Consider the following 113,250-nt stretch of genomic DNA (forward strand, 5'->3'; position numbering starts at 1 on the left):
AAGATCTCGCGCACGCGGTCGTCGCGGTCGATGCCCTCGGCGACCTGGAGCGACACGACCGGCACGCTGGCGCGCAGCAGCTCCACGACGGAGTTGCGACCCACGACCAGCTCGGGACCGTCGTCGTTGCGGCGCTTGGGTCGTCCCGACTGACGCCGGTCGGCCGCCTGGGCCATCTTGTACTTCTTGTGGTTCGGGCGGTCCTCGGCGCGGGGCGTGGGGCCCTTGCCCTCCAGACCCTGGCGGCGTCGTCCGCCCGAGCCGGCGGTGGGGTTGCCCTTGCCGGTCTTCTTGATCGCGCCCTTGCGCTTGCTGTTGCCGGCCATCAGCGGCCACCCTTCAGGTTCCAGCGGGTCCCCGAGGGCGTGTCCTCGAGCTCGATCCCCGCAGCAGTCAATTGGTCGCGCAGCTCGTCCGCGCGTCCCCAGTCCTTCGCCGCCTTGGCCTCGGCGCGTGCCGCGACGAGCGCGTCGACCAGCTGGCCGAGCGCGTCGGTGGCGGCGCCCGAGCCGTCCTGCGTGCCCCACGTGAGCGGGTCGAGGCCCAGCACGTCGAGCATCGCGCGGACGGAGGCCAGCGTCGCGGCGAGCGCGGCGGTGTCGCCGTCGGCGAGCTGGCGGTTGCCCTCGCCGATCTCGGCCTGCAGCACCGCGAGCGCCGCCGGGACCGAGAGGTCGTCGTCCATCGCGTCGGCGAACGCCTGCGGCACGGCGCCGACTTCGCCCTCGCCCACCAGCTCGGCGGCACGGACGCAGAAGCCCTCGATGCGCTCGAACGCCGTGGCCGCCTCGGCGAGCGACTGCTCGCTGAACTCGATGATCGAGCGGTAGTGCGCCGCGACGAGGTAGTACCGCACCGCGATCGCGGGGACGCGCTTGACGACCTCGCCGACCGTGAGCGTGTTGCCGACGCTCTTGCTCATCTTGGAGTTGCCCAGGTTGAGCATCGCGTTGTGCATCCACACGCGCGCGAACCGCTGGCCGGCCGCGCGCGACTGGGCCAGCTCGTTCTCGTGGTGCGGGAAGCGCAGGTCGAGGCCGCCGCCGTGGATGTCGAACTCGTGGCCGAGGTACTTCGCGGCCATCGCCGAGCACTCGAGGTGCCAGCCCGGACGACCGCGGCCCCACGGCGTGGGCCACGAGGCGGACTCGGGCTCGTCGGCCTTGCGGCCCTTCCACAGCGCGAAGTCGCGCGGGTCGCGCTTGCCCTCGGGCGGGGCGTCCGGCGCGGCCTGCATGTCGTCGAGGCGCTGGTTGGACAGCTGGCCGTAGTCGGGCCAGGAGCGCACGTCGAAGTAGACGTCGCCCGAGCCGTCGGTGGCCGGGTAGGCGTGGCCGCGCTCGATGAGCTCGGTGATCATCTCGATCATCTCGGGCACGTGGCCGGTGGCGCGTGGCTCGTACGTGGGCGGGCGGCAGCCCAGCACCTCGTAGGCGGCGTGCAGCGCGCGCTCGTTCTCGTAGGCGACCTCGAACCAGGGCTTGCCCTGCTCGCGGCCCTTGGCGAGGATCTTGTCGTCGATGTCGGTGACGTTGGCGATGATCGTGACCTCGAGGCCTGCGTGCTCGAGCCAACGGCGCAGCACGTCGAAGACCAGCTCCTTGCGGATGTGGCCGATGTGCGGCGGGCCCTGCACGGTCAGACCGCAGTGGTAGATGCCGACCTGGCCGGGCACGACGGGGTCGAGCGGCCGCAGCTCGCGGCTGGCGGAGTCGTAGAGGCGCATCGTCACCCCCCAAGAGTATCGGCCGCGGACAGCCCCACCGACCGCGACGAACCGCGCCAGCGCCGTCACTTCGCTACCAACCGCCACAGTTTTCACTTAGCCTGAGGCGGTGATCCGCCGACTCTTCCCCGTCGCGGCAGCGCTCACGGCCCTGCTGACGTCCGTCCTGATCGCGCCCGGCCTGGCCACCGCGCCCGCCGAGGCCGCCTCCTACCCCCGTCCGAAGCTGACCCAGTTCACGCCGAAGCTGACGATCCCCGCCGGCGCGAAGGCCAAGTCCTGGCGCTCGCCGTGGGTCTCGACGCCGCAGGCCAGCACCGCACTGATCCCGTCGTGGAACGTCACCCGCATGCCCAGCGGCACCTGGATCAAGGTGAAGGTGCGCGTGTCCAGCGGCTCCACCGTCTCGTCGTGGAAGACCGTCGCCCAGTGGCGCCACGCCCTCGCCGGCGGCCAGCGCCGCACCTACGGCGCGCAGGCCGACCGGCTGGCCCGCGTCGACACCGACGTGGTCCGCGCGGTCACGGGCAAGACGTTCTCGAAGTGGCAGGTGCAGGTCTCGGCCGGCCGCAAGACCGTGAAGACGAAGACCCCGATCGTGCGCACCGTCGCCGGCGTCTCGTCGACGTACGTGAGCAAGACCGCGGGCACGTCGAAGACCACCATGACGAGCACGGTCGACCTCAAGGTCCGGGCGTCGTCGCAGATGATCCACTCCGGCCACTACCCGCAGTACGGCGGTGGCGGCGAGGCCTGGTGCTCGCCGACCTCGACCTCGATGGTGCTGCGCTACTACGGCCTCGGCCCGAAGGCCGCCGACTACGCGTGGGCGTCCGGCGCCGACCGCTGGGTCGACCACGCCGCGCGCTACTCCTACGACTCGTCCTACAAGGGCACGGGCACGTGGCCGTTCAACACGGCCTACGCGTCGATGTACAGCACCGACGCCGTGGTCCACCGCCTGGTGAACCTGCGCGAGATCGAGGCGTACATCAAGAAGGGCGTGCCCGTCGTGACCTCCGTGGCGTTCGGCCGCGGCCAGCTGAGCGGCTCGCCGATCAGCGCGACGCCGGGCCACCTCATGGTCGTGCGCGGCTTCACGAAGGGCGGCGACGTCCTGGTGAACGACCCCGCCGGCCGTACGAACTCGCAGGTCCGCCGCACGTACGACCGGGCCCAGTTCGAGCGCGCGTGGCTCCAGGGCAGCGGCGGCGTCGTCTACGTGATCGCGCCGCGGAACAAGCGCCTCACATTCTGAGCCCGACTAGGGTTCAGGCGTGAGCGCTCCCCGGGTCGGCATCGGAACCGACGTCCACCAGCTCGTCGACGGCCGTCCCCTGTGGGTGGCGGGCCTGCACTGGCCCGATGCCCCGCGCGGGCTCGAGGGTCACTCCGACGGCGACTGCGTCGCGCACGCCATGGTCGACGCCGTGATGACCGCGGCCGGCCTGGGTGACATCGGCAGTCGCTTCGGCACGGCCGACCCGCGCTACGCGGGCGCCTCGGGCACCGAGTTCCTGCGGGCCACCGCCGACCTCGTCCGCGAGGCCGGCCTCTCGGTCGGCAACGTGAGCGTGCAGCTGATCGGCAACGAGCCGCGCCTCTCCGGACGTCGCGACGAGGCCACCCACGTGCTCTCCGAGGCCATCGGCGCCCCGGTCTCGCTCTCGGGCACCACCACCGACGGCCTCGGCCTCACCGGCCGCGGCGAGGGCATCGCCGCCATCGCCGTCGCCCTCGTCCTCTAGGAAGTATTCAGGTCGGGAGGTCGGCCACGGCGCGGTCGTCGGACGCGTAGTACTCCGCGAGGATCCGCTGGGCCACGCGGGCGCCGCCGTCCTCGAGGCGCTCGCGGCCGCCCGGCAGCCGCCCCAGCACCCGGTGCCGCGCGCTGTTGGCGACCCACAGCATCGCGTGCGCCCACGGCGGACGCCACGGCAGCCCCAGCTCGCGCATGCTCTCGCGCCCGAGGAACAGGCTGAGCATGCTGAGGGTGCGCTCGGTCTTCCAGCGGCCGTGCGGCAGCTCGCCGAGCACCGAGATGATGTCCTGCGAGAGCCGCGGCCCGGCCTCGGTGATCGTGTCCTGGGCCAGCACCACGTGGTAGTTGATCCGCTGGCGCTCACGCTCGGAGTCCACGAGCCACTGCTCGTCCACGCCCATGAGCCAGCCCACGTACTTCCACAGGTGCATCACGGCGTCGGAGTCGCGTCGGCTCACCGGCACCCCGAGCGCCTTCACGCCGATCAGGACCGTGCCGTCGAAGAGGCCGAGCGTGCCGGCCTGGTCGGCCTGGTTGATCGGCAGGCCCCACCGCTCGGTGTCCCAGCGCGACTCGAAGGTGTGGTTCACGAGCGCGTGCATCGCGCGGACGTGCGCCGTCGTGCGCCAGCCCTCACCGTGCACCGCGAGGCCGCCGGGCGTGGTCACCGCGACCGCCCACGACTGCGTCTCGGCCAGCCGGCGACGGGTGGACGACCCCGCGAGCGCGCCCGTCGCCACCAACAGGTCCGGCGGTCCACCGAACCGGTAGCCGCCGATCAGCGAGAGCTGGAGCAGCACGTCGGCGGCGTTGCGCCCGAACCGGCGGAACACCCGCGCGCCCTCGTCGACCAGGTCGCGGTCGAGCCACGGCGGATCCTGCTGCAGGGTGCTCACGAACTCGGCCAGCGCGGCGGGCGTCGCGTCGTCCACCCCGTGCTCGAGCGCGGCGCGGAACTGCGCCATCGAGACCTTCTCGGGGTCGCCGGCCGGCAGCCGCATCGCCGCGGCCAGGCGCGCGCCCAGCTCGTCGCGCTCGGTGAACCCCCGGCCAATCCTCGCCATGAGGCCCTCGTCGACCTCGCGGACCCCGGCGAGCGTCTTCAGCACCCGCCCCAACCGCACATTGCGCTGTCCCCCGGCGCGAAATCGCGTGGGCGGGACCTGGACCGTCGTCATGGGACCACCGTGACACGAGCATTTGCTCGCATACAATTCGCGTCATGGCCCTGAGGAAGCTGCCGCGGCAGCAGCGCTCGCGCGAGATGGTGGACCGGATCGTCGCGTCGGCTCGCGACGTGCTCGTGGCGGACGGCTACGACCGGCTCACCACGAACCGCGTCGCGGACCGCGCCGAGGTCAGCCCCGGCTCGCTCTACCAGTACTTCCCGGACAAGGCCTCGATCGTCGAGGAGGTCACGTCTCGCTACGTCGACCGGCTGGCCGAGGACGTCGTGGCCTCGCTCGTCGACCACGTGCACGAGGACCCCGAGGCGATGGCCCGCGCCACGGCCGAGGCGCTGCTGTCGGCGCTCGAGCGCGACCCCACGCTCCTGCGCGTGGTCTGGGAGGAGCTGCCCGCCGCACGGCACCTCGACGACCGCCTCGGCCTCGAGCGGCGCGTGCGCGACGTGCTGCGCGCCTACCTCGGCGGCCGGCAGGCCCCGGCGGCGCGGCGCCGCGACCCCGCGCGCTCCTCGTGGCTGATCGTGCTGGCGGTGGAGTCGCTGGCCGTGCGCTTCGTGCTGGACGAGGATCCGCCGCTGACCCGCGACGAGCTCGTGGACGACCTGGTCGCCCTCGGCCTCGCCTGGTGGTGAGGTGCCCACCACGCACGAACGCCCGGCCGGAGCCGGGCGTTCGTGGTGCTGCTGGTGATCAGGAGGCGAGGACCTCGTCGAGACGAATCTCGGCCTTGTCCTCGTTCGTGTTCTCGGCGAGCGCGAGCTCGGAGACGAGGATCTGGCGAGCCTTCGCCAGCATCCGCTTCTCACCGGCCGAGAGGCCACGCTCGTGGTCGCGGCGCCAGAGGTCGCGCACGACCTCGGCCACCTTCAGGACGTCTCCGGAGTGCAGCTTCTCCAGGTTCGCCTTGTAACGTCGGGACCAGTTGGTGGGCTCCTCGACGTGCTCCGCACGGAGCACGCTGAAGACCCGCTCGAGACCGGCCTCGTCGACCACGTCTCGCACCCCCACCAGGTCGACGTTGTCGGCCGGCACACGTACGACCAAATCGTTCTGAGCGATGATCCGGAGGACGAGGTACGTGCGGTCCTCACCCTTGATGTTCCGGACCTCGATGTCTTCGATCACCGCAGCACCGTGGTTGGGGTACACAACGGTTTCGCCGACAGAGAAAGCCATGGAGAAAGCACCTTTCCTAGGTGACCAGAATAACATGCGCAGTGGAGTACCCTGCCTGCCTTCGTCCACGGTGGGCCCCGATACCATGCCAGCGTGAGCACACGTCGTCGCACCATCGCCGCCATCGCCCTGGCCGTCTCCGCCCCGTTCGCGCTCTCCGCCTGCGGTACGAGCTTCGGCGCCCAGACGAACCAGCAGTACCAGGCCGGAGTCGGCGCGAACCTGCGCACCGGCCCGATCGGGGTCTACAACGGCCTCTTCGTCGACAACGGCGACGGCACGGCCACCTTCTCCGGCGGGCTGCTGTCCGGCGAGGCGCAGACCATCGAGACGGTCACCGTCGACGGCGCCGCGAAGAAGCTCGCGCGCCCCATCTCGCTGGAGCCGAACGCCCTCCTCACGCTGGGCGCGGCGGGCGAGATCGTGGTCCGCAGCGACATCGCGGCCGGCGACTACGTCACCATCAGCTTCGCCGCGACGCCCGGCGGCGACGTGAGCATCGAGGTCCCGGTCGTCACCCGCACCGAGATGTACTCCGACGTCGCGAAGCGCCCCGCCGCCAGCGGTGAGGCGCAGGCCCCCCAGGAGGAGGAGTCCGCTCCCGCCGAGGGCGACCAGGGCCAGTCCGACACCGAGCAGGGCGACACCTCCCCCAGCGGCAGCTGAGACTCCCCCACACGACGAGAAGGGCCCCGGCGATCGCCGGGGCCCTTTCGCGTGCGGTCGTCAGGCGACGGGCAGCTCGCCCGTGACGAGGTAGACGACGCGGCGGGCCATGCTGACGGCGTGGTCGCCGACGCGCTCGTAGTAGCGGCCCAGCAGCGCGAGGTCGATCGCGGTGTCGACGCCGTACTCCCACGTGCCGTCGAGCAGGACGCGGAACAGCTCCTGGCGGAGGCGGTCCATCTCGTCGTCCTCGACCTCCAGCTCGGCCGCGGCGTCGAGGTCGCGCTCCGACACGATCCGCGCGGCCGACCCGATCATCGAGTGGGCCACGAGCGCCATGTCGCGGATGAGCGGCTGCACCGGCAGCGGCACGGCCATCTCCGGCGCGCGGCGCCGCGCGATCTTGGAGACGTGGACCGCCAGCGCGCTCATGCGCTGCAGATCGGCCACCATCCGCAGGGTCGAGACCAGCTGGCGCAGGTCGGTGGCGACGGGCTGCTGGGTCGCGAGCAGGACGAGTGCCCGCTCCTCGACCTCGTCGATGGCCTCGTCGATCGCTCGCTCGCCGGCGATCACGGTCTCGGCGGTGGCGATGTCGGTGTCGAGCAGGGCCCGGGTGGCGTCGGCCACGGCGGCTCGCACCCCGTCGGTGATGATGACGAGCTCGTCGACGATGAGGTCGAGCTGCTCGTAGTACTGGTCGCGCATGGGTCGACCGTAGGCGTGCTGCGTGAATGATCGGCGACCTGCGGTGAACGGGCGGTGAACGCCAGCGGAAAGCGTGCCTTCAGGGCCTGCCGCGATGGCGGTCCGGGCGGACGGTCGGCCTACGATCGGTCTCGTGGAGGTCTCAGAGATCCTGGCCGGTGCCGCCGGCATCGTGCTCGGCGCCGTCATCACCTACGTGTGGTGGTTCTCCGAGCGATCCCAGGAGGCCGCCCCTCCCGCCCCCGTCCCGGCCGTGCCGCCGGACATCGCCACCGTGCTGTCGGTGCTGCGCTCGTCCGCGCTCGTGCTCGACCAGGAGGAGCGCGTGCTGCGCGCGTCCGCCGCCGCGATCGGCCTGGGCCTGGTGACCGACGACGACCGGCTGCGCAGCGACGAGCTGCTCGACCTCATCCGCCTGGTCCGCCGCGACGGCGAGGTGCGCGAGGACGAGTTCGAGATCCGCATCCGACGCCGGCCGCCGGTCTACGTGCGCGCCCGCGTCGCCCCGCTGTCCCACGGGCTGATGCTCGCGCTGGTCGAGGACCGCACCACCGAGCAGCGCGTCGAGACCCTCCGCCGCGACTTCGTGGCGAACGTCAGCCACGAGCTGAAGACCCCGATCGGCGCGATCAGCCTGCTGGCCGAGGCCGTGGGCGAGGCCCGCGACGATCCCGAGGCCGTCGTGCGCTTCGCGTCGCGCATGCAGTCCGAGAGCGAGCGCCTGACGCGCCTCGTGCAGCAGATCATCGACCTCTCGCGCCTGCAGGCCGACCTCGGCAGCGACGACGCGGCCGTGATCAAGGTGGGCGAGCTCGTCGCCGAGGCGGTCGAGCACTCGCACACCGACGCCGAGGCGAAGTCGATCACGATCTCGCAGGACGTCCAGCCCGACCTGTTCGTCCAGGGCGACCGGGCCCAGCTGCACGCGGCCGTCAGCAACCTCGTCGAGAACGCCGTCACCTACAGTCCCGAGGGCTCGGTCGTCGCCGTGGGCGCGACCGGCGAGGGCGAGGACGTCCGCATCACCGTGTCCGACCACGGCGTGGGCATCGCGCCGGAGGAGCAGGACCGGATCTTCGAGCGGTTCTACCGGGTCGACCCGGCGCGCGCCCGCGCCACCGGGGGCACCGGTCTGGGACTGTCGATCGTCAAGCATGTCGCCGCCGGCAACGGCGGCTCCGTCGAGGTCTGGAGTGAGCCGGGCCTCGGATCGTCCTTCACGCTGGTGCTGCCGGCGCGGGACGTCGATGAAGGAGAGCGCGAGTGACCAAGGTCCTGATCGTCGAGGACGAGGCCAGCTACAGCGAGGCCCTGTCCTACGTCCTGCGCAAGGAGGGGTACGACGTCGCCGTCGCCGAGACCGGCCCGGACGCGCTGACCGCCTTCGAGCGCGGCGGTGCCGACATCGTGCTGCTGGACCTCATGCTGCCGGGCCTGTCCGGCACCGAGGTGTGCCGCACGATCCGCCAGACCTCGTCGGTGCCGATCATCATGGTCAGCGCGAAGGACACCGAGGTCGACAAGGTGGTGGGGCTCGAGCTGGGCGCCGACGACTACGTCACCAAGCCGTACTCGCCGCGCGAGCTGGTGGCGCGCATCCGCGCGGTGCTGCGCCGCGGGGCGCCCGAGGAGGTCGACGACGACAGCGTCATCGAGGTGGGCGGCGTGCGGATGGACGTCGACCGCCACCTCGTCACGGTCGACGGCGGCGAGGTGCGCCTGCCGCTCAAGGAGTTCGAGCTGCTCGAGTACTTCCTGCGCAACAGCGGCCGCGTGCTGACCCGCGGCCAGCTGATCGACCGCGTGTGGGGCGCCGACTACGTGGGCGACACCAAGACGCTCGACGTCCACGTGAAGCGCCTGCGCGCCAAGATCGAGGACGACCCCGCCCACCCCACGGTCCTGACGACCGTGCGCGGCCTGGGCTACAAGTACGCCTAGACCTGCGGGAGAGCGCTGGGCGTGACGTTTCCGGGCCGAGAACCTCGTTTCGACCCCGCGAACGTCACTGCCAGCGTTCTCAGCGACCCTGGTTGGCGACCGCGGCGATCGCGGCCGCGGCGGCCTCGGGGTCGAGGTACTGGCCGCCGCGCTGGGTGGGCTTGAGGTCGTCGTCGAGCTCGTAGACGAGCGGGATGCCGGTGGGGATGTTGAGGCCGACGACCTCGTCCTCGCCGAGCCCGTCGAGGTGCTTCACGAGTGCGCGCAGCGAGTTGCCGTGCGCCGTGACGAGCACCGTCTTGTCGTCGCGCAGGTCGGGCACGATCTGGTCGTACCAGTACGGCAGCATCCGCACGAGCACGTCGGCCAGGCACTCGGTGCGCGGCAGCAGCTCGCTGGGCAGGTCGGCGTAGCGGGCGTCGCCGGCCTGGCTGAACTCGGAGTCGTCGTCGAGCGCCGGCGGCGGCGTGGAGTACGAGCGGCGCCACGTCATGAACTGCTCCTCGCCGAACTCCTCGAGGGTGGCCTTCTTGTCCTTGCCCTGGAGGGCGCCGTAGTGGCGCTCGTTCAGGCGCCAGCTGCGCTTGACGGGGATCCAGTGGCGGTCGATGCCGTTGAGCGTGATCTCGGCGGTGCGGATCGCGCGGCGCAGCAGCGAGGTGTGCGAGACCTCGGGCAGGATGCCCGCGTCGTTCAGCAGCTGGGGCGCGCGGAGCGCCTCCTGGACGCCCTGCTCGTTGAGGTCGACGTCGACCCATCCGGTGAACAGGTTGAGGGCGTTCCACTCGCTGTGACCATGACGCAGCAGGACCAAGGTGCTCATGCCGACAGTCTAGTGCCGGGTGCGGGACCCCGGCTCAGGGCTGCGCGCTGATGGACTGCAGCGCGCGCAGGTAGTCGTCCTGCGAGTGCACGCCCGCGAGCGTGTAGCGGGCGTCGACCACGACGAACGGCGACGCCTCGGCGCCGATCGCACGGGCGGTCTCGCGCTGCTCGTCGACCTCGGCGCGCAGCTCATCGCTGGCCAGCAGCGCCTCGGACGTCTCGAGGTCGAGGCCCACGAGCGCGGCCCGGCCGGCCAGGATGAAGTCGTCGGACACGTCGGCGCTCTCGAGGAAGTGCGCACGCCACAGCTGGTGCAGCAGCTCGCGCTGGATCTCCGAGCCCGACTCCTCGGCCCACGTGAGCAGCCGCCACGCGTCGGTGGAGTCGGCCGGGACGACCTCGTCCACGTTGAGGTCGATGCCGGTGATGCGCGCGGCCGCGGCGACGTCGTCGGCCGTGCTCCCGGCACCGAAGGACGCCGCACGGTAGGAGACGTCGATCGGCTCGCCGGTCAGGATCGTGTAGAGGGCAGCGGCCCGCTCGAAGCGCACCGCGCCCACGTACGACCAGGCGTCGACGACGTCGGCGAAGACGATGGCTTTCACGCCGACCACGCTACGGGACGGGCCCCGGGAGCTCAGTCCTGCGGGCGCAGGTGGCGGAAGGCGTCGAGGTTGCGCGTGGACTCGCCGCGCGACTCGCGCCAGCGCCACTCCTTGCGGATGCTCGACGCGAAGCCCAGCTCGAGGATCGTGTTGAACGACTCGTCGGCGTAGGACAGCACCGAGCCCAGCAGCCGGTCGAGCTCGTCGGCCGTCACGGCCTCCAGCGGCAGCCGGCCGTCGAGGTAGATGTCCCCCGCGGAGTCGACCGCGAACGCGACGCCGTAGAGCTTGAGGTTGCGCTCCAGCATCCAGCGGTAGACGGCCTCGTGGTTCTCGTCGGGGTGACGCGCGACGAACGCGTGCACGCCGAGCGCGTGCTGGTTGACCTCGAGCCGGCACGTGGTCTTGAGCTTGCGCTCGCCCGGCAGCTCGACCTCGAACACGTCCCGGCCGTGCCGCGTGTACTCCAGCCCGGCCTCGTCGAGCGCGGCCACGATCACGTCGCGGACGTCGGTCATCCTGCCTCCTCCTGGGCCGCCGCGCGATCACGCAGGGCGGCGGCGTAGACGTCGAGGGTGCGCTCCGCGGTGACGTCCCAGCCGAACGACTCCGCGTGGCGCACCGCCTTGGCACCAGCCTCGGCCCGGAAGGCCCGGTCCGCCAGGTAGGGGCGGATCGCCGCGGCGTAGGCGGCCGGGTCGTGGCCGTCGACGAGGGTGCCGGTGACGCCGTCCGCGACCGCCGTGGTGAGGCCGCCCACGGCCGCGGCCACGACGGGCGTGCCGCAGGCCTGCGCCTCGATGGCGACGAGCCCGAAGGACTCGTTGTGCGACGGGACGCACACGACGGCGGCCCGCGAGTACCACTGGGCGAGCTCGGCCTGGCTGACCGTGGGGACGAAGTCGACGCGGTCGGCGATGCCGAGGCGGTGGGCGAGGTCGGTGAGCTCGGTGGGGCGCTCCAGGCCGCTGCCCGAGGGCCCGCCGATGATGGCGACCCGGTGCGGCTCGTCGATCAGGGCCGACGCGTGCAGGACGACGTCGGGCGCCTTGAGCGGCTGGATGCGGCCGGCGAAGACGATCAGCGGCGGCTCGTCGTCGGGCCGCGACGCGCTGAAGACGTCGAGGTCGACGCCGGGGTGGACGACCTCGACCGCGAGCGGGTCGGCCTCGTACAGGTCGATCAGCTCGCGGCGCTCCTCGGCCGTGTTGGCGATGAGGCGGTCGGCGAGGCGCACGATCTCCTCCTCGCCGGCGACGCGGCCGACGGGCTCGGGGGTGTCCCCCGTGGCCAGCGCCGCGTTCTTGACCTTGGCCATGGTGTGCATCGAGTGCACGAGCGGCACGCCCCAGCGCTCGCGCAGGACGGTGCCGACCTGGCCGGAGAGCCAGTAGTGCGAGTGGACGAGGTCGAAGTAGCCGGGCTCGTGCCAGGCCTCGACGCGCAGCACGTCGCGCACGAACGCGCACAGCTGGCTGGGCAGGTCGCCCTTCGTCAGTCCCTCGAACGGGCCCGCGGCCACGTGGTGCACGCGGATGCCGTCGGCGGCCTCGACGACCGGGGGCAGGTGGCGCGACGTGGCGCGGGTGAAGACCTCGACCTCGATGCCGCGGGCGGCGAGCCGCCGCGAGAGCTCGAGGACGTAGACGTTCATGCCGCCCGCGTCGCCCGTGCCCGGCTGGTCGAGCGGGGAGGTGTGCGCCGACAGCATCGCGACACGTCGGATCCCTCGGGCAGCCATGAGTTCCATTCTGGCACGCTGTCCCCATGCCCACCGCCGTCGTCACCGGAGCCAGCAGCGGGATCGGCGAGGCCACGGCCCGCGCCCTGTCGGCCGCCGGGTTCACCGTCCTCGCCGCCGCCCGTCGCCGCGACCGCATCGAGCGGCTCGCCGAGGAGATCGGCGCGATCGCCCTGCCCTGCGACATCACCGACCCCGACGACGTGGCCCGCCTGGCCGACGCGGTCGGCGACCGGCTCGACCTGCTGGTCAACAACGCCGGCGGCGCGAAGGGCATGGTCGACGTCACCGACGCCGACCTCGACGACTGGCGCTGGATGTACGAGACCAACGTCCTCGGCACCGTCGCGGTGACCAAGGCGCTCGCGCCCGCACTCATCAACTCCGGCGCCGGCACGATCATCAACGTGGGCTCCACGGCCGGCCGCGTCGCCTACGAGGGCGGCGGCGGCTACACCGCGGCCAAGCACGCGCTCGCCGTGGTCACCGAGACGCTGCGGCTCGAGCTCAACGGCCAGCCGGTGCGGATCAGCGAGATCGCGCCGGGCATGGTCAAGACCGAGGAGTTCAGCCTCACCCGCTTCGAGGGCGACGTCGCCCGCGCCGAGGCCGTCTACGCGGGCGTCGACGAGCCGCTGCTCGCGCAGGACATCGCCGACGCCATCACGTGGGTGGCCACGCGCCCGCCGCACGTGGACATCGACCTCATGGTCATCAAGCCCGTCGCGCAGGCCGCGCAGCACAAGGTGCACCGCCGGCCCCAGTAGGCCGGGGCCGGCGACACACGTCAGTCCGAGGCGGGCGTGTCCGCGCTCGCCGGGTTGTCCGGGGTGGCCGACGGCGTCGCGGGCGAGGCGGCCGGCGCGGCGGCCTTCGTCGCCTTCCGCGCGGCGGTCTTGCGACCCTGGGCGCTCGTGCGCTTCGCCGTGGAGGTGGCGCCGGCCTTCTTCGCCGGGGCCTTCTTCGCGGTGGTGGTCTTCGCCGCCGGCGCCTTCTTCGCCGTCGTCGCCGTCGTGGCCTTCTTCGCCGTCGTCGCCTTCTTGGCGGTCGTCGCCTTCTTGGCGGTCGTCGCCTTCTTGGCGGTGGTCTTCCTCGCCGTGGTCTTCTTCGCGACGGGCGTGACCTCGGCGGCGGGGGCCGTGCCGGGGACCTCCGCGTCCACCGGGCCGCTCGCGTCGGAGGCGGCCAGCGCCTCGCCGGCGAAGGAGGTGGTCTCGTCGGCCTCGGTGGCCGTCGACGGCAGGTCGGCCTTCGCAGGAGCCTTCTTCGTCGTCTTCTTCGCCGCCTTCTTGGCGGGCGACGTCGTGGTGCTGCGGGCGGCCGATCCGAGGGGGTCGCCGTGCGCGGCCTCCACCGGGGAGTCGGCGGGTCGCGAGGGCTCGGCCGGCGGGGTGGTGGGCTCGGCCGGCGGCGGCGTCGCGCCGGAGCCGGGCTTGACCACGTCGGGCGCCAGGCGCGCCACCATCGCGGTGAGGTCGGCGATCTGCTTCGCCGTGGTCTCGCGCACCTGCGCCAGCTCCTCGCGGACCTTCTTGATCTCGGACGAGGTGGACTTGGTCGCCGCCTTGCGGACCTTCTTCAGCTCACCGCGGAGGTCGTTGATCGTGGAGATCGTCTCGCGGAGCTTCTTCTCGACCTTGCTCGTGGCCATCGGGGATCCTCTCGGTGGTGCGGAGTCGGTGCTGCCAGCCTAGGAGGATCGGGGCTCACCCGCCCGCCGCGTCAGTGCGTGCCGGCCTCGGTGCGCCCGCGGTCGATCGAGCCGTCGGGCTTCCACCCGGGCGGCCCGAGCACGTAGCCCACGCGCTCGCGCCACGAGGACGCCGCGCGGACGTCGGCGGCCATCTTGCGGTAGTCGCCGTACTGCAGCGTCAGCAGGTTGTACGTCTCGACCGGGTGCGTGAGGCCGTAGCGCGGCCGGTGCAGCTCGGCCTGGAACGTGCCGAACAGCCGGTCCCAGACGATGAGGATGCCGCCGTAGTTCTTGTCGAGGTACTCCGGGTCCGAGCCGTGGTGCACGCGGTGGTGCGAGGGCGTGTTGAACACCCACTCGATCGGCCGCGGCAGCTTCCCGACGACCTCGGTGTGCACGAAGAACTGGTAGATGAGGTTGATCGCGAACGCGGCGAACAGGGTCCACGGCGCGAAGCCCAGGAGCGGCAGCGGCAGCCAGAAGAAGAACTCGAACCACGGGTTCCACTTCTGCCGCAGCGCGGTGCCGAAGTTCATGAACTCGCTGGAGTGGTGGGCCTGATGACCGGCCCAGCCGATCCGCACGCGGTGGCTGAAGCGGTGGTGCCAGTAGTAGCAGAAGTCCAGCCCCACGATCAGGGCCGGCCAGTACCACCACGCGCTCGTGTCGAGCTCGAACAACGCGAAGTGCGCGAACACGAAGACGAACGCGAAGAAGGTGATGATCTTGAAGACCGTGAGGAACAGGATCGAGCCGACGCCCATCGAGATCGAGGTGCGCGCGTCCTTGAGGGCGTAGCCGGTGACGTTGTCGTCGTGGTCGAGCCACTTCAGCGCCGCCAGCTCGATCGCGATGCTCAGCAGGAAGAACGGCACCGCGTACGTCAGCGGGTTCTTCATCGGGTCCAGGAGTTCGGCCAGCACCCCACCACGATACGCCGTCTCCTGTGACTACGATCACAGCCCATGGGCATCGATCCGGCGGGTCAGGTCATCGTCATCACGGGGTCCTCGAGCGGGATCGGCGCCGCGGCCGCGCACCGGCTCGCGGCACGGGGCGCGACGGTGTGCCTGCTGGCCCGTCGCGCCGACGAGCTGGCCGCCGTCGCCGAGGCGGTCCGGGGCTCCGGAGGCGACGCGCACGCCTACCCGGTCGACCTCACGGACGGCGACGCCGCGCGCGAGGTCGTCGGGCGGATCCTGGCCGAGCACGGTCGCATCGACGTGCTCGTGAACAACGCCGCGCGCTCCATCCGGCGGCCGATCACCGACTCGCTCGACCGCCTCCACGACCACGAGCGCGTCATGGCGATCAACTACTTCGCGGCCGTGCGGCTCATCTCACTCGTGCTGCCGTCGATGCTCGAGCAGGGTCGCGGGCACGTCACGATCAGCTCCACGCTCTCGACCCAGGTGCCGATCCCGCTGTTCTCGGCCTACCTGGCCAGCAAGAGCGCGCTCGAGTCCTACCTGCGGTCGCTGTCGGCCGAGCTGGGCCACCGCGGCATCACGACGACCGTCGTGCACTTCCCGATGGTGCGCACCGAGATGTCCGGCGGCACCGAGATCTATCGCGCGATGCGGATGATGGGCCCGGACGAGGCGAGCCGCTGGATCGAGCGCGCCGTCGTGTCGCGACCGTCGCGGGTGACGAGCGCTTTCGGCGTCGCCGGCGAGACCTCGATGGCGCTGCTGCCCGGCGTCGTCACGCGGGCGACGGCGCCGTTCTTCCGGCGCATGGACCGCAACCTCGCCCGTCGTGCCGCCGCCGGGGACGTGCACGAGTAACGTGGGTCACAGCGGCCACCACCCCCGGCCGCGCACCAACCACACCGTCAGGCCGGCACCACCCCCGCCGACCCAGGAAGAGGGAACATGAGCACGCCCAGCAGCTTCGGCACCCACCACGAGCAAGTGGTCTTCTGTCACGACGAGGCCTCCGGACTCCGGGCGATCATCGCCCTCTACTCCACGGCTCTCGGGCCCGGCCTGGGCGGCACCCGCTTCTTCCCGTACGCCAGCGAGACCGACGCGCTCGCCGACGTCCTCAACCTCAGCCAGGGCATGGCCTACAAGAACGCGCTCGCCGGGCTCGACCTCGGGGGCGGCAAGGCCGTCATCATCGGCGACCCTCACACCGACAAGTCCGAGGCCCTCCTGCGCGCCTACGGCCGCTTCGTGCAGACCCTCAACGGCCGCTACTTCACCGCGTGCGACGTGGGCACCTACTCCGCCGACATGGACGTCATCGCCCGCGAGTGCGACTACGTCACGGGCCGCACGGTCGACCACGGCGGCGCCGGCGACTCCAGCGTCCTGACCGCCTTCGGCGTCTACCAGGGCATGCGCGCGGCCGCCCGGTTCACGTGGGGCGACACGTCGCTGGCGGGCAAGCGGGTCGGCATCGCCGGCGTCGGCAAGGTCGGCCGCCACCTCACCGAGCACCTCGTCGAGGAGGACGCCCGCGTGGTCGTCACCGACATCGACGCCGAGGCCGTGGCCCGCCTGCGCGACCGCTTCCCGTCCCTCGAGGTCGTCGGCTCCACCGACGAGCTGATCGCCGCCGACCTCGACGTCTACGCGCCGTGCGCGCTCGGCGGCGCCCTGAACGAGGCCTCCGTCGAGGCGCTGACGGCGAAGGTCGTCGCCGGAGCCGCCAACAACCAGCTCGCGCACGACGGCATCGGCAAGCTCGTGGCCGACCGGGGCATCGTCTACGCGCCCGACTACTGCGTGAACTCCGGCGGCGTCATCCAGGTCGCCGACGAGCTCGACCCGAGCGGCTTCTCCTTCGACCGCGCCAAGGCGCGTGCCACGGGCATCTTCGACACCACCCTGGCCGTGCTCGAGCGCTCCGCCGCCGAGGGCATCACCACGGCCGAGGCGGCCGACCGCCAGGCCGAGCAGCGGATCCGCGAGATCGGGCGGCTCGGCCAGATCCACCTGGGCTGAGCCGAGGCGGGGGCGGCGTGGGAGGGGTCACGCCCCGACCAGCAGGGCGACGCCTCCCACGGCGGAGACCCCGAGGATCGCCGCCCGGGCGCCGGCGGCCGAGAGTCGGGGCGCGAGGACCAGGCCGGCCAGCGTGCCCGCGGCGAGCGCCGCGAGCATCGGCCACGACGGCAGGACGAGTCCGACGACCAGGGCCGTCACGAGGTTCTGCACGATGAGGAAGGCGTGCAGAGTGCCGCGGGTCTCGGCCGGGGTCCACGTGGAGTTGGCCGCGTACAGGCCCACGGGCGGCCCGCCGACGCCGCCGACGACGTTCAGCCCCGCGCTCGCCAGCCCGGTGACCACCGCACCCACCGGACGACGCAGCCACGCCGAGCGCCAGCCCGAGCCGAGCATCGCGACGCCCACCACGACGCCGAGTCCGCCCGCGACCGCGAGCAGCCGATGGTCGACCGGCACCAGAGCCCATGCCACCACGGGCGTCGCGAGGAGCGTCGGCACGAGCAACCGCGCCGCGTCCGGCCGACGGGCGTGCTGCCCCTCGCGCACGAGCGGCAGCACCGACGAGCACGCCGCCAGCAGCACGACGAGCGCGACGCCCTCGCCGTGCCCGTGGGCCGCGATCAGCACGGGTGCCGCGACGAGCGAGAAGCCCATCCCCGTCGCGGCCTGCGCGAACGCCCCCGCGGCGATCGCGAGCAGCACGAGATCGCCGGACGACGGTCCGGCGACGAGCTCGGCGCTCACCCGACGCGCGCCGGGTCGAGCCGGTAGCGGCGCTGGAACACGATCGCCACGACCATGAGGGCCGCCGGGAGGACCGTGAAGCCCAGCAGCAGCGCCGCCATCGCCGAGTCCGGCTGCGTCACGTCGACGTCGGCCGTGCTGGAGACGAACCCGCCCAGCGCGAGCGCCGCGGAGTACAGGTACGGTCCTGCCGCGGTGCCGAGGGCCTCGGTCGCGGTCCACACGCCCGTGTACGCGCCGGCCTGCGAGTCGCCCTTCTCCTCCGCCGCCGCGACCGCGTCGGGAACCATCGAGAACGCGAAGAGCTGCAGGCCGGCGAACGCGAAGCCCATCACCGCCACGACCACCACGGACACCGCGACCTGGTCGAGCCAGGCACCGAGGGCCACGGCGAGCGAGCCCAGGACGAAGATCGTCTGCGACAGCAGCAGGCCGCGCTGCTTGCCGATCGTCCGCGAGGCCCTGAGCCACAGCGGACCGGCCAGCACGGCGGGCCCGAGGAAGCAGCCCATGAAGACGGCCGTCAGTCCGGCGCTGTCGAACACGTAGCGCGTGAAGTACGGCAGCGCCGCCATGAACAGGTGCGTCGTGGTGCCGGTGAACAGGTACGACAGCACCAGCATGCGGAAGTCGCGGTCGGCCCAGGCGACCCGGATGTCGTCGCGCGTCGAGTGACCCGCGGTCTCCGCGGGCGTGCGGGACCCGCAGGCCTCCGTCAGCCTGCGCACACCGCCGATCGCGACGATCGCCGAGACGATCATGACGACCGCCAGCACGGCGGCCATGGTCGTGTAGTCGTCGCGCTGCTCGCTGGCGACGAGCGCCGGGGCGGCGACGCCCGCACCGAGCAGGCCGACCGTGAGGAACAGCATCCGGAACATGAAGACCCGGGTCCGCTCGTGGTAGCCGATCCGCAGGTCCGACGGCGTGGTCAGGTACGGCACCTGGAACATCGCGAACAGCAGGTTGCCGACGACGTACCAGCCGCCGACCCACGCCGCCGCCGGCGCGCCCTCGAGGCCCGCGGGAACGGTGAACATCGCGACCATCGCGAAGCCGAGGGCGATGCCGCCGGTCATCATCCGGCGGCGGTGCCCGTGGGCGCGGGCCTGCCGGTCCGAGCGGGAGCCGATCAGCGGATGCACGACGACGTCGATGATCTTCGGCAGGAACAGCGTCAGGCCGGCCAGTGCGGCGGCGACGCCGAGGATGTCCGTGAGGAAGTAGAGCAGGAGCAGTCCGGGCACCGTGACCCACACGCCCATGCCGAACGAGCCGGACGCGTAGGCCGACAGTGCTCCCATCGGCGCACGGGTGCCGTCCTCGACGGGCAGCTCCTCACGGGCGCTCATCGGGCACCCGCCGTGTCACGGTGGCGGGCGACGACGCCGGCGGCCAGCTGCGCGCCGTCGAACGCACCGGCCGTGGCGCGGGCGGCCAGCGTGCGCAGCACGATCCGGTCCGTGACCTGCGGCAGGTGGCGGGCGAGGAGGAACTCGACCGCGCCCTTGCCCGTGGTGGTGATGTCGCGGCGCGGGCGGACGGAGAGCGCGGCGAGGTGGATCGCGTCGACGACGCCCTCGAGCGACTCGTACGTGCTCATGCCCTCCAGCGACAGGCCCGCCGCGGCGGTCGAGTCGTGGATCGGGCTCCGGACGGCCGAGGGGTACACGCACGTGACGCCGACGTGCGTGCCGAGCTCGAGCCGCAGCGCGTCCGCGTAGGCGACCATCGCCCGCTTCGAGGCGCCGTACGCCGCCGCCAGCGGCAGCTGCATGACCGCCATGCGCGAGGTCACCATCACGACGCGACCGCGGGCCTCGACGAGCGCTGCGACGCAGGCGGCCGTGATCCGCCACGTTCCCACGAGGTTGATCTCGAGCTGGCGTCGGACCTCGTCGCCGGGGGCGAGCTCGGCCGGGGCCGGGCCGCCGATCCCGGCATTGTTGACCAGCACGTCGAGGCCGCCCAGCAGCTCGAGTGCGCGGTCGACGCCCTGGGCCGCCGAGTCCTCGTCGGTGATGTCGCAGGCGACGACCTCGAACGGCTCGTCGCCGGTGGGCGCGACGTCGAGACCCACCACGACCGCGCCCTCGGACACGAGGCGGCGACCGAGCTCGCGGCCGAGCGTGCCCGACGCGCCCGTGATGAGCACGCGACGGCCGGCTGCGGGCCGACGGGACGTGAGGAACGAGAGCCTCATGCGCGGGCCTCCTGGCGGACGGGACGGAAGGTGGTGGCACCGCGGCCGGCGCGGGCGACGCCGGCGGCGATCTCCTTCGGCACGGCGGCGACGTACTGGTCGAAGTCGATGCGCATCATGGGCCGCTTCTGGCCCCACCGGGCGACGGCCGCGGCGTGCGCCGCCTCGACGACCGAGCGCTGCTCCGCGGGCTCCGGGAGGGCGTACCGGCCCGCGAGGTGCGCCGCGACGAGCTTGGCCTGCGCCTCGACGACGGGCAGCGCCGCACCGGTGGACTGCATGAGCCCCACGAACGCGAGGCCGGGATCCTCGAGGTGGAAGACCCGCTGGTACAGCGGCAGGCGCTCCGGGTCGGCGCCGATCCACCGCTCGCCCAGGAACGGGATGGTGACGCGGTAGCCCGTCGCCCACACGATGACGTCGACCTCGTCGGAGGTGCCGTCGGTGAAGTGCACGCGCGAGCCGTCGAAGCGCTCGATCCCGGGCCGAGCGACCACCTCCCCGTGCGTGACGCGGTGCAGGATCGTGTCGCTGATCGTGGGGTGGTTCTGGAACAGGCCGCCCGCGGGGGCGGGGAGACCGTAGGACTGAGGGGTGCCGACGGCCAGCCGCAGCATCGTCTCGGCGATCCTCTGGCGCACGCGCCACGGCAGGGCGGCGAGCACGGCTCCGGTCGCATCGGCGGGGCGGCCGAACAGGTACTTCGGCACGATGTGGACCCCGTGACGCGCCGAGAGCAGGACCGGCCCGCTGCCCACGTACGAGGCGTCGACCGCGATGTCCATCGCCGAGTTGCCCATCCCGACGACCATGACCCGCTTCCCGTCGAAGCGCGCGGCGCTGCGGTAGTCGTGCGCGTGCAGCTGCTCGCCGTCGAAGGTCCCCGGGTGCTCCGGCTCGGGCCAGCGCGGGTCCCAGTTGTGACCGTTCGCGACGACGACGGCGTCGAACACCTCGGTGGTCTCGGCGTCGCCCTCCCGGGACACCACGGTCCAGCCGGCCGTGCCGCGCTCGACCGACACGACCTCCGTCCCGAAGCGGATGCGCTCGATGACGCCGAACCGCTCCGCGTAGTCGGCGAGGTAGCCCGCGATCATCGCGGCGGACGGGTAGTCGGGCCAGTCGTCCGGCATCGGGAAGTCCGCGAACTCGGTGCGGCCCTTGCTCGTGTTGAGGTGCAGCGAGTCGTACGCGGGCGAGAGCCCGCTGGCGTTGCCCTGGACCCACAGACCTCCGGGCCGGTCGCCCAGCTCGAGCACCGTCACCTCCAGCCCCTCGTCCAGCAGTGACGTGGCGGCGGCGAGGCCGGCGGCTCCGGCGCCGACGACGGCGACGTGAAGGGGCATGTGCGTGTCCTTCCGAGGGTGTGACCGGAGTCTCGAATCGCCTCATTCAATCGCATGATGGAGAACGACGCAAGTACTTCTGACCTGCGCAAACGCGGTCCATCACCCGATGGAGCCATGCCGTAGGGTGACACCCATGACCGCCCCGTCGAGCCGTGAGCGCATCCTCGACGCCGCATCCCGGCTGTTCGCCGAGCGCGGGTACGACGCCACCAGCACGCGGGCGATCGCCGACGCCGTGGGCCTCAACATCGCCACGGTGGCCTATCACGTGGGCGGCAAGAGCGACCTGTACCGCGAGGTCATGCGGGCGGCCCATGAGGCACAGCGCGACTCCGTCGAGGCCGCGCTGTCCACGCTCCCGCGGGCGGACGGCAGCCCCCGGGCCGCCCGGGACGGACTGCACGCGTTCGTCGACGCGTACCTGCGGTTCTGCGTCACGCACCCCGAGGTCCCCGCCCTGTGGATGCGCCGCTGGCTCGCCGAGGGCGAGATGCTGTCCGAGCTCGAGGCGGAGTTCACCGGCCCCCTGGTCGAGCGGGTCGCCGACCACGTGCGGGCGCTGCTCGACCGCGCGGGAGTCACGACCGACGCCGACCTCGACCTGCTCGTCTACACGATCGTGTGGACCACGCACGCGTTCAGCCGCGCCGGCGTCGTCGACTCCGCCGGACGGCGGTCCGACCCGACCGAGAGCGTCACCTTCGAGCGATTCCGACGCCACCTGCACGACGTCGTCGACGGCGCCCTGTCGCTGTCGGGTGGCTGAGCCGAATCTTGTTAGACCGTCTAGCCTTCTATCGTGAATCGCCGCGCTGCACGGACCTTTCCGCTCGCCCACCTCGTGGGTCCCCGACGTTCCCTCGTGGTCGTACTGCTGGGACTGATCGTCTCCGGCCTCGTCATGGCCTTCGCGCCGGAGCCGACCTCCGGCAACGAGGCCGGCTCGAACCTCCCCGACTCCGCCGAGGCCTCGCGCGCCGCGGCGCTGCTCGAGCAGCTGCCCGAGGCCGACGAGTCCCCCGCGATCGTCGTCTACTCGCGCGACGGCGGCCTGTCTCCGCAGGACCTCCAGGCGCTGGGCGAGCGCGCCCAGACCCTGGGCTCCGAGCTCGACCTCCAGGCCAGCCCGCCCGTGCCGTCGGAGGACGGCGCCGCCGCGATCGTCGCGATCCCGGTGAAGTCAGGCCTGAGCAACGACGAGAACGCCGAGCTGGTCGACCGCATCCGCGAGGTCGCGAAGCAGGACCTGCCCGACGGCGTCACGGCCGAGGTGACCGGCGCCCCCGCCGTCCAGGCGGATCTCGGGGCCGTGTTCGACGGCGCCGACGTGCGCCTGCTCGCCGTCACCGCCGCCGTCGTCGCGGTGCTGCTGATCGTCACCTACCGCAGCCCGTGGCTGTGGCTCGTGCCCCTCACCGTGATCGGGGTCGGCGACCGCGTGGCCGCAAAGGTGCTCGAGGGCGCCTCCGGCCTCTTCGACTTCGAGATCGACGGCTCGATCACCGGCATCACGTCGGTCCTGGTCTTCGGCGCGGGCACGAACTACGCGCTGCTGCTGATCGCCCGCTACCGCGAGGAGCTGCGCCGTCACGAGTCGCGCCACGAGGCGATGCGGACCGCCGTCGGCGGCGCCGCTCCGGCCATCCTGTCGAGCTCGGGCACCGTGATCCTGGCGCTGCTGTCGCTGCTGATCGCCGACTCCCCGTTCGTCAGCGGCATCGGCTTGGCCGGTGCCATCGGCCTGGTCATCGCGGTCGCCTTCGCGCTGCTGATCCTGCCGTCGGCGATGGTGCTGCCGGGCCGCTGGCTGTTCTGGCCGTTCGTCCCGCGCAACGGCGACCCCGACCCCAGCGAGCGCGGCTGGTGGTACCGCGTCGGCAGGACCGTCACGGCGCGCCCGTGGCCCGTCGCGATCGCCTCCATCGCCGTGCTCGGCGCCATGGCCGCCGGGGCGCTGACCCTCTCGACCGGCCTCGGCCAGAGCGAGCAGTTCCTCGACACGCCCGAGTCCATCCAGGCGCAGGAGACGCTGCAGGACGCGTTCCCCGCCGGCATCTCGGCGCCCACCACCGTGGCGACCAGCCCCGACAGGGTCGAGGACGTCACGGCCGCCGCGAGCCAGGTCGCGGGCGTCGAGAGCGCCCGCCCGGCCGGCGCCTCCGACGAGGTTGCCGAGGTCCAGGTCGTGCTCTCGGTCGCACCCGAGAGCGAGCAGGCCCTCACCACGATCGAGGACCTCCGCAGCGCCGTGAAGGACGCCGACCCCGACGCCCTCGTCGGGGGACCGGACGCCCAGGCGCTCGACGAGGCCCAGACCGCCGCCGACGACCGCCTCAAGGTCATCCCGATCGTGCTGGCGATCGTCCTGCTGATGCTGCTGATCCTGCTGCGCTCGGTCGTGGCCGCGGTGGTGCTGTGTGCGACCACCGTACTGTCCTACCTGTCGGCGCTCGGCGTCGGCTGGCTGCTGTTCGACCACGTCCTCGGCTGGTCCGCGATGGACGTGAGCACGCCGCTGCTCGCCTTCATCTTCCTGGTCGCCCTCGGCGTGGACTACAACATCTTCCTCACCGCACGGGCGCGCGAGGAGATGGCCGTGTCGCACGACGCCACCGACTCGATCGTCAAGGCGCTCGCGGTCACCGGCGGTGTCATCACGAGTGCCGGCGTCCTGCTGGCCGCCGTGTTCACCGTGCTGGGCGTGCTGCCGCTCGTGCTGCTGGCACAGCTCGGCGTCGTCGTCGGCTTCGGCGTGCTGCTGGACACGGTGCTGGTGCGCGGTGTCGCGACGCCGGCACTGGTGGCCCTGTGCGGCCGCCGGTTCTGGTGGCCCAGCCAGCTGTCCCGCTGAGGGACCAGCACCGAGACCCGTGGGGCACGCAGGTGCCCCACGGGTGACGATTCGGTGGGTTCCGCCCGGAGGCGGGGAGAGACGTCTGCCCTACCGCTCAACTGGCGGCAGGGCCTCCCAGTTTCTTGGCGAGATCAGCGTACTGATCCGGGATGGGATCCCCGGACTCTCCGTGAAGTTCTCGTTCGAGATCATTGAAGTCAGTGTCCAATGTCCGATACTTGAGATCGCGAGCGACCTTGGTCTGCTTCGCTTTGGCACGGCCGCGGCCCATGGGCTCGACCCCCTCGCACTCAGTGGTCCAGTATGTCGTGGTACCAGCGTACCCAAACACTCCCAGAACGCATGAAGCGGCCCCGGCTCGGCGAGTGCGGGAGCCGGGATTGCAGCGAATATTCTCAGCCGAGGGTGACGGATCCGCCCTTGCCGTGCACATCGGCCGCTGCGACCTCGCCCGCGATCCACGCGTCGACGCCCTGATCGGCCAGCAGCGAGACCGCCGCGTCGGCCGCGTCCTGCGCGACGATCGCGACCATGCCGACGCCCATGTTGAGCGCCTGGTCGAGGTCGGCCTGGGCCACTCCGCCGAGCTCGCCGACGAGGGTGAAGACGGGCGCCGGCGTCCAGGAGGACCGGTCGAGGCGCACCGAGACCGTGTCGGGCAGCACGCGCTCGAGGTTGGCCGCCAGGCCGCCCCCGGTGATGTGGGACATCGCGTGGACCTCGACGCCGTCGGCCAGCGCCAGGCACGGCTTGGTGTAGAGGCGCGTGGGGGTCAGCAGCTCCTCGCCGAGGGTGCGGCCGAACTCGGGCACCTCGCGGTCGAGCTCCCAGCCGGCCTTCTCGAAGAAGACGTGGCGCACGAGCGAGTAGCCGTTGGAGTGCAGTCCGGACGAGGCCATGGCGATCACGACGTCGCCGTCGCGCACGAGGTCGGCGCCGAGCAGGCGGTCGGCCTCGACCACGCCGGTGGTGGAGCCGGCGACGTCGTACTCGTCGGGTCCCAGCAGGCCCGGGTGCTCGGCGGTCTCGCCGCCCAGCAGCGCGGTGCCGGTCTCGGCGCACGCCGCGGCGATGCCCTTGACGATGTCGGCGATCCGCTCGGGGACGACCTTGCCGCAGGCGATGTAGTCGGTCAGGAACAGCGGCTCGGCACCGCACACGACGAGGTCGTCGACGAGCATGCCGACGAGGTCGAAGCCGATCGTGTCGTGGCGATCCATGCGCTGCGCGATCGCGACCTTGGTGCCCACGCCGTCGGCGCTGGTGGCCAGCAGGGGGCGGCGGTAGTCCTTCAGTGCCGAGGCGTCGAAGAGGCCCGCGAAGCCGCCGATGCCACCGACGACCTCGGGGCGGGTGGCCTTCGCGACCCACTGCTTCATGAGCTCGACCGCGCGGTCGCCCTCTTCGATGGAGACTCCGGCGGAGGCGTACGAGGTCACTGGATCACCTTCAGGGGCTCGGTCCCGTTCTGCGGCAGCTCCAGCAGGTGCTTGCCGATGAGGTCGTCGTCCGGCAGCTCCACCGGGTAGATGCCGTCGAAGCAGGCGCGGCACAGGTTGTCCGCGGGGACGTTCGTCGCCTCGATCAGGTCGTCGAGCGAGACGTAGGACAGGCTGTCGGCGCCGATCGAGCGGCAGATCTCGTCGACGCTCAGGCCGTTGGCGATCAGCTCGGCGCGCGAGGCGAAGTCGATGCCGTAGAAGCACGGCCACTTCACCGGCGGGCTGGAGATGCGCACGTGCACCTCGGCCGCGCCGAACTCGCGCAGCATCCGCACGAGGGCCCGCTGGGTGTTGCCGCGCACGATCGAGTCGTCCACGACGACGAGGCGCTTGCCGGCGATGACGTCGCGCAGCGGGTTGAGCTTCAGCCGGATGCCGAGCTGGCGGATCGTCTGCGACGGCTGGATGAACGTGCGGCCCACGTAGGAGTTCTTGACCAGGCCGTGGCCGAACGGGATGCCGCTCTCCTCGGCGTAGCCGATCGCGGCGGGCGTGCCCGACTCGGGCACCGGGATCACCAGGTCGGCCTCGACCGGCGCGGTGTTCGCGAGCTTGCGGCCGATGCGCTCGCGCACGCTGAACACGCGCTGCTCGTTGATCGTGGTGTCGGGACGCGCGAGGTAGACGTACTCGAAGATGCAGCCCTTCGGCGCGGCGTCGGCGAACCGGCTGCTGCGCAGTCCGTTCTCGTCGATCGCGACGAACTCGCCGGGCTCGATCTCACGGATGTAGGACGCGCCCACGATGTCGAGGGCCGCGGTCTCGCTGGCGATGACCCAGCCGCGCTCCAGTCGACCCAGCACGAGCGGGCGGATCCCCTGTGGGTCGCGCGCGCCGTAGAGCGTGGTCTCGTCCATGAAGACCAGGGAGAAGGCGCCGCGCAGCTGCGGCAGCACCTCGAGTGCCGCGTCCTCGACCGAGCGGTCGCGGTAGGACGCCAGCAGCGAGGCCATGACCGACGTGTCGGTGGTGGCCGTCTCGGCCGAGGCGGACTTCGCGTCGCCCTCGGTGCGCTCGCGCAGCAGCTGGACGAGCTCGTGGGTGTTGGTCAGGTTGCCGTTGTGCCCCAGCGCGACCGAGCCCTGGGCGGTGGGCCGGAAGGTGGGCTGGGCGTTCTGCCACACGCTGGCGCCGGTGGTGGAGTAGCGCGCGTGGCCGATCGCGATCTGGCCGGCGAGGGACTCCAGGGTGGCCTCGTCGAAGACCTGGGACACCAGTCCCATGTCCTTGTAGACGAGGATCTGCCGGCCGTTGCTGACGGCGATGCCGGCCGACTCCTGCCCGCGGTGCTGCAGGGCGTAGAGACCGAAGTACGTGAGCTTGGCGACCTCCTCACCGGGGGCCCAGACACCGAAGACGCCACAGGCGTCCTGGGGGCCGGCGTCGCTGGGGTCGAGCTCGTGGGTCAGGAGACCATCTCCGCGGGGCACGGGTCCCAGTCTAGCGGCCGTCCGCACGTTCCCCGACCGGCACCGGAAAGCCGGAATGGCCATTAACAATCAACCTTGACTGGAAGTCTTCCGTGCGGCGCCCCGTCGCACTACCGTGTGACCCACCTCACCACCGGCCTCCAGGAGACCTCATGACCGATGCCGCCTTCATCGCCGACCACGCGCGCGCTGCCGCCCAGGCCGCGCCCGACGAGACCGGCTGGATCTACGAAGGGCGCGAGTGGACCTGGGCGCAGGTCTGGGAGTCCGTCCAGCGCACCGCGGGCGCGCTGCGCGCCGAGGGCATCGGTCACGGCGACCACATCGCCGTCGTCGACAAGAACAACCCCGCGATCCTGCAGCTGGTGCTCGGCGCGAGCCTGCTCGGCGCGGCCACGGCGATCGTCAACTGGCGCCTCGCCGGCGACGAGCTCGACTACACGATCAACGACGCCGGCGCGAAGGTGCTGTTCGTCGGTCACGAGCTGCTCGACCAGGTCGAGATGATCCGCGAGAGGCTCACGACCGTCGAGCGGATCATCGTGATGGGCGGCGACGCCGACGAGCTCGAGGCCTGGCAGTCCGCGGGCGAGGCGCTCGAGCAGGCCGACGACGTCACGGCCGACGACCCGGTCGTCATCATGTACAGCTCGGGCACGACCGGACGCCCCAAGGGCGTGCTGCTGACCCAGCGCAACCTCGTCGCCCACACCGAGGCCGCCGACACCGGCATCGCCTACGGCGAGGGCGCCAAGATGCTCATCGCGATGCCGATGTTCCACGTCGGCGGCACGTCCTACGCGATGTTCGGCCTCAAGAACCGGGTGCCGGGGCACATCATCCGCGAGGTCGAGCCCACCGCCCTGGCCGGCGCGATGATGTCGGGCGTCACCCACGCGTTCCTCGTGCCCGCCGTCGTGGCGATGCTGCTGCAGGCCGGGCCCGACGCGATGAAGCTGTTCAGCGGCCTGCGTGGATTCTCCTACGGCGCGGCACCGATGCCGCTGACGATCCTGCGCGGGGCGCAGGAGCACTGGCCGAACACGGCGTTCTACCAGGTGTACGGCCTGACCGAGTTCTGCGGCGTCGTCACGATGCTGCACGACGACGAGCACCGCGACCTCGAGCACCCCGAGCGGCTGCTGTCGGCCGGCAAGCCGATCCCGGGCGTCGAGGCGCGCGTGGTCGACCCGGCGACGTTGCAGGACGTCGCCCCCGGTGAGCCCGGTGAGCTGTGGTTCCGCACGGACCAGGCGACGCCCGGCTACCACGGCAAGCCCGAGGCCACGGCCGAGCTGTACGCCGGCGACGGCTGGGTCCGCACCGGTGACATCGGACGGATCGACGCCGACGGCTACGTCTACGTCGAGGACCGGATCAAGGACATGATCATCACCGGCGGCGAGAACGTGTACTCGCCGGAGGTCGAGCGGGTCCTGTCCGAGCACCCGGCGCTGCTCGAGGTCGCGATCATCGGCGTCCCCGACGACACGTGGGGCGAGTCGGTCAAGGCGGTCGTCGCCCTGCGGCCCGGCGCCGAGGCGACCGAGGCCGAGATCATCGCGTGGGCCCGCGAGCAGCTGGCGCACTACAAGGTGCCGAGGAGCATCGACATCGTCGAGCTGCTGCCGCGCAACCCCTCGGGCAAGATCCTCAAGCGCGACCTGCGCAAGCCCTACTGGTCGAACGGCCGCCAGGTCTGAGTCAGGAGACCGACTCGATCACGACGTCGTTCTTCGGAGCGACGCCGTCCGCGCCGTTGCCCTCCTCGGCGATGGCGCGGGCGGCGTCCATCCCGGCCTCGTCGACCGTGCCGAACACCGTGTAGGCGGCGGGCAGGGCGGCGTCCTCGAGGACGATGAAGAACTGCGAGCCGTTCGTGTCGGGGCCGCTGTTGGCCATCGCGAGCGTGCCGGCGGGGTAGGTCTCGTCGCCGCTCAGCTCGTCGTCGAAGCTGTAGCCGGGGCCGCCCGTGCCGGTGGCGGACGGGTCGCCGCACTGGAGCACGAAGCCCGGCACCAGGCGGTGGCACTTCGTGCCGTCGAAGTAGCCCTGCTCGGCCAGCGACGCGAACGAGTTCACGGTGCACGGCGCGGCGTCGGGCGTGAGCGTGAGACCGAAGTCGCCCCGGTTGGTCTTCACCGTCAGCTGCTCGGGGGCGAGCAGGTCGGACGGTGGAAGCTCGGCGTCCTTCGCGGCCGCCGACTCCTCGACGTACGAGCACTCGCTCGAGCCGGCGTCGGAGTCGTCGCCGCCTCCGCAGGCCGCGAGCAGCGGGAGGGCCAGGACCGACAGGAGCAGGAGTCGCACGCGCATGGGGAAGACCCTAGCGAGCGCCCTCACGGGGCCAGCGGCAGCAGTGGGGAGAGGTCGGATCGCTCGCCGCTCGCCCGCACGGACGCGTCTGCCCAGGCCAGCCGCCCGCGTGCGAGGGCGATCCAGGTCTCGGCGTCGGTCTCGACGACCGCCGGCGGCGTGCCGCGCGTGTGGCTGGCGCCGGCGATGCACTGGATGGCGGCGAACGGCGGGATGCGGACCTCGACGCTGTGCCCGGGCGCCTTGCGCTGGAGCAGGGCCAGCAGGTGCTTCGTGGCGGCCTTGAGGTCGGCGCGGTCGGCGTCGCCGGCGTCGATGCGCGCGCAGATCGCCGCGAACTCGGCGGGATCGATCGGTGTCAGGGTGCGCGCCACCCGGTCACCCTATCCGGCCGACTGAACGAGGTTTCCTGTCACTTCACGGGGTTTGCGAACCACGTGAAGTGACGGTTTCCCCGGTTAACCGGGGAAACCGTCACTCCGGCAGCCGCAGCGCGGAGTGGCGGGGGCGAGGGGCGGCGGGGCGGCCGGCGAGGTACTCCTGCGTGCTGACGCCGCGGACGTCGGCGGGGTCGCGGCCCTCCTCGGCGAAGACCCGGCGGGCGATGTCGGCCCACGACTCGACCGGCCCACGGCCGGTGACGTGGTGGATCCCGTACGGCGCCTCGGACCGCAGCAGGTCGACGATCCCCTCGGCCAGCACGGAGGCGGGCGTCAGCCGGCCGAGCTGGTCGTTGACCACCGACGGCGAGACGCCCTCGCGCGCGAGCCGGCGCATCGTGTCGACGAAGTTCGCGCCCTCGCCCACGACCCAGCTGGTGCGCACGAGGTAGTGCCGCGGAACGACCGACGTGACCGCCTCGGTCGCCGCCTTCGTCTGGCCGTAGACGCCCAGCGGCGAGACCGGCTCGTCCACCCGGTGCTCCTCGACCGTGCCGTCGAAGACGTAGTCGCTCGAGACGTTGACGAACGTGAGCCCGCGGTCCGTCGCGATCCGCGCCATCGCCGCGACGCCGGTGACGTTGATCGCCCAGCACAGCCGCCTGCCCTCGGGCGTCTCGGCGCCGTCCACGTTCGTGTAGGCGGCGGCGTTGATCAGCGTGCCGACGCCGCTCCAGTCGATCGAGCCGAGCGTCTCGGGCCGCGAGAGGTCGACCTCGGGGAAGTCGTGGAACTCGGCGTCGGGCAGCACCCGCTGCAGCGCCCGGCCGAGCTGGCCGCCCGCGCCGATCACCACGGTGCGCCGCGGCGCCATCGGGGCGACCTCGGCCAGCAGGGGGTGGGCGCGGTCCTTCTCGGACATCTCCCCCACCGGCAGCGGCCACGGGATCGCGACCTCGGGGTCGAGCAGGTTGACGTTGGCGTAGACCGCGTCGGGGCTCCAGTGCTCGTTGACGAGGTACGAGTAGGCCGTGTCGTCGTCGAGCACCTGGAACGAGTTGGCCACCCCGCGCGGCACGAACACGGCCGTGCGGGGGTCGAGCTCGGTCCAGAAGGTGGCGCCGAACGACTCGCCCTCGCGCAGGTCGACCCACGCCCCGAACGCCCGGCCCGCCGCCACCGACACGTACTTGTCCCACGGCTCGGCGTGGATGCCGCGGATCGTGCCCGCGGCCGCGTTGAACGAGACGTTCTGCTGCACCGGACCGAAGTCGGGCAGGCCGGCCGCGACCATCCGCTCCCGCTGCCAGTTCTCCTTGAACCAGCCGCGGTTGTCCTCGTGCACGTCCAGGTGCGCCACCAGCAGGCCGGGGACGGGCGTGGTCTCGATCCTCATCGCGCTCCCCTACTGGCCCAGCGCCGCGTACTTGGCCTCGGTGGCCGCCTTCGCGGGACGCCACCAGTCCTCGTGGTCGCGGTACCACTGCACCGTGTCGGCGAGTCCGGCCGAGAAGTCGGCGAAGCGCGGCGTCCAGCCCAGCTCGGTGCGCAGCTTCGTCGAGTCGATCGCGTACCGCAGGTCGTGGCCCGCGCGGTCGGCGACGTGGTCGAAGTCGTCGGGCTCGCGGCCGAAGAGCGCCAGCAGCGCCTCGACCACCTCGCGGTTCGACCGCTCCCCGTCGGCGCCGATCAGGTAGATCTCGCCGATCCGGCCGCGCGCGAGGATCGTCAGGACGGCGGCGTTGTGGTCGTCGACGTGGATCCAGTCGCGCACGTTGAGGCCCTCGCCGTAGAGCCGCGGTCGCACGCCGTCGATGAGGCCCGTGATCTGGCGCGGGATGAACTTCTCGAGGTGCTGCCACGGGCCGTAGTTGTTGGAGCAGTTCGAGATCGTCGCGCGCACGCCGAACGACCGCACCCACGCCCGCACCAGCAGGTCAGAGCCGGCCTTCGTGGACGAGTACGGGCTCGACGGGTTGTAGGGCGTGGACTCGGTGAAGCGCTGCGGGTCGTCGAGCTCGAGGTCGCCGTAGACCTCGTCGGTGGAGATGTGGTGGAAGCGCACGTCGTGGGCGCGGACGGCCTCGAGCAGCGTGTACGTGCCGACGATGTTGGTGTCGAGGAACGGCCGCGGCCCGACGAGCGAGTTGTCGTTGTGCGACTCGGCGGCGAAGTGGACCACCGCGTCGGCGTCGGCCACGAGGGAGTCGACGAGCGCGGCGTCGGCGACGTCGCCGACCTCGAGCCGCACGCGGTCCTCGGGCAGTCCGGCGAGCGCCTCACGGCTGCCGGCGTAGGTCAGCTTGTCCAGGACGGTGACGTGGTCGTCGGTGTGCTCCACGACGTGGCGGACGAAGTTGGACCCGATGAAGCCGGCTCCCCCGGTGACCATCAGTCGGCGCATGGGGCCGAGCGTAACGCTGATCGAACCCCCTCCGGGGCGGTCTTGGCCACAGTAGGGTGCACCCATGCGCGGCATCATCCTGGCCGGAGGAACCGGATCGCGGCTGCACCCGATCACCCTCGGGGTCAGCAAGCAGCTGGTGCCCGTCTACGACAAGCCGATGATCTACTACCCGTTGTCGACCCTCATGGCCACGGGCATCCGCGACATCTTGGTCATCACGACGCCCCACGACGCCGAGGCGTTCCAGCGCCTGCTCGGCGACGGATCGCGGTTCGGGATCAACCTGACGTACGCGCAGCAGCCCTCCCCCGACGGCCTCGCGCAGGCGTTCCTCATCGGCGCCGACCACATCGGCGACCAGGGCTCGGCGCTGGTCCTGGGCGACAACATCTTCTACGGCGCGGGACTCGGCACGAACCTGCAGCGTTTCGACCAGACCGTCGGCGCCGCGGTCTTCGGCTACCACGTGGCCAACCCGCGGGCATACGGCGTCGTGGAGTTCGACGCCGACGGGCGGGCGATCTCGCTGGAGGAGAAGCCCAGCGTCCCGCGCAGCAACTACGCCGTGCCGGGCCTGTACTTCTACGACGACACGGTGGTCGAGCGGGCCCGCGCGCTGCGGCCGTCCGCGCGCGGCGAGCTGGAGGTCACCGACCTCAACCGCACGTACCTCGACGAGGGCACGCTGCAGGTGGAGGTGCTGCCGCGCGGCACCGCCTGGCTCGACACCGGCACGTTCGACGACCTCGCCGACGCGGGCGCGTTCGTCCGCACGATCGAGAAGCGGCAGGGGCTCAAGGTCTCGTGCCCCGAGGAGATCGCGTGGCGGCTGGGCTGGCTCTCCGACGAGCAGCTCGCCGAGCTGGCGCGTCCGCTCGTGAAGAGCGGCTACGGCGGCTACCTGCTGGGGCTGCTCGGCTCCTGAGGTCCCAGCCACGCGTCGACCACGCGCGCGGCGGCATGACCGTCGTCGAGAGGCGCGAACCGCTGGCGGAAGGCGCGCGCCTGGTCGGACGAGGGTCCTGCGAGCGCCTCGATGACCTCGTCGGTGGAGGTCGCGATCGGTCCCGGCGGCGTCTCCTGGAGGTCGAGGTAGAAGCCGCGGTCGTCGCGGTACTCCTCCACGTCGGGCACGAGCAACACCTGGGGGCGCTCGGTGACGGCGAAGTCGAACATCACCGAGGAGTAGTCGGTGACGAGCACGTCGGCGGCCGCGAGCAGCGCCGTGATGTCGGGGTGCGCCGTGACGTCGAGAACGCCCGGTGAGCTGATCCGCCCTCGCCCCGCGGCCGCGTTGCTGTGGCTGCGCAGCAGGACGGTGGCGCCGGTGCGCTCGTGGACGAGTGCGGCGTCGAGGTGCGACACGAAGGCACGCCGTCCCTGCTCGGTGCGGGCGGTGTCGCGCCACGTGGGGGCGTAGAGGACGACGCGCTCGTCACCGAGCCCGAGCGCCTCGCGGGTGGCGCGGCGGAGCGTCTCGGCCCGGTCGCCCGTGAGGGCGTCGTTGCGCGGGTAGCCCTCGAGGATGACCCGGCCGTCGAAGCCGAGCGCCTGCGGCAGGACGCCGGCGGCGAAGGAGTTCTGGGCGAGCAGCGCCTCCCACGCGCCCGCCTCGCGCGCCATCGCGGCGGTGTAGCCGGCCGAGAGCCGCGGAGAGGCGATGTCGCGGCCGATCCGCTTGAGCGGGGTGCCGTGCCAGGTCTGGAGGTAGCGCTGGCCCTCGCGGAAGCGGACGTAGTGCGGGAACTCGGCGTTGTTGACGAGGTAGGTCGCGTGGGTGAACGCATCGTGCCACTCGCGCGAGTGCAGCAGGATCGGCCGGGAGCCCTCGGGCACGGCGACGGAGTGGTCGGTGACGACGAAGTCGACGGGGATGCCGCGGCGCACCAGCTCACGCGCCACGGGGGCCACGCTGTCGCCGGCGCCACCGCCGCCGAAGCACATGGCCACGGCGCGCTCGCGCAGCGGACCGGCGCTCTCGCGGACCTCGTCGAGCAGGAGGCGCTGACGGCGGCGGCCGCGGTCCTCCACGGGGATCGGGTTCCTGACGACGAGGGCGACGCCGGGGTCCCCGGAGGTCCAGCCGCGCGGGGTGACGAGCAGGTCGACGAGGTCGATCGCTCGCTCGGCCAGGGGCAGGGCGAGCGAGGCCGGGTCGGCGAGGTCGAGCGGCACGTCGGCGGTGACGGCGAAGCGACCGGCGGGGATGGTGGCGGCGGCACCGAACCGGTCGACGCGGGCGTCGAGGTGCAGCGGGGAGGGCCCGCCACCCCAGGCCTCGGAGACGCCCGCCACGGTGAGCTCGTGGTCGCCGGCGGCGAGGCGGACGCCGGAGGCGGTGGGGACGACGGCGAGCGGCTGGGCTCCGTCGAGCGCGGGCACGACGACCTCGGCCGTGCGGACGACGTCGTCGGACGTGACGGTGACGGTGAGGGTGAGGGGCTCGCTGCGGTCGCGGTCGATCGTGGCGCACCAGGACGCGCCAGTCTGGTCGGCCCAGCGCTCGCCGCTCTCGGCGTCGGCCACGGGGTCGGCCCGCTGCGTCACCGGGACCTCGACGGTCCCGGCGGTGACGCGGACGGTGTCGACGTCGGGGTCGAAGGCGAGGCCGGAGATGAAGCTGGTCCCGGCGACGTATACGGGCGAGGAGCCGGCGGCCTCGACGGTGACGCGAAGAGCAAGGTCGTGCTCCTGCGCGGCGAGCAGCCACCCGGGGACCTCGACGCCCTCGCCGAGGTCGATGCGGTGGGTGTCGCGGTGGACGAGGAACGAGGGCCCGTGGACGGTGCGCGACTCGGCCAGCCACTCGACGGTCTTGCGGTCGCCGTGGGCGGCCGCGTAGAGGGCGACGCGGTCGCGGACCGGCAGGTCGAGCCAGTCGGCCCGGTTCCAGGTGGCGGCGCCGGACTCGACCTCGGCGACGAGCGCCTGCCACTGCGGGCCGTCGAGCCGGAAGGCGGTGCGCACGCGCTTGGCGAGGGCCGGCGGCGACGGGGCGTCGCCGTGCCGGCGCAGCCGCTGCACGATCCTGCGCACGAGATCCATCCGGTCAACCTACCGATCGGTGGGCGCGGACCGGGTCACCCGGTGAGGCTCAGGGGTCGGTAGTGGTGGTTGCGTCGCCAGGGCTCGCCGGGACGCCGGCGGAACTCGACGACCTGGTCGGTCGGATGGAGCCGGAGATCCCAGTCGCGGTCGTGCACCTCGTGGTGGTGACGGGAGCAGAGCAGGACCCCGTCGTCGACGGTGGTGGGACCGCCGCGCGACCACGGCACGAGGTGGTGGCTCTCGCACCAGCCGGGTGGCCGGTCGCAGCCGGGGAACGCGCAGCCGAGGTCGCGCTGCGCGAGCGCGCGGCGCTGGGCGACGGAGTGGAGCCGCTCCTCGCGGCCGAGGTCGAGGACCTGGGACTCGCCGCCCAGCACCATGGGGAGGATGCCCGCGTCGCAGGCGAGGCGGCGGAGCTGGCCGGCGGAGACGGTGGTGCCGTGCTCGGTGACGCCGGCGCGGTCGGTGGCGCCGCGCAGGCTGGCCTCGTCGACCGTGACCACGAGAGTGGCGGGCACGCCGCCGTGGTTGCCGAAGCCGTCCTTCGGCAGGTGGCGCACGAGCCGGACGAAGGCCTCGCCCTGCGCGCGCGGACGATCCGTGACGTCGTCGCCCTTGCGGGGCGCGGTGGCCGAGTCCATGAGGGAGCGCAGGAGGTCGCCCGTGACGGCGTCGACCTCGAAGCCGCCCTTCACCATGCCGGTGGCCGGATCGGGGCGGGTCATCCAGAACGAGGCTTGGGCGGCCTGCTGGCGCTCCTCGCGCTCGAGGAGCTGGTTCTCGATCGCGTCGGCGCGGCGCACGTCGACGACCTCGACCGCGCGACGGGCCTTGCGGCGCAGCTGCTCGAGCGGGAGGTCGGGTGCGGCCGCGGTGAGATCGGACTCGACGGCGCGGCGCTCGTCGGTGGTGAGGTCAGCCGGGAGGTCCTGCAGGGCGTCGGTGACGATGCGTGCCTTGTCGGCGGACATGCCCTCGCGACCGAGCGACTCGCGCAGCACGGGCGCGGTCTCGAGCTGTTGGGCGAGGCGCACCTGCTGCGCCGCCTCGCGACGCGAGACGCCCGCCTCCCGGGCGACGAGCGCGGTCATCGAGATCTCGCCGGCGGCACGGTGCGCCTCGGCGCGAGAGGCCTCGGCCATGGCTGCGAGCCCCAACGCGGTGGCCTTGCGGACGAGCTCCTGCGCCAGTCGATTCAGACGGACGAGCTCGCCGGCGGTGAGCTCGGTCAGGTCGCACGCCAGCGCCGCGTCGAGCGCCTGCGGCCCCGACTCGATCTGACTGAACACCCGATGCATGCGTCCCCCGACGACTCGAACTGATGCTCGAAGTCTACTGCATTGGGCCCAACGAATCAAGCATCAATCGGTGGTCTCCGCGTGATCGCGCTGCCACCAGAAGGTGAGCTGCTCGCGCGGCACCCTCGGCTGCACGACGACCTTGAGCCGCCGCGGCCCGGCGAGCGCGAGGTATCCCTGCCGGTCCTCGAGCTCGAAGTCCCACGGCAGCTGGAGCGCCAGTGACTGGTCGACCAGTCCGTGCACCTCGTGCTCGCCGACCTCGGACGGGACCTCGATCGCTGTCGGGTCCTGGAGGTCGCCCTTCCACAGCACGACCTCGGCGAGCGCCAGGGCCCACGGCTCCTCGCCCGTCAGAGCGACGTCACCCGCCTGCTGGCGGATCGCAGCCGAGCCCGTCGGATCGATGCGGGTGACGACCTCCCGACGCGCGCGTCCGTGATGTGTCACCTCCAGCACGAGCTCCGAGGAGTCGACGTCGTCGAGGTCGGGCAGTTCCAGCTCGAGGTCCCAGACGCTGTCCTCGTTGCTGCGGCGCGTGGTGCGGACCCGGTGGCCGATGAACTCCTCGGAGGCCGTCACCGTGAACTCGCGCTCCCAGCCGGTGATGTCGCGCAGCCACGCACGACAGGTCGGCACTCCCCCGTCCACGTGACGCAGCCACGCTGCGACGGTCAGGCGCAGGCCGGACTCGTCGAGGTGGGCGCGCAGGATCGTCGCGTCGAGCGGCGTCTGCCGCTGGGACAGGATGCGTGCCGCGTCCGGATCGCCCGTGAACGGGAAGACCAGCGCGGGCTCCCCACCCACCTCGTCCGACCGGAGCGAGGCGAGGTCGAAGCCGCCCTCCTCGACGAAGGACGCGACGTCGGAGGCGCGCCCGGCTCGCAGCAGCGCATAGACGACCCGCGCCTCGGCCGGCGCTTCGGACAGATCGAGGTCCGGCTCCGCGAGAAGCTCGAGCGCCCCGCGGAACAGCCGCTCGCGATAGCCCTCGTCCTCGACCTTCGTCAGCGTGCGCAGGTACCGCGGCACGTCGTTCGACAGCACTTGCGAGGCACGCGCCGCGCGCGCACCCGGGACGGCATCGAGCGCATTGAGACTCAACGCGATCGCGTCGAAGAACGCACCGATCGAGCGCTCCGTCGCCTCCCTGGTGATGGACCCGGGACGGACCCGCCAGAGGTACGTGGGGAACGGCACGATGTCGATCCGGTCGGCTGCGGCGAACGCGCGCGCCGTGACCTCCTGGTCCTCGTAGAGAACACCCTCGCGGAATGCGAGCCCGGCCTTGTCCCAGAAGGAACGGCGGTAGACCTTCGACCACGCCGTCGCCTGCGCCAAGAGCTCGGGGTGCTCGTGCGCGACGACGGTGCTCCTCCGCTCGTCGTAGAACTCGGCAACCCAGGGCGGCGTGGGGCTGATGGAACCCAGGTCGCGGAACTGCTGGTACGGCAGCAGCGCATAGTCCGCACTCGTCTTCTGCAACGAGTCCAGCGCTTCCCACAGGCCGACCGCGTTCACCCGGTCGTCGGAATCGACGAACGTCAGGTACGGCGCCGTCGCGTGCTCGATGCCCGTCATCCGCGCCGCGCTCAGCCCGCCGTTCGGGCGGGTCAGGACGTGCACCCGAGCATCCCGGCGCGCGTACTTTCGGGCGATCCTCGCACTGCGATCCGGGGAGCCGTCGTCGACCACGATGACCTCGAAGGGCGCCTCCGGCTGCTCGAGGATCGACTCCAGGCACTCCGCCAGGTACTCCTCGACGTTGTACACGGGCACGATCACGCTCAGCAGCGGCTCGGGAGCCGCGCGCCGGAACAGCCTCACGCGTCCCACCCGAGCAGCCCGTCGACGGCGCGCTCGGCGGCGTGCCCGTCGTGGAACCGGTTGAACCGCTCGTTGAACGCGGCGTACGCCTCGGCGTACTCGGAGCTCCACGCGGTGTCGCGCACGAGCCGCGCCAGCTCGCCGGCGTCGCGCACGACCGGGCCCGGCGCGGACTCCTCGAACGGGAACAGGAATCCGCGCAGCTCCTGCTCGTACTTCTCCAGGTCGGGGACGAAGAAGATCATCGGCTTGCCGGTGATCGCGTAGTCGAACCGCACCGACGAGTAGTCGAGGATCGCGAGGTCGGAGGCCAGCACGAGGTCGTTGATCTCGGGGTGGTCGGTGACGTCGACGACGCCTCCCCCGCTGCCGTGGCGCTGGTCGGACCGGGCCACGGAATGGTGGCTGCGCTGCAGCACGACGACGTCGTCGCCGAGCTCCTCGGCGAGCGCCTTGACGTCGAGCAGTCCGGGATCGGCCGACGTGTTGTCGCCGCGCGAGAGGTCCTCGCGCCACGTGGTGGCGTGCAGGACGGCCACCTGGTCGTCGCGGATGCCGAGCAGGCGGCGCGTCGCGCGGCGCACCTCGTCGGCGTCGTCGGCGAGCAGGGAGTCGGTGCGCGGCAGGCCGTGGTCGAACGCCGGCCCCTCCCAGTCGTAGGCCTCGCGGTAGAACTCCGCCGCCTCGGGATAGGGCAGGGCGATCACGTGCCAGTACGCGGAGCGGCGCTCGGTGGCCTCGTACTGCGCCTTCCACGGCGCCATCCGCCGCGCGAAGTCGGGCCGGCCCATGCGCTTGAACGGCTGGCCGTGGAAGGTCTGCAGGTAGACCTGGCCGGGCCGCAGCCGCGTATAAGCGCCGACCTCGGTGTTCTTCACGAGGTACTTCGAGGCGGCGAGCGCCGAGTACCACTCTCGGGTGCCGGCGACGACGCGCTTGGCGCCCTCGGGCAGCGGCACGGAGTGGTCGACCGTGCCCCAGTAGAGCCGCATGCGCGGGTCACGGCGGTGCAGCTCGCGGTGGATCGCGGCCTGGCTGTCGGTGGCGACCTCGGCCCAGTAGCACTGGAACATGGCGGCGCGGGCATCCACGTCGACCTCGAGCGCCGCGTAGGCCTCGCGCAGGTCGCGCTGCCCGTACATCGCGTTCTCGTCGCGTTGTCGCGGCTTGATGAGGCGCAGCCCTGCGTCGGTGGTGTGGCCGACGAGCGGGCCGTCCTCGAGGTCGGTGGGCCAGCCGGCGAGGTCGGCCGCGAGCGGTAGCGGGACGCCCTCGGACACGACGGCGTAGTCGCCGACGGGCAGCGGCAGGTCGCCGCGTCCCCAGCGCTCGGCGGTGGCGGGGAAGACGGCACGGAAGCTCGAGCCCAGGCGGGTGAACTCGGAGGCCGCCAGCGTGACCGATGCCGACTCCAGCGTCGGTGCGGCATCGAGCCCACGGCCCTTGACGACGACCGTGCCGCGCTCCAGCGAGATCGCGTCGACCGCCGGTCCGATCGGGTCGGGCGCGGCGACGAGGCCGATCCGGCCGGTGGCGGTGCGACCGGCGAGCCGGACCTCCACCTCGACCTCGAGCGCCTGCTCGGGACCGAGGCGCGACAGCGCCACGTCGATCGCCCAGGTGCTGCGGTCGTAGGTCTCGCGCCACGTCGCGGCGCCGCCTCGGTGTCCGGAGGTCTCGCCCGTCCACTCGGCGCGGACACCGGGCGTGACGACGGTCAGCTCGGGCACGGCGCCCGGGACGTCGATGTGCGCGAAGCCGGCCCGGAGCACGGCCTCGAAGCGGTCGCCGACGACGCGCGACCGGACGACCTCGCCGGCGAACCGGGTCTCGGAGTCGGCCAGCACGAACGCCTCGCGCGGGATGCTCGGATCGTCCCAGCCGGGCAGGTGGACGACGGGCTCACCCTCGTGCACGCCCGCGGCGAACTGGCGCACGTCGGTCAGTCCGAGGTTCAGGGCCGCGTGGAGGGCGTCGAGGTCGTCGTGCTCGAGGTGGTGCAGCGCGACCTTCGCCCAGGAGGGCAGCCGGCGCACGAGCTGCGCGCGGTCTACACCGTGGAGGAGCTCGGGCAGCCGGACACGGAGGTCGGCCTCGACGCTGCCGTCCACGTCCTTCGGCAGCCGGCGCACGAGGGGCGGCAGCTCCTTGACGAGCACGTCGAGGGGCTTCGCCGGACCCGTCGCGAGGTCCAGCACCCGCCGCGAGAGCGACCGCAGCCTGCCCATGTCACCTACGCCTTCGACGAACATCCCGGACGGCGTCGATGCTATACGCTCGCCGCGTGTCGCCTTCCCCTGCAGCACCGGGCGCGCCCGCCGCGGCCTTCCCCGACGGAGCCTGGTTCTCGGTCGTGGGCAACGTGAGGCTCGGCGCCGGCGGCCAGACCCGCATGGTGCTGCTGCGCCACCGGCTCTTCCTCGCCGCGGGACTCGACTTCCCGATCCTGACCTACAACCCCGTGCCGTCGTACGAGCCGATCCGCGCGGGCCTGCGCGCCGACGGGCTGCTGCTGCCCGAGAGCCGGCTGCTGAACCTCCACGAGGACCTCCGCGACCGCGACCTGGGCGCGCTGCCCGCGGTCGAGGCCGCCCCCGTGCCCGCGCCCGCCCGGACCGAGGACGACGCCGACGACGGCTACGTGTGGCGGCGACGCCACCTCGACGATGCCGGCACCGAGACCACGTGGGAGTACCTGCGACCCGACGGCACGACCTACGCCTTCACGCCGCCCGACGTCATGGACGGCGACACCCGGGTGCTCGACCGCGACGGACGCGTCGTCCTGGCGGGCGACGGACTGGGAGCGCTCTGGCGGTGGTGGACGCGTCGACTGGCCCCCGCCGACGGCCACGTGTTCCTGGTGAGCGACAGCCGGTTCGTGGCCGAGGAGCTCGGCCTGCTGGACGACCCCCGCTTCGTGCTCATGCACCAGATGCACAACCCGCACCTGCGGGGCGACCGGCGCTGGGACTCCCCGCTGGAGCCCTCGTACGCCTCGTCGCTCGAGCACGTCGACCGTTTCGACGCGATCAACACCCTCACCGAGCGCCAGCGCCACGACCTGCGGCTACGCTTCGGGAACCTGCCCCAGCTCCACGTGGTGGCCAACCCGGTCGAGGCCGTGGCGCCGCCGTCGCCCGCGCCCGCCCGCGTGCCCGGGCGGATCGTCGTCATCGCGCGACTGCACCCGCAGAAGCAGCTGGACCGCGCCATCGACGCCTTCGCGCTCGTGGCGCCGCGCCACCCGACGGCGACGCTGGAGATCTACGGCGACGGCGACGACGAGGAGGCCCTGCGCGCCCGTGCCGCGAAGCGCGACGTCGCCGACCGCGTGGTGTTCCACGGGCACGTCACGGACGCCGCCGACCGACTCTGGGAGGCCGACCTCGCGTGGCTCACGAGCCGCTTCGAGGGCTACGGCCTGTTCATCCTCGAGGCGCGCATCCGCGAGTGCCCCGTGCTGGCGTTCGACGTGCCCTACGGCCCGGCTGAGCAGATCGAGTCGGGCGTCGACGGCGTGCTGGTGCCAGCCGGTGACGCGGCTCGCCTCGCCCACTCCACGCTCGACCTGCTGGCCGACCGCGAGCGCCTCGAGTCGATGCGGGCCCGCGCCCGCGCCGGCGCCGTCGCGCACGGCCACGAGTCGTTCCTGGCCGACTGGGCCGCGGTGGCGCGCGACGCACTCGCCCGCAAGGACACGCGCGTGCACCTGCGCGACGTGACGGCCACGTTCGACGGACGCACCGCCCGGGTCGAGATCGACGGCGACGGGGACCTCGCCGACGTCGAGCTGCGCTGGCAGGCCTGGCACCAGGGGGACGATGCCCCGGCCGACCTCACCACCTCGGTGGAGCGCGACGGCGCCACGTTCACCATCAGCGCCACGCGCGCCCCGAAGGGCGCCCACGAGCGCCTCCTGCTGACCTGGCGCAATGCCACGTGGCAGCAGGACGTGCCGCCGCCGCGGCGCTGGTGGCGCCGCGGCTGAGGTCACTCCGGACGGTCGAAGACCTTGCGCGCCAGCGCCTGCACGTCACGGTCGAGGTGGTCGAGCCGGTCGTCCACGCGCCGGAACTGCTCGTCCACGCGTTCGAACCGGGCACTCATCTCTCCGCGCAGCCCGTCGATTCGCGCGTTCACCCCGCCGATCTCGGCGCGGAGAACGCGCGTGAAGGACCCCGTCAACCACCCCAGCATCGCGAACGTCGAAGCGGCGAACACCCCGATCAGCGTCCACACCTGCGGCTCGTTCAACTCGATCACTCCCCCATCATGACGACTGGAGGGCGACGATGCCAGAGCTCACCGACGCCCACCAGAGTGGGCGTGACATCTGTGGACGAAGGGTCAGGCGGGTGAGGGGCCGACCTCGGAGGTGGTCTCCTCGTCGTCGCCGGACGGGAGCCGGCAGGCCCACTCCAGGCACAGGGCGGCGATGAGCAGCAGCAGCGCCGCGCCGGCGGCGGCCGCGGCGCGCCAGAAGCGCAGCTCGCCGAGCTCGGTGGACGAGCCCAGGTAGGCCAGCGCGTAGCCCGCGTAGCCGCCCGTGAAGACGCCGCCCACGAGGACGGCGGCCTTGGCCAGCGCGACGAGCCGGATGGCGTGGTGCGCGGTGAAGCGCCGCTTGTCGCGGTGCAGGCGCTGCCACGTGCCCCACGCGAGGGCGCCCACGGCGATGGCTCCGCACAGCAGGACGATCGCGGCTCCCCAGCCCGGGACGGGCGGCGACGTGCCGTCGAGGCGGACGGCCAGCGGCGGCAGCAGCCGACCGACGACGAGACCCGACGCGACGAGCAACGCGACGTAGAGCGGCGAACTGCGCCGGGCCTTCCTCATCGGGACGTCACAGGATGATCTCGACGTCCTCGCGCTTGGTGACGCCCGCGGTGTCGATGCCCGACAGCAGGTCGGCGACGAAGCCGTGCCCGGGGATCTCGCCCTCGGGGTCGATCTCGAGCCACGGCACGAGCACGAAGCCGCGCTCGTGGGCGCGCGGGTGCGGCAGCACGAGGGAGTCGTCGTTGGCGATGCGGTCGCCGACGACGATGATGTCGACGTCGAGGGTGCGCGGGGCACCGGGCTCGCTGCGCTCACGCTCGAACGCGTCCTCGATCGCCAGCGCGCGGTCGAGCAGCGTGTGGACCGTGAGGGTCGTGTCGATCAGCACCACGGCGTTGAGGAACGGTCCGGAGCCCTCGGGGGCGCCGACGGGCTCGGTCTCGTAGACCGAGGAGATCGCGACGACGGTCACCTCGGGGGTGTCCTCCAGCGCGGAGACGGCGCCCTGCAGGCGGCCGGCACGATCGCCGAGGTTCGAACCGATCGACAGGACGGCCTGACGGATGGGTCGCATGCCCCCGGTCATCGTGTCGGCGTCGAGTTCGTACGGCGTGGGTGCTTCGGTCACAGCTTGCTCCGCTCCATCGTCACGGTGACGTCAGTGAACGCCACCTCGATCGGCGCCTCGGGCTTGTGCACCGTCACGCTGACCCAGCGGACGGGCTCGTGGCCCAGACACGCCCTCACTATACGGAGGGCCAACGTCTCGATGAGATCCACGGGGTCGCCCGTGATGATCGCGTGCACCTGCTCGGCGAGTTCGCCGTAGTGCACGGTGCGCGTCAGGTCGCCGGACTCGGCGGCGGGCTGCAGGTCGACCGACAGCACGAGGTCGACCACGAAGGTCTGTCCGTCGCGTCGTTCGTGGTCGAACACGCCGTGGTAGCCGACGGCGGAGAGGCCGCGCAGCTCGATGCGGTCGCCCTGGTGCTCGGTCATGCGTCCTCCGGTTCGATCAGCGGCGAGGCGTGCCGCGCGAAGAACCGCCAGCGTCCCGCATCGCGGACGAGCACGCTCGTGGCGACGGCCTTGCCGCCGTTGAACGACTCGACTGAGCCCGCGTCGGACAGGATGTTCTCGGTGCACACCACGACCGCGGTGGTGGGGTCGGTGGCCGGCAGCAGCGTGACCTCGACGTCGGTCAGGAAGAACTGGATGTACCCGACGCCCGCCATCAGGACGGTCCACGACCGCAGGATCGGGCCGGTGCCGCTCAGCGGCTGCGCGCCGGGGTGGACGCACGTGGTGGCGACGTCGTCGACCCACAGCGAGGCCATGAGGTCGACGTCGCCCGTCTCGATCGCGTCGTAGAACGCGCGGTGGGCCGCGAGGACGTCAGCCACGACGGCCCTCGCTGCGCAGCCGGGCGGCGACGCGGACGGCGTCGGCGCTCGGGCGGGGGTCGTGCACGCGCACGCCCCAGGCGCCGGACAGCGCCGCGAGGGTGCTGAGGGCGGCCGTGGCGTCCTCGCGGCCGTCGACCGGGCGCGGGCCCACCGCGTCGGCCAGCAGCGCCCCGAGGAAGCCCTTGCGGCTGGCCGCCACGAGCAGCGGCCGGCCGAGGTCGGTGAAGCGGTCGAGGTGGGCGAGCAGCGTCCAGTTCTGGTCGCCGGTCTTGCTGAACCCCAGGCCCGGGTCGAGGATGACGCGCTCGGGATCGACGCCGGCCTCGCAGACGGCGGCGTACTGCTCGCGCAGCTCGCCGACGACGTCCTCGACGACGTCGTCGTAGTCAGTGTGCTGCTGCATGCGGTCGGAGTGGGCGCGCCAGTGCATCACGACGAACGGCACCTCGGCGTCGGCCACGAGCGGCACCATCTGCGGGTCGGCGCGGCCGCCCGAGACGTCGTTGACGATCGCGGCGCCGGCCTCGATCGACTGGCGCGCGGTCTCGGCCCACATCGTGTCGACCGAGACGACGACCCCGGCGTCGGCGAGGCGGCGCACCACGGGCACGACCCGGCGGAGCTCCTCGTCGCGATCGACCGGCAGGGCGCCCGGCCGCGTGGACTCGCCGCCCACGTCGACCAGGTCGGCGCCCCGGCGCACCAGGTCGAGGCCGTGCTCGACGGCGGCACCGGGGTCGAACCACCGGCCGCCGTCGGAGAACGAGTCGGGCGTGACGTTGACGACGCCCATCACGACGCACCGGTCCTGCGGCAGGCCGGGGATCGGGGGCGTCACCATGCGGAGCTCACCGGGTGATGAGGTTCATCGCCTCGGCGCGCGTGGCGGGGTCGAGCAGCTGGCCCCGGACGGCGCTCGTGATGGTGCGGGCGCCGGCCTTGGCGACGCCGCGCATCGTCATGCACAGGTGCTCGGCCTCGACGACCACGATGACGCCCTCGGGGTCGAGGACGTCGACCATCGCCTCGGCGACCTGCGTGGTGAGGCGCTCCTGCACCTGCAGGCGGCGGGCGTAGACGTCGACGAGGCGCGCCAGCTTCGACAGGCCCGTGACGTGGCCGGTCTCGCCGGGGATGTAGCCGATGTGCGCGACGCCGAAGAACGGCACCATGTGGTGCTCGCACATGCTCCACAGCTCGATGTCGCGGACGAGGACGAGCTCGCGGTGACCGACCTCGAAGACGGCCGAGAGCACCTCCTTGGCGTCCTGGTCGTAGCCGCCGAGCAGCTCGGCGTACGACCGCGCGACGCGCGCGGGCGTGTCCTCGAGGCCGTCGCGGTCGGGGTCCTCTCCGATGGCCGCGAGCAGCTCGCGGACGGCTGCCTCGGCTCGGGGCTGGTCGACGGGCACGGCCGCTCCTCAGTTCGTGGGTGACTCGCCCGGCTGCGGCTGGTCGGCGGGAGGCGCGTCCGAGCCGGAGTCCGGTCCGACGACGATACCGTCCTCGGGCCCCGCGTCGGCGTGCGAGCCGTTGCGGGCCGGCACGACGATGGGCGGCTGCGTGGAGGGCCGGCGCGTGTCGGACCCGGTCCAGGCGGGACGGATCTCGCGCCTGTTCAGCGCCTCGAAGATGCGGGCGACCTCGGCCTTGTCGAGCGTCTCCTTCTCCATCAGCTCGCGCACCAGCGTGTCGAGGACCTCGCGGTTCTCCACGAGGATGTCGAACGCCTCCTGGTGGGCGTGCGCGATGAGGGCCGAGATCTCGTCGTCGATCGTCGCGGCGATCTCCTCGGAGTAGTTGCGCGAGTGGCCGATGTCGCGGCCGAGGAACGGCTGGCCGTTGTCCTCGCCGAAGCGGACGGCGCCGATGCGCTCGCTCATGCCGTACTGCGTGACCATCGCACGGGCCAGGTTGGTGGCCTTCTCGATGTCGTTGCCCGCACCCGTGGTGGGGTTGTGGAACACGAGCTCCTCGGCGGCGCGGCCGCCGAGCATGTAGGCCAGCTTGTCGAGCAGCTCGGCGCGGGTCTGGCTGTACTTGTCCTCGTCGGGCAGCACCATCGTGTAGCCCAGGGCGCGGCCGCGCGGCAGGATCGTGATCTTGTGCACGGGGTCGCTCTGCGGCAGCGCCGCGGCCACCAGGGCGTGGCCGCCCTCGTGGTAGGCGGTGACCAGCCGCTCGTGCTCGTTCATGAGGCGCGTGCGCTTCTGAGGGCCCGAGATCACGCGGTCGATCGCCTCGTCGAGGGAGGCGTCGTCGATCGTGGTGGCCGAGCTACGCGCGGTGAGAAGCGCGGCCTCGTTGAGCACGTTGGCCAGGTCGGCGCCGCTGAAGCCGGGGGTGCGGCGGGCGACGGCCTCGAGGTCGACGCCGGGCGCGATCGGCTTGCCGCGGGCGTGGACCTTCAGGATCTGGGTACGGCCGGCCAGGTCGGGCGCCTCGACGGCGATCTGGCGGTCGAAGCGACCGGGGCGCAGCAGCGCCGGGTCGAGCACGTCGGGACGGTTGGTGGCCGCGATGAGGATGACGCCGCCGCGCACGTCGAAGCCGTCCATCTCGACGAGCAGCTGGTTAAGGGTCTGCTCGCGCTCGTCGTGACCGCCGCCCATGCCGGTGCCACGGTGACGGCCGACGGCGTCGATCTCGTCGATGAACACGATGGCCGGGGCGTTGTCCTTGGCCTGCTCGAACAGGTCGCGCACGCGGCTGGCGCCGACGCCGACGAACATCTCGACGAAGTCCGAGCCGGAGATCGAGTAGAACGGCACGCCGGCCTCGCCCGCGACGGCGCGCGCCAGCAGGGTCTTGCCGGTGCCGGGAGGGCCGTAGAGCAGCACGCCCTTGGGGATCTTCGCGCCGACGGCCTGGAACTTCGCGGGCTCCTGGAGGAACTCCTTGATCTCGCCGAGCTCCTCGATGGCCTCGTCGCAGCCGGCGACGTCGGCGAACGTGGTCTGCGGGGTGTCCTTGGTCATCAGCTTCGCCTTGGACTTGGCGAACTGCATGACGCGGCCACCGCCACCCTGCATCGAGTTCATCAGCCACAGGAAGATGAGGATGAAGATGACGAACGGCAGGAAGCTCAGCAGCACCGAGAGCAGCGTGTTCTTCGGCGGGACCTTCACGTTGTAGGAGGTCATCTTGTCGTCGTTGACGAGCTCCTGGGCCTGCGTGACGAGCTGCGAGCCCTGGTCCTGGCCGAGCCAGGTGGCCTTGACCTTGTCCTCCTTGTCACCCTTCAGGGTGGCGCGGATCTCCTGGTCGCCGTCGACGAAGGTGACCTCCTTGACCTTCGCGTCGTCGAAGTAGCCCACCATCGTGGCGGTCTTGACCTCGCGATAGCCGTCGGCCGAGCCGGAGAACGTCAGGACGCCGATGACCACGCCGGCGATCAGGATGATCCACAGCCACGGTCCCTTGAACACGCTCTTGATGTTCATGCCGCCTCGTCGTTCATGAAGATGTGGTTTCCGTCCGGTGCTCTCAGCTCGCTGCTCAGGAGTACATGTGCTCAGCCAGTGTGCCGATGCTGCGCAAATTCCGGTACTTCTCGTTGTAGTCCAGTCCGTACCCGATGACGAACGCGTTCGGGATGTCGAAGCCGACGTACTTGACGTCGACCGGCATCTCGAGGGCCTCGGGCTTGCGCAGCAGCGTGGCGATCTCGACCGACGCTGGGCCGCGGGACTTCAGGTTGGCCACGAGCCACGACAGCGTGAGGCCGGTGTCGATGATGTCCTCGACGATGAGGACGTGGCGGCCCTCGAGGTCGGTGTCGAGGTCCTTGAGGATCCGCACGACGCCCGACGACTTGGTGCCCGCGTAGGACGAGACGGCCATCCAGTCGATCTCGACGTGGCGGTTCAGCTCGCGCGCGAGGTCGGCCATCACCATGACCGCGCCCTTCAGCACGCCGACGAGGAGGATCTCGCGGCCCTCGTAGTCGGTCTCGATCCGCCGGGCCAGCTCGGCCAGCCTCTCCTTGATCTGCTCCTCGGTGAAGAGCGTCTGGGTCAGGTCGAGGTCGGCTTCGACGTGCGAGGTGTCCACGGTGTCAGCGTGCCACAAGGGACGACATCGGGCGTCAGCTGGTGGCCGGGACGAACGATGAGGCATTCGGGCACCCCAGCGGGGCGAAAGGCCTCATCGTGCGTCGAGGAACCGGACCCCGCGGCCGTCGCGCACGGCGGTGACGTGACCGGGGAGCTCGATGCGGGTGCCGCCACGGGCGTCGAGCAGGCCGTCGAGGGCCCGGGTGTGCGCGTGCGAGAGCTCGCCCGCCGCGGCGCCCGCGGCCACCGCGAGGCGTCGCCAGACGCGCATCCGCACCGCCGGGTCGAGGTCGGCGAACGCCGTGACGTCGTCGATCGCGCCCGACGGCGGCGTCTCGTCGCAGGCCATCGCGTCCAGCAGGTCGGCGTCGGCGCGCACGAGGTCGGCCGTCCGGGCGAGCGCCTCGGCCACTCCCCCGCCGAGCACGTCCTCCATGAGTGGCAGCAGCTCGCGGCGCACCCGCACGCGGCGGTAGGCCGGGTCGTCATTGTGCGGGTCGTGCCACGGCTCGACGTCGTGCAGCGCGCAGATCCGCTCGGTCTCGGCCCGACGCAGCGCGAGGAACGGCCTCCGCAGGGCTCCGGAGGCGGGCCGCATGCCGTCGAGCGAGCGCGGGCCCGAGCCGCGCGCGAGTCCCAGCAGCACCGACTCGGCCTGGTCGTCGAGCGTGTGCGCGAGCAGGATCGGCGCCCCGGCGGCCTCGGCGTGCAGCGCCCGGTAGCGCGCCACGCGGGCGGCGTCCTCGGGGCCGCTGCCGAGGTCGCGCACCTCGACGGGTCGCACCGTGGCGGGCAGGCCGAGGGCCTCGCACTGCGCGGCGGCCCGGGCCGCGACCTCGCCCGAGCCGTCCTGGAGGCCGTGGTCGACGACCACCGCGCGCACGTCGGATCCGCGGCGGCGCGCGAAGAACCCGGCGACCGCGGCCAGCGCGAGCGAGTCGGCACCGCCCGAGACGGCGACGATCGCACCAGCGGCGAGGTGCGGCTCGACGAGCCGGCGCGCCCGCGCGACGAGCGGGTCGAGGCGGCCGCTCATCGGTCGGCCCTCACGGGATCTCGATACACCGACTCGCACGCTCGCCGGCACTCGATCACCGGCGATCGCGAGCGCAGCGAGCGGCGTGTCGAGATCACCGACCCAGCGTCTCAGCCGTGGACGCGGGAGACCCACGATTTCGGGTCGACGATCTCGGCCCGGGTGGGCAGGTGGGCGGCGTCGGCCCACACCGCGTCGAAGCCGTCCTTGCCGACCTGGTCGGTGACGGCGCGGACGAACGACGCTCCGTCGCTGTACTGGCGCATCTTCGCCTCGTAGCCGAGCAGGCGGCGCAGCACCTTCGACAGGGCCGAGCCCGAGCCGCGCCGCTTGGTGAACTTGCGGCGGATCTCGGCGACGCTCGGCACGACCTCGGGACCGATGTCGTCCATCACGACGTCGGCGTGGCCCTCGAGCAGGGACATGAGGCCGGTGAGGCCGTCGATGACCTCGCGCTGCTGCTCGTTCTGGAACAGGTCGGAGAGCGACTTGTCGGACTCGCCGCGGACGATGCGCACGAGCTCGGGCAGCGCCTCGGAGAGCATGTCGGTGACCGCTCCCCCGCCCACGTCGGTGGCGTCCATGAGCCGGGCCACCTGGGCCAGCATGTGGTCGCGCATCCACGGCACGGCGGTGAACTGCGCCCGGTGCGTCTCCTCGTGGAGGCACACCCAGCGGCGGAAGTCGGTGGGGTCGACGCCGAGCTCGCGCTCGACGTGCACCACGTTCGGCGCGACGAGCAGCAGCCGGCCGGGGCCGTGCTCGCCCTCGGCGAAGGGATCGAACTGGCCGAGCACCTTGCCGCCGAGGAATGCCACGATCGCGCCGAGCTCGGCGCCGGTGACGCGGCCGCCGACGGCGCGCGGCAGGCCGGTGGGCATCTTCCCGGCGGCCTCCATCTTCTCGTCGAACGGGCCCATGAGGACCTCGAACGCGGCGAGGTTCGCGTCGGCCCAGCGCGGGCGGTCGACGACGAGCACGGGCGTCGGGTACGCCGGGACGAGCCCGGTGAACTCGCGCACGGGACCCTCGGCGATTCGCGATGCCTCGCGGAGCTCGGCGACGACGTCCTCGACCTCGCCCGCGCTCAGGTCGGGTCCGGGCCGCATGAGGCGCCGGGCCGTGGAGCGCGCGACGTTCCAGTCGATCATGGCGTCCAACCTACGGCCTGCGTCCTCGCCCGGCCCGCCCCCACTTGTGGAACGGGATGCACGCTTTTCCGGCCGGAGACGGTGCATCCCGTTCCACAAGTGGAGGGGGCGCGGGTCCGGGGGGGGGTGGGCGCGGAGGGTCAGCGGGGGCCGACGTCGAGGACGCGCACGACGGGCTCGCCCTGCTCGTCGGAGGCGTCGAGGTCGACCTCGGCGGCGATGCCCCAGTCGCGGTCGCCCTCGGGGTCCTCGAAGACCTGGCGCACCTTCCACACGCGCGTGCTGTCGTCCTCGACCATGAAGAGCTCCGGGCCGCGGGCCGAGGGCCCGGTGCCGAGCTCGTCGTACTCCTCGCGGTAGCCGAGCACCGCCTCGCGCCACGCGAGCGCGTCCCAGCCGTCCTCGGCGTCGAGCTCCCCGAGCGCCTCCCAGCGGCCGAAGGCGGCCAGCTCGACGCGGCGGAACATCGCGTTGCGGACGAGCACGCGGAACGCCCGGGCATTGGCGGTGAGGGGCCGCGGCGTCTCGGCTCCGGTGGCCTGCGGGCGCACGTCGGCCGGGTCCTCCCCGGGCGCGATCAGCTGCTCCCACTCGTCCAGCAGGCTCGAGTCGGTCTGGCGCACGAGCTCCCCGAGCCACTCGGTGAGGTCGGTCAGCTCGTCGTCGCGGACCGCCGTGGGCACGGTGCGGACGAGGGTCTTGTAGACGTCGGAGAGGTACCGCAGGACGAGACCCTCCGACCGCGCGAGGCGGTAGTCGGCGATGAGCTCGGAGAAGGTCATCGCCCGCTCCCACATCTCGCGCACGACCGACTTCGGCCGCAGCTCGTGGTCGGCGACCCACGGGTGCCCCTGGCGGTACATCTCGTAGGCGGCCTCGAGCAGGTCGCGCAGCGGCTGCGGGTGCTCGACGTCCTCGAGCAGCTCCATCCGCTCGTCGTACTCGATGCCGTCCATCTTCATCTCGGCGACGGCCTCTCCGCGGGCGCGGAAGCGCTGGGCGCTGATGATCGGGCGCGGGTCGTCGAGCGTGGACTCGACCACCGAGACGACGTCGAGCGCGTACGTGGGCGACTCGCGGTCGAGCAGGTCGAAGGCGGCCACGGCGAACGGCGAGAGCGGCTGGTTGAGCGCGAAGTTGGCCTGCAGGTCGACGGTCAGGCGCAGCGTGCGGCCCTCGGCGTCGGGCGGGTCGATCCGCTCGACGACCTCGCCGGCCAGCAGCGCCTCGACGATGTGGTCGACCTGCGCGAGCAGCCGCTCCTGCGACTCCTCGGTCTCGCCGCTCTCGCGCACGAGGTGCTCCAGGGCGGCGCGCGCGTCGCCGGGCCGGGTGATGACGTCGAGCACCATCGCGTGGCTGACCTTCATGCGCGAGTGCAGCGCCTCGGGCGTGCCGTTGACGAGCCGCTCGAACGTGCCGTGGCCCCACGAGACGACGCCCTCGGGCGGCTTCTTGCGCTGGATGCGCTTGAGCTTCTTCGGGTCGTCGCCGGCCTTGCGCACGAGCTTCGCGTTCTCGATCTCGTGCTCCGGCGCCTCGACGACGACGTGGCCGACGGTGTCGAACCCGGCGCGCCCGGCGCGGCCGGCGATCTGCTGGAACTCGCGCACCTGGAGGTGGCGCTGGCGGGTGCCGTCGTACTTGCTCAGGCCGCTGAACAGCACGGTGCGGATCGGCACGTTGATGCCGACGCCGAGCGTGTCGGTGCCGCACACCACCTTGAGCAGGCCCTGCTGCGTGAGGGTCTCGACGAGGCGGCGGTAGCGCGGCAGCATGCCCGCGTGGTGCACGCCGATGCCCATCCGGATCAGCCGCGAGAGCGTCTTGCCGAAGGCGGAGGTGAAGCGGAAGTCGCCGAGGGCCTCGGCGATCGCGTCGCGCTCGGCGCGCGTGGCGACCTTGGCGCTGGTGAGCGCCTGGGCGCGCTCGAGTGCGGCGGCCTGCGAGAAGTGCACGACGTAGACGGGCGTCTGGTGCGTCTCGACGAGCTGCTCGAGCGTCTCGTGCACGGGCGTCGTGACGTACTCGCTCACGAGCGGGACGGGGCGCTCGACCGAGGTGACCGCGACCGTCTCGCGACCGGTGCGGCGGGCGAGGTCGGCCTCGAGGCGCGTGGTGTCGCCGAGCGTGGCCGACATGAGGAGGAACTGCGCGCGCGGCAGCTCGATGAGCGGCACCTGCCACGCCCAGCCGCGCTCGGGGTCGGCGTAGAAGTGGAACTCGTCCATGACGACGAGTCCGATGTCGGCGTCGGCGCCCTCGCGCAGCGCCATGTTCGCGAGGATCTCGGCCGTGGCGGCGATGATCGGGGCGTCGGCGTTGACCGCGGCGTCGCCCGTGACCATGCCGACGTTCTCGGCGCCGAAGATCTCGCACAGGTCGAAGAACTTCTCGCTCACGAGCGCCTTGATCGGCGCGGTGTAGACGCTGCACTCGCCGCGGGCGAGGGCGGCGCCCATCGCGGCGGTGGCGACGAGGCTCTTGCCCGAGCCGGTGGGGGTGGCGAGGACGACGTTGGAGCCGGCGACCATCTCGAGGATCGCCTCGTCCTGTGCCGGGTAGAGCGTGAGGCCGCGGTCCTCGACCCACTGCAGGATCGCCTCGTGGACGGCATCCACGTCATCCGTGGTGCCCGAGGGGAGGCGGTCGACGAGGCGCGCCATCAGCGGGCCCCGCAGGCGCAGTCGGCCATCGCGACGGTCACCCGGTCGAGCGCGGCCTGGGTCTCGAAGGGGTTGACCTGCTCGGTGTCGTCGGCCATCAGCGCGAACGCCACAGGACGCCCGCCCGAGAGCGTGACGATCCCCGCGAGGGAGTGGACGCCCGTGAGCGTGCCGGTCTTGGCGCGGATCCGGCCGCGCGCGTCGGCCGCGCGGTCGTAGCGGTTCTCGAGCGTGCCGCTGAAGCCGCCCACGGGCAGGCCGCTCAGCACCGGTCCCAGGCGAGGAGTCGCCGAGACCTCGACCATCGTCTCGGCCAGGGTGCGCGCCACGATGCGGTTCTTGCGGGACAGGCCGCTGCCGTCGTTCAGCACGAGTCCCTCCGTCGTCACGCCCGCCTGCCGCAGGACCTGGGTCACCACCTTCGCACCCCCGGCGAACGAGCCGGGCTCCCCCGCCGCGATCGCGGCCTGGCGCAGCAGCACCTCGGCGACCTCGTTGTCGGAGTCGGCGAGGAGCTGCTCGACGATGCGCGAGAGCCGGGCGCTGCGGACGGCGGCCACGCGGGTCGCGTCCGCGGGCGCCTCGGCCTGCTGCGGCTCGCCCGCGACGTCGACCCCACGCGCCCGCAGCAGCTCGGCGAAGCGTCGGGCGGCGTCGCCGGCGGGATCGGTGGAGCGGGCGGCGCCGACGCGACCGCGATCGATCCACAGCGGACTGACCGGAGCGACGACGGCGCCGACGTAGCCGTCCTCCCACGCGGGACTGACGGACGGGCCGGAGAACAGGGAGACGTCGTAGCCGAGGCTGACCCGCTCGTCGCCGACCTGCCTCGCCGTGGCAGCGGCCAGGGAGGCGAGGTCGCCGCGCTCGACCGGCGAGCCCTTCGTCCGGACGTCGCTGAGGTAGGGGTCGCCGCCGCCGACCAGGACGAGCCGGCTGCCCTCGCGCACGACCGAGGTGGTGAAGGTGGCGTCGGGACCCAGCTCGGCGAGCGCGCCGACCGCCGTGAGGACCTTCGTCGTGGAGGCCGGGACCTGGGCCCCGGCGGAGTCGTCGGTCAGCACCGTGCCGTCGCGGGCGTCGAGCGCGACCAGGCCCGTGCGGCCGCCGAGCGCGTCGGACCGGAGCGGTGCCGCCACCGCGGCCTCCAGCTCGCTCGCCGTGATGGGGCCGGAGCCGACCGAGGCCGCCCGGGCGGGGTCCGGCGAGGCGGGCTCCAGCCCTACGGGCGCGGTCACGAATTGCGGTCCGCACGGCCCGTCGCACAAGATGGGGTTCAGGTCGCCGCGGACGTACAGCCAGGCGATCGACGCCAGCGTCACGAGCACGAGCAGCGGCAGCACCCAGGCCGCATGCACTCTCTCCCCCCTGCGGGGACCACGGGCCGTCACGTGCGTCAGACTATGAGACACCCATCAAGACCAAGCCGGAGGAACCGTGTTCTTTGACGTCACCGTGGAGATCCCCAAGGGCGAGCGGAACAAGTACGAGCTCGACCACAAGACCCACCGCATCCGGCTGGACCGCACGCTCTTCACGTCGATGCAGTACCCGGCCGACTACGGCTTCATCGACAACACCCTCGGCAACGACGGCGACCCGCTCGACGCGCTGGTCATCCTGCCCTTCCCGACCTTCCCCGGCTGCGTCATCGAGTGCCGCGCGATCGGCATGTTCAAGATGACCGACGAGGCCGGCGGCGACGACAAGATCCTCTGCGTGCCCGCGGGCGACCCGCGCCACGACCACACGCAGGACGTCAGCGACGTGTCGGACTTCGACCTGCAGGAGATCCAGCACTTCTTCACGAGCTACAAGGACCTCGAGCCCGGCAAGTCCGTCGAGGAGGGCTCCGAGTGGGTCGGCCGCGAAGAGGCCGAGGCCGAGATCAAGGCCAGCCTCGAGCGCTTCACGGCCAACGGCGGCTACTGAGCCGCCGGGTCCCTCCGGGGCCTGACCAGTCCGGCGAGCACGTCGCCGAACACGTCCATGTCGACCTTCGGGTCGAGGGCGCGCAGGCCGCCGAGGCCCGCGCCGAGCGCCAACAGCGCGGTGGCCACGTGCTCGACCGGCACCGTGGTCTCCAGGCCGGCGTCCTCGACGGTCGCCGAGATCAGCTGGGCGATGAGGCGGCGCACCTCGCGGTGACGCTTCACGAGCTCGGACGCGACCCAGGGGTTGTGGCGCGCGACGGCGGCGAACTCCACCTCGAGCGCCGTCCAGCGCGGCTCGCCCAGGCCGGAGCGCGACCACTCGACGAAGCTCTTGAGGCGCGTCTCGATCGACGTGTCCTCGGTGAACATCTGGTGCACGAGGCGGATCTTCTCGGCATGGATCGTGTCGAGCGCCGCCATGCAGAGCTCCTCCTTGCCGGCGAAGTTGGAGTAGACCGCACCCTTGGAGAAGCCGGCCTCGACGGCCACCTTGTCCAGCGACGTGCCGGAGTACCCGACGTCGAGGAACATCTCGGTGGCCACCTCGATGAGGCGTTCGCGCGTCTGCTGCTGACGCTCGGCCCGGCTCACTCTCGTCTGGGACACGGCAGGCTCCTTCGGTATTCGCATACCGATGGTATCTGAAAGCCGGCGTCTGTCGCGCCCGGTTCCGGAATCGACGCGCCGCTAGGGTCGGGCCCATGACCTCACGAGCCCTCTGGTCGGCGATCGAGAACCTGCACGGAGGCGTCTACTTCGCGCCCGAGTCGAAGGCCCGCTACGAGGCGGTCGGGCTCAAGGGCTACTGGATGGGCTACTTCGCCAGCCGCTCGGCCGCGCTCGGCACACCGGGACCCGAGCTCGTGATCGCCACGTTCCACGGCTTCGCCCCGCGGCTGGTCGAGCGCGCCCTGCCCGACGCGTGGCGCCTCGCCGACCGCGACCGCGTGCTCGAGGTCCGCTACTCGCTGGCGCGCGACCTGCTCGCGAACGTCGCCGACCAGGCCACGGCGCTGGCCGCGAAGGCCCGCAGCGTGCTGGACGGCGTCGACTGGGCCGGCAAGCCGCTCGCCGCCGCGCACGCCGGCCTCCCCGCCTCCGACGATCCCGTCGTCGACTTCTGGCAGTCCGTCACGGCACTGCGCGAGTACCGCGGCGACTGCCACCTCGCGGTGCTGACCTCGGCCGGTCTGGGTGGTGCCGCCGCCAACGCGCTCGCGGTCGGCACCGGCTGGTCGTGGTTCGCCGACCAGCGCACGATGCGCGGCTGGACCGAGGAGGAGTGGGCCGAGGCGATCGCCGGACTCGTGACCCGCGGCTGGCTCGCGCCCGACGGCACCGCCACCGAGACCGGCATCGCCGCGCGCGCCCAGATCGAGGACGCCACCGATCGCGTCGTGGCCGCCGGGCTCGACCGGGAGGCCACGTCCCGGTTGCTGACCCTCGAGGACGACCTGGTCGCGATGGCGGGACAATGGGCAGATGATCACCCCGCCCTCGCAGGACGCACGCACCGCAGCTCGTGACCGCCTCGCCGCCCTGGCGATCCCCACGGGGGCGCTCGGCCGATTCGGCGAGCTGGCGGTCTGGTGGTCCTCGGTGCGGGGCGAGGCGACGCCCGCTCCCCCGTCGCACGTGAGGGCGGTCGTCTTCGCCGGCGACCACGGCGTCGCGGCGCACGGTGTCTCGGCCTACCCGTCGGCCGTCACCGGCGCGATGGTGCGCGCGTTCGCGTCCGGCGTGGCCGGCACCTCGGTGCTCGCGCGCCAGCACGACGTGCACCTGCGCGTGCTCGACCTCGGCGTCGACGGCGACTTCCCGGACCTTGACCCGGCGATCGGCGCGTACAAGATCCGCCGCGGCACCGAGCCCTTCCATCTCACCGACGCGATGACCCTCGACGAGGCGCGACGCGCGGTCGAGGCCGGTGCGGCGATCGCCGCCGAGGAGATCGCCGCCGGCGCCGACCTGCTGATCGGCGGCGACATGGGCATCGGCGACACCACCACCGCGGCGGTGCTCACCGCCGCCGTCCTCGGCCTGCCGGCCGTCGAGGTCGTCGGCCGCGGCACCGGCATCGACGACGAGGGCCTGCGGGTCAAGACCGAGGTCATCGACACCGCGCTGCGTCGCGCGCAGGACCGCACGGCCGACCCGATCGACCTGCTGAGCGCGATCGGCAGCCCCGACATCGCCGCGCAGGCCGGCTTCATCAGCGCGGCCGCGCAGGACGGCGTCCCGGTGCTGCTCGACGGCGCGATCGCCACGGCCGCCGCCCTCGTGGCCGAGCGGCTGACGCCGGGCGTCGCCCCGTGGCTGGCCGCCGGGCACCGCTCCACCGAGGGCGCCCAGTGGCACGCCCTGAAGGACCTCGGCCTCGAGCCGCTGCTCGACCTCGGGATGCGGCTGGGCGAGGGCTCGGGCGCCGTCACGGCGGTGCCGCTCGTGCGCTCGGCCGCGCTGCTGCTCTCGGACATGGCGCTGCTCTCCGAGATCCTGTGAGCCGGTTCGGGGACGCCGTCCGGCTGTCGGTCGGCACCTTCAGTGCCCTCCCCGTGCCGCCGCCGCGGCAGGTCGACCGCCGCACCGCCGGCATCGCGGTGGCGGTGGCGCCGCTCGCGGTCGTTCCCGTGGGCGTGCTCGTGGCCCTCGTCGCGTGGGGCGGGCGCGAGCTCGGCCTCAACCAGATCGTCGTCGGCGCGCTCGCGATCGGCGCCGGCGCCTGGGCGACCCGCGGGTTCCACCTCGACGGGCTCGCCGACACGGCGGACGCGCTGGCCTCCTCCTACGACCGCGAGCGGGCGCTCACCGTCGCTCGGCTCGGCGACGTCGGACCCGCCGGGGCGGCGACCCTCGTGCTGGTGCTGCTCGCGCAGGCGGCCGCCGCCGGCACGCTGATCGTGTGCTGGGAGCGAGGCTTCGTGGCCGTCGGCGTGCTGTGGTGCCTCGCCCGCGCGGGCGCCACCGCGGGCCTGCGCCGCGGGGTGCCTGCCGCCCGCCAGGACGGCATGGGCGCCACCTTCGCCGGCAGCGTGAGACCGCTCGCGCTCACCACGGTCTGGCTCCTGGTCGCCGTCGCCGGCGCCGCGGTCACGGGCCTCACCGACGCCTCGGCGATTCAGGGCCTGTTCACTGTCGCGGCCGCGCTGCTCGTGGTCCTGCTGCTGGTCGCCCACGTCTCGCGGCGCCTGGGTGGCATCATCGGCGATGCGGTGGGCGCCTCGGTCGAGGTCGCCCTCGCTGTCCTCCTGATCGGATTCTCGGCGGTGATCGCATGACCTTCCTGGGCCCCGATGGCGAGCCTCGCTGCGACTGGGCGGGCGGCGCGCCCGGCTTCGTGGAGTACCACGACACGGAGTGGGGCTTCCCCGTCGCCGACGACGTGCGGCTGTTCGAGAAGTTCTGCCTCGAGGGGTTCCAGTCCGGGCTCTCGTGGCGCACGATCCTGGACAAGCGCGAGAGCTTCCGCGCGGCGTTCGCGGGCTTCGACCTCGACACCGTGGCCGGGTTCGACGAGTCCGACGTCCTGCGGATGCTCGCCGACGCCGACATCGTGCGGCACCGCGGCAAGATCGAGGCCGCGATCAACAACGCCGCCCGCGCGCTGGAGCTGGTCGAGTCCGAGGGCTCGCTCGCCGCGTTCGTGTGGCGTCACGAGCCCGACCCCACCGAGATCCCCGAGCCGCAGTCGCTCACCACCTCGCCCACGGCGATCGCGCTGTCGAAGGACCTCAAGAAGCGCGGCTGGAAGTTCGTCGGCCCGACCACGGTGTTCTCGTTCATGCAGGCGATGGGCCTGGTGAACGACCACGCGCACGACTGCGTCGTGCGCGCCCGCGTCGCCGCCGCGCGCGACGCCTTCACGCCTCCGGCCTGAGCGGGGCCCGACGCGCGCCGACCCCGGGCCACTTTTGGAACGCGTTGAACGCTTTCGTCGCGCGAAAGCGTTCAACGCGTTCCAAGAGTGGAGAGCGGGCGGGCGCGGGCGGGCGCGGGCGGAGCCGGCGCGGGTCAGAGGCGCAGGACGCGGCCCGCGACGACGAGCAGGACCTCGTCGCAGTCCATCGCGAAGCGCTGGTTGACCTTGCCGAGGAGGTCGCGGAAGAGGCGACCGGAGCGGTGCTCGGGCACGACGCCCCAGCCGACCTCGTTCGTCACCACGACGACGTCCTCCCCGTGCGCGGCCATGGCCTGCGCGGCGCGCTCGACGCGCAGCCAGAACTCGGGCTCCCAGTCGTCGAGGGTCTGGTCCCAGCCGTCGAGCTCGCTGACCAGGGCGGTCACCCACGTGCCGAGGCAGTCGATGATCACCGTGTCGTCGGTCATCGCGATCGCGCGCTCGAGGTCGGCGGTCTCGACCGTCTTCCAGTGGGCGGGACGCCGGCTGCGGTGCGCCTCGACCCGGGCCGCCCAGTCGGGGTCGAACTCCGGATCGGGGGCCGGACCGGGGGCGATGTACGTGACGTCGGGGGCCGCGACGACGAGCGACTCGGCATGGAACGACTTGCCCGAGCGCACGCCTCCGGTGATGAGGGTCCTCACCCTCGCAGCCTAGTCCCGTCCGGTGCCGCGACGGTCAGCCCTGATCGAACACGGAGTCGAACGAGGCGGTCGGCGGCTCGAAGTCGAAGCGCTTGAGGAACTCCAGCGCCTCCGGGGCGCCGCGGAGGCGGTCCATGCCCGCGTCCTCCCACTCCACCGAGATCGGGCCGTCGTAGCCGATGCGGGCGAGTGCGCGGAACGCGTCCTCCCACGGCACGTCGCCGCGACCCGTGGAGACGAAGTCCCAGCCGCGGCGCTGGTCGCCCCACGGCAGGTGCGAGGAGAGGATGCCGTTGCGGCCGCCGCCCATCCGCATCCGGATGTCCTTGCAGTCCACGTGGTAGATCCGGTCGGCGAAGTCGCTGATGAACGCGACGGTGTCGATCCCCTGCCACACCATGTGGCTGGGGTCCCAGTTGAGGCCGAACGCCTCGCGGTGGCCGATCGCCTCCAGCGCCCGCACGGTCGACCAGTGGTCGTAGGCGATCTCGGACGGGTGCACCTCGTGCGCGAACCGCACGCCGCACTCGTCGAAGACGTCGAGGATCGGGTTCCAGCGGTCGGCGAAGTCCTGGTAGCCGGCCGCGATGCGCTCGGCGGGGACCGGCGGGAACATCGCCACGTACTGCCAGATCGACGAGCCGGTGAAGCCCACCACCACGTCGACGCCCATCCGCTGCGCGAGGCGTGCGGTGTGCTGCATCTCCTCGGCGGCCCGGCGGCGCACGCCCTCGGGATCGCCGTCGCCCCACACGCGCGGGCCCACGATCGAGCGATGCCGGTCGTCGATCGGGTCGTCGCACACCGCCTGGCCCTTCAGGTGGTTCGAGATCGCCCAGCAGCCGAGGCCGTGGCGGCGCAGGATCTCCAGGCGCCCCTCGACGTACTCGTCGTCGTCCCAGCGCCAGGCGTCGAGGTGCTCGCCCGACACGGCGATCTCGAGACCGTCGTACCCCCAGCGCGCCGCGAGCTCCGCGACCTCCTCGAGGGTGAGGTCGGCCCACTGGCCCGTGAAGAGGGTGAAGCGCTTGCCCATGGTGTCTCCTTCGATGATCAGGATCGCGCGAGCTCGACGGCGCCGCGGCCCGCCACGGCGCTGCGCTCGATCGCGTCGAGCACCCGCTGGACGGCGAGCCCGTCCTCGAACGACGGCGTGGGGTCGACGCCCGCGCCGATCGCGGACAGGAACCCGGCGGCCTGCGTCGTGAACGTGTGGTCCCATCCCAGCACGTGGCCCGGCGGCCACCAGGCGGCCAGGTGCGGGTGGTCGGGCTCGGTCACGAGGACGCGCGTGCGGCCCTGGCCGGTGTCGACCCACAGCTCGTTGAGGCGCTCGAGGTCGAAGGCCACCGAGCCTCGGGAGCCGTAGACCTCGATCTGCAGCGCGTTCTTGCGGCCCGCGGCCATCCGGCTGACCTCGAGGCTGACCACGGCGCCACGGCCGGTGCCGAGCAGCGCCCACGCGGCGTCGTCGACGGTCACGTCCTCCGGGCCGGCGGGACCGGGGCGCGACCCGACGAAGGTCTCGAGGCGGCCCGAGGCGCTCTCGATCTCGTCGTCGAGCAGGAAGCGGACCTGGTCGACGACGTGCGAGCCGAGGTCGCCCAGCACGCCGGACCCGGCCTGCTCCTTGCGCAGCCGCCACGTCATCGGCGCGTCCGGGTCGACGAGCCAGTCCTGGAGGTAGGACGCGCGGACCTGGCGCACCTCGCCGATCCGGCCCTCCGCGATGACCTCGCGGGCGAGCGCCAGCGCGGGCACGCAGCGGTAGTTGAACCCCACCATCGAGCGCACCCCGCGCGATCGTGCCTCCTGCGCCGCGGCGACGAGCTCGACGGACTGCTCGATCGTGTTCGTGAGCGGCTTCTCGACCACGACGTGCTTGCCGGCGCGCAGGGCGGCCAGCGCGATCTCGTGGTGCAGGTGGCCGGGGGTGCAGACGTCGACGACGTCCACGTCGTCGCGGGCCACCACGTCGCGCCAGTCGGTGGCCCACTCGCGCCAGCCCAGCTGGTGGGCGGCGCCGCGCACGGCGGACTCGTCGCGACCGACGAGGACCTGCTGGGCCACCGCGGGGAGGCCGGGGTGGAAGGCGCCCACGTTGCGCCAGGCGTTGGAGTGGGCCCGGCCCATGAAGGAGTAGCCGATGACGGCCACCCGCAGCTCGCGCGCGCTCATCACGCCGCCTCCGTCCGGGTCAGGTCGCGCAGGAACGCGAGGCCGTCGCGGGCGAGGTCGTCCTGCGTGGGGGCGAGGGGACGCCAGATCGAGGCGGCCGTCGCGATGGAGGCGTTCTCGGCCGTGAAGCTCTCGATGACGAGCGGGCCGGTGTGCCCGACCTCGTCGAGGGCGGCGATCAGGGCCGGCCAGTCGGTCTGGTCGCCTCCGGGTGCACCGCGGTCGCTGCCGCAGACCTGGACGTGCACGAGGTGCTCGCCGGCCGTGCGAACCGCATCCGCACTGGACCGCTCCTCGATGTTCAGGTGATAGGTGTCCAGGGCGAGGCCCAGCGACGGGCCGAGCAGGCCGTCGAGTCCCTCGAGCGCCTGGGCCACGGTGTTGACGAGCGAGGTCTCGTAGCGGTTGAGCGGCTCGATGCCGATCCGCACGCCGCGCTCGGCCGCGTGCTCCACGACCGGCGCGAGGTGCTCGCGCCACTGCGCGTAGGCGGCCCGGCGCTCGTCCGGGGTCATCCGCCACGTGCGGCCGGTGGCCGCGTAGAACGGTCCGCAGACAGCGGCGGCCCCGATGCCGGAGGCGAGGTCGACGCAGCCACGCAGGTAGTCCTGCGTCGCCGCGACCGCCGCGCCGTCGGCCTCGACGAGGTCGCGCCCGGGCGCCATGGCCCCGACGACGAGCGGCACCAGCCCGGTGCGCTCCAGCACCGGCCCGACGACGTCCGGCGTCAGGTCGCCGAGTCCCTCGAGCGGGAGCTCGACCGCGTCGAAGCCGAGCGCCGCGACGTGCTCCAGGCGGGCCTCCACCGTGGCGTCGGTGAGCGGGGACTGCCAGACCCACGTGTTGATGCCGATGCTGCGCACAAGAGCTCCTGTCGAGAGGGACGGGGTGGGCCGGGTGGCGGCGGGTCGCCGCCACCCGGTCACGGTCAGCGGTCCTGCCAGGCCTGCGGGAAGCCCGGGAGGTCCTCGCCGCCGAACTTGGCGTAGTGCCCGTCGGGCATGCCGTCGTTCGCCTTCAGGTAGTCCGCGCGGTCGTCCTCGGTGATCGGCGACTGGGGCAGCACCCACTCGGTCGGCACCTCCTCGCCCGCGAAGATCTTCTGCACCGCCAGCAGCGGGGTGCGCCACTGGAAGTTCGAGTAGACCGGCGCGAGTCCGGTCAGGCCGGTCTCCTCCCACTTGCGCAGGAAGCTCATCTCGTCCTCACCGGTCATGACCGGGTAGTCCTTGCCGGCGTCCTCGAAGGCCTCGATCGCCGCGACCGCGCCGTCGCCGGCGTCCATCCAGACGCCCTTGATGTCGTCGGAGTTGATCGCGTCGGTGATGATCTGCTTGATCTTCGTCGGGTCGGCGTCCGTGAACTGGTCGTCGGCCTCGATGTCGTTCTCCTCGAAGATCTTCTCGGCGGCGGCCCAGCGGGTCTCCAGGACGTCGACGCCGGGCAGGATGCGCAGCGCGACGACCTTGTCGCCCTTCTCGAGGTTGTCGACCAGGAACTCGGCCGTGTCGATGCCCCACGCGTAGCCACCGATCGGGTGGATGAACGACGTGGCGCAGTCGGTGTCGACGCCACGGTCGAACACGACGACCGGCTTGCCCGTCTCACACGCGCGCTCGACGGCCGGCGTCATGGCCGCGGTCGAGTTCGGCGAGATGATGAAGGCGTCGCAGTTGCCCTCCTTGATGAAGTAGTCGATGTCCGCGATCTGCGTGTCGTCGGAGTCCTGCGCGTCGCGGGTCTCCATCTGCGAGACGACGCCCTCGTCCTGGAGCACCTTCAGCTGCTGCTGCATCGTGATCCAGCCGGTCTGGCGCCACGGGTTGCTGATCGAGGCGTTGGCGAAGCAGACCTTCTTGGCGCCCTCGGACTTGAACTTCGACGTGTCCGTCATGTCACCGTCGATGTACTGGAGCCACGGCGTCGCGGCGTCTCCCTCGAACGTCGCGCTGCGCTGCTCGTTCTGGCGGTCGAAGTCCGCCTGCACGAACCACTCGGTGTCCTTCGAACCCGAGTCGTCGTCGCCCGCGTCGGACACGTCGTCCGTGCTACAGGCAGCGAGTACCAGGACGGCCGCGGCCGACACGAGTACCCCTCTCATCGATGCTCGCATCAGTTCTCTCCTGTCGTATCGCCCGTCGCGGGCTGGGGTGGGGTGGGTGGAGAAGTCACGGAGGGTCGCCGGCGGACCGCGCCCTGCCACGCGCGGCCGGCCAGGGCGACCGCCGCGATGATGATGAGTCCCTGCACGGTGTCGCGCCACGTGGACTCGATGCCGAGGCTGGTCAGCAGCACGAAGAGCAGCTCGAGGGCGAAGGCGCCCGCGGCCGCCGAGAGCACCCAGCCGCGGCCGCCGCCGAGGACGACGCCGCCGAGGACGACCGCGGTGATCGCGGCGAACTCGTAGCCCGAGCCGACCGACGGGTGGACGCCGGCGTAGCCGACCAGCAGGATGCCCGCGACGGTGGCGGACAGCGACGAGATCATGAACGCGCGCGTCTTGGTCCACCACAGCGGCGTGCCCGAGTAGCGCGCGGCGTCGGGGTTGTCGCCGGCGGCGATGAGGGTGCGGCCGAAGGGCCGGCGCATGAGCCACACCGCGAACGCGGCCGCGGCGATGAGCACGAGCAGCGGGTACGGGATCGTCCCGACGAGCGGCACGTCCTGGATGCCGCCGCGGCCGATCTCGCGGAAGCGGTCGGACGGGTTGCCGGTGGCGGCGCCGCCGGTGACGTAGCGGACGAGTCCGGTCAGCGACAGCATCATGCCGAGCGTCACGATGAAGCTCGGCACCCGCAGCAGCGTCGTGGCCAGGCCGTTGACGAGCCCGATCAGCGCGCCGACGGCGAACATCAGGAAGAGGCCGGGGACGATGTTCGCCTCGTCCTGGCCGATGACGTTGCCCGCGAGCACCACCTGGGCCGCGATGACCGCGCCCATCGACAGGTCGAACTCCCCGCTGACGATGACGAAGTACTGCCCCATCGCGGCGATGGCGATCGGCGCCGTGCGTCCGGCGAACCGGATCAGCGTGTTGCCGTCGGCGAAGCTCGGGTTCGACACGAAGATCGCGAGGAGCAGGGCGATCACGAGCAGGAAGACGCCGCCGCCGGGGGTGGCCAGGGCCGCGAGGGACCGGCGTCCGAAGCTGGTCTCGTGGACGGGCAGCACGCGCGTGGTCATCGGGCCACCTCCGTGGTCGGGGCGGGAGCGGCGGACCCGAAGCGCTCGGGCCTCCGGTCGATCTCTCGGCGCGCGTAGACGGCCACCGCGACGACGATGACGATGCCGCGCACGACGTCCTTGAGGAACGGGTTGAGCTCCATGACGCCCATGACGTTGTCGAGGACGGCGAAGATGCCGACGCCGGCGATCGTGCCGACGATGCTGCCCTTGCCGCCCGCGAGCAGCGTGCCGCCGAGGACGACGGCCGCGATCGACATGAGGTCGTAGCCGCCCTGCGAGCCGACCGTCGGCTGGCCGACGCCGAGGCGGGCGAGCAGCAGCAGGCCGGCGAGCGCCGCGGTCACCGAGCAGATGACGTGCGCCGCGATGATCGGCACCTGGGTCCGCACGCCCGACATGCGCGCCACGTCGGCGTTGCCGCCCACGGCGTAGAGGTGGTGCCCCAGTCGGGTGCGGCGCAGCATCAGGACGGCCAGGCCCGCGCACGCGAGCATGATGAGCGTGGCCACCGGCACCGGTCCGATGCGGGTCGCGTCGAGCAGCCGGAAGGCGTACGGCGCCGAGCCGTGGCTGCCCTGGTAGTTCGAGCCGAGGTAGCCCGAGACGACGAGGCCCGTGCCGAGCGTCGCGATGAAGCCGTGCACGTTCAGCAGGCTGACGATGAGGCCGTTCACGAGGCCGAACACGACCGCGACGGCCAGCGCCGCGACCACGCCCAGCACGATGTTCGAGGTCTGGCCGGCCATGATCCCGCCCGCCATCACGCTGGAGAGGCTGACCACGAACGGCACCGACAGGTCGAGCGAGCCCGCCAGGATCACGAGGGTCTGGCCGATCGCGATCAGGCCCAGGATCGTCATCGTCGTCAGGACGTTGTCGATGTTGCCGACGCTGAAGAAGTTGCGTCCCTCGATCGCGGTGATGATCGAGCCGACGACCACCGAGATCAGCAGGACGATCCACACGATCATCGTGGAGTCGAGTGCAGCGAGCCGAGCCCTCATGAGGCCACCTCCTCGTCGAGGCCGGCGGCGAGCGACAGGATCGACTCCTCGTCGGAGCCTCCGGGCCGCTCCCCCGCCAGCCGGCCGTCGCGCATCACCAGCACGCGGTCGGACATGCCGATCACCTCGGGCAGCTCGCTGGAGACCATGAGCACCGCGACGCCGCGGGCGGCGAGGCTGCGCATGACCTCGTAGATCGCGTGCTTCGCGCCGACGTCGATGCCGCGGGTGGGCTCGTCGAGCAGCACGACGCGCGGGTCGGTGGCGAGCCAGCGCGCCAGCACGACCTTCTGCTGGTTGCCTCCGGAGAGCAGCTGGGCCTCCTGGCTGAGCGAGCGCGCCGAGACCGAGAGCGAGCCGAAGAGGTCGGGGACGTCGCGGCGGACCGCGTCGGTACGGCGGGGGAAGACGGCGCGGACGACGCCCAGCGCGTTGTCGAGCAGCGACTGGTGCAGCGCCAGGCCGGTGGCCTTGCGGTCCTCGGTCACCAGCGCCAGGCCCGAGCGGATCGCGCGGCGCGGCGAGCCGATCGGCGTGACGGTGCCGTCGATCGCGACCTCGCCGCGGGTGAGCGGCTCGATGCCGAAGATCGCCTCGAGCAGCTCGGTGCGACCCGAGCCCTGGAGTCCGGCGATGCCGACGATCTCGCCGCCGCGCAGGGTCAGGTCGATGCCGTCGACGTAGCCGTTGCCGGCGCCGCGCAGCTCCAGCCGCGGCTCGCCGACGGTGGTGCCGGGGACCGGATCGGGGAAGAACGAGTCCATGGGGCGGCCCACCATGAGGCGCACGAGGGTCGCCTCGTCGAGCTCGGCGGCGGGGCGCGTGTCGACCTGGCGGCCGTCCTTGAGGACCGTGACGTTGTCGCACAGGTCGAGGACCTCGCGCAGGCGGTGCGAGACGTAGACGATGGCGACGCCGCGCGAGGTCAGCTCGCGCACGATGCGGTAGAGCAGCTCGACCTCGTGGTCGGCCAGCGCGGCCGTGGGCTCGTCCATCTGGATCACGCGGGCGTCGAAGCTGACGGCCTTCGCGATCTCGACGATCTGCTGCTCGGCGACCGAGAGGGAGCGGACCCGGCGCGACGGGCGCAGGCCCTCGATGCCCAGGCCCCGGAGCAGCTCCCCGGCCTGGCGCTCCATCCCGCGGGTGTCCACGAGTCCGCGACGGCGCGGCTCGCGGCCGAGGTAGATGTTCTCGGCGATCGTCCGCTCGGGCAGCAGGTTGAACTCCTGGAAGACGGTGGCGAGCCCGGCGCGCTGCGCCTGGACGGGATGGGTGAACGCGACGGGCTCGCCACCCAGCTCGACCGACCCCGAGTCCGCGGGATGCACGCCCGCGAGGATCTTCATGAGGGTCGACTTGCCGGCGCCGTTCTCACCCACGAGTCCGTGGACCTCGCCGGGGACCAGGTCGAGGTCCACGCCGTGCAGCACCGGGTTGCCGACGAAGGACTTCGTCACGGCGCGAACGCGCAGCACCGGCGGGGTCCCCCGCTCGTTCAGGACAGCGTCGTTCACAACTGCACTGTGACACAGATCTCCACTTCTGTCGAGAAGTCGGCAGAAGTTGTGCGCTGGACGTTCAAAAGACGGAGTGGTTGAATCACCACCGTGAAGACCAGCGACGTGTTCGCCCTGCTCCAGCGCGAGGGTCGGCCCATGACCCGCGCGGAGCTGGCGGAGTCGACGGGCCTGGCCCGCTCCACCGTCGCGTCCCGCGTGGACCTGCTGCTGCGCCTCGGGCTCATCACCCCCTACGGCGGTCGGAGCTCCACCGGCGGTCGTCCCCCGTCACTGCTCGCGGTCAACACCGCCGCGCGCGTGGTCGCCGCGATCGACCTCGGCGCCCGTCACGCCCGTGCCGCGATCGTCGACCTGTCCGGCACCGTGCTGGCCCAGGAGCGCCAGGACCTCGACATCGCCGACGGCCCCGTGCCCGTGCTGACCTGGGTCACCGCCACGATCGAGCGGCTGCTGCTGGAGACCGAGCGTCCGCTGAGCGACCTCGCCGGCATCGGCATCGGCCTGCCGGGACCCGTCGAGCACTCCACGGGGCGCGCGATCAACCCGCCGATCATGCCCGGCTGGGACCGCTTCGACGTTCCGCAGTTCGTCCGCGGCTCGTTCGAGGTGCCCGTGCTGATCGACAACGACGTGAACATCATGGCGCTGGGCGAGCAGGACACCCAGTTCCCCGAGATCGACGACCTCATCCTCATCAAGGTGTCCACCGGCATCGGCGCGGGCATCATCGCCGGCGGCGAGCTCCAGCGCGGGGGGCAGGGCACCGCGGGCGACATCGGGCACATCCGGGTGTCGCGCGGCAGCGACGTGGTGTGCCGCTGCGGCAACGTCGGCTGCCTCGAGGCGCTCGCGGCCGGTCCGGCGATCGCGCGCGAGCTCGGACGGCCGGGGGTCACCGAGGCGACCGACGTGGTCGAGCTCGTCCGCGCCGGCGACCTCGAGGCCATCCAGGCCGTCCGCCAGGCGGGCCGCGACATCGGCGACGTCCTCGCGATGATCGTGAACTTCATCAACCCGTCGGTCGTGGTGATCGGCGGTGCGCTGGCCGAGGCGGGCGAGCACCTGATCGCCGGCATCCGCGAGGAGGTCTATCGCCGGTCGCTGCCGCTGGCCACCGAGCACCTGAGGATCGTGCCGTCGGTCAGCGGCGAGCAGTCCGGCGTCCTCGGCGCCGCGGCGATGGCGATCGGCCACGCCCTTTCCCCCGAGGCGATCGAGCAGGCCAGCGCCGAGCTGCTGGCCGCCGCCGACTGAGTCCCCCGCATCACCGAGATTTGCTCCAATTTCGACGTTTCAACCTGCCTGAAAGGTAGAAATCGGAGCACATCTCGGGACGGGCGGGTCAGCCGCGGCGCCGGCGGCCGACGACGAAGGCGGCGACGGCGACGAGCAGCGCGGCGGCGATGGCGATCGGCAGGGCGACGGCCGCGAGCGGGGTGTCGTCGACCTCGGAGTCCGCGGCGTGGTCGTGGTCGGCGACCTCGGCGGCGGCGCGCGTGTCGGCGCTCGCCGGGGCGTCGACCTCGACGGTCTCGCCGTCGGCCATCAGGTGGTACTTCAGCGCGATGAAGTCGCCCTCGGCGACCTCGTACTCCTGCAGGCCCACCGAGGCGTAGCCCCAGTCCTGGTCCTCCTTCGCCACGAGGAACGCCCAGTAGCCGGGGCCGTTGAGCGCGTTGCCGCACTTCTCCTGCTCGGGCGTCGGCTGGCCCTCGATGCGGCACACCATCGGCATCGCGGCGGTGGTCTCCTCGGTCTCGACGCCCACGGCATCGAGCACCTCGAGGCCGGTGTCGCCGGCGGCGTCCTTCGCGCAGAGCACGCGGTCCTCGCCGTCGAGCGTGCCGAACTCCAGCACCACCGGGACGTCCGAGGCCGCGTCGCAGGACCCGTGGTCCTCGGCCGACGCCGCCGTCGGCAGCGCGATCACGCCGGTCGACAGCAGGGTGGCCGCGGCGAGGCGGGCGAGCAGGCTCTTCATGTGGACTCCTTGGAGAGGTAGCGGGCACGCCGGGCGGCGCGCCGCAGCGTGGCCAGGACGGCGGGGCCCAGGAACACGACCAGCAGCGCGTTCGTGATCGCGCGGCCGAGGTCCCAGCCCCAGAACGAGGTGAGCAGGGTGAAGACGAGGAAGCGCTGGAGATTCTCCAGCACGGGGTCGCCGGGCACCATCGCGAGGGAGTCCTCGGCGCCGGGGATCGCGATGCCCAGGGTGAACGGCCACGAGGACAGGTTCATCAGCAGCCCGTACGCGAACGCCGCGACCACCGTGTAGGCGGCCAGCACCGCGATCTCGGAGCGGCCCGACACTCGTCGCGGCAGCAGGCCCGCGCCCATGCCGACCCAGGCGGCGCAGAGCATCTGGAACGGCAGCCACGGACCCACGCCGGAGGTCAGCAGCGCCGACGCGAACAGGCTCGTGCAGCCCAGGACGAAGCCGAAGCCCGGCCCGAACACGCGCCCGCCGAGGATCAGCAGGAAGAAGATCGGCTCGACGCCGGCGACGCCCGCGCCCAGCGGCCGGACCGCCGCGTTGATCGCGCTGAGGACGCCCAGCATCGCGAGCGCCTTCGAGTCGAGACCGCCCTCGGAGAGCTCGGCGACGACGACGAGCACGACCACGGGCATCAGCGCCATGAAGATGAACGGCTGGTCGACGCGCGTCTGACCCTCGGCCGGCGTGAAGATCAACGGCCACAGCAGCATGATCAGGCCCGCGACGCTGGCGGCCGCCAGCACGAGGGCCGACCGCGGCGTGATCGGGACGGCGGTGTGCCGCGGCGAGGTCACCGAACCACCTCCGACGGCAGCGCGGCGGCGACCTCGTCCACGGTGAGCCAGTCGCGGCCGAGCACCTTGGAGACCTGCGGGGCGAACGCGGGCGACTCGGCCAGCACCGACCGGACCGGGCCCCGGGAGACGACCTCGCCCTCGGCCATCACCACCACGGTGTCGGCGACCGAGGCGACGAACTCGACGTCGTGGCTCGAGACGATCACACCCCGTCCCTCGGCGGCGAGGTCGTGCAGGATCGCCGCCAGCGCGGCCTTGCCGGGGTAGTCCAGGCCGCGCGTGGGCTCGTCGAGCGCGACCACCGCGGGCTGCGCGGTGAGCACGATGGCCAGCACGAGCGCGAGCTTCTGACCCTCGGACAGGTCGCGCGGGTGGCGGTCGCCGGGGATGCCCGGGGCGAGACGCTCGAGCAGCGCGCGGCACGTGCCCGTCGCAACGCCGGACTGGTCGTCGGCGGCGGCGCACTCGCGGTCGACGGTCTCGAGGTAGAGCAGGTCGGCGGCGGTCTGCGGCACGAGGCCGACGAGCATGCGCGCCTCGGACGCCCGCACGGCGCCGGGATCGACGCCGTCGACGTCGACCACGCCGTCCACGCGGTCGCCCGTGCCCTGGACGGCCCACAGCAGGGAGCTCTTGCCCGAGCCGTTGCGGCCCATCAGCGCGACGACCTCGCCGTGGCCGACCTGTAGGTCGACGTCGTCGACCGCGGTGAAGCGGCCGTACTGCACGGTGATCCCGCGCGCCCGCAGCGCCGGCGGGCGCTCGAACGGCACGTGCACGGGCGGCGGCCCGAGGCGCGCGGCGAGTGGCTTGACCCGGCGCCGGGCCTCGCGCACCGAGAGCGGCAGCGGCTGCCAGTCGGCGAGCCGGCCGAGGTGGACCAGCGGCGGCGCGACGGGCGCGTCGACCAGCAGGTCGGCGGTCTCGCCGATCCGGACGCGACCGTCCTCGACCACGGCCAGGCGGTCGGCGAACGGGACGACCCGCTCCATGCGGTGCTCGGCGACGACGACGGTGAGCGCGAGGTCGTCGACGAGGCGCGCGATCGTGGCGAGCACGTCCTCGGCCGCGGTGGGGTCGAGGGCCGAGGTCGGCTCGTCGAGCACGAGGACCCGCGGGTGCATCGTCAGCACCGAGCCGATCGCGACGCGCTGCTGCTGGCCTCCGGACAGCGAGCGCACCGAGCGGCGGCGCAGGTCGGCGATGCCGAGCAGGTCGAGCGTCTCCTCCACGCGTCGGCGCATCGTCTGCGGATCGAGCCCGAGGTGCTCCATCCCGTAGGCCAGCTCCTCCTCGACCACGTCGGCGACGAAGCCCGAGACCGGGTCCTGGGCGACGTAGCCGACCAGGTGCGCCAGCTCGCGCGGCGGCCGCCCGAGGATCGAGGCGCCGTCGACGTGGATGTCGCCGGCGAGGGTGCCGCCGGTGAAGTGCGGCACCAGCCCGTTGAGCATGCCGAGCAGCGTGGACTTCCCCGAGCCGGTGCGGCCCGAGACGAGGACGAGCTCGCCCTCCTCGACCTCGAGGGTGACGTCGCGCAGGGTGGGCCGCGTGGCGCCCTCGTACCAGAACGAGACGTCGTGGAAGCCGATCACGCGTCGTCACCTCCGACGTGGTCGTGGGCGGAGGGGGCCTGCGGCGCGACGAAGACGGGCAGGATCCCGATCGCCACGACGGCCAGCGACAGGACGCTCACGGGCGGCCAACCCGGCACGCTCGGGTAGATCACGGCGATCTGCTCGGTGGACAGCAGCTTGAGTCCGACCGCCACGGCGAGGCCCGAGCCCGCGGTGAGGTACTCCGCCACGTGCCACCGCTGCGGGCGGTAGCGGGTGCGCTGCACGCGGCGGCCGGCCGACCGCAGCGCCAGCACGGCGAACACGAGGCCGAGCGCGAGCATCGGGTACGACAGGATCCGCGGCGCGGTGCCGTCGAGGTAGCCGTACGTGCCGACGCTCAGCCCGAACAGGCCCACGAGCATGAGCACGCCGGTGGCGAACCGGTCGCGCTGCGAGGCGGTGCCGCTGCGGCCGTAGCCGCGCGCGTCCATGCCCGCGGCGAGCGTCATCGACCGGTCGAGGGCGTCCTCCAGCACGGGGATGACGATGCGGTGCATCGCGCCGGTGCCGCGGCTGGCGTCGCCGCGCAGCTTGCGGGCGCGGTTGACCCGGCGCACGCTCTCGGCCAGCTGGGGGAAGACCGAGACCGCGACGACCAGCGCGGCGCCGACCTCGTAGAGGGCCGGCGGGGCCGAGGCGAGCAGACGCTTCGGGTTGGCCAGGGAGTTCGCGGCGCCGACGCAGATCACGAGCGTGGCCAGCCGCATGCCGTCGTACAGGCCGACGAGGACCTCGTTGACCGTGACGTCGCCGAGCAGCTGGATGCCGCGAGCCACCTCGGGCAGGGGGATCTCGGGCAGCGCGAACAGGACGGGATCGCCCGGGGCCGAGCCGCCGCCGAGCAGGATCCGGAAGACGACGCGCATGACCACGATGACGACGCCGAAGTACAGGTAGTACCGGAACGACAGGGCCCACGGCGCGTCACCACGGCACGCCGCCACGACGAGCGCCGCGATCGCGACCGTGACCAGCAGCAGGAACGGATTGAGGGTGAACGAGGCACCGGCCGCGAGCCCCAGCGCCCACAGCCACCAGGCGCCGGGATGCAGCTCGCGCCGGGCGCGTCCGGTGGCGGCCGGCGGGCGGGTGGGGGCGGGGTCGACGACGGCGGTCATCCGGTCCCCTCCCCACGGGTGGGGGCGAGGTCCACGAGGGGCGGTTCGCCCACCCGTCGCTGCTCGACAACATCTGGTGGCGGCGTCCCGGCGCGGGTTCCCGGCTCGCACCACCCGGACGGGCGGGGCTGACGGTTGCGGCACAGCACCGGAATCGCACCGGTTTCCCCTGCGCCGGACGTTGGTCCAACGTCAGGAGTCTACTCGCACCGAGCCCTCAGCCCGCCCGGCGGCGGTACCAGACGACTCCTCCCGCGGCCCCCAGCACGACGACCACGGCGGCCGCTGTCGCCAGGGCGGCGCCCGAGGTCGATCCCGACCCCTCGGCGGCCGTCGGCTGCACCGCGGGCGCGCCCGCGACGTCGTCGTCCGTCCCGGCCGAGGCCGAGGGAGCCGACGCGCTCGGGGTGGCGGTGGAGGCGCTCGTCGACGGCGTCGGCGTCGAGGCGGACGGGGTCGCGCCGGCCGACGCGCTCGCCGTGGCCGAGGGAGCCGAGGAGGCCGGGCCCCCGGCTCGCGTCGAAGGCGTCGACCGCTTCGGAGTCGACGCCTTCGACCCCTGCTCCTTCGAGCCCGGCTTCGGGCTGGCGGACGTGGGGCGCGAGGTCGCGCGGGTGGGCTCGGGCGCCGCCACCGGGGGCTTGACCGAGGGCCACGTCCGCGACGAGGAGTCCTGGAACACGAACGCGACCGACCCGCCCTGCGGCACCTTGAGCGCGCTGACGCCCAGGCTCGAGTAGGTCCAGCTGCCGCTCGTCCCGTCCGACCAGAACAGGCCCCAGTAGGCGTCCACGGGGGACGCCTCGAGGCACGGGTCCGAGGCGGGCGCGCCGTCGACCCGGCACACGAAGCCGGGGGCGCGCGACGCGAAGGTCAGCTGGTGCCCCGCGTCGGCGAAGTTGCTCGCCGCGCGTCCACCGCCGTCGGCGTCGCAGCCGACGCTCGACCCGACGACGACCGTGACGCCCTTGCCGCCGGTGCACGCGGCGGCGTGCGCGGGGGCGCTGAGCGCCGCCGGCCCGGCGGCGACCCCGAGGAGGGTCGCCGCCAGGAGGCGATGGACGAGTCGGCTCACTTCACGACCCGGAACACCCGCACGCCGTTGCGCTCGGCGTAGGCGCCGCGGACGATCACCTTCGCGGTGCCGACCTTCTTGCCGACCTTGAGGCGGTACGTGTAGCTGCCGGACTTCGACGCGACGCCGCGCTTGACGAGCTTGCCGCGGTAGTAGACGCGCACCGGCTCCCCGGCGACGAGGCCGCGGACGACGACCTTCTGCACCTTGGCGCGGCGCACCTTCGACTTCGAGGACACGCGCAGCTTCTTGGCGGCCAGGACCTGCACCGAGGAGGTGGCGACGGCGCGACCCGTGGCGTCGCCGATGACGACCGCGCGCTTCGCGGTGCCCTTCGGGGCGCGCAGCGCGAACGTGGCGCGACCCCCGGCGGGCACGACGGCGCGGTCGGAGCTGCCGCCCGAGACGCGGGCCGTGCTGCCCCAGCCGGCGGCCAGGCCGCTGGCGGTGACCTTCAGGGTGCTGCCCGAGCGGACGTACTTCGGCACCGACACGGCGGCCTTCGGAGCGGAGAGCAGCGCGAGGGCCGGCGCGGCCTGCGCCGAGGCGCGGATCCACTGGTCGATCGCGAACTCGTCGATGCCGTCCTCACGGCCGGCGGCCAGCGCGGCTCCGTCGTAGGCGACCGCGCCGCGCTCGGACGCGAGCTTGCCGCCCGTGGCCTCGGTGACCTGGTGGCGCGCGACGTACGCCGCGGCCTTCGCGGCCTCGGTGGTGCGGCCCGCACGGGCGAGCGCGGTCGCGGCGAGGCCCGTGGAGTTCGTGTTCGCGACGCCGTTGCCGACGAAGGAGCCGTCGGCGGCCTGCGCCGCGACGATCGCGGCGACGGTGCGGTCGACGACTGCGGCGTCGACCGTGATGCCGGCGGCGCGCGCCTCGAGGAGGGTGTGCAGCGCCGCCGTCGTGGTGTCGATCTCGGGCACCTCGGGGCACGGCGCGGTCAGCACCTGGCGGAAGGTGCCGTTCTCGCACTGCTGCGCGGCCACGTAGCCGACCGACGTGGCGGCCTCGTCGCTGTCGCCCGCGATCAGGCCACGAGTGGCGAAGGTCTGGCCGAACAGGCCGTAGGTGTCGGCGGACTCGCCGGTCGCGTCGTTCGTCGCGGCCTCGATGTCGGCCACCAGGTCACGGCCGCCGACCGAGGTCACGTCGCCGCCGGCGGCGTCGACCGCGAGCGCGAGCTTGCCCGCCGAGCCGGGGTAGAACGTCGTGACGCCCTCCCACGTGGACTCGACGTACTCGTCCACGCGCGACGTCACGGCGGCGAGGACCTGCTGCTGAGCGGCCGGCTGGACGTCGAGCGCGCGCAGCGCGGCCAGCACGTCGAGGGTCAGCCCGAAGTCGTCGTAGTCCCACTGGTCGTTGTGGACGACGCCACCGGTCAGCTGGGCGGCGAGCCACGTGCCGGCCGCCGAAGTGGAGGGCGTGGGGGCCGCCGAGGCGGTGGGGGCGACGGCGACGGCGGTGGACAGCGCGACCGCGCCGCCTGCGAGCACCGCGAGGGCGCGTCGACGCAGGGGTGTTCTCATCGGGGGGTCCTTCCCGCTGCATCGGACGGGAAGGGGCCTGACTTCGGCTCCGCCCGCTGCGTTCCTCGACAGCGTGTGGTCGGTTCCGACAGGCAGGTGCTCCGGCTCGCCGACCCGTCTCGGGCGGTCTCACGGTTGCGGGTCAGCGCCGGATTCGCACCGGCTTCCCCTGGCACTGCGGAAGGTGTGTGGTTGTGGGGAGCAGGCTAACAGGCTCCGGCCCCCTCCTTTTCCGCGTCCCGCGGACGAGATGTGTAGCCATGTCCACCGTTTTCCGGCCGATCGGCCCGCGAAAGGGTGGAGACCGCTACACATCTCGCGCGGCGGAGCCGTGTCAGCAGGTGCGGTAGCGGTGGCCGGGGGTGCCGCGGGGGACGACGTCGCGGTCGCGCAGCAGCACCGAGATCCGCGAGCCGCGGGCCTTGCAGGCGCGCAGGAAGGCCCGGCGGCCGTTGTCGGTGTACTCGACCTCGATCACGCGGCGACCGTAGAGCCGCGTGTAGCGGCCGCACTCGCGGTAGACCTCGCACTCCTCGGCGATCGCGAAGTCGAAGCCGAGCCGCCGCCCGTTCAGCTGCGGCGTGTTCTTCTGCGCGATCGCGAGCCCTTCGGCGTGCGCGGCGAGCACCAGCCGCTTCGCGAACGCCCTGGCCTGTGAGCCCTTCAGCAGCCCCTTCGACCGGGTCCACGAGTCGAGGTTGTCGGGCTCGACGGCGCGGAAGCCCCGGTCGGCGCAGTCGGCGAACCAGCGCCGCACGACCTTCGCCGCGACCGTGCGCTTGCGGGTCGAGCGCAGGTCCAGCAGCACCTCGTCGGGCCAGCCCGGGTCCCGCACGACGCGGCCCTTCCGGTCGCGCAGCAGCAGGCCGGGGTGGTGCTGCTTCCACCAGCGCAGCGAGCCCGGCTGGGTCTGGAACGCGTTGACGTAGCAGACCGAGTAGACGCCGGGGGCCGGCTGCTCCGTGCGGTCGCGCACCACGATCTCGACCTTCGCGGCCGGACGGTAGGCGCCACCGAGCTGGTAGTCGGCCACGCCGCCCGCCGGCGGTGGCGTGACGGGCGTGATCGCGGCGACCAGCGCCAGCAGCAGCGAGGACAGGAACCCCATGCCTCAGGAGTACCAGTTCTTCGCCGTGTCGTCGTGGGCGACCGCCACTAGCCTGTGCGCATGAGTCTCGGTGAGGAACTTCGACGGTCCATCGACGGCAAGTGGCGCCACGTGCGCGAGCAGAGCCGGATCGAGCTCGCGAGGCTCGACCTGGCCTACGACCACTCGCTCACGCTCGACGAGGCGCGCGAGCGCGTGCTCGACCAGATGAAGCAGCTCGTGCCCACCGGCATCCCCGCGGCGGGCTTCCGCACCGAGAACGGCGGAACGGGCGATCCCGGCATGGCCGTCACGGGCATCGAGATGCTCGCGCAGTTCGACCTCTCGCTCATGGTGAAGGCCGGCGTGCAGTGGGGCCTGTTCGGCGGCGCGATCGAGAACCTCGGCACCGAGCGCCACCACGAGAAGTACATCCCGGCGCTCATCAACCTCGACCTCCTCGGCTGCTTCGCGATGACCGAGACGGGTCACGGCAGCGACGTGCAGAGCCTCGAGACCACCGCGACGTACGACCCGGCGACGCAGGAGTTCGTGGTCCACTCCCCCACGCCGTCGGCGCGCAAGGACTACATCGGCGGCGCCGCGAAGCACGCGCGCGTGGCCGCCGTCTTCGCCCGGCTGGTCACGCTCGGCGAGGACCACGGCGTGCACTGCTTCGTCGTGCCGATCCGCGACGACGCCGGCGAGGACCTGCCCGGCGTCACCACGAGCGACTGCGGCCACAAGGGCGGCCTGGGCGGCGTCGACAACGGCCGCATCATGTTCGACCAGGTGCGGATCCCCCGCGAGAACCTGCTCAACCGCTACGGCAACGTGGACGAGGGCGGCACGTACTCCTCCCCCATCGACAGCCTCAACGCGCGCTTCTTCACGATGATCGGCACGCTCATCCGCGGCCGCGTCAGCGTGGGCGGCTCGGCCCGCGCCGCGGCGGAGGTCGCCCTCAGCATCGCCACCCGCTACGCGCTGCAGCGCCGCCAGTTCGAGGGCGTGCCCGGCGAGGAGACGGTGCTGCTGGACTACCGGATGCACCAGCGCCGCCTGCTGCCGCTGCTCGCCGAGGCCTATGCCTTCCGCTTCGCGCACAACCAGCTCGTGGCTCGCATGCACCGCCTCCAGACCGAGGCCGATCCCGACGCGCACGCCCAGCGCGAGCTCGAGGGCCGCGCGGCCGGCCTCAAGGCCGCGCTCACCTCGTTCGCCACCCGCGCGATCCAGGAGTGCCGCGAGGCCTGCGGCGGCGCCGGCTACCTGTCCGAGAACCGCCTCACCACTCTCAAGGCCGACAGCGACGTGTTCACCACGTTTGAGGGCGACAACGTGGTGCTGCTCCAGCTGGTCGCGAAGGAGCTGCTGACCTCCTACGCCAAGGAGGTCACGGGCCTCGACCCGGTGGGCATGGTGCGGTTCGCCGCCGGCACGGTCGCCGAGACGGTCAAGGAGCGCACGGCCGCGGCCCAGCTCATCCAGCGGCTCATCGACGCGCGCTCGCGCGACGACGACCACAACCTGCTCGACCGCGGCACCCAGCTCGACCTGTTCGAGGACCGCGAGCAGCACGTCATCGAGACCGCCGCGCGCCGCCTGCGCCGTGCCGGCAACGACAAGGGCGCCGCCTTCGAGGCGTTCAACGCCGCGCAGGACCACGTCGTCAAGATCGGCCAGGTCCACATCGACCGCGTCGTGCTCGAGGCGTTCACCGCCGGGATCGCCCGCTGCGAGGACGAGGAGGCGGCCGACGTGCTGCGCGACCTGTGCTCGCTCTACGCCCTCACCGTGATCGAGCGGGACAAGGCGTGGTTCATGGAGCACAACCGCATCAGCGACACCCGCGCGAAGGCCGTCACCACCGAGATCAACGCCCTGCTGGAGCGGCTGCGGCCGCACGCTCTCGCGCTCGTGGAGGGCCTCGGCGTGCCCGAGGAGACCCTCGGCGCGGCGATGCTCGACTGATGTGACGGGTGTGACTGGTGTGACTTCTTGACCCGTTCCCGGATGAACACGGGGCGTCCAGTTGCCGGTTCAGCGGGAGCATCCGCGCGGGCCATGGCAGACTGAGCCTGCCAATTCACACATTTTCGTCTCGGGGAGAAAAATGAACCGAACCTTCACGAAGGTCGCGCTGGCCGCTGCGACCGCCATGACGCTGTCGCTGGCAGCGCCGATCTCGGCCCACGCCGACGAGTCGGCCACCGCCAAGCGCGGCAGCGTCTCCACCGCCGTCGACGCGCCTCGCGCGGCCTCCGCCGCCACCGGCTCGGTGCGCTTCACGACCTCGGCGGTCCTGGGCAGCAGCAAGCAGACCTACGCGCGCACCCGCGCCGGCGTCTCGGTCCCCGGCTCCATCAGCTGGTCCGTCCGCGCCGACATCTACGTCAACGGCGTCGTCCGCGTGCGCGACGAGCTCGTCGGCTCGAACACCTCGCCCAACCTGAGCGCCTGGTGGCCCCGCGCCTCCGGCTACGGCAAGGCCCAGATGCGCAACGTCCGCGTCACGTCGTACGACGCGAACTACAACTCCACCGTCACGCGCCTGCCCGACAGCAACGTCATCGCGGTCCGTCGCAGCACGGGCTACCTGCCCTCCGCGACCATCGCGAAGCGCGGCTCGAAGCTGACGCTGAAGGCCAAGAACTGGCGCGTCTACCAGCCCAACGGCAGCACCGTCCGCGTTCCCAAGATCACGGTCAAGCGCTACTACAAGGGCAAGTGGCGCAACGTGAAGCACGTCAAGCTGAACCGCAACGGTCACGGCAAGGTCAGCTGGAAGTCGAAGAAGAAGTACAAGTACCGCGTGTACCTGAAGACGACCTCCACGGTCCAGGGCACGTTCTACTACTGGCCGCGCAAGATCTGAGGCAGCCACATCACGCCGGACGCCGGTCCACCCTCGGGTGGGCCGGCGTTCGCCGTTCCCGGAGGACTCAGCTCCAGTCGTCGCGGCGCAGCGGGGTGAGCAGCTCGTGGATCGTGCGCTGGTCGTCAGCACTGACGCCGCCGACGCCGAAGTCGAGGGCGGTGAGCGCCTCGGTGGCCGCGTCGAGCACCTTGATCCCCGCGGGGGTCAGGGAGGCCAGCACGCGCCGCCGGTCGGCGGGGTCGATGTTGCGGTCGACGAGGCCGTCGGCGACGAGCCGGTCGATGACGTTGGTGACGGACGTCGGGTGCACCATGAGCCGCTCGCCGATCTTCGACAGCGGCAGCGAGCCCGAGGAGCTGAACGACAGCAGCCGCAGCACCTCGTAGCGCGCGAACGTGATCCCGAACGGCTTGAGGGCGCCGTCGAGCCGGGCCAGCACGATCTGGTGGACCCGCATGATCGACGTCGCGAGCCGCATCGAGGTGGCGTCCCCGATGCGCTCCTCCCACAGCTCCCCGGCGCGCTCGAGCGGGTCGAAGTCCAGTCCTGGCATGGACCCACCGTAGCCACCCGGGGCGCCCCGTGTTCGCAGGGCGGATGCCGGTGGCGTCCCGGGTGGGCGTACGGTTAGGCTTGGCTTACCTACACGTCACGAAAGGCACTCCCTTGCGTCTCGCACCCCTGCTCGCTGCTGCGGCACTCGCACTGAGCCTCGCCGCCTGCGGCTCCTCCGACGACGATTCGAACGACGCCTCGGGTGCGTCGGGCGAGGGCTTCCCCGTCAGCGTCAAGCACACGTTCGGCACGACCGAGATCGAGTCCGAGCCGCAGCGCGTCGTCGCCGTCGCCTGGTCGAACCAGGACACGGCGCTCGCCCTGGGCGTCGTCCCGGTCGCGATGCCCAAGGTCACCTACGGCGACGACGACACCGACGGCCTGCACCCGTGGGTCAAGGACAAGATCGACGAGCTCGGCGGCGAGACGCCGGCCCTCTTCGACGAGACCGACGGCATCGACGCCGCCGCCGTCGCGAAGGCCGAGCCCGACCTCATCCTCGCGGTCCACTCGGGCCTGACGAAGGAGGAGTACGAGACCCTCAGCAAGATCGCGCCCACCGTCGCCTACCCCGACAAGGCGTGGGGCACGCCGTGGCGTGACGCGATCGAGCTCACGGGCCAGGCCCTGGGCAAGACCGACGAGGCCGATCAGCTGATCGGCGACCTCGAGCAGCAGATCTCCGACGCCGTCGCGAAGCGCCCCGAGATCCAGGGCAAGAGCGCCGTCATGAGCTGGATCGACCCGAGCGACCTGAGCAAGGTCGGCTACTACACCGCATTCGACACCCGCGCCACGTTCCTGAACGACCTGGGCCTCGAGACGCCCGAGTTCGTCGAGAAGGCCTCCGCCGACACCGACCAGTTCTTCCTCGAGATCAGCGCCGAGAAGGCCGACGAGCTGTCCGGCGCCGACATCTTCGTGGGCTACGGCGACGACGCCGCCCTGAAGAAGGTCCAGGCCGACCCGCTGCTCGGCAAGGTCCCGGCCTTCGAGCGCGGCAGCGCCGCCCTGCTCGAGGACAACACGCCGCTCGCCGCGGCCGTGTCGCCCTCGGCCCTGTCGATCCCGTGGATGCTGGACGACTACGTCACCCTGCTCGCCGACGCCGCTGCGAAGGTGAAGTGACGACGACGACCGACTCCGCCGTGGGGGGTGCCGCGCAGACGCGGCGCCCCCCGTGGTGGTTCCTGGTCAGCCTCGTGGCCCTCGTGGCCGCAGTGCTCCTCTCCGTCGCGTTCGGCGCCCGCGTCGTCAGCCTCGGCGAGGTCTGGGACGCGCTCACCTCGGGCGGCGGAGACGACGTCACGTCGGCCGCCATCCGGTCGCGCGTGCCGCGCACGATCCTGGCCGTGCTCGTCGGCGCCGCCCTGGCGATCGCCGGCGCGGTGCTGCAGGCGGTCACGCGCAACCCGCTGGCCGACCCGTTCATCCTGGGCATCAACTCCGGCGCCTCGCTGCTCGTGGTCGTCGGCATCGCCTTCGCCGGCGCGGCCACGATGCCCGAGTACATCGCCTTCGCCCTGGCGGGCGCGGCCCTCGCGGCCGTGTTCGTCTACGTCGTCGGCTCGCTCGGACCCGGCGGTCCCACCCCGCTGAAGCTGGCGCTCGCCGGCGCCATCAGCACCGCGGCTTTCACGTCGCTGTCCAGCGCCATCCTGCTGCCGCGGATCGACGTCATGCGCGTGTTCCGGTACTGGCAGGTCGGCAGCGTCGGCCGCGCCGAGAACTCCGACACGCTGCTCGTGCTGCCGATCCTCGTGGTCGGCGCCGCGATCTGCTTCCTGTCGGCGCGGTCCCTCAACATCCTCGCCCTCGGCGACGAGGCCGCCGCCGGCCTCGGCGTATCCGTGGTGCGCACCCGCCTGCTGGCCGCCGCCGGCGCGATCGTCCTGTGCGGCGCCGCCACGGCGCTCGCCGGCCCGATCGGCTTCGTCGGCCTCATCGTGCCGCACCTGTGCCGTCTCGTCGTCGGCGCCGACCACCGCTGGCTGCTGCCGATCTGCGCCACCGTGGGCGCCACCCTGCTGACCGTCGCCGACGTCGTCGGCCGCGTGCTCGGCCGCCCCGGCGAGATCGACGTCGGCGTCATCACCGCCCTCATCGGCGGCCCCGTGTTCCTGTGGGTCGTCCTGCGTCGCACCGGAGGTGCGTCATGACCGTCCTCACCGCACCCGAGCGGGTGCACGCCGCGCGCACTCGCGGCGCCCGCCGCGCCACCTCCGCCGTGGTCGCGCTGGCCGTCATCCTGGTCGTCCTGTTCGTCGTGTCCCTCGCCGCAGGCGACCCCGTCTACTCGCTCGGCGACGTGTGGCGCGTGCTGATCGGCGAGCAGGTCCCGGGCGCGTCGTTCATCGTCGGTGAGCTGCGCCTGCCGCGGGCGGTGCTGGCGATCACCGTCGGGGCATCCTTCGGCCTCGCGGGCATCACGTTCCAGACGATGCTGCGCAATCCCCTGGCCAGCCCCGACATCATCGGCATCACCAACGGCGCCAACGCGGCCGCCCTGTTCGGCATCGTCGTGCTGGGCGCCGGCACCCTGGCCGTCTCGCTGGGCGCCGTCGTCGCGGGCATCGCCACGGCCGCGCTCATCTACGGCCTCGCCGCCAGCGGGAAGGCCGTGGGCACCCGGCTGATCCTCGTCGGCATCGGCATCGCGGCGATGCTGCACAGCGTCACGTCGTACCTGCTGGTCTACGCCAACGAGCTCGACCTGCAGCGCGCCATGCGCTGGCTGAACGGCAGCCTCAACCTGGCCTCGTGGGACACCGTCCTGATCGCGGCCGTCCCGTTCGTGCTGCTCACACCGATTCTGCTGCTGCTCGGTCCGCGCCTGTCGCTGCTGCGCCTCGGCGAGGACCTCGCGGCCGGGCTCGGCGTGCCGGTGGAGGCCACCCGGCGGATGCTCGTGCTGGTGGCCGTGGCGCTGGCCTCGTTCGCCACCGCCGCCACCGGACCGATCCTGTTCGTGGCCTTCATGTCCGGGCCGATCGCCACGCGCCTGGTCGGCCACCGCGGCTCGCTCATGGTGCCGTCGGCGCTCGTCGGCGCCACCCTCGTGCTGGCGGCCGACCTCATCGGGCAGTACGCGTTCGACACGCGCTACCCCGTCGGCGTCATCACCGGCGCGCTCGGCGCCCCGTTCCTGATCTACCTGCTCATCCGCACCCAGCGCACGGGAGGCTCCCTGTGACCACCAGCCTGACCACCGAGTCCCTGACCCTCGCGTACGGCGACCGGCCGATCGTCTCCGACCTGAGCCTGTCGCTGCCCGCCGGGAGGATCACGACGATCGTCGGCGCGAACGCGTGCGGCAAGTCCACGCTGCTGCGCGGCATGGCGCGCCTGCTGCCCGCGCAGTCCGGTCGCGTGCTGCTGGACGGCAGCGACATCCACTCGATGCCCACCAAGCAGGTGGCGCGCCGCCTCGGCCTGCTGCCGCAGTCGCCCATCGCGCCCGAGGGCATCACCGTGGCCGACCTCGTGGCGCAGGGCCGTCACCCGCACCGTCGCTCGTTCGCGCGTTGGACGCCGGCCGAGGACGCGATCGTCGCCGACGCGCTCGAGGCCACGGGCGTGCTCGAGCTGGCCGACCGCGTGGTCGACGAGCTCTCGGGCGGCCAGCGCCAGCGCGTGTGGATCGCCCTGGCGCTCGCGCAACAGACCGAGGTGCTGCTGCTCGACGAGCCCACGACCTTCCTCGACGTGTGCCACCAGGTGGAGGTCCTCGACCTGCTCACCGACCTCAACCGCTCGCGCGGCACGACGATCGCGATGGTGCTGCACGACCTCAACCTCGCCGCGCGCTACGCCGACCACCTCGTCGCCGTGGACCGCGGGCTGATCCACGCGCAGGGCACCGCCGAGGAGGTCCTGACGCAGGAGACGGTCAAGATCGTCTTCGGCCTCGACGCCCGCGTCGTGGAGGACCCCACCAGCGGCCGGCCGATGATCCTGCCGCTCGGCCGCCACCACGTGCGCGCCTGAGCGGAAAGCGCAGTTTCCCCGGTTAAGCGGGGAAACCGTCACTTCGCGAGGTTTGCGAACCTCGCGAAGTGACAGGAAACCCACTTAACCGGGGAAACTGTCAGCCGGTCAGCGGACGCGCACCGTGGTCGCCCGGTAGACCGGGGCGAACAGGGACGAGCCGTTGTAGCGGACCGCCACGGCGCGCTTGCCCTTGGCGGACTTCAGCGTGACCGTGGCCTTGCCGTTCTTCAGCTTGACCGTCTTGGTCGACGAGCCGACCTTGACCCGGACGGTGCCCGTGGGCGTGCCCGCCGAGGACTTCACCGTGACCGTGACCTGGACGCGACCCTTGCCGAGCGCCTTGGCCTTGATCCCGGCCCGGGTCGCCGCCTTGGCGACCTTGACCGTGGCCACCGCCGAGGTGGAGGCCGCGAAGCCCGAGTCCGTCGCGGGGACGAAGCGGGCGGTCAGGCGACGGACGCCGGGCTTGAGGCCCGAGATCCGCAGCGTGGCGCTGCCACCGGACACAGCGCGGGTGGCCAGGACCTGGGAGCCCTCGCGCACCTCGACCGTGCCGCTCGGCTTCGTCGCACCCGGCGCCGTGACCGACACCGAGGCGTTGATCGCCTTGCCGTAGGTCGCCGTCGCCGGGACCTTCAGGGTCGTGGTCGTCGCCACGTCGGGAGCGGGCGCCGGGACGCCCTCACCCTCGGGCGCGGCCCAGAACAGCGCGCGAGCCGCCTGGCTCTGGCCGCCCTTGGTGTGCGTGCGGTACACCGGCGAGGTGCCGAAGACGAACGCCTTGGCACCCGACGGCAGCGCGGCCGACACCGCCGCCGGCTGGCCGCCGGCGTTGAGCGGACCGTTGTTCGCGTTCGTCGCGCGCCAGTGGCCCGACAGCAGCGGGTTGCCCTCGGCGTAGCGCTGCTCGACCTTCACCGACTCCGGCAGCCCCGTGAACCACGTGGCCGGGTACACGAACGCGTACTTCTGCGCGTACGGCGCGAGCACGCCGTCGCCGGCCGTGTCGATCGTGACGATGCCGTTGCCGGAGTTGTTGCCGGCCACGGCGGTGCCGCTCTCGAAGATGCCGAACGTCCGCGCCGTGTTGAAGGCACCGGCCGCGCGGCCGACGATGCTGCCGCCGGCGTTCACGAACGCCTGCACGGCGTCGCGACCGGCGGTCTGCGAGTCGTTGAACGTCAGCGCCGAGCCGAGCCACAGCACGTCGACGCCGTCGAGCAGCGCCGGGTTGGCGGTGATCGTCGCGGCCGTGAGGACCTGGAGGTCGTCGAAGCCGAGCTGCGTCAGCGAGAGCAGGTCGTCCTGGTTGCCGGTGTAGCCGACCTTCAGGTCCTTCAGCCCACGCGTGGCCTCGTCGGACAGCTGCGCGATCTCGGCCGCCGTCGCCTTGTCGACGTCGACGTCGAACTCCTGCGCGGCGTCCTCGAGCGCGTCCTGCGCATCGGCCGCGGCGACGATCGCCGAGCCGTCGGCCAGGACCGAGACCGGGATCTCGTCCTCCAGCAGCGCGTTGAGCGTGCGGAAGTCGTTGACGCCCGCGAGCTCGAACGTGAGGTACTTCCCGCTGGCGACCTTGCCGTCGGCGTTGCCGGTGGTGACCTTGGTGCTGGCGGGCAGGGTGCCCTGTCCGGTGGTGCCGACGGAGTCGACGTCCACGCCCCACAGGTGGCCCCAGCTCCAGGCGGACACGTCGTACATGCTCAGGATCCCGGGCTTGTTCGAGATGTCCGAGCCGGGGGCCAGCAGCGCGTGCGCCAGGTTGCGGTTCGGCTGCGACATGTCGACGACGTACGAGCCGGCCGGGTACGAGGTCCCGTCCAGCGTCGCGGCGGCGTCGAGGCGACGGACGGCGATGTTGTGCTTGATCAGGCTCGCGACCAGGGTGCGGGCGTCGGACAGCGAGCGCTGGCCCTCGCCCACGGGGATGACGAACGCCCGCGGGTACTGCACGGTCGTCTGGTCGTCCGAGTCGTTCCACAGCGGCTTCCACTGGTCCGGACCGGGCACGTCGGCGATGTTCGCCTGGGTGAGCGCGACGCGCTCGGCGCCGACGTTGGCCCGGCGGAAGAACTCCATCTGGTCGGCCAGCATCGCGTCGTCGTTGGACTTCACGTAGTCGACGATGCTCTTCATCGTCTGCTCCGCGACGGCCACGTTGATCGTCGCGCTCGCCGGGGTCTGCGAGCTGCCGTTGGGGCGCGTCTTCGGGAGCTCGACCGTGTTGCTGACCGAGCCGGTGAAGGCCGCGTACTGCGCCGTGAAGATCGGCGGGAAGTCGTCCCAGCCGGTCGGTGTGTCGCGGTACGGGATCTTGATGTGATCGGTGTCGTCGCTGGTGTTCTCCGGGACGACCTGGCCGGTCACCACGTTGTAGTACGTGTTGCCGGGGATCTCCGCGTCGACGACGTCGCGCTCGACCTTCAGCGCCGCGGCGTACGCGTGCGGGATGAACAGGTCGTACTCGTAGTCGTCACCGTGCGGCGGGCCGCAGGGCTCGATCTGCAGGACGCTCGTGTAGCCGTGGAAGTCGGCCGCGTAGAGCGCCTGCACGGCGTGGGCCGTGCGCACGAACGACGCCGACTCGGGCGTCGTGTTGGTGATCATGTCGCGGTTGGCGTCGAGGTTGAGCGCGGTGGGCCGCTGGCCGATCGTGCGGCCGTCGGGGTTGAGCACCACGCTGAAGTAGAGGCGGTGTCCGCGCAGCAGCGCCTTGACGTCGTTCCACGGGGCGGTGGCGAGCTCCTCGATGTAGTCCAGCGACGCGTCGGTGCCCTCCCACTCGTTGCCGTGGATGTTCGAGCTGATCCAGATCGGGGTCTTGTAGCCCGACTTGAGCGCCGTGTCCGTGGCCGCGGCCTCGGGGTTCGTGCGGATCTTCTTGCGCCACGCGGTCTGCTGCGCGGTCTGGTCCTCGTCCTCCGGAGCCGTCACCGTGACGAGGTAGAGCTGGCGGCCCTGCGTGGACTCGCCGACGATCTGGGTCGAGATGCGGTCGGACGCCCGCATGAGCGACTGCAGCCGCGGCGCGATGTCGTCGTACCCGATGAGGTTGCCGGTGTCGGCCGCGTCCGGGGTGGAGTCCGGGTACACCTTCAGCTTCGGCTGGAACGGGTAGGACGAGGGCATCGGCAGCGCGCCCTCGGGGTCGTCGTCCTCGGCCGCGGCGCGCGCGGCCTTCGCCGTGAGCGAGCCCGCATTCGGGGACTCGGGAGCGGAGCGGACGGTGATGCCGGGCGGTGCCGGATCGGCGGCCGACGCCGGGGGTGAGCCCAGCAGAGTGGCCAGGAGCGTGACGCTCGCGGCCGTGGCGAGCATTCGTGTGGTGCGCACGGACAGACTTCCCTTCGGACAGTCCGGCGGGCCTCGGGCGTACTCGCCGGCACAGGGGGGTGACCGCATTGTTGCGTCAGTCACCCTGATGGGGGAAGCGTAAGTTGCGCTTCAGGGACGATTGTCACGCGAAATTGACGCGTGAAACCGTCCCGTCACACTCACTTTCGTAAGCTCAGGAACGTCGCGGGAACTGGGTGAAGTCGGGGGTCCGCTTCTCCTTGTAGGCGTCGCGGCCCTCCTGCGCCTCGGCCTGACCGTAGAACAGCAGGTTGGCGTCGTGGGCCAGCTGCTGGATGCCCGCGTAGCCGTCCTCGTGGGCGTGGAAGCTGAGCTTCGACAGGCGCAGGGCCCACGGCGACAGCGCCAGCATCTCGCGGCACCACTTCAGGGTCTCGGCCTCGAGGTCGGCCAGCGGCACGACGGTGTTGACCAGGCCCATCGAGAGGGCCTCCTGCGCGTCGTACTGGCGGCACAGGAACCAGATCTCCTTGGCCTTCTTGGGGCCGACGAGGTCGGACAGGATGCTCGCGCCGTAGCCGCCGTCGAACGAGCCGACGCGCGGGCCCACCTGGCCGAATCGGGCGTTGTCGGCCGCGATCGTCAGGTCGCACACGAGGTGCAGGACGTGGCCGCCGCCGATGGCCCAGCCGGCCACCGCCGCGACGATCGGCTTGGGGCAGCGACGCATCTGCACGTGCAGGTCGGTGACGTCGAAGCGACCCGTGGCGCCCTCGTCGGACTTGTAGCCCGAGTCGCCGCGCACACGCTGGTCGCCGCCGGAGCAGAAGGCCTTCTCGCCCTCGCCGGTCAGGACGATGACGCCGACGGACTCGTCGTCGCGCGCCGTCGACAGGGCACGCGAGATCTCCTGGATCGTCTGCGGGCGGAACGCGTTGTGGACCTCGGGGCGACAGATCGTGATCTTCGCGATCCCGTCCTGCGTCGTCTCGTACCGGATGTCCGTCCACTCGCCCGCGGCGCTCCACTCAGTCATGGAATCCACCCTAGGGTGGACTCCGATGCACGACGACCTCGGCTTCGACCTCGCGCCCGTGGGCCCCGCCCGCCGCGTGGTCAGCCTCGTCCCGTCGCTGACCGAGGCGGTCGCCCACACCCGGCCCGACGCGCTCGTCGGCGCCACCGACTGGTGCACCCACCCCGCCGGTCTCGAGGTCGCCCGCGTGCGCGGCACGAAGAACCCGGACCGCGCCGCGATCCTCGACCTCTCCCCCGACCTGGTGATCGCCAACCGCGAGGAGAACCGCGAGCTCGACGTCACCCGGCTGCGCGAGGCGGGCGTGCGCGTCTGGGTCACCGACATCCGCACGGTGGCCGAGGCGTTCACGTCGATGCGTCGGCTGTTCGACACCGCGCTCGCGTGGGGCGTGCCGTCGTGGCTCGAGGAGGCCGAGCGGCGCTGGGCCGAGCCCGTCGCCCCCGACGGCCGCCGGGTGGCCGTGGCGATCTGGCGCGACCCGTGGATGGTGGTCGGCCGCGACACGTTCAGCGGCGACCTGTTGCAGCGGCTGGGACTCGTGCACGCGTTCGCGCACGCGACGGAGCGCTACCCGCACGTCGCGGTGGAGGACCTCGACGCGGCCGACCTCGACCTCGTGCTGCTGCCCGACGAGCCCTACGTGTTCACCGCGGACGACGGCCCCGAGGCGTTCGCCCGGGTGCCCACCGCGCTGTGCAGCGGCCGGGCGCTCACCTGGTACGGCCCGTCGCTGCTGACCGCGCACCGGGACCTGGCCGGCGCGCTGGCCTGATCAGGAGCGCTCGTCGCCGATCTCGTCGATCGTCTGCTGCGCGGCGGCCTTGCGGACCTGCGCCTTCTTCGAGATCGCCTTGCGGGCCGACCGGGCGGCCTTCTTCGTCGGCACGGCCTCGACGTCGGCACCCGAGACCACCTTCGGCTCGTGCGCGATGACGTAGGGCGTCTCGCCGACGATCGCGTTGTGGCTGCGCCACAGCAGGTACTTGATCGACAGGTTCGTCATCGTGGCGAAGCGGTTGCGGTTGCCCAGGAGCAGCGCGACGTGGACGGTGACCCAGATGAACCAGGCCGGGAAGCCCTTGAGGCGCGGCAGTCCGCGCACCTCGGCGATGGCGGCGTTGCGGCCGATCGTGGCCATCGTGCCCTTGTCGAAGTACTTGAACGGCTTGGGCATCTTGCCGCCGCCGACCTTGGCCTTGATGACCTTGGCGACGTGCTTGCCGCCCTGGATGGCGGGCTGGCCCAGCTGCGGCAGCGGGGAGTCGGGGTTGACCGAGATGTCGCCGATCGCGAAGACGCCGGGCAGGCCCCGCACCTCCTGGTGCTCGTCGACCTCGATGCGGCCGCCGCGGCCCTGCGGGAGGCCCCACTCCTTGACGACGCCGTGGGCGGCGACGCCCGAGGCCCACACGACGATGCCGGCGGGCAGGAACTCCTGCTCGCCGTCGTGCTCGATGAGCACGCCGTCGCGGCGGACCTCCTTCACAGCCGTCCTCAGGCGCAGGTCGATCCCGCGCTTGATGAGCTCCTTCTTGGCGTAGTCGCGCAGCTTCGGGTTGAAGGGCGCGAGCACGTGCTCGCCCATCTCCACGAGCGAGATGTGGATCCGTTTGGAGTCCAGCTCGGGGTACGTGGTGGGCATGTCGAGGTTGCGCATCTCGGCGAGCGCGCCGGCGGTCTCGACGCCGGTGGCGCCACCGCCGACCACGACGACGCGCAGGTCGCGGTCCTGGCCGTTGACGGCCGCGTCCTCGAGGTTGGCGAAGAGCAGGTCGCGCAGCGCGAGGGCCTGCGAGCGGCGGTAGAGCGGCATCGCGAACTCCTCGGCACCGGGGATGCCGAAGTAGTTGGCGGTGACGCCGTTCGCCAGCACGAGGTAGTCGTAGGTGACCGTGATGTTGCCGTCGAGCAGGACGGACTTCGCCTCGGCGTCCATCTCCACCACGGTGCCCTTGAGGAAGCGGACGTTGTCCTGCTTGGCGCGGACGGCGCGCAGGAACCAGGTGATGTCGCCGGGGTTCAGGCTGGCCGTGGCCACCTGGTAGAGCAGCGGCTGGAACGTGTTGTACGTGTGGCGGTCGATGAGAGTGATGTCGACGTCGGCACGGGCGAGCTTGCGCACCAGGGCCAGTCCTCCGAACCCACCTCCCACGACGACGACGTGTGGACGATAGGACGCGCGGACCATGGACATGACCTCCAGCCTATCGAGGCTTTTCGATCCGTTCACGTCCGGGAGTGCGGTGTGAGGACGATCATGCCCTCCGGAACCATTCCTTCGCCTCGGGACGCGAGAGCTGCACGATCACGACGATCGCGCCGAGGATCCAGAGCAGGCCCACGGGCAGTCCGAGCGCGGCGGTCCCGGCGGTCAGGACGCTGACGACGAGGAGCGCCCACCACCCCGCCGGGGCCCCGCTGGCGGCCCACGCGGTGGCCACGAGACCCAGCACCGAGACGAGCAGCCAGCTGCCGAAGAGCCACGTGCCGATCGTGACCATCTGCTCGGCCGAGACGCCCGCACTGTCGAGCTGGCCCCGCAGCAGGTCGTTGTCGTCGTACTGCGCGATCACCTGGTCGCGCATGGCGACGAGGGCCAGCAGGACCAAGCCGGATCCCATCGCGCCGAGGAGCGAGCCGATCCCCGCGATGAGCAGGGCGAGTCCCACGGGACGGGGCCGGCCGGCCGGCGCGACGGGCTGCTGCGGGAGCCCCGCGTGCTGTGCCGGGTCGTAGGGCGGCGGCTGCACCGCGGAGGGCTGCGCGCCGGGCTGACCCGGGGGCTGCTGCCCGGCGGGCCGGAACTCGGCCGGCGCGCCCGAGACGGACGGCTCGGTGCCCAGCGACAGCGGCGTGCGGCCGTTCACGACGGCGAACCACTGGCGGGCGGGGGCCGACCACAGCAGGTAGACGATGAGGGAGCCCAGGACGGCGGGCAGGATGCCGGCGGCGCCCGTGGCCAGGAACGTGACCGCACCGAGGCCGGCGATGACGCTCAGGCCGATGCGCGACTGCTGGTGGCCGCGCGCGGCGTAGAACGAGAAGACGGTGGCCGCGATCGCGCACACGAGCAGGCCCATCACGATCCAGCGCAGTGTCGGCAGCACGGCCGACGGGTCGGCGCCCAGCGGCTCGAGGCCGGAGCGGAGTGCCTCCTGGACCTCGATCGATCCCCAGTTCGCGAGCGTCTCGTACAGCGCGAAGGTCGCCAGCACGCCACCGAGCCCGCCGTACACGCAGGCGAGCGTCACCGACCGGGGCCTGGGGGTTGACATGCCTCCGATCCTTTCAGATCCCGCCTGACGCCCCCACCACCACGTCCGGCGCCCCCTCGGGGTGGATCCCGAGGGGGCGCCGGTGGGTGACGGCGGGGGTCAGGCCCGCCGCACGACGAGCTCGTCGGCGTCGGGGACGCGGTCGACCAGGACCGTATCGCCGTCGCGGACCTCGCCCGCCAGCAGCTCGCGGGCGAGCCGGTCGCCGATGGCCTGCTGCACGAGGCGGCGCAGCGGTCGGGCGCCGTAGGCCGGGTCCCAGCCGGTGAGCGCCAGCCACTCCTTGGCCGCGTCGGTCACGTCGAGCGAGATCCTCCGGGCGGCGAGCCGCTGCTCGAGCGACGCCAGCTGGAGGTCGACGATGTGCGTCAGGTCCTCCACGCCGAGGGCGTCGAACATGACGACCTCGTCGAGCCGGTTGAGGAACTCGGGCTTGAACGCCATCTTGACGACGTCCATGACCTGGTCGCGCTTCTGCTGGTCGTCCAGCGCGGGGTCGACCAGGAAGGACGAGCCGAGGTTGGACGTCAGGATGAGGATGACGTTGCGGAAGTCCACCGTGCGGCCCTGGCCGTCGGTGAGGCGACCGTCGTCGAGCACCTGCAGCAGGATGTCGAAGACCTCGGGGTGGGCCTTCTCGACCTCGTCGAGCAGCACCACCGAGTACGGACGGCGCCGCACGGCCTCGGTCAGCTGGCCGCCCTCGTCGTAGCCGACGTAGCCCGGAGGGGCACCGACGAGTCGCGCGACGGAGTGCTTCTCGCCGTACTCGCTCATGTCGATGCGCACGATCGCGCGCTCGTCGTCGAACAGGAAGTCCGCGAGCGACTTGGCCAGCTCGGTCTTGCCGACGCCCGTGGGGCCGAGGAACAGGAACGAGCCGGTGGGACGGTCGGGATCGGAGACCCCGGCGCGCGCCCGGCGCACCGCGTCGGACACGGCACGCACCGCGTCGCGCTGGCCGACGAGCCGCTTGCCCAGCTCGTCCTCCATGTGCAGCAGCTTCTCGGTCTCGCCCTCGAGCAGGCGGCCGGTGGGGATGCCGGTCCACGACGCCACCACCTCGGCGATGTCGTCGGAGCCGACCTCCTCGTGCACCATCCGGTCGTCGGCGGCCGAGGCCTCCGCGGCCTGCGCGTCGGCGAGCTGCTGCTCCATCTGCGGGATCTCGCCGTAGAGCAGGCGGCTCGCGGTGGCCATGTCGCCCTCGCGCTGGGCCCGCTCGGCGGCGATGCGCGCCTCGTCGATGCGCTCCTTGATCTCGCCGACGGCGTTGAGGCCCTGCTTCTCGGCCTCCCACCGCTGCTCGAGCGAGCGCAGCGTCTCCTGCTTGTCCGCGAGCTCCTGACGCAGCTTCGCCAGGCGCTCCTGGCTGGCCTCGTCCTTCTCGTTCTGCAGGTGCAGCTCCTCCATCTTGAGGCGGTCCACGCCGCGGCGGAGCTCGTCGATCTCGACGGGGCTGGAGTCGATCTCCATGCGCAGCCGGCTGGAGGCCTCGTCGATGAGGTCGATCGCCTTGTCGGGCAGCTGACGGCCGGGGATGTACCGGTGCGACAGCGTGGCCGCGGCGACGAGGGCGGCGTCGGCGATCTCGACCTTGTGGTGGGCCTCGTACTTCTCCTTGAGGCCGCGCAGGATCGCGATCGTGTCCTCGACACTGGGCTCGCCGACGTAGACCTGCTGGAAGCGGCGCTCCAGCGCGGGGTCCTTCTCGATCGACTCGCGGTACTCGTCGAGCGTGGTGGCCCCGATCATGCGCAGTTCGCCGCGCGCCAGCATCGGCTTGAGCATGTTGCCGGCGTCCATCGCCGAGTCGCCGGTGGCACCGGCGCCGACGACGGTGTGCAGCTCGTCGATGAAGGTGACGACCTGGCCGTTGCTCTCCTTGATCTCGGCGAGGACGGCCTTGAGTCGCTCCTCGAACTCGCCGCGGTACTTCGCGCCGGCGACCATCGCGCCGAGGTCGAGGCTGACCAGGCGGCGGCCGCGCAGCGACTCGGGCACGTCGCCGTCGATGATGCGCTGGGCGAGGCCCTCGACGACGGCGGTCTTGCCGACGCCGGGCTCGCCGATCAGCACGGGGTTGTTCTTCGTGCGGCGGCTGAGCACCTGGACGACGCGGCGGATCTCGGCGTCGCGGCCGATCACGGGGTCCAGCTTGCCCTCGCGGGCGAGCGCGGTCAGGTCGATGCCGTACTTCTCCAGCGACTGGTACTGGTCCTCGGCGTCCTGGCTGGTGACACGGGCGCCACCGCGCACCGACTCGAACGCCGCGGTGAGCGTCTCGGGGGTGGCGCCGCGGGCGGCCAGCAGCTGCTGCGCCGGACCGCCGACCGTGGCGATGCCCACGACGAGGTGCTCGCTGGAGACGAAGTCGTCGCCCAGCTCGCCGGCGAGGTCGATCGCGCGCTGCAGCACCTCGTGGGTGGCGCGCGCGAGCTGCGGGTTGCCCACGGTCGAGCCGCTGGCACTGGGGAGCCGGCTGATCACCGAGTCGGTCTCGGTCAGCACGGCGTCGACGTCGGCGCCCGCCGCGGTGAGCAGCGGTGCCGCGGTACCGCCCTGCTGGGTGAGCAGGGCACGGAGCAGGTGCGCCGGCTCCACGGTGGGGTTGCCGGCGGCAGCGGCCTGCTGCATCGAGGCAGCGAGGGCCTGCTGACTTCGCGTGGTGAGGTGGTTCAGGTCCATGTCATCTTCAACCGTAACAAAGTTGAGTCCATTCCACTCAACCCTGTGTCGTCCTCCTCACTCCGCACGCCGCGCCCTCGGCGTCGCTCTCGTCGCTGCCCTCGCCCCGCCTCCGACTTTTGTGACGGCTTTCGGCTTCCGACGGCCGTTCCGGGCGAATCCCGTCACAGAAGTGGCGAGAGCCGTCACAAAAGTTGGGGCGGGGCGTGACGGGGCGGTCTGCGGATCTGGGCGGCGAGGTCCCCGGACGCACGACGGCCCGCCCCGGAGCCGGGACGGGCCGTCGTGGAACTGCGAGGGACTACTCCTTGGCGGGAGTCTGCTTCTCCGCGGCGGCACGCGCCGCGGCGTCCTCCTCCGCGAGGATCTCGTCGCGCTTCGCGCCCGGCGTCCAGCCCGCGTCGACGACCTTGACCTGGTAGATCGAGGCCGCGACGACCAGCGCGATGCCGATCAGGATGCACAGGACGATGCCCACGCCGGACCCGGCCTGGAAGCTCGTGCCGAGCAGCGTGCCGAACCAGCCGAAGTCGGCGTCGCCGAACGTCGAGTTGATGTCGCCGAGCGCACCGAAGACCTGCAGCAGCAGCGCTGGCAGGATCGTGATGAGCACGCCGTTGACGAAGCCGCCCACGACGGCGCCCTTGCGACCACCCGTGGCGTTGCCGTAGACGCCGGCACCGCCACCGGTGAAGAAGTGCGGCACCATGCCCGGCAGGATCAGCGCCAGGCCGAAGGCCGGCTCCAGCCACACCGCGATCAGCGCGAGCGTCGCGAGACCGCCCACGAACGAGGCCAGGAAGCCGATCAGCACGGCGTTGGCGCCGAACGGGAACACGATCGGGATGTCGAGCGCCGGCTTGGCACCGGGGACGACCTTCTCGGCGATGCCCTGGAAGGCGGGGACGAGCTCGCCCAGCACGGTGCGGACACCGTAGAGGATGATCGCGACGCCGACGCCGAACTGCAGCGCCTGGCCGAAGCCCGCCATCACGGCGGCGCCCGCATCGGCGGCACCCAGGACCTCCTGGGTGGCGTCCGGGCTGGCGATGAGGCCCCAGACCACGAAGACCTCGTAGATCAGCACCATCGACAGCGCGGTGGCGACCATCGAGTCACGCAGGAACTTCAGGCCCTGCGGGAAGTCGATCTCCTCGGTGGAGCGGCTCTTCTTGCCCACGGCCTGGCCGGAGGCACCGGCCGCGATGTAGCCCAGCGTGCCGAAGTGGCCGATCGCCAGCGAGTCGTCGCCGGTGATCTTGCGGGTCCACGGCTGCGCGAGCGCCGGCATGACGACCATGATCACGCCGAGCAGGAAGGCGCCGACGAGGACGACCAGCCAGTCGTTCTTGCCGTCGAGGCCCACCGACAGCACCACGGTCAGCATCAGGGCCATGAAGACCATGTGGTGACCCGTGAGGAAGATGTAGCGCAGCGGCGTGAAGCGCGCCAGCGCCAGCATCACGAGGAAGCCGAGCGTCAGCACGTAGGCGCTCTGCGCGCCGTACTCCTCCGCCGCCATGGCGGTGATGACCTCGTTCGTCGGGATGACGCCCTGGGCGCCCGTGACGTCGAGGATGATCTCGCCCAGCGGGCCGAGCGAGGCGACGACCACGCCGGCGCCGGCGCCGAGGATCAGGAAGCCGAGCGCGGCCTTGAGGCCACCGCCGATCACCTGTCCGCTGGAGCGCTTGAGCGCGATGAGGCCGATCGCCGTGATGATGCCGATGAGGTACGCCGGCACGTTGAGGATCTGTTGTCCGATGAAGTCGAGTACGTCGACGAACCAGTCCATGTCGTTCTCCCTTGGTTCCGTTCTTTCAGGCTCGTCAGACGAGCGGAGTCAGCTTCTCGGCGATCTCGCCGACGTCGGTGAAGTTGTTGACGATGACGACCTTGGCCGGCACCTCACCGATCTCGTCGGCCAGGTCGGCCGACGTCAGGACGATGTCGGCGGTGCGCGCGGCACCCTTGGCCGTGCCGATGTCGGCGGCCTCGACGTCGACGTCCTGGTCCTTGCCGAGGGTCCGCAGGACCTTCTCGGCGTTCATCTTGAGCAGCACCGAGGTTCCGATGCCCATACCGCACACGGCGACGATCTTCATGACGATGGTCCTTCGTTCAGGGGGTGGTGGGGGTGAGCAGCTCCAGGACGCGGGCCGGGGAATCGGCCTCGCGGAGCCTGGCAAGCAGGTCGGTGTCGCCCAGGACGGCGGCGAGGGCGGACATCAACTCGAGGTGTCCGTCGTGGTCGAGCGCGGCCAGGGCGACGACGAGCCACACGGGGTCGTTCGTCTGGTGGCCGAACTCGACGGGCTCGGCCAGCTGCAGCCACGCGATGCCCGCGCGGTTGACGGCGGGCGACGGGCGCGAGTGCGCCAGGGCGATGCCGGGCGCGAGCACGATGTAGGGGCCGAGCTTCTCGACCGTCTGGACCATCTCGTCGGTGTACTCGTCGGTGGTCACGCCGACGGCGGTGAGCAGTGCGCCGGCCTGGCGGACGGCGTCACGCCAGTCGGACGCCTCGGCGCGGACGGCGATCGCGTCTTCGGTGAGCTCGTCGTTGAGTGTCACGGGGCGGCCCCTTTCGTCCCACGGCGGGACGGCTGAGTGGAGCGTAGCGCGCCCCGGGTCTGTTTTGCCTAACCCTAGGCATATGTCGGAGTGTCGCCGCGCCCGACCCCGGACAGCGGATCAGGCCGGGCGTTCCAGCACGCGCAGGCTGTCGGTGTGGCCCACCTCGACGAAGCCGTCGGCCAGCGCCCGCTCGTAGATGTGGAAGGGGGCCTGACCGCCGTCGTTCGGGTCGGGGAAGACGTCGTGGATGGCCAGCGCGCCGCCGGGACGGACCCACGGCGCCCAGCCGGCGTAGTCGGCCTGCGCGGCCTCCTCGGTGTGGCCGCCGTCGATGAAGACGAGGTCGGCGGGCGTGCGCCACCAGGCCGAGATCGTCGCCGATCGGCCCACCATCGGGACGACGACGTCCTCGAGCTGCGCGGCCCACAGCGTGCGGCGCAGCACGGGGAGGGTGTCGAAGGCGCCCGTCTCGGGGTCGACGAGCGAGGCGTCGTGGTACTCCCAGCCGACCTGGTGCTCCTCGGAGCCGCGGTGGTGGTCGATCGTGACGAGCGTGGCGCCGGCCTCGCGGGCGACGTGGCCCAGGTGGACGGTGGACTTGCCGCAGTACGTGCCGATCTCGACGATCACGCCGCCCGGGGTCGCGAACCGTGCCGCCGCGTCCCGCAGGGCCTGCGCCTCGACCTCGGGGAGGAAGCCGCGGACCTCGTCGGCGATGCGGGACAGTTCCTCGGGGAGCGCGTTCACCCGCCGCACTCTACGACCCCCGCGTGGGGGTGTGACCGAAGTGGCAGGAGGGGCTCCAGATTTCACGTACCATCATCCGGTGACTCGACGCCCCTGGAGCCTGACGGCTGCCGTCGCCGTCGCGGTGTCGATGCTCGCAGCGTCCCCCGCCCTGGCCGACGACGCCCCCGTCCCCGACCCCGTGGTCACCACGGCTCCCGCGCCCGAGCCGACGGCGCCGACGACGGCTCCCACCACCGCGCCGACGACCACGCCGACCGTGCCGCAGGGCGACGTCGGAGCGGTCGACGACGGCGGCGAGGTCACGCTCCCGAACCCCGGCGCCCCCTCCGCGCGCCACGCCCGCGTCCTGGTGTTCGGCGACTCCTTCTCCAGCACGCGGCGCTACAGCGTCAAGGGCACGAAGAGCCGCCCCAAGGCCTGGTGGGCGCACGTCGCCGAGGCCGCCGGCATCCCCGCGGGCGAGGTCATGGTCAGCGCCGAGGGCGGCAGCGGCCTGCTGGCCCGCGGCTTCGGCTCCACGCTCGTACCGTGCTCGGGCACCACGTTCGGCGATCGGCTGGGCGACGTGGCGGCCACCGACCCCGACGTCGTCATCGTCGAGGTCGGCCGCAACGACGTCCGGCGCTGCCGCGGGGGCGCGCGCGTCGTCGCCACGGCCGCCGAGCGCCGCGCCGCCGCCGAGCGCTACTTCGTCTCGCTGGCCCGGGCGACCGACCGGCAGGGCATCGCCCGCTCGCGCGTCTACGTCATGACCCCGTGGGGCTCGTCCGACGGCGCCGGCAAGGTGGCCACCTCCACGCTCTACGAGGCGCTCGCGAAGGCGCGCGGCTTCACCTGGATCACGCTGCCCTCGCTCGTCCGCGGCGAGACGATCGACGCGATCCACCCCAACGCCGCCGGCGCGAACACGCTCGGCGCGTGGGTGGTGCGCTCCTCCGATCTCGCCACCCTGATCGGCTCGCGCGCCGCGCAGCACGCCCCGGTGCCGTCGCACGCGAAGGTGCTGTGCACCGGCGTCAGCGCCTGCCGGACCGCGAAGACGTCCACGCGTGGCCACGACACCGTGACGCGGAGGATCTGGGGCGCGGCTCCCCGCACCTCCACGCACTACGCCGCGTTCCGGCTGAGCCAGGCTCGCTCGGCGCCCGTGCTGACCTCGACCACGCCGCGCACGTGGCGCACCGCCGCCCTGAAGGAGCGAGCCGCGGCCCAGGTCGCGCAGCCGCGGCGCGGCGACATCGCGTGGTGGCCCGGCGCGCCCGCCGGGGTGGGCGCCACCTCGCGGGGCCACCTCGCCGTCGTCGAGAGCGTCGCGCACAACAACTCCTGGGTCGTGGTCACCGAGCTGACCAGCCGGGGCACGTTCCGGTCCGTCCGGTACGCGGGCACCTCGTACCCGCGCGCGTTCCTGCGGTTCAAGCGCACCGACGGCGGTCCGCGCGGCGTCGTCACGGGCCTCAGCGCGAAGAAGGGCCTCGTGGCCGTGCGCGGTCGCGCCGTGGACACCGACGCCGAGACGAAGGGCGTGCGGATCCGGGTTCACGTCACGCAGGGCAGCCGCTCGTGGACCCGCACCGCCACCCGGACGAAGCTCGGCTTCTACCACCGCTTCTCGCTGCCGGGCCTCCAGCGCGGCACCGCCACGGTGAAGGTCCGGGCGCTCGACGCTCCCGGCACCCGCGGCTCCGACCGCACGCTGCGCACCGCCCGCGTCACCGTGCGCTGACGCCTGACGCCTGACGCCTGACGCCGAGTGGCGCAAACCGGGGTCGCGAGTGGCGCGATTCCGCCCACCACTCGGCGAGTGGCGGGCGTTTCTGCGCCACTCGCGGAGGGGGCGCGGGGACGGGTCTGCCGGAGGTGCTCCCGCAACGGCGTGACGCAGGCCACAATCGGTCCATGACCACGCAACGCGACGTCGACGTCCTCATCGTCGGAGCCGGCCTCTCCGGCATCAACATGGCCTACCGGATCCAGCAGGCGTGCCCCGACCTGACCTACGCGATCGTCGAGCGACGCGAGCGGATCGGCGGCACGTGGGACCTGTTCCGCTACCCCGGCGTCCGCTCCGACTCGGACTTCTTCACCCTCGCGTTCCCGTTCCGGCCGTGGCGCGGCAAGGACGCGATCGTCGACGGCGACCAGATCCTGGAGTACCTGGAGGACACGGCCCGCGAGGCCGGCATCGACCGCCACATCTCCTTCGGGCGTCGCGTCGAGGCGGCCGACTGGTCGTCCGCCGACGCGCGCTGGACCGTCCAGGCCGAGGGCCCCGACGGCGCCGAGGAGTGGTCGGCGCGGTTCCTCGTCGCGTGCACCGGCTACTACGACTACGACCAGCCGTACGACCCCGGGTTCGCCGGCGTCGACGACTTCGCGGGCACTCTCGTGCACCCGCAGTTCTGGCCCGAGGACCTGGACCACACCGGCAAGCGCGTCGTGGTGATCGGCAGCGGCGCCACCGCCGTGACGATCGTGCCCGCGATGGCCGAGACCGCCGAGCACGTCACGATGCTCCAGCGCACCCCGAGCTACCTGCTGGCGCAGCCGAAGGGCGACCCGATCGCCGACGTCGTCCGCAAGGTGGCGCCGCCGACCGTGGCCCATCACGTGGTCCGCACCAAGAACATGCTGCTGCAGTGGGCGCTCTTCCAGGCCTGCCAGCGCGCGCCGAAGGCGATGCGGTCGCTGCTGCTCAAGGGCGTCGCGCACGGCACCGGCTCGGAGGAGATCGCGCAGCAGCACTTCAACCCGCCGTACGACCCGTGGGACCAGCGCCTGTGCGTCACACCGCAGGGCGACATCTTCGCCGCGATCAAGGCCGGGAAGGCCTCGGTGGCCACCGCGCGCATCGACCGCTTCGTGCCCGAGGGCGTCCGGCTCGAGGACGGCACCGTGCTGCCGGCCGACATCGTCGTCACCGCGACGGGCCTGTCGATCAAGATCCTCGGCGGCGCACGGATCACCGTGGACGGCGAGTCGCGAGACCCCTCGGACTCCTTCGCGTACTACGGCGCGATGCTGACCGGCCTGCCCAACCTGGCCTTCTGCGTCGGCTACATCAACCTGTCGTGGACGATGCGCTCGGACATGACCTCGCGCCTCGTCGCGCGCGTGCTGCGTCGGCTGGTCGACTCCGGCTCGACGTCGGTGGTGCCCGAGTTCGCCGGGACCGGTGCCTCGACGCCGCTCATGGACATGCAGTCCGGCTACCTGCAGCGCGGCGCCCACCTCATGCCGCGCGCGGGCTCGTCGTACCCGTGGTCGTTCAAGCAGAACTTCCTCGTCGACTCGTGGTCGACGAACCGGGCCGACCTCGACGACGGCCTCGTGTGGACCACGGCGGCCGACCGTGCGGAGGTCGGGGCGTGAAGGCGGTCAGCGTCCACGAGGGCGAGCTGTCGGTCGTCGACCTGCCGACCCCCGAGCCCGGTCCGGGCCAGGTGCTCGTGGCGGTCACGCGCTCGGGCATCTGCGGCTCGGACCTGCACGCCCGCGCCCACGCCGACGCGAGTGCCGACGTCGCGGCCGAGGTCGACTACGACCGCTTCATGCGGCGCGCCGATCACGTGGTCATGGGGCACGAGTTCACCGGCACCGTCGCCGCGTACGGGCCGAAGTGCCGCAAGCGGTGGCCTGTGGGGACGCCCGTCGTGGCGCTGCCGGTCCTGCAGCGCGACGGCCAGGTCGACATGACGGGGCTGACCGAGTTCGCCCCCGGCGGCTACGCGGAGTACGTGCTGGCCCAGGAGGCGATGACGTTCGAGGTGCCGTCCCACGCCGACCCCGACCACGTCGCGATGACGGAGCCGCTCGCGGTGGCGCACCACGCCGTGAACCGCAGCGAGATCCGCCGCAAGGAGGTCGCGCTGGTGGTGGGCTGCGGGCCGATCGGGCTTGCGGTGATCCTCATGCTCAAGGCGGCGGGCGTGCGCACCGTGGTCGCGAGCGACTACTCCGCGGGCCGGCGCGCGCTGGCCGAGCGCTGCGGTGCCGACGTCGTGGTCGACCCGGCGGTCCAGTCGCCGTGGGACGCGTACAAGCGCCCGGCCACGCACCTCACCTCCGCGCCGGACTACTTCGGCCAGGGCATCGACGCGATGCGGATGCTGCGACGCGTGCGCTGGGTGCCGTGGAAGCGCGTCATGCGGCTCGCCGAGCGGGCGGGCCAGACGCCGCGCGGACCCGTCGTCTTCGAGTGCGTCGGCGTGCCCGGGATCATCGAGGACCTCGTCACCCACGCCCCGATCCGGTCGCGGATCATCGTCGTGGGCGTGTGCATGGAGCCCGACACGTTCCGCCCCACGATGGCGGTCAACAAGGAGCTCGACCTGCGGTTCGTGTTCTGCTACCAGCCGCACGAGTTCCACGAGACGCTCGAGATGATCGCCGACGGCCGCGTCGACCCCAGTCCCCTGCACACCGGCACCGTCGGCCTCGACGGCGTCGCCCAGGCCTTCGACGACCTCGCCGGTGCCGAGCACCACGCGAAGATCCTCATCGACCCGCGGCGCTGACGGCTTCCCCGGTTACCTGGGTTTCCCCTCACTGACCGGGGTTTGCGATCCCCGGGATGTGACAGTTTCCCCGGTTAAGTGGGTTTCCTGTCACTGAGCGAGGTTTGCAAACCACGGGAAGTGACAGTTTCCCCGCTTAACCGGGGAAACGGTCATGCTCGCCTCCGCCGGAGCCATCCCAGCACCGACGCCTCGAGGAGGCACACCGCGACCATGCAGACGAGCAGGACCTCCAGGAGGCGGGAGGCGTCGAGGAAGCTTGCGCTGACGACGCCCAGAACCACCGCCGCTCTCACGACGTGGAACCACCGCGCGAGCGCGTCGTCGCCGGGGTCCGGCAGGAGCGAGGAACCGACGACCACCGCCATCACGCCGATCCCCCAGAGGGCGTGGCCTTGCGTGGCGAGGACCACGGCCACGACGCAGAGGACGACCTGCGCCACGGCGAACGCCCACTGAAGCGTCGCCGTTCGGACGCTCGCGCTGATCTCCATCACCGCAGGATCGCAGCGCGAGCGGCTGCTGTCAGGCCGATCGGCGTACCGGCCTCAGCGACCCATGAAGCCAGCGGCGGGGGTGGCGCCAGTGAGCGCGTCGTGGGCGAGCAGGGCGGTGCCGGCGGTCCAGGTGGACTGCTCGACGGGCCAGCGCTTGCCGTCGTTGTAGACGAGCCCGGTCCACCAGGCGCCGTCGGGATCGCGCAGGTGGCCGATGTCGGCGTAGAGGCGCTCGGCGGCGGCGGTGCGGCCGGCGCGCACGAGGGCCAGGACGAGCTCGAGGGTCTCGCCGCCGGTGACCCACGGGTTCACCGTGACGCAGCGCGTGCCGAAGCCGGGGACGACGAACTCGTCCCAGCGCTCGTCGAGGCGCTCGGCCGCGGCCTCGCCGTCGAGCACCCCGGTCATCACCGGGTAGTACCAGTCCATCGAGAAGCGGGGTTTCGGCGTGAACAGCTCGGGACGGTCGGTCAGCGCCGCGGCGATCCCGTCGGCCGCGTGCCGCCAGTGCGCGCGCGGGTGGCCCCACCGCTCGGCGAGGCGGGCGGCGCAGCGGAGGCTGAACACGATGCTGGAGTTGCCGGTGACGAGGCACTCGTCGGCGACCTTGCCATCGACGCCCCGGGCCCACGCGACGGGCCCGTTCCCGACCTGGAGCTCGAGGACGACGTCGACCGCGCGCTCCAGCATGGGCAGGAACCGGCTCGCGTCGACGCCCAGCAGCTCGAGGTGGAACAGCCCGGTGGCGACGTACGCGCAGTAGTTCGCATCGGTCTCGGGCTCCTCGACGCCGTCGTCGTCGGCGCCGGGCCAGTACTTGCGGCCCCACGAGCCGTCGGGACGCTGGGCGTGACGGAGCCAGTCGTAGGCCGCGACGGCCTCGTCGACGAAGCCGGCCGTCGCCAGGCCCATCGCCGCCTGCACGTGGTCCCACGGGTCGAGGTGACCGCCGTCGAACCACGGGATCGCCCCCGTGCTCAGCTGGACCGACGCGATCCACTTGCCCGTCTGGTGGGCCTCGGTGGGCGTCACCGCGCGCGCCCCGCTCCACTTTCGGAACGGGATGCACCATTCCGCGCCGCGAAAGCGTTCAACCCGTTCCAGAAGTGGAGAGGGGGCGAGGACGCGGGCTGCATCAGAAGGGCTTCTGGAAGTACAGGGCGACGCTCTTGCCGAGCACGGGGTTGAGGGCCTTCTCGGCCCAGCGCGTGGTGCGGGGGGCCTTCATCATGTCCCACACGAGCAGCTGGTGGTAGCCGCGCACGAGGGGGTGCTGGTCGCGCTCGACGCCGACGGCGCACTTGATCCACCAGTACGGCGAGTGCAGCGCGTGGGCGTGGTGCTGGTGCGTGAACTCGAGGCCCGTGGCCTCCAGCTTCGCGCGCAGCTCGTCGGCCTTGTAGATGCGGATGTGGCCGCCCTCGTTCGCGTGGTACTCGTCCGAGAGCCTCCAGCAGACCGCCTCGGGCATCCACCGCGGCACCGTAACCGCCAGGACGCCGCCCGGCGCGAGGATCCGCTCGAGCTCGCTGATCGCCTGCACGTCCTCGGGCACGTGCTCGAGGATCTCCGAGGCGAGCACGACGTCGAACGTGCCGTCCTCGTAGGGCATGTCGAGGATCGTGCCGACCTTCACCTCGCCGCTGCCACCCGGCGGGACCTCGCCCTCGAGCGCCATCGCGCCGAACATGTCCTCGACGCCCTTGAGCTCGACCTCGTCGAGGTCGAACGCGGTGACGTGCGCGCCGCGGCGGAGGGCCTCGTAGGAGTGGCGGCCGGCGCCGGCACCCACGTCGATGAAGCGCGTGCCGCGGCCCACCCGGAGGCGGTCGAAGTCAACGGTCAGCATGGGGGTTCCTTCCGTCCCGGGGTGCAGCACGGTGATCGGCGATCACCTTCTCATAGGCCTGCGTGGTGGCGCGGGCGACGGCGAGCCAGCTGAAGCGCTCGATCGCGCGGCGGCGGGCGACGCCGGACAGCCGGTCGCGCTCCGCGGGGTCGTCGAGCAGGCGACCCACCTCGGTGACGAGCGCCTCCACGTCGCCGGGCGGGACGAGCACGCCGGCGTCGCCGACGACCTCGGGCAGGGCGCCCGCGGCGCTGGCCACGAGCGGCGTGCCGCACGACATCGCCTCGACGGCCGGGAGGCTGAAGCCCTCGTACAGCGACGGGACGACCATGACCTCGGCGGACGAGATCAGCGCGGCCAGCTCCTCGTCGGAGATGCCGCTGTGGACCGTGACGATCCCGGCGAGGTCGCCGTGGTGGATGCGCTGGTGCGCCGCGCCCTCGGGGTCGAGGTTCGAGACCAGCTGCACGTCGATCTCGCGGTCGGTGGCCAGCTTCGCGGCGGCGTCCATGAAGTGCGCGAGGCCCTTGAGCGGCGAGTCGGCGCTGGCGACCACGACGATGCGGCCGGGCACGCGGGACTCCGGCGGGCTGAACAGGTCGGTGTCGACGCCGAGCGGGACCACGGTCATCTGGTCGGGGTCGAGTCGGAAGTCGGTGACGGTGTCGCCCCCCGAGGCCGTGGAGACGCCGAGGATCGTGCGGATCCGACGCGCCACGAACGCCTGCATGCGCACGAAGGCGTACCAGCGCCGCGTCGTGATCTGCTTGCGCAGCGGCGCGGCCGCGATGTCGAGCGCGCGGTCGCGGCTGATCGGGTGGTGGATCGTCGCCAGGAACGGCTGGCGTCGGTTGATCGAGAGCAGCCCGTACCCGAGCGACTGGTTGTCGTGCACGACGTCGAAGCCGGAGAGGTCGAGGCGGCGCGCGCGGAGGCTGAACGTCAGCGGCTCGGGGAACGCGGCGGTGACCATCTGGAGGTACTCCAGCACGTCGATCCAGTCGCGGAACTCGCGCAGTCGCGGCGTGCGGAACGGGTCGTCGTCGCGGTAGAGGTCGAGGCTCGGCACCTTCTCGAGGCGGACGTCCGGGTGCAGGTCCTCGGGGTACGGCTGGCCCGAGAAGATCGTGACCTCGTGCCCGAGCTCGGCCAGTCCGGCGCTGAGGTTGCGCACGTAGACGCCCTGCCCACCGCTGTGCTGCTTGCTGCGGTACGACAACAGTGCAATCCGCACGCGGCCTCCTCGGGTACTCGTCGGTAACCCATTGTGCCGGGTCGCGGGCGAGTCGGCTCAGGGGGCGCTGATCTGCACGCTGCTCAGCTCGATGTCCCGACCCGCGCGCAGCGTGCCGTGCACCTCGGCGAGCAGGTCGGTCTCGCGGACGAGGTCGGCCACGAGGCCCGCGTCGGCGGCGGACTCGACGTGCACGCGATAGGTGAGGTCGGAGGCGGGCTCGCCGCGCTCGCCGAACTCGGACTCGACGATGACCTGCACCGCGCCGATGTCGACCCCGCGGCGGACGGCCTCGCGGTGGAGGTCGTTGAGGAAGCACGTCGCCAGGGCCGCCGCCAGCAGCTCACCGCCGTTGACGGCCGAGCCCGGCCCGTCCTCGCGAGCGGGCAGGTCGAGCGTCGTCGTGCGGTCGTCGGTCCGGACGGTCACCTCGTGGCGCCCCGGCTCGTGGTGCACGGTCGCGGAGATCCTCATCCCTCGATCGTGCGCCCGGCTCCGGCGCGATCGCAACCCCGGTCTCAGTACCCCAGGAAGTGGTCGCGGCGCAGCCGCCGGACGCGCCGGCGCAGGCTGCGCGAGACCTCGTCGACGAAGTCCGGGCGACCCGAGACGAGCGCCGTGCGCTGGTCGAGGTCGGGGACGAGTCGTGCGATCGTGTCGCCGTCGACCTCCTCCACGGGCAGGCGGACGACCTTCGCGTCGGAGGCCTCGAGCTCGGTGGCGTAGGGCTGCGCGGCGCGCTCCCCCACCACGACCACGACGTCGCGCCCGCGATGCGCGGCCAGCTGGCTGCGGAACGGGGTCACGCCGATCCCCGCGCCGACCAGCAGCACCGGCCCCTTCGCGGGCCAGACGAAGTCGCCGTGGACGGCCGTGACGCGGAACTGGTCGCCGGGCGCGGACGCGGCGAGCGCCCTCTTGTAGGAGGAGCCGGGCTCGGGGTGCCGCGTCGCGAGGACCACCTCGCGCCCGGGCGCCGAGACGACGCTGAACATCCGGCGACGGCCGCGGGTGTCGGTGCGCGCGTGGGGCACGTCGAGCTCGACGTACTGACCCGGCACGAAGTGCAGCGGGCGGTCGGCGTCGAAGACGTACTCGACGACGTCGTCGCCCAGGCGGCGCTGCTCCCGCAGGACGAGGGTGCGCGAGCCCTGGCGCAGCGCGAACGCGACGAGTCCCGTGACCACGAGCGCGAGCTCGTAGGTGCTGGTGAACGGCTCGGTCGTCCACGGCTCGCCGAACAGCCGCGACGTCAGCAGCGGCCACGTGAACGCCACGCCCGCGAGCGCCGCCACGCCCAGCTGCTGGGCCCGCCGCGGGGGCAGCGTCAGCGGCTCGCTCAGCATGAAGCCGCCGAAGAAGACGATGGGCGTGGAGTAGAGCGTGAAGCGCAGCGCCTCGGTCAGCTCGGCACCGACGCCGAGCTGCCACCAGACGGTGACGGCGATCGCGACCAGCGCGAAGACGGCCCCGAGGGCCAGCCGGCGGGTGCGGTACAGCACCACCAGCGCGCCGACGAAGATGAACCAGAACAGCGACTCGCTCGCGACCCACCAGCCGGTGAACGGGATCGGCCAGTCGGTGACCCAGCCGAGCAGCACCGACAGCACGACGCCGGCCGCGGCCGGGTTCACGAGGTGACGACCGCGCCACGCGATGAGGTACTTCGAGATCTGCGCGAGTGCCGCGACGAGCGCCAGCCACGCGAGCTGCTCGCCGTGCGTGGTGGGCCAGTAGAGGAACCACAGGATCAGCGCCGTGACGATCGAGGACTCGAGGTGCGGTCGCGCGCCGATGAGGCGGCCGACCACGTAGTTGACCACCACCGACGTCGCGACCATCACGGCGAGCGTCAGCAGCAGCGCGTCCACGGGGAAGATGTCGGAGTCGAGCACGCCGAGCGCGGACTGGACCACCGCCACGACCACCAGCGCCAGCAGCACCAGGGTGACGAGTCGGTACATCGTGAACCGGCCGAGCTGGCGATCCAGGAACGTCATGTGAACACCTCTCCGGGCAGCTCACGGGCCACCAGCCGCCGATTCCGGTCCAAGGATGCCCACCAATGGCCGGTCTCGGGAAGGGTCGAGCTGAAGAACGCCGCGGTGGCGAGACCGTCGGCCCAGCCGGCGTCGGGTCCTCCGGCCCAGGCGGCCACGACGTCGCGCGTCGGACGGCCCGACCGCGCGTCGAGGACGTGGTGCAGGTCGGTCGACCAGCGGCGCCGGTTGCTGGCCGAGCCGCAGATCGCCTCGCCGTCGGGGACCTCGACGACGGCGACGGCGTGCGTGGAGTCGTCGGGGTCCTCGAGCGCGACGCGCAGGACGTCGCCCGAGCGGTTCACGAGATCGCCGCTGGCGTCGACGACGCACGGCTGGTCGATCATCGCGGCGACCTCGCCGGCCAGCCACCCCTTGCCGACCGCGCCGATGTCGAGGATCACCGGACCGGGCACGCGCAGCACCGTTCCGCGCAGCTCGCAGTCCGCCCACAACGGCACGCGCACGGGCTCGCCGGAGGGGGTCAGGGTGTAGCCGGGGCCGTAGCCCAGCTGCTCGAGGGCGCCGCCGACGAGCGGGCTCACGGCCCCGTCGGTCAGGGCGAAGAGCCGGTCGTAGAGGGCCAGGATCGCGGGGGCGTCGGGCCCGAGGTCGACCTCACGGCCGGTGCGCAGCGCGCTCACGGCGGAGTCGGCGCGGAACCGCGACCACGTCCGATCGAACGAGTCGATGCGGTCCGTGATCGCGGCTCGCAGCCCGGGGGCGATCGGGTCGGGGGTCCCGATCGACCACGCGGTTCCGATGGCGTCGAGACGCCAGTCGGAGCTCATGGGTCAGGCCTGGGCCTGGCTGATGATCTGGTCGATGGCGTCGTTGAAGCCGCCGCTGGTCAGGGAGGAGCCGGACACCTTGTCGACGTCGAGCTCGGTGATCTTGCGGCCCTCGACCTGCGCGTCGATGCCGCTCTCGAACTTCTTCTGGAACTGCTCGGAGTTGCCGCCCTCGGCCTGGCCGTCGGCGTCGAGCGAGGTGATCGTGCCGTCGGCGGCGAGCTCGACCTCGACCTCGATCGACTGGGTCTGGCCGTCGGGGGTCGTGTAGCTGCCGGTCGCCTCGTACTCGCCCGCGGTGAAGGCACCGGAGGCGCCGGAGTCGGAGGCGGCGGGCTCGGAGGGAGCCGCGGACGTGGCGGACGGGGTCTTGCTGGAGGACGCGTCGTTCTCGGCGGCGTCGCTGTCACCGCACGCGGCGAGCGTGAGGAGGGCGGTCGAGGCGGCGAGGGCGGCGTAGGCGCGGCGCTTCGTCGGGGTCATGAGGCTCCTGGGGTCGGGGCACGATGTGGTTTCTCGTTCAACCGTCGTGCGACCAACCTAGGCGACCGCGCCGCGAGAATCGACCTCGGGACCGCCTCCCGGACAGACGCACAGGAGGTTCTCAGGTGGGGCGGAGCAGAGCTCAGTCGAGGCAGAACTCGTTGCCCTCGGGATCGCGCATCACGATGAAGCCCGACTCCATCGGCGGCTCGGGCTCGAACCGCCGCACGCGCTCGGCCCCGAGCGCGACGAGCCGCTCGCAGGCCTGCTCGAGCGCCGCCATCCGCTCGTCGCCCTCGAGCCCCGGCGCGGCGCGGACGTCGAGGTGGACGCGGTTCTTGGCCACCTTGTCCTCGGGCACCTGCTGGAAGAAGACGCGCGGGCCCCGGCCCTGCGGGTCCTCGATCGCCGCCTTGGAGCGACGCAGCGCGGGCGGCACGCCGACCCGCTCGAGGAAGTCGTCCCACGCCGCCCACGGGTCGTCGCCGGGACCGAGCTGGGCATCGGGCGGGCCCGGCACCTCGTAGCCGAGGGCGGCCGCCCAGAAGTCGGCCAGGGCCGGTGGATCGTGCGCGTCGAACGTGACCTGGACGTCGAGGCTCATGGGATCGCTCCGTTCTCGTCGGGACCGCATCGCCATCATGCACCCGCGCACCGACGAGAATCGACGGGTGACGAGCGATCCCCTGTTCCACCTCGTGCCGGAGTCCACATGGAGCGAGGTCGGCGACGCGTACGCCCCGGCCTCGCTCGAGACCGAGGGCTTCGTGCACCTCTCCACCGCCGAGCAGGTGGCCGGGACCGCGGCGCTGTTCTTCGCCGAGGTCGAGGACCTCCTGGTGCTGGAGATCGAGGTCCCGGCCGACGACCCGCTGCTGCGCTGGGAGGCCGCCGAGGGACCGCGCGGCACCGAGGACTTCCCCCACTATCACGGGCCGATCCCGACGTCCTGGGTCGTGCGCCGGTCCAGATGGCGGTCGGGTGCCGAGGCGTTGGGGCGCGAGTCTTAGGCTTGCCTCATGACTGTGGACAGGAAGGTGCGCGTCGCCGTCGTCGGCGCCGGCCCCGCTGGCGTGTACGCGGCCGACATCCTCACCAAGACCGAGGACCTCGACGTCACCGTCGACATCCTCGACCGCGACCCCACCCCGTTCGGCCTGATCCGCTACGGCGTCGCCCCCGACCACCCGCGGATCAAGGAGATCATCAAGGCGCTCAAGCGCGTGATGGCCAACGAGGACATCCGCTTCTTCGGCAACGTCAACTTCGGCACCGACATCAAGCTCGAGGACCTCAAGGGCTTCTACGACGCCGTCGTGTTCGCCACCGGCGCGCGCCGCGACCGTGAGCTGAACCTGCCGGGCATCGACCTCGACGGCTCGTACGGCGCGGCCGACTTCGTCTACTGGTACGACGGCCACCCCGACGCGCCGCGCGAGTGGGACTTCCAGCCCCACGCCAAGGAGGTCGCCGTGCTCGGCGTCGGCAACGTCGGCCTCGACGTCGCCCGCATCCTGGCCAAGACCGCCGACGAGCTGCTCGTCACCGAGATCCCCGACAACGTCTACGAGGGCCTCAAGAACAACGCCACCACCGACGTGCACGTGTTCGCGCGCCGCGGCCCGGCCCAGGTGAAGTTCACCCCGATGGAGCTGCGCGAGCTGTCGCACTCCCCCACGATCGACGTCATCGTGCACCCCGAGGGCTACGAGTTCGACCACGGCTCGATGGAGGCGCTCGCCGCCGCCAAGAGCCAGAAGCTCGTCGTCAAGGTGCTCGGCGACTACCTCGCCAAGGAGCCGTCGGGCGCGCCCCACCGGATCCACATCCACTTCTGCCAGAACCCCGTCGAGATCCTCGGCGAGGACGGCCGCGTCGTGGGCCTGCGGACCGAGATCACCGAGCTCGACGGCACCGGCAACGTCCGCGGCACCGGCGAGTTCAAGGACTGGCCCGTCCAGGCCGTCTACCGCGCGATCGGCTACTACTCCGACAACCTGCCGGGCCTGCCCTTCGACGCCAACGCGGGCGTGCTGCCCAACGACGGCGGCCACGTGCTCGACATCGACGGCTCGCCCATCGAGGGCGTCTACGCCACCGGTTGGATCAAGCGCGGCCCGGTCGGCCTGATCGGCCACACCAAGTCCGACGCGGCCCAGACGATCAAGATGCTCGTCGAGGACCTGCCGAGCCTGCCCGCTCCGGAGTTCGCCGAGCGCGAGGCCTTCGACCGTCACCTCGACAGCCGCGGCATCGAGTACACGACGTGGGAGGGCTGGGAGAAGCTCGACGCCCACGAGGAGAGCCTCGGCGCCTCCGACACCCACCCGCGCGAGCGCAAGAAGGTCGTCCCGCGCGACGAGATGGTCGGCATCGCGCGCGGCTGACTCCGCGCCTCCGGCGCGCCAGATGTGTAGCGGCATCCACCCTTTGTCGGTCGAATCGGCCGAAAAACGGTGGACGCCGCTACACATCTCGCGTCCGGGACCGGACGGCCCACGGCTGCCTAGACTCGAGCCATGAGCCGACTGCTGCTGATGCGCCACGGCAAGGCCGCGTTCCCGGACGGGGTCGAGGACTTCGAGCGGCCGCTGGCCGACCGCGGCCGGCGTGAGGCCGCGCTCGCCGGCGACTGGATCCGCGAGCACGTCGGCACGGTCGACGCCGTGATCTGCTCGACCGCCACCCGCACGCGCGAGACCCTCGCCGCCACGGGCCTCGAGGCGCCGACGGCCTTCCTCGACTCGATCTACGAGGGCTGGACCGGCAGCCTGCTGGAGGCGATCCAGTCCGTCGAGGCGTCGGCCTCCACCGTGCTCCTCGTCGGCCACGCCCCGGGAACGCCCGGCCTGGCCGCCAGGCTCGCGAGCGAGGACTCCGACCCCGCCGTCGTGAACCAGGTCCGCGCGGGCTTCCCGACCTCGGCCATCGCCGTGCTCGACGTCGCCGGACCGTGGGCGCACCTGGACGTCGGCACCGCCACGCTGCTCGAGGTCGTCATCCCGCGCTGACGGCCTGCGCCGCGAGCGCGTCGGCCAGCATCGAGCGGCCGAACCAGTCGGGCACATCCCGGCGCACGTCGCGCGGCGCCTCGATCTCGACCTGCCGCGCGCGCATCGCCCGCTCCCACGAGACGTCGCCACGCCACACGTGGGTGAGGGTGCGCAGGGTGGCGCGCACCGTGGCCGTGACCTCGAAGCCCGGGTCGTAGTCGCACGCGTCGACCTGGCCGCCCGCGACCACGAGCCACCACCGGCGGGCCCGCTGCAGGTCGGTGAACTCCACCGCCACGCACGTGCGTCCCGGCGGCCACGAGGCGGTCGGCACGGTGCGCCGCACGTCCCACATCAGCAGGTGCGGGTCGAGGTCCTCGTCGCCGAAGTCCTCGATCCAGCGCAGCCCCCAGACGCCCAGGCTCATCACGGCGGTGTGCAGGTCGCGACCGCACTCGGTCAGCCGGTAGTGGCCGTCCTGGTGGTCGACGATGCCGTGCCGCTCGAGTGCCTGGAGCCGCTTCGACAGCAGCGCCGGCGACATCCGCGGCACGCCACGTCGGAGCTCGTTGAACCGCGTGCTGCCGAGCAGGAGCTCGCGGACGATCAGGACCGTCCACCGCTCGTCGAGGATCTCCATCGCCTTCGCGAGTGGACAGAACTGGCCGTAGGACGTCGCCATGGGTCACCCCTTCGTCACGCCCATCGTGCGCCCGCTTCACGCCGTCGAGCCACCGTCCGATCGGGCGGTACAGAAACAGAACTGGTATCA

The 113,250-nt window shown here is 72.2% G+C and carries 108 protein-coding genes and 2 riboswitches (1 of these 110 cut by a window edge); of the genes, 33 read left to right on the plus strand and 75 right to left on the minus strand.

Features of this window, described 5'->3' with window-relative positions; translation table 11 throughout:
- Positions 1-326 carry the 5' end (the start) of a 23S rRNA (guanosine(2251)-2'-O)-methyltransferase RlmB gene (rlmB, locus tag ACK99Q_RS02110; protein WP_410184591.1) on the minus strand. The gene continues 619 nt to the left of window position 1, outside the view, so only the first 326 of its 945 coding nucleotides appear in the window; the start codon lies at positions 324-326; the stop codon falls past the left edge of the window.
- The gene (gene cysS / locus ACK99Q_RS02115) at positions 326-1,726 is read right to left on the minus strand and encodes a cysteine--tRNA ligase (protein ID WP_410186052.1); all 1,401 of its coding nucleotides are present in this window, start codon (positions 1,724-1,726) and stop codon (positions 326-328) included. Before cysS ends, rlmB begins: the two co-directional genes overlap by 1 nt.
- A 109-nt stretch (positions 1,727-1,835) precedes the next feature.
- On the opposite strand from cysS, the gene ACK99Q_RS02120 reads away from it, so the two are divergent.
- The gene (locus tag ACK99Q_RS02120; protein WP_410184592.1) at positions 1,836-2,984 is read left to right on the plus strand and encodes a peptidase C39 family protein; all 1,149 of its coding nucleotides are present in this window, start codon (positions 1,836-1,838) and stop codon (positions 2,982-2,984) included.
- Positions 2,985-3,003: 19 nt separating this feature from the next.
- The gene (gene ispF, locus ACK99Q_RS02125) at positions 3,004-3,474 is read left to right on the plus strand and encodes a 2-C-methyl-D-erythritol 2,4-cyclodiphosphate synthase (protein ID WP_410184593.1); all 471 of its coding nucleotides are present in this window, start codon (positions 3,004-3,006) and stop codon (positions 3,472-3,474) included.
- 7 nt (positions 3,475-3,481) lie between these two features.
- On the opposite strand, the gene ACK99Q_RS02130 is transcribed toward ispF, so the two are convergent.
- Positions 3,482-4,666, minus strand: a complete 1,185-nt coding sequence (locus ACK99Q_RS02130; protein ID WP_410184594.1) for an oxygenase MpaB family protein — start codon at positions 4,664-4,666, stop codon at positions 3,482-3,484.
- Between the two features lie 44 nt (positions 4,667-4,710).
- Here ACK99Q_RS02130 and ACK99Q_RS02135 point away from each other — a divergent pair, with 44 nt between their 5' ends.
- The gene (locus ACK99Q_RS02135) at positions 4,711-5,307 is read left to right on the plus strand and encodes a TetR/AcrR family transcriptional regulator (RefSeq protein WP_410184595.1); all 597 of its coding nucleotides are present in this window, start codon (positions 4,711-4,713) and stop codon (positions 5,305-5,307) included.
- 58 nt (positions 5,308-5,365) lie between these two features.
- On the opposite strand, the gene ACK99Q_RS02140 is transcribed toward ACK99Q_RS02135, so the two are convergent.
- The gene (locus ACK99Q_RS02140; protein ID WP_179426552.1) at positions 5,366-5,851 is read right to left on the minus strand and encodes a CarD family transcriptional regulator; all 486 of its coding nucleotides are present in this window, start codon (positions 5,849-5,851) and stop codon (positions 5,366-5,368) included.
- 93 nt (positions 5,852-5,944) lie between these two features.
- Here ACK99Q_RS02140 and ACK99Q_RS02145 point away from each other — a divergent pair, with 93 nt between their 5' ends.
- Entirely contained in the window at positions 5,945-6,517 is a 573-nt protein-coding gene (locus tag ACK99Q_RS02145; protein WP_410184596.1) for a hypothetical protein, read from the plus strand.
- 60 nt (positions 6,518-6,577) lie between these two features.
- Here ACK99Q_RS02145 and phoU read toward each other — a convergent pair whose 3' ends face one another.
- Positions 6,578-7,225 (minus strand): phosphate signaling complex protein PhoU, encoded by a 648-nt coding sequence (gene phoU, locus ACK99Q_RS02150; RefSeq protein ID WP_410184597.1) that lies wholly within the window; start codon positions 7,223-7,225, stop codon positions 6,578-6,580.
- A 133-nt stretch (positions 7,226-7,358) separates the two neighbouring features.
- Here phoU and ACK99Q_RS02155 point away from each other — a divergent pair, with 133 nt between their 5' ends.
- Positions 7,359-8,492 carry a sensor histidine kinase gene (locus ACK99Q_RS02155; protein ID WP_410184598.1) on the plus strand — a complete coding sequence of 378 codons (1,134 nt, stop codon included), beginning with the start codon at positions 7,359-7,361 and terminating at the stop codon, positions 8,490-8,492.
- Positions 8,489-9,166 (plus strand): response regulator, encoded by a 678-nt coding sequence (locus tag ACK99Q_RS02160; protein ID WP_410184599.1) that lies wholly within the window; start codon positions 8,489-8,491, stop codon positions 9,164-9,166. Before ACK99Q_RS02155 ends, ACK99Q_RS02160 begins: the two co-directional genes overlap by 4 nt.
- Positions 9,167-9,245: 79 nt before the next feature.
- Here the strand turns inward: ACK99Q_RS02160 and ACK99Q_RS02165 are convergent, their stop codons facing one another.
- From ACK99Q_RS02165 to mshA, 4 genes are read right to left on the minus strand one after another with little or no spacing between them, the layout of a single operon-like run.
- Positions 9,246-9,989: a phosphoglyceromutase gene (locus tag ACK99Q_RS02165; protein WP_410184600.1), complete on the minus strand. Its 744-nt coding sequence runs from the start codon at positions 9,987-9,989 to the stop codon at positions 9,246-9,248.
- A gap of 34 nt (positions 9,990-10,023) precedes the next feature.
- The gene (locus ACK99Q_RS02170; RefSeq protein ID WP_410184601.1) at positions 10,024-10,596 is read right to left on the minus strand and encodes a DsbA family protein; all 573 of its coding nucleotides are present in this window, start codon (positions 10,594-10,596) and stop codon (positions 10,024-10,026) included.
- Positions 10,597-10,628: 32 nt separating this feature from the next.
- Positions 10,629-11,114 carry a YbjN domain-containing protein gene (locus ACK99Q_RS02175; protein WP_410184602.1) on the minus strand — a complete coding sequence of 162 codons (486 nt, stop codon included), beginning with the start codon at positions 11,112-11,114 and terminating at the stop codon, positions 10,629-10,631.
- Complete coding sequence (gene mshA / locus ACK99Q_RS02180) at positions 11,111-12,337, minus strand: D-inositol-3-phosphate glycosyltransferase (RefSeq protein WP_410184603.1); 1,227 nt, start codon at positions 12,335-12,337, stop codon at positions 11,111-11,113. Before mshA ends, ACK99Q_RS02175 begins: the two co-directional genes overlap by 4 nt.
- Before the next feature lie 26 nt (positions 12,338-12,363).
- On the opposite strand from mshA, the gene ACK99Q_RS02185 reads away from it, so the two are divergent.
- Complete coding sequence (locus ACK99Q_RS02185) at positions 12,364-13,104, plus strand: SDR family NAD(P)-dependent oxidoreductase (RefSeq protein WP_410184604.1); 741 nt, start codon at positions 12,364-12,366, stop codon at positions 13,102-13,104.
- A 20-nt stretch (positions 13,105-13,124) separates the two neighbouring features.
- Here the strand turns inward: ACK99Q_RS02185 and ACK99Q_RS02190 are convergent, their stop codons facing one another.
- Both ACK99Q_RS02190 and ACK99Q_RS02195 read right to left on the minus strand, forming a co-directional pair.
- Positions 13,125-13,988, minus strand: a complete 864-nt coding sequence (locus ACK99Q_RS02190) for a hypothetical protein (protein WP_410184605.1) — start codon at positions 13,986-13,988, stop codon at positions 13,125-13,127.
- A gap of 71 nt (positions 13,989-14,059) precedes the next feature.
- Entirely contained in the window at positions 14,060-14,953 is an 894-nt protein-coding gene (locus tag ACK99Q_RS02195; RefSeq protein WP_410184606.1) for a sterol desaturase family protein, read from the minus strand.
- Positions 14,954-14,995: 42 nt separating this feature from the next.
- Here ACK99Q_RS02195 and ACK99Q_RS02200 point away from each other — a divergent pair, with 42 nt between their 5' ends.
- Positions 14,996-15,817 (plus strand): SDR family NAD(P)-dependent oxidoreductase, encoded by an 822-nt coding sequence (locus tag ACK99Q_RS02200; RefSeq protein ID WP_410184607.1) that lies wholly within the window; start codon positions 14,996-14,998, stop codon positions 15,815-15,817.
- Between the two features lie 87 nt (positions 15,818-15,904).
- Positions 15,905-16,981: a Glu/Leu/Phe/Val dehydrogenase dimerization domain-containing protein gene (locus ACK99Q_RS02205; protein WP_410184608.1), complete on the plus strand. Its 1,077-nt coding sequence runs from the start codon at positions 15,905-15,907 to the stop codon at positions 16,979-16,981.
- A 27-nt stretch (positions 16,982-17,008) separates the two neighbouring features.
- Here the strand turns inward: ACK99Q_RS02205 and ACK99Q_RS02210 are convergent, their stop codons facing one another.
- From ACK99Q_RS02210 to ACK99Q_RS02225, 4 genes are read right to left on the minus strand one after another with little or no spacing between them, the layout of a single operon-like run.
- Positions 17,009-17,728, minus strand: a complete 720-nt coding sequence (locus ACK99Q_RS02210) for a TSUP family transporter (RefSeq protein ID WP_410184609.1) — start codon at positions 17,726-17,728, stop codon at positions 17,009-17,011.
- Positions 17,725-19,080, minus strand: coding sequence for an MFS transporter (locus ACK99Q_RS02215; RefSeq protein WP_410184610.1), 1,356 nt, complete (start codon positions 19,078-19,080; stop codon positions 17,725-17,727). Before ACK99Q_RS02215 ends, ACK99Q_RS02210 begins: the two co-directional genes overlap by 4 nt.
- Entirely contained in the window at positions 19,077-19,931 is an 855-nt protein-coding gene (locus tag ACK99Q_RS02220) for an SDR family NAD(P)-dependent oxidoreductase (protein WP_410184611.1), read from the minus strand. Before ACK99Q_RS02220 ends, ACK99Q_RS02215 begins: the two co-directional genes overlap by 4 nt.
- Positions 19,928-21,277, minus strand: coding sequence for a flavin-containing monooxygenase (locus tag ACK99Q_RS02225; RefSeq protein ID WP_410184612.1), 1,350 nt, complete (start codon positions 21,275-21,277; stop codon positions 19,928-19,930). Before ACK99Q_RS02225 ends, ACK99Q_RS02220 begins: the two co-directional genes overlap by 4 nt.
- A gap of 136 nt (positions 21,278-21,413) precedes the next feature.
- On the opposite strand from ACK99Q_RS02225, the gene ACK99Q_RS02230 reads away from it, so the two are divergent.
- A complete protein-coding gene (locus tag ACK99Q_RS02230; protein ID WP_410184613.1) occupies positions 21,414-22,046 on the plus strand; it encodes a TetR/AcrR family transcriptional regulator in 633 nt (210 codons plus the stop codon).
- 33 nt (positions 22,047-22,079) lie between these two features.
- On the plus strand, positions 22,080-24,131 hold the full coding sequence (locus ACK99Q_RS02235) for an MMPL family transporter (RefSeq protein WP_410184614.1): 2,052 nt from the start codon (positions 22,080-22,082) through the stop codon (positions 24,129-24,131).
- A 97-nt stretch (positions 24,132-24,228) separates the two neighbouring features.
- Here ACK99Q_RS02235 and ACK99Q_RS02240 read toward each other — a convergent pair whose 3' ends face one another.
- The 3 genes from ACK99Q_RS02240 to purF form a co-directional block, all read right to left on the minus strand.
- The gene (locus ACK99Q_RS02240; protein ID WP_179426583.1) at positions 24,229-24,405 is read right to left on the minus strand and encodes a DUF3073 domain-containing protein; all 177 of its coding nucleotides are present in this window, start codon (positions 24,403-24,405) and stop codon (positions 24,229-24,231) included.
- 124 nt (positions 24,406-24,529) lie between these two features.
- On the minus strand, positions 24,530-25,573 hold the full coding sequence (purM, locus tag ACK99Q_RS02245) for a phosphoribosylformylglycinamidine cyclo-ligase (protein ID WP_410184615.1): 1,044 nt from the start codon (positions 25,571-25,573) through the stop codon (positions 24,530-24,532).
- The gene (purF, locus tag ACK99Q_RS02250; protein WP_410184616.1) at positions 25,570-27,066 is read right to left on the minus strand and encodes an amidophosphoribosyltransferase; all 1,497 of its coding nucleotides are present in this window, start codon (positions 27,064-27,066) and stop codon (positions 25,570-25,572) included. Before purF ends, purM begins: the two co-directional genes overlap by 4 nt.
- A gap of 152 nt (positions 27,067-27,218) precedes the next feature.
- On the opposite strand from purF, the gene ACK99Q_RS02255 reads away from it, so the two are divergent.
- Positions 27,219-28,769 carry a long-chain-fatty-acid--CoA ligase gene (locus ACK99Q_RS02255; protein ID WP_410184617.1) on the plus strand — a complete coding sequence of 517 codons (1,551 nt, stop codon included), beginning with the start codon at positions 27,219-27,221 and terminating at the stop codon, positions 28,767-28,769.
- 1 nt (position 28,770) lies between these two features.
- On the opposite strand, the gene ACK99Q_RS02260 is transcribed toward ACK99Q_RS02255, so the two are convergent.
- The 4 genes from ACK99Q_RS02260 to rfbB form a co-directional block, all read right to left on the minus strand.
- Positions 28,771-29,382 (minus strand): peptidylprolyl isomerase, encoded by a 612-nt coding sequence (locus tag ACK99Q_RS02260; RefSeq protein WP_410184618.1) that lies wholly within the window; start codon positions 29,380-29,382, stop codon positions 28,771-28,773.
- A 23-nt stretch (positions 29,383-29,405) separates the two neighbouring features.
- Positions 29,406-29,756 carry a sterol carrier family protein gene (locus ACK99Q_RS02265; RefSeq protein ID WP_410184619.1) on the minus strand — a complete coding sequence of 117 codons (351 nt, stop codon included), beginning with the start codon at positions 29,754-29,756 and terminating at the stop codon, positions 29,406-29,408.
- A gap of 100 nt (positions 29,757-29,856) precedes the next feature.
- Complete coding sequence (locus tag ACK99Q_RS02270; RefSeq protein ID WP_410184620.1) at positions 29,857-31,158, minus strand: sugar nucleotide-binding protein; 1,302 nt, start codon at positions 31,156-31,158, stop codon at positions 29,857-29,859.
- A 9-nt stretch (positions 31,159-31,167) separates the two neighbouring features.
- Complete coding sequence (rfbB, locus tag ACK99Q_RS02275; RefSeq protein ID WP_410184621.1) at positions 31,168-32,166, minus strand: dTDP-glucose 4,6-dehydratase; 999 nt, start codon at positions 32,164-32,166, stop codon at positions 31,168-31,170.
- A gap of 64 nt (positions 32,167-32,230) precedes the next feature.
- On the opposite strand from rfbB, the gene rfbA reads away from it, so the two are divergent.
- Positions 32,231-33,094: a glucose-1-phosphate thymidylyltransferase RfbA gene (gene rfbA / locus ACK99Q_RS02280; protein ID WP_410184622.1), complete on the plus strand. Its 864-nt coding sequence runs from the start codon at positions 32,231-32,233 to the stop codon at positions 33,092-33,094.
- Here rfbA and ACK99Q_RS02285 read toward each other — a convergent pair.
- From ACK99Q_RS02285 to ACK99Q_RS02300, 4 genes are all read right to left on the minus strand, one after another.
- Positions 33,067-35,214 carry a CDP-glycerol glycerophosphotransferase family protein gene (locus ACK99Q_RS02285; RefSeq protein ID WP_410184623.1) on the minus strand — a complete coding sequence of 716 codons (2,148 nt, stop codon included), beginning with the start codon at positions 35,212-35,214 and terminating at the stop codon, positions 33,067-33,069. The two genes, rfbA and ACK99Q_RS02285, sit on opposite strands and share 28 nt — an antisense overlap.
- Before the next feature lie 35 nt (positions 35,215-35,249).
- Positions 35,250-36,506, minus strand: coding sequence for a DUF222 domain-containing protein (locus ACK99Q_RS02290; protein WP_410184624.1), 1,257 nt, complete (start codon positions 36,504-36,506; stop codon positions 35,250-35,252).
- Between the two features lie 72 nt (positions 36,507-36,578).
- Positions 36,579-38,342 (minus strand): glycosyltransferase, encoded by a 1,764-nt coding sequence (locus ACK99Q_RS02295; RefSeq protein ID WP_410184625.1) that lies wholly within the window; start codon positions 38,340-38,342, stop codon positions 36,579-36,581.
- Complete coding sequence (locus tag ACK99Q_RS02300; protein ID WP_410184626.1) at positions 38,339-40,570, minus strand: CDP-glycerol glycerophosphotransferase family protein; 2,232 nt, start codon at positions 40,568-40,570, stop codon at positions 38,339-38,341. The genes ACK99Q_RS02295 and ACK99Q_RS02300 overlap by 4 nt, the downstream gene beginning before the upstream one ends.
- 56 nt (positions 40,571-40,626) lie before the next feature.
- Here ACK99Q_RS02300 and ACK99Q_RS02305 point away from each other — a divergent pair, with 56 nt between their 5' ends.
- Positions 40,627-42,333, plus strand: coding sequence for a glycosyltransferase (locus ACK99Q_RS02305; RefSeq protein ID WP_410184627.1), 1,707 nt, complete (start codon positions 40,627-40,629; stop codon positions 42,331-42,333).
- 2 nt (positions 42,334-42,335) lie between these two features.
- Here ACK99Q_RS02305 and ACK99Q_RS02310 read toward each other — a convergent pair whose 3' ends face one another.
- The 13 genes from ACK99Q_RS02310 to dacB all read right to left on the minus strand — a co-directional run bounded on the left by ACK99Q_RS02310 (position 42,336) and on the right by dacB (position 54,796).
- Positions 42,336-42,608, minus strand: coding sequence for a hypothetical protein (locus ACK99Q_RS02310; protein WP_410184628.1), 273 nt, complete (start codon positions 42,606-42,608; stop codon positions 42,336-42,338).
- A gap of 84 nt (positions 42,609-42,692) precedes the next feature.
- Positions 42,693-43,181, minus strand: a complete 489-nt coding sequence (locus ACK99Q_RS02315; RefSeq protein WP_410184629.1) for a DUF3180 domain-containing protein — start codon at positions 43,179-43,181, stop codon at positions 42,693-42,695.
- A 7-nt stretch (positions 43,182-43,188) separates the two neighbouring features.
- Complete coding sequence (gene folK, locus ACK99Q_RS02320) at positions 43,189-43,752, minus strand: 2-amino-4-hydroxy-6-hydroxymethyldihydropteridine diphosphokinase (protein WP_410184630.1); 564 nt, start codon at positions 43,750-43,752, stop codon at positions 43,189-43,191.
- Positions 43,749-44,123 carry a dihydroneopterin aldolase gene (folB, locus tag ACK99Q_RS02325; RefSeq protein WP_410184631.1) on the minus strand — a complete coding sequence of 125 codons (375 nt, stop codon included), beginning with the start codon at positions 44,121-44,123 and terminating at the stop codon, positions 43,749-43,751. Before folB ends, folK begins: the two co-directional genes overlap by 4 nt.
- Positions 44,120-44,527: a nuclear transport factor 2 family protein gene (locus tag ACK99Q_RS02330; protein WP_179426619.1), complete on the minus strand. Its 408-nt coding sequence runs from the start codon at positions 44,525-44,527 to the stop codon at positions 44,120-44,122. The genes folB and ACK99Q_RS02330 overlap by 4 nt, the downstream gene beginning before the upstream one ends.
- Positions 44,520-45,371: a dihydropteroate synthase gene (gene folP / locus ACK99Q_RS02335; protein ID WP_410184632.1), complete on the minus strand. Its 852-nt coding sequence runs from the start codon at positions 45,369-45,371 to the stop codon at positions 44,520-44,522. Before folP ends, ACK99Q_RS02330 begins: the two co-directional genes overlap by 8 nt.
- Positions 45,372-45,378: 7 nt before the next feature.
- Positions 45,379-45,942 (minus strand): GTP cyclohydrolase I FolE, encoded by a 564-nt coding sequence (gene folE / locus ACK99Q_RS02340; RefSeq protein WP_410184633.1) that lies wholly within the window; start codon positions 45,940-45,942, stop codon positions 45,379-45,381.
- 9 nt (positions 45,943-45,951) lie between these two features.
- Positions 45,952-47,973, minus strand: a complete 2,022-nt coding sequence (ftsH, locus tag ACK99Q_RS02345; protein WP_410184634.1) for an ATP-dependent zinc metalloprotease FtsH — start codon at positions 47,971-47,973, stop codon at positions 45,952-45,954.
- Positions 47,974-48,028: 55 nt separating this feature from the next.
- Positions 48,029-48,583 carry a hypoxanthine phosphoribosyltransferase gene (gene hpt / locus ACK99Q_RS02350; RefSeq protein ID WP_410184635.1) on the minus strand — a complete coding sequence of 185 codons (555 nt, stop codon included), beginning with the start codon at positions 48,581-48,583 and terminating at the stop codon, positions 48,029-48,031.
- A gap of 93 nt (positions 48,584-48,676) precedes the next feature.
- Positions 48,677-49,621 carry a tRNA lysidine(34) synthetase TilS gene (gene tilS, locus ACK99Q_RS02355; RefSeq protein WP_410184636.1) on the minus strand — a complete coding sequence of 315 codons (945 nt, stop codon included), beginning with the start codon at positions 49,619-49,621 and terminating at the stop codon, positions 48,677-48,679.
- A gap of 110 nt (positions 49,622-49,731) precedes the next feature.
- Complete coding sequence (locus ACK99Q_RS02360) at positions 49,732-50,772, minus strand: zinc-dependent metalloprotease (protein ID WP_410184637.1); 1,041 nt, start codon at positions 50,770-50,772, stop codon at positions 49,732-49,734.
- A 140-nt stretch (positions 50,773-50,912) separates the two neighbouring features.
- Positions 50,913-53,438 (minus strand): DEAD/DEAH box helicase, encoded by a 2,526-nt coding sequence (locus ACK99Q_RS02365; protein WP_410184638.1) that lies wholly within the window; start codon positions 53,436-53,438, stop codon positions 50,913-50,915.
- Complete coding sequence (dacB, locus tag ACK99Q_RS02370) at positions 53,438-54,796, minus strand: D-alanyl-D-alanine carboxypeptidase/D-alanyl-D-alanine-endopeptidase (RefSeq protein ID WP_410184639.1); 1,359 nt, start codon at positions 54,794-54,796, stop codon at positions 53,438-53,440. Before dacB ends, ACK99Q_RS02365 begins: the two co-directional genes overlap by 1 nt.
- Positions 54,797-54,875: 79 nt before the next feature.
- Here dacB and ACK99Q_RS02375 point away from each other — a divergent pair, with 79 nt between their 5' ends.
- Entirely contained in the window at positions 54,876-55,370 is a 495-nt protein-coding gene (locus ACK99Q_RS02375) for an inorganic diphosphatase (protein ID WP_410184640.1), read from the plus strand.
- Here ACK99Q_RS02375 and ACK99Q_RS02380 read toward each other — a convergent pair.
- Positions 55,364-55,978 carry a TetR/AcrR family transcriptional regulator gene (locus tag ACK99Q_RS02380; RefSeq protein WP_269305154.1) on the minus strand — a complete coding sequence of 205 codons (615 nt, stop codon included), beginning with the start codon at positions 55,976-55,978 and terminating at the stop codon, positions 55,364-55,366. The two genes, ACK99Q_RS02375 and ACK99Q_RS02380, sit on opposite strands and share 7 nt — an antisense overlap.
- A gap of 95 nt (positions 55,979-56,073) precedes the next feature.
- Between ACK99Q_RS02380 and ACK99Q_RS02385 the strand changes: the two genes are divergently transcribed.
- From ACK99Q_RS02385 to ACK99Q_RS02400, 4 genes are read left to right on the plus strand one after another with little or no spacing between them, the layout of a single operon-like run.
- On the plus strand, positions 56,074-56,898 hold the full coding sequence (locus tag ACK99Q_RS02385) for an SCO6745 family protein (protein WP_410184641.1): 825 nt from the start codon (positions 56,074-56,076) through the stop codon (positions 56,896-56,898).
- Complete coding sequence (gene cobT / locus ACK99Q_RS02390) at positions 56,855-57,874, plus strand: nicotinate-nucleotide--dimethylbenzimidazole phosphoribosyltransferase (protein ID WP_410184642.1); 1,020 nt, start codon at positions 56,855-56,857, stop codon at positions 57,872-57,874. Before ACK99Q_RS02385 ends, cobT begins: the two co-directional genes overlap by 44 nt.
- Positions 57,871-58,650, plus strand: coding sequence for an adenosylcobinamide-GDP ribazoletransferase (locus tag ACK99Q_RS02395; RefSeq protein ID WP_410184643.1), 780 nt, complete (start codon positions 57,871-57,873; stop codon positions 58,648-58,650). Before cobT ends, ACK99Q_RS02395 begins: the two co-directional genes overlap by 4 nt.
- A complete protein-coding gene (locus ACK99Q_RS02400; protein ID WP_410184644.1) occupies positions 58,647-59,249 on the plus strand; it encodes a DNA-3-methyladenine glycosylase I in 603 nt (200 codons plus the stop codon). Before ACK99Q_RS02395 ends, ACK99Q_RS02400 begins: the two co-directional genes overlap by 4 nt.
- A 134-nt stretch (positions 59,250-59,383) precedes the next feature.
- Here the strand turns inward: ACK99Q_RS02400 and ACK99Q_RS02405 are convergent, their stop codons facing one another.
- The 8 genes from ACK99Q_RS02405 to ACK99Q_RS02440 form a co-directional block, all read right to left on the minus strand.
- On the minus strand, positions 59,384-59,914 hold the full coding sequence (locus ACK99Q_RS02405) for a bifunctional adenosylcobinamide kinase/adenosylcobinamide-phosphate guanylyltransferase (protein WP_410184645.1): 531 nt from the start codon (positions 59,912-59,914) through the stop codon (positions 59,384-59,386).
- Between the two features lie 34 nt (positions 59,915-59,948).
- Positions 59,949-60,950, minus strand: a complete 1,002-nt coding sequence (locus tag ACK99Q_RS02410) for a sugar phosphate isomerase/epimerase family protein (RefSeq protein ID WP_410184646.1) — start codon at positions 60,948-60,950, stop codon at positions 59,949-59,951.
- Between the two features lie 17 nt (positions 60,951-60,967).
- Positions 60,968-62,092: a Gfo/Idh/MocA family protein gene (locus tag ACK99Q_RS02415; protein WP_410184647.1), complete on the minus strand. Its 1,125-nt coding sequence runs from the start codon at positions 62,090-62,092 to the stop codon at positions 60,968-60,970.
- Positions 62,092-62,955 carry a sugar phosphate isomerase/epimerase family protein gene (locus ACK99Q_RS02420; RefSeq protein ID WP_410184648.1) on the minus strand — a complete coding sequence of 288 codons (864 nt, stop codon included), beginning with the start codon at positions 62,953-62,955 and terminating at the stop codon, positions 62,092-62,094. The genes ACK99Q_RS02415 and ACK99Q_RS02420 overlap by 1 nt, the downstream gene beginning before the upstream one ends.
- Before the next feature lie 65 nt (positions 62,956-63,020).
- Positions 63,021-64,130, minus strand: a complete 1,110-nt coding sequence (locus tag ACK99Q_RS02425) for a substrate-binding domain-containing protein (protein ID WP_410184649.1) — start codon at positions 64,128-64,130, stop codon at positions 63,021-63,023.
- A 74-nt stretch (positions 64,131-64,204) separates the two neighbouring features.
- Complete coding sequence (locus tag ACK99Q_RS02430; RefSeq protein WP_410184650.1) at positions 64,205-65,275, minus strand: ABC transporter permease; 1,071 nt, start codon at positions 65,273-65,275, stop codon at positions 64,205-64,207.
- Positions 65,272-66,282, minus strand: coding sequence for an ABC transporter permease (locus ACK99Q_RS02435; protein ID WP_410184651.1), 1,011 nt, complete (start codon positions 66,280-66,282; stop codon positions 65,272-65,274). The genes ACK99Q_RS02430 and ACK99Q_RS02435 overlap by 4 nt, the downstream gene beginning before the upstream one ends.
- Entirely contained in the window at positions 66,279-67,799 is a 1,521-nt protein-coding gene (locus ACK99Q_RS02440) for a sugar ABC transporter ATP-binding protein (protein WP_410184652.1), read from the minus strand. Before ACK99Q_RS02440 ends, ACK99Q_RS02435 begins: the two co-directional genes overlap by 4 nt.
- A 93-nt stretch (positions 67,800-67,892) precedes the next feature.
- Between ACK99Q_RS02440 and ACK99Q_RS02445 the strand changes: the two genes are divergently transcribed.
- Entirely contained in the window at positions 67,893-69,059 is a 1,167-nt protein-coding gene (locus ACK99Q_RS02445) for an ROK family protein (protein WP_410184653.1), read from the plus strand.
- 88 nt (positions 69,060-69,147) lie between these two features.
- Here ACK99Q_RS02445 and ACK99Q_RS02450 read toward each other — a convergent pair whose 3' ends face one another.
- The 7 genes from ACK99Q_RS02450 to ACK99Q_RS02480 all read right to left on the minus strand — a co-directional run bounded on the left by ACK99Q_RS02450 (position 69,148) and on the right by ACK99Q_RS02480 (position 77,047).
- The gene (locus ACK99Q_RS02450; RefSeq protein ID WP_410184654.1) at positions 69,148-69,786 is read right to left on the minus strand and encodes a hypothetical protein; all 639 of its coding nucleotides are present in this window, start codon (positions 69,784-69,786) and stop codon (positions 69,148-69,150) included.
- On the minus strand, positions 69,783-70,595 hold the full coding sequence (locus ACK99Q_RS02455; protein WP_410184655.1) for an ECF transporter S component: 813 nt from the start codon (positions 70,593-70,595) through the stop codon (positions 69,783-69,785). Before ACK99Q_RS02455 ends, ACK99Q_RS02450 begins: the two co-directional genes overlap by 4 nt.
- Positions 70,592-72,193 (minus strand): ABC transporter ATP-binding protein, encoded by a 1,602-nt coding sequence (locus ACK99Q_RS02460; protein ID WP_410184656.1) that lies wholly within the window; start codon positions 72,191-72,193, stop codon positions 70,592-70,594. Before ACK99Q_RS02460 ends, ACK99Q_RS02455 begins: the two co-directional genes overlap by 4 nt.
- Positions 72,190-73,335 carry an energy-coupling factor transporter transmembrane component T gene (locus ACK99Q_RS02465; protein WP_410184657.1) on the minus strand — a complete coding sequence of 382 codons (1,146 nt, stop codon included), beginning with the start codon at positions 73,333-73,335 and terminating at the stop codon, positions 72,190-72,192. The genes ACK99Q_RS02460 and ACK99Q_RS02465 overlap by 4 nt, the downstream gene beginning before the upstream one ends.
- A gap of 73 nt (positions 73,336-73,408) precedes the next feature.
- Positions 73,409-73,545, minus strand: a riboswitch (cobalamin riboswitch).
- Between the two features lie 7 nt (positions 73,546-73,552).
- Positions 73,553-74,410, minus strand: coding sequence for a hypothetical protein (locus ACK99Q_RS02470; protein ID WP_410184658.1), 858 nt, complete (start codon positions 74,408-74,410; stop codon positions 73,553-73,555).
- Positions 74,407-75,939: a hypothetical protein gene (locus ACK99Q_RS02475; protein WP_410184659.1), complete on the minus strand. Its 1,533-nt coding sequence runs from the start codon at positions 75,937-75,939 to the stop codon at positions 74,407-74,409. Before ACK99Q_RS02475 ends, ACK99Q_RS02470 begins: the two co-directional genes overlap by 4 nt.
- Positions 75,940-76,033: 94 nt before the next feature.
- A riboswitch (cobalamin riboswitch) is annotated at positions 76,034-76,110 on the minus strand.
- A gap of 163 nt (positions 76,111-76,273) precedes the next feature.
- The gene (locus tag ACK99Q_RS02480) at positions 76,274-77,047 is read right to left on the minus strand and encodes an endo alpha-1,4 polygalactosaminidase (protein ID WP_410184660.1); all 774 of its coding nucleotides are present in this window, start codon (positions 77,045-77,047) and stop codon (positions 76,274-76,276) included.
- Positions 77,048-77,107: 60 nt separating this feature from the next.
- On the opposite strand from ACK99Q_RS02480, the gene ACK99Q_RS02485 reads away from it, so the two are divergent.
- Together ACK99Q_RS02485 and ACK99Q_RS02490 are read left to right on the plus strand one after the other, a co-directional pair.
- The gene (locus ACK99Q_RS02485) at positions 77,108-79,000 is read left to right on the plus strand and encodes an acyl-CoA dehydrogenase (protein WP_410184661.1); all 1,893 of its coding nucleotides are present in this window, start codon (positions 77,108-77,110) and stop codon (positions 78,998-79,000) included.
- 142 nt (positions 79,001-79,142) lie between these two features.
- Positions 79,143-79,904 (plus strand): hypothetical protein, encoded by a 762-nt coding sequence (locus ACK99Q_RS02490; RefSeq protein WP_410184662.1) that lies wholly within the window; start codon positions 79,143-79,145, stop codon positions 79,902-79,904.
- A 67-nt stretch (positions 79,905-79,971) separates the two neighbouring features.
- On the opposite strand, the gene ACK99Q_RS02495 is transcribed toward ACK99Q_RS02490, so the two are convergent.
- A complete protein-coding gene (locus ACK99Q_RS02495) occupies positions 79,972-80,460 on the minus strand; it encodes a MarR family winged helix-turn-helix transcriptional regulator (protein WP_410184663.1) in 489 nt (162 codons plus the stop codon).
- A gap of 113 nt (positions 80,461-80,573) precedes the next feature.
- Here ACK99Q_RS02495 and ACK99Q_RS02500 point away from each other — a divergent pair, with 113 nt between their 5' ends.
- From ACK99Q_RS02500 to ACK99Q_RS02515, 4 genes are read left to right on the plus strand one after another with little or no spacing between them, the layout of a single operon-like run.
- The gene (locus ACK99Q_RS02500; protein WP_410184664.1) at positions 80,574-81,590 is read left to right on the plus strand and encodes an iron-siderophore ABC transporter substrate-binding protein; all 1,017 of its coding nucleotides are present in this window, start codon (positions 80,574-80,576) and stop codon (positions 81,588-81,590) included.
- Positions 81,587-82,621, plus strand: a complete 1,035-nt coding sequence (locus ACK99Q_RS02505; RefSeq protein ID WP_410184665.1) for a FecCD family ABC transporter permease — start codon at positions 81,587-81,589, stop codon at positions 82,619-82,621. The genes ACK99Q_RS02500 and ACK99Q_RS02505 overlap by 4 nt, the downstream gene beginning before the upstream one ends.
- Positions 82,618-83,655 (plus strand): FecCD family ABC transporter permease, encoded by a 1,038-nt coding sequence (locus ACK99Q_RS02510; RefSeq protein WP_410184666.1) that lies wholly within the window; start codon positions 82,618-82,620, stop codon positions 83,653-83,655. The genes ACK99Q_RS02505 and ACK99Q_RS02510 overlap by 4 nt, the downstream gene beginning before the upstream one ends.
- On the plus strand, positions 83,652-84,449 hold the full coding sequence (locus ACK99Q_RS02515; protein WP_395486856.1) for an ABC transporter ATP-binding protein: 798 nt from the start codon (positions 83,652-83,654) through the stop codon (positions 84,447-84,449). Before ACK99Q_RS02510 ends, ACK99Q_RS02515 begins: the two co-directional genes overlap by 4 nt.
- Before the next feature lie 108 nt (positions 84,450-84,557).
- Here ACK99Q_RS02515 and ACK99Q_RS02520 read toward each other — a convergent pair whose 3' ends face one another.
- Positions 84,558-87,785, minus strand: a complete 3,228-nt coding sequence (locus tag ACK99Q_RS02520; protein WP_410184667.1) for a M14 family metallopeptidase — start codon at positions 87,783-87,785, stop codon at positions 84,558-84,560.
- Between the two features lie 175 nt (positions 87,786-87,960).
- The gene (gene menB, locus ACK99Q_RS02525; RefSeq protein ID WP_410184668.1) at positions 87,961-88,782 is read right to left on the minus strand and encodes a 1,4-dihydroxy-2-naphthoyl-CoA synthase; all 822 of its coding nucleotides are present in this window, start codon (positions 88,780-88,782) and stop codon (positions 87,961-87,963) included.
- A 25-nt stretch (positions 88,783-88,807) separates the two neighbouring features.
- Here menB and ACK99Q_RS02530 point away from each other — a divergent pair, with 25 nt between their 5' ends.
- Positions 88,808-89,557 carry a helical backbone metal receptor gene (locus ACK99Q_RS02530; protein WP_410184669.1) on the plus strand — a complete coding sequence of 250 codons (750 nt, stop codon included), beginning with the start codon at positions 88,808-88,810 and terminating at the stop codon, positions 89,555-89,557.
- On the opposite strand, the gene ACK99Q_RS02535 is transcribed toward ACK99Q_RS02530, so the two are convergent.
- The 7 genes from ACK99Q_RS02535 to ACK99Q_RS02565 form a co-directional block, all read right to left on the minus strand.
- Entirely contained in the window at positions 89,558-90,979 is a 1,422-nt protein-coding gene (locus tag ACK99Q_RS02535; RefSeq protein WP_410184670.1) for an NAD(P)/FAD-dependent oxidoreductase, read from the minus strand.
- Positions 90,980-91,040: 61 nt separating this feature from the next.
- Positions 91,041-92,060 (minus strand): hypothetical protein, encoded by a 1,020-nt coding sequence (locus ACK99Q_RS02540; RefSeq protein ID WP_410184671.1) that lies wholly within the window; start codon positions 92,058-92,060, stop codon positions 91,041-91,043.
- A 99-nt stretch (positions 92,061-92,159) separates the two neighbouring features.
- Positions 92,160-94,748, minus strand: a complete 2,589-nt coding sequence (gene clpB / locus ACK99Q_RS02545; RefSeq protein ID WP_410184672.1) for an ATP-dependent chaperone ClpB — start codon at positions 94,746-94,748, stop codon at positions 92,160-92,162.
- A 301-nt stretch (positions 94,749-95,049) separates the two neighbouring features.
- A complete protein-coding gene (locus tag ACK99Q_RS02550; RefSeq protein ID WP_410184673.1) occupies positions 95,050-96,543 on the minus strand; it encodes a PTS ascorbate transporter subunit IIC in 1,494 nt (497 codons plus the stop codon).
- Positions 96,544-96,577: 34 nt separating this feature from the next.
- Positions 96,578-96,853 carry a PTS sugar transporter subunit IIB gene (locus ACK99Q_RS02555; RefSeq protein ID WP_410184674.1) on the minus strand — a complete coding sequence of 92 codons (276 nt, stop codon included), beginning with the start codon at positions 96,851-96,853 and terminating at the stop codon, positions 96,578-96,580.
- Between the two features lie 16 nt (positions 96,854-96,869).
- Positions 96,870-97,322: a PTS sugar transporter subunit IIA gene (locus tag ACK99Q_RS02560; protein WP_410184675.1), complete on the minus strand. Its 453-nt coding sequence runs from the start codon at positions 97,320-97,322 to the stop codon at positions 96,870-96,872.
- Positions 97,323-97,442: 120 nt separating this feature from the next.
- Positions 97,443-98,072 (minus strand): class I SAM-dependent methyltransferase, encoded by a 630-nt coding sequence (locus ACK99Q_RS02565; protein WP_410184676.1) that lies wholly within the window; start codon positions 98,070-98,072, stop codon positions 97,443-97,445.
- A 79-nt stretch (positions 98,073-98,151) separates the two neighbouring features.
- Here ACK99Q_RS02565 and ACK99Q_RS02570 point away from each other — a divergent pair, with 79 nt between their 5' ends.
- The 3 genes from ACK99Q_RS02570 (at position 98,152) to ACK99Q_RS02580 (ending at position 102,592) form a co-directional block, all read left to right on the plus strand.
- On the plus strand, positions 98,152-99,801 hold the full coding sequence (locus tag ACK99Q_RS02570) for a GDSL-type esterase/lipase family protein (RefSeq protein WP_410184677.1): 1,650 nt from the start codon (positions 98,152-98,154) through the stop codon (positions 99,799-99,801).
- A gap of 173 nt (positions 99,802-99,974) precedes the next feature.
- Positions 99,975-101,447, plus strand: coding sequence for a flavin-containing monooxygenase (locus ACK99Q_RS02575; protein WP_410184678.1), 1,473 nt, complete (start codon positions 99,975-99,977; stop codon positions 101,445-101,447).
- A complete protein-coding gene (locus ACK99Q_RS02580; protein ID WP_410184679.1) occupies positions 101,444-102,592 on the plus strand; it encodes a zinc-binding dehydrogenase in 1,149 nt (382 codons plus the stop codon). Before ACK99Q_RS02575 ends, ACK99Q_RS02580 begins: the two co-directional genes overlap by 4 nt.
- A 152-nt stretch (positions 102,593-102,744) precedes the next feature.
- On the opposite strand, the gene ACK99Q_RS02585 is transcribed toward ACK99Q_RS02580, so the two are convergent.
- The 9 genes from ACK99Q_RS02585 to ACK99Q_RS02625 form a co-directional block, all read right to left on the minus strand.
- Complete coding sequence (locus tag ACK99Q_RS02585) at positions 102,745-103,086, minus strand: hypothetical protein (RefSeq protein ID WP_410184680.1); 342 nt, start codon at positions 103,084-103,086, stop codon at positions 102,745-102,747.
- Positions 103,087-103,140: 54 nt separating this feature from the next.
- Positions 103,141-104,121, minus strand: a complete 981-nt coding sequence (locus ACK99Q_RS02590; protein ID WP_410184681.1) for a prenyltransferase — start codon at positions 104,119-104,121, stop codon at positions 103,141-103,143.
- A gap of 103 nt (positions 104,122-104,224) precedes the next feature.
- Positions 104,225-104,938, minus strand: a complete 714-nt coding sequence (locus ACK99Q_RS02595) for a class I SAM-dependent methyltransferase (RefSeq protein ID WP_410184682.1) — start codon at positions 104,936-104,938, stop codon at positions 104,225-104,227.
- A complete protein-coding gene (locus ACK99Q_RS02600) occupies positions 104,925-106,172 on the minus strand; it encodes a glycosyltransferase family 4 protein (RefSeq protein ID WP_410184683.1) in 1,248 nt (415 codons plus the stop codon). The genes ACK99Q_RS02595 and ACK99Q_RS02600 overlap by 14 nt, the downstream gene beginning before the upstream one ends.
- A gap of 57 nt (positions 106,173-106,229) precedes the next feature.
- Entirely contained in the window at positions 106,230-106,646 is a 417-nt protein-coding gene (locus ACK99Q_RS02605; protein WP_410184684.1) for an OsmC family protein, read from the minus strand.
- A gap of 44 nt (positions 106,647-106,690) precedes the next feature.
- Positions 106,691-108,172, minus strand: a complete 1,482-nt coding sequence (locus ACK99Q_RS02610; RefSeq protein ID WP_410184685.1) for an FAD-dependent oxidoreductase — start codon at positions 108,170-108,172, stop codon at positions 106,691-106,693.
- Positions 108,169-109,002 (minus strand): FAD:protein FMN transferase, encoded by an 834-nt coding sequence (locus ACK99Q_RS02615; protein WP_410184686.1) that lies wholly within the window; start codon positions 109,000-109,002, stop codon positions 108,169-108,171. Before ACK99Q_RS02615 ends, ACK99Q_RS02610 begins: the two co-directional genes overlap by 4 nt.
- Before the next feature lie 3 nt (positions 109,003-109,005).
- Entirely contained in the window at positions 109,006-109,485 is a 480-nt protein-coding gene (locus tag ACK99Q_RS02620) for an FMN-binding protein (RefSeq protein ID WP_410184687.1), read from the minus strand.
- Between the two features lie 142 nt (positions 109,486-109,627).
- Positions 109,628-110,089, minus strand: coding sequence for a VOC family protein (locus tag ACK99Q_RS02625; RefSeq protein WP_410184688.1), 462 nt, complete (start codon positions 110,087-110,089; stop codon positions 109,628-109,630).
- Between the two features lie 67 nt (positions 110,090-110,156).
- Here ACK99Q_RS02625 and ACK99Q_RS02630 point away from each other — a divergent pair, with 67 nt between their 5' ends.
- The 3 genes from ACK99Q_RS02630 (at position 110,157) to ACK99Q_RS02640 (ending at position 112,496) form a co-directional block, all read left to right on the plus strand.
- On the plus strand, positions 110,157-110,495 hold the full coding sequence (locus ACK99Q_RS02630) for a DUF952 domain-containing protein (protein ID WP_410184689.1): 339 nt from the start codon (positions 110,157-110,159) through the stop codon (positions 110,493-110,495).
- Positions 110,496-110,504: 9 nt separating this feature from the next.
- A complete protein-coding gene (locus ACK99Q_RS02635) occupies positions 110,505-111,872 on the plus strand; it encodes an FAD-dependent oxidoreductase (RefSeq protein ID WP_410184690.1) in 1,368 nt (455 codons plus the stop codon).
- A gap of 132 nt (positions 111,873-112,004) precedes the next feature.
- On the plus strand, positions 112,005-112,496 hold the full coding sequence (locus ACK99Q_RS02640) for a SixA phosphatase family protein (protein WP_410184691.1): 492 nt from the start codon (positions 112,005-112,007) through the stop codon (positions 112,494-112,496).
- Here ACK99Q_RS02640 and ACK99Q_RS02645 read toward each other — a convergent pair.
- A complete protein-coding gene (locus ACK99Q_RS02645) occupies positions 112,483-113,160 on the minus strand; it encodes a winged helix-turn-helix transcriptional regulator (RefSeq protein WP_410184692.1) in 678 nt (225 codons plus the stop codon). The two genes, ACK99Q_RS02640 and ACK99Q_RS02645, sit on opposite strands and share 14 nt — an antisense overlap.
- Positions 113,161-113,250 lie beyond the last annotated feature (90 nt).

The organism is Aeromicrobium sp. MLTX1 (genome assembly GCF_046452335.1).
Classification (GTDB): domain Bacteria; phylum Actinomycetota; class Actinomycetes; order Propionibacteriales; family Nocardioidaceae; genus Aeromicrobium.

Coding starts and splice junctions, on each gene's coding strand:
- cysS (WP_410186052.1), bottom strand. CDS start 1,726: ATGCGCCTCTACGACTCCGCCAGCCGCGAGCTGCGGCCGCTCGACCCC.
- ACK99Q_RS02130 (WP_410184594.1), bottom strand. CDS start 4,666: ATGACGACGGTCCAGGTCCCGCCCACGCGATTTCGCGCCGGGGGACAG.
- ACK99Q_RS02135 (WP_410184595.1), top strand. CDS start 4,711: ATGGCCCTGAGGAAGCTGCCGCGGCAGCAGCGCTCGCGCGAGATGGTG.
- ACK99Q_RS02140 (WP_179426552.1), bottom strand. CDS start 5,851: ATGGCTTTCTCTGTCGGCGAAACCGTTGTGTACCCCAACCACGGTGCT.
- phoU (WP_410184597.1), bottom strand. CDS start 7,225: ATGCGCGACCAGTACTACGAGCAGCTCGACCTCATCGTCGACGAGCTC.
- ACK99Q_RS02165 (WP_410184600.1), bottom strand. CDS start 9,989: ATGAGCACCTTGGTCCTGCTGCGTCATGGTCACAGCGAGTGGAACGCC.
- ACK99Q_RS02175 (WP_410184602.1), bottom strand. CDS start 11,114: ATGACCGACGTCCGCGACGTGATCGTGGCCGCGCTCGACGAGGCCGGG.
- mshA (WP_410184603.1), bottom strand. CDS start 12,337: ATGGCTGCCCGAGGGATCCGACGTGTCGCGATGCTGTCGGCGCACACC.
- ACK99Q_RS02185 (WP_410184604.1), top strand. CDS start 12,364: ATGCCCACCGCCGTCGTCACCGGAGCCAGCAGCGGGATCGGCGAGGCC.
- ACK99Q_RS02190 (WP_410184605.1), bottom strand. CDS start 13,988: ATGGCCACGAGCAAGGTCGAGAAGAAGCTCCGCGAGACGATCTCCACG.
- ACK99Q_RS02200 (WP_410184607.1), top strand. CDS start 14,996: ATGGGCATCGATCCGGCGGGTCAGGTCATCGTCATCACGGGGTCCTCG.
- ACK99Q_RS02205 (WP_410184608.1), top strand. CDS start 15,905: ATGAGCACGCCCAGCAGCTTCGGCACCCACCACGAGCAAGTGGTCTTC.
- ACK99Q_RS02215 (WP_410184610.1), bottom strand. CDS start 19,080: ATGAGCGCCCGTGAGGAGCTGCCCGTCGAGGACGGCACCCGTGCGCCG.
- ACK99Q_RS02220 (WP_410184611.1), bottom strand. CDS start 19,931: ATGAGGCTCTCGTTCCTCACGTCCCGTCGGCCCGCAGCCGGCCGTCGC.
- ACK99Q_RS02225 (WP_410184612.1), bottom strand. CDS start 21,277: ATGCCCCTTCACGTCGCCGTCGTCGGCGCCGGAGCCGCCGGCCTCGCC.
- ACK99Q_RS02230 (WP_410184613.1), top strand. CDS start 21,414: ATGACCGCCCCGTCGAGCCGTGAGCGCATCCTCGACGCCGCATCCCGG.
- ACK99Q_RS02240 (WP_179426583.1), bottom strand. CDS start 24,405: ATGGGCCGCGGCCGTGCCAAAGCGAAGCAGACCAAGGTCGCTCGCGAT.
- ACK99Q_RS02255 (WP_410184617.1), top strand. CDS start 27,219: ATGACCGATGCCGCCTTCATCGCCGACCACGCGCGCGCTGCCGCCCAG.
- ACK99Q_RS02260 (WP_410184618.1), bottom strand. CDS start 29,382: ATGCGCGTGCGACTCCTGCTCCTGTCGGTCCTGGCCCTCCCGCTGCTC.
- ACK99Q_RS02270 (WP_410184620.1), bottom strand. CDS start 31,158: ATGAGGATCGAGACCACGCCCGTCCCCGGCCTGCTGGTGGCGCACCTG.
- rfbB (WP_410184621.1), bottom strand. CDS start 32,166: ATGCGCCGACTGATGGTCACCGGGGGAGCCGGCTTCATCGGGTCCAAC.
- rfbA (WP_410184622.1), top strand. CDS start 32,231: ATGCGCGGCATCATCCTGGCCGGAGGAACCGGATCGCGGCTGCACCCG.
- ACK99Q_RS02285 (WP_410184623.1), bottom strand. CDS start 35,214: ATGGATCTCGTGCGCAGGATCGTGCAGCGGCTGCGCCGGCACGGCGAC.
- ACK99Q_RS02300 (WP_410184626.1), bottom strand. CDS start 40,570: ATGGGCAGGCTGCGGTCGCTCTCGCGGCGGGTGCTGGACCTCGCGACG.
- ACK99Q_RS02315 (WP_410184629.1), bottom strand. CDS start 43,181: ATGAGGAAGGCCCGGCGCAGTTCGCCGCTCTACGTCGCGTTGCTCGTC.
- folB (WP_410184631.1), bottom strand. CDS start 44,123: ATGACCGAGCACCAGGGCGACCGCATCGAGCTGCGCGGCCTCTCCGCC.
- folP (WP_410184632.1), bottom strand. CDS start 45,371: ATGGTGACGCCCCCGATCCCCGGCCTGCCGCAGGACCGGTGCGTCGTG.
- ftsH (WP_410184634.1), bottom strand. CDS start 47,973: ATGAACATCAAGAGCGTGTTCAAGGGACCGTGGCTGTGGATCATCCTG.
- tilS (WP_410184636.1), bottom strand. CDS start 49,621: ATGAGCGGCCGCCTCGACCCGCTCGTCGCGCGGGCGCGCCGGCTCGTC.
- ACK99Q_RS02360 (WP_410184637.1), bottom strand. CDS start 50,772: ATGATCGACTGGAACGTCGCGCGCTCCACGGCCCGGCGCCTCATGCGG.
- ACK99Q_RS02365 (WP_410184638.1), bottom strand. CDS start 53,438: ATGGCGCGCCTCGTCGACCGCCTCCCCTCGGGCACCACGGATGACGTG.
- ACK99Q_RS02385 (WP_410184641.1), top strand. CDS start 56,074: ATGACCTCACGAGCCCTCTGGTCGGCGATCGAGAACCTGCACGGAGGC.
- cobT (WP_410184642.1), top strand. CDS start 56,855: ATGATCACCCCGCCCTCGCAGGACGCACGCACCGCAGCTCGTGACCGC.
- ACK99Q_RS02400 (WP_410184644.1), top strand. CDS start 58,647: ATGACCTTCCTGGGCCCCGATGGCGAGCCTCGCTGCGACTGGGCGGGC.
- ACK99Q_RS02410 (WP_410184646.1), bottom strand. CDS start 60,950: ATGGGCAAGCGCTTCACCCTCTTCACGGGCCAGTGGGCCGACCTCACC.
- ACK99Q_RS02415 (WP_410184647.1), bottom strand. CDS start 62,092: ATGAGCGCGCGCGAGCTGCGGGTGGCCGTCATCGGCTACTCCTTCATG.
- ACK99Q_RS02430 (WP_410184650.1), bottom strand. CDS start 65,275: ATGACCACGCGCGTGCTGCCCGTCCACGAGACCAGCTTCGGACGCCGG.
- ACK99Q_RS02435 (WP_410184651.1), bottom strand. CDS start 66,282: ATGAGGGCTCGGCTCGCTGCACTCGACTCCACGATGATCGTGTGGATC.
- ACK99Q_RS02450 (WP_410184654.1), bottom strand. CDS start 69,786: ATGAAGAGCCTGCTCGCCCGCCTCGCCGCGGCCACCCTGCTGTCGACC.
- ACK99Q_RS02465 (WP_410184657.1), bottom strand. CDS start 73,335: ATGACCGCCGTCGTCGACCCCGCCCCCACCCGCCCGCCGGCCGCCACC.
- ACK99Q_RS02475 (WP_410184659.1), bottom strand. CDS start 75,939: ATGAGAACACCCCTGCGTCGACGCGCCCTCGCGGTGCTCGCAGGCGGC.
- ACK99Q_RS02480 (WP_410184660.1), bottom strand. CDS start 77,047: ATGGGGTTCCTGTCCTCGCTGCTGCTGGCGCTGGTCGCCGCGATCACG.
- ACK99Q_RS02485 (WP_410184661.1), top strand. CDS start 77,108: ATGAGTCTCGGTGAGGAACTTCGACGGTCCATCGACGGCAAGTGGCGC.
- ACK99Q_RS02490 (WP_410184662.1), top strand. CDS start 79,143: ATGAACCGAACCTTCACGAAGGTCGCGCTGGCCGCTGCGACCGCCATG.
- ACK99Q_RS02495 (WP_410184663.1), bottom strand. CDS start 80,460: ATGCCAGGACTGGACTTCGACCCGCTCGAGCGCGCCGGGGAGCTGTGG.
- ACK99Q_RS02510 (WP_410184666.1), top strand. CDS start 82,618: ATGACCGTCCTCACCGCACCCGAGCGGGTGCACGCCGCGCGCACTCGC.
- menB (WP_410184668.1), bottom strand. CDS start 88,782: ATGACTGAGTGGAGCGCCGCGGGCGAGTGGACGGACATCCGGTACGAG.
- ACK99Q_RS02530 (WP_410184669.1), top strand. CDS start 88,808: ATGCACGACGACCTCGGCTTCGACCTCGCGCCCGTGGGCCCCGCCCGC.
- ACK99Q_RS02535 (WP_410184670.1), bottom strand. CDS start 90,979: ATGTCCATGGTCCGCGCGTCCTATCGTCCACACGTCGTCGTCGTGGGA.
- ACK99Q_RS02540 (WP_410184671.1), bottom strand. CDS start 92,060: ATGTCAACCCCCAGGCCCCGGTCGGTGACGCTCGCCTGCGTGTACGGC.
- clpB (WP_410184672.1), bottom strand. CDS start 94,748: ATGGACCTGAACCACCTCACCACGCGAAGTCAGCAGGCCCTCGCTGCC.
- ACK99Q_RS02550 (WP_410184673.1), bottom strand. CDS start 96,543: ATGGACTGGTTCGTCGACGTACTCGACTTCATCGGACAACAGATCCTC.
- ACK99Q_RS02555 (WP_410184674.1), bottom strand. CDS start 96,853: ATGAAGATCGTCGCCGTGTGCGGTATGGGCATCGGAACCTCGGTGCTG.
- ACK99Q_RS02575 (WP_410184678.1), top strand. CDS start 99,975: ATGACCACGCAACGCGACGTCGACGTCCTCATCGTCGGAGCCGGCCTC.
- ACK99Q_RS02585 (WP_410184680.1), bottom strand. CDS start 103,086: ATGGAGATCAGCGCGAGCGTCCGAACGGCGACGCTTCAGTGGGCGTTC.
- ACK99Q_RS02595 (WP_410184682.1), bottom strand. CDS start 104,938: ATGCTGACCGTTGACTTCGACCGCCTCCGGGTGGGCCGCGGCACGCGC.
- ACK99Q_RS02605 (WP_410184684.1), bottom strand. CDS start 106,646: ATGAGGATCTCCGCGACCGTGCACCACGAGCCGGGGCGCCACGAGGTG.
- ACK99Q_RS02610 (WP_410184685.1), bottom strand. CDS start 108,172: ATGACGTTCCTGGATCGCCAGCTCGGCCGGTTCACGATGTACCGACTC.
- ACK99Q_RS02615 (WP_410184686.1), bottom strand. CDS start 109,002: ATGAGCTCCGACTGGCGTCTCGACGCCATCGGAACCGCGTGGTCGATC.
- ACK99Q_RS02620 (WP_410184687.1), bottom strand. CDS start 109,485: ATGACCCCGACGAAGCGCCGCGCCTACGCCGCCCTCGCCGCCTCGACC.
- ACK99Q_RS02625 (WP_410184688.1), bottom strand. CDS start 110,089: ATGAGCCTCGACGTCCAGGTCACGTTCGACGCGCACGATCCACCGGCC.
- ACK99Q_RS02635 (WP_410184690.1), top strand. CDS start 110,505: ATGACTGTGGACAGGAAGGTGCGCGTCGCCGTCGTCGGCGCCGGCCCC.
- ACK99Q_RS02640 (WP_410184691.1), top strand. CDS start 112,005: ATGAGCCGACTGCTGCTGATGCGCCACGGCAAGGCCGCGTTCCCGGAC.
- ACK99Q_RS02645 (WP_410184692.1), bottom strand. CDS start 113,160: ATGGCGACGTCCTACGGCCAGTTCTGTCCACTCGCGAAGGCGATGGAG.